Genomic DNA, 111,050 nt, shown 5'->3' with positions numbered 1-111,050 from the left:
GAATAAAGAAGAAATATCGCTTTTAGAAAAACATATTGCAATTTTAGAAAAGGATATAGAAAATGTAATTGCTTCACATCAGGATCTTAAGAAAAAAAGTGAGCTTTTAAAAAGTGTTCCGGGTATAGGAAAAGTTTTATGCTGGATGATGTTAATAAAAACAGGAAACTTTGAAGAGATTACAGAACCTAGAAAACTTGCTTGTTATTCAGGCGTTGTTCCATTTGATCATCAATCAGGAACTTCTATAAGATACAAGCCTAAACTATCTTTCTATGCTGATAAATCATTAAAAAGTATACTTCATATGGCAGCAATGAGCGCTATAAGACTAGAAAATGATCTTAGAGAATATTATTTAAGAAAGGTAGCTGAGGGGAAAAATAAAATGCTGGTACTGAATAATGTAAGAAATAAAATTATTCATAGGGCTTTTGCCGTTATCAATAAACAAAAGCCCTATGAAAAAAATTATATAAATAATTTGGTAACGTCATAGAAATCAGCCGCCAGATACTTGTCTTTTATTCAAAATTATTCGATATATGAGGTTTTAGAGTATTTAAAAATTTCTGATTATTAAAGTATGAGGCTTAATTACTATCAGCCAGCAACTTTTTTCACACTCATATACTCTCAAACCCTCAAACTTCCCTACTCAAAAACCCGTCATTACTGCGGTCTGTTGATCGGAACATCTATTGCATCCAATACGGGATATAGTATCTCTGTCAGGAATTCATCCTCTCTCAAACGTGATTTTTTAGAACCTGAAAAATAACTGCTGATTCTGTAATTCTTGACAAATTGGTTTCTCTTTTTCCCGATTACATAATAATATCCACCGTTGTCTTCATTAATGAAATAAGTCATTTCATCAAAGCTCATGATGTTTTTGGTAAGAAACAGTTTGCGGTAGATACACTTCTCCCTTTTATCGAATATGTATTTTACAGGAACTCTGAAAACAAGATCCCACAGAAAATACACCATATAAATCCCTAATATAACGGAAGCAATGGTAAAGGCATTTCGAGATAGTATATTTCTGAAATAATACAGCACCGGAATGGCCAAAATACCCGCTCCTAACCACCATTTTAAGGTGTGTATGAAGTTGTAATTAGGCATAAAACTTATTTCACTTCCGTTATCTTCAAATTTATATCGGTCTTTGGTATTCATCGCTTATTTTCGTTTAGGCTCATGATATCTTCGGTTTCATTGACCATTTTCTGTATGCTTTTATGGGTAAGCGCCTGTCCTACCATAAATTTATGTTCCTTGCCATTCACTTCAAAATAAATATTCAGAAATACATTGGTGGTGATGAAGCCCAGATATTTCATTGCCAGCACTTCAAAATGCGTAAAATCCTTGAAAGAATAGGTCTTTGCAGAAACAAAAACACTCGGTTTACAGGTAATAGTCTGCTGCTGAGGATCAATCACAAATTTTTTCGCAAAGAAATTGGCGATCATCAGGCCTCCAAAAGCAACAAGAAATAAGGCCAATAAAGGAATCTTATACTTATACGAGAATCCTGCTGCAACGAATGTAAGAGCAGCCAATACAAATACAAAGATGGGTTGGTTTTTAAAAATTAACAGGTTTCCTTCTTTTTTGTAAAATTGATAGGTGTTCATAATAATAGTGATATATTTTAATGTGTATTATTTTATGAGGTATAACGTTCTGAAATTTCGTCGTCGTTAATCGTCTGCAGGGTATTCAGGTCTGTTTTAAAGTAGGTATCATGAATTGAAAAATAGGCATCTACCCTATTGTTTGTCTGTTCTGACGCCTTTTTCCAGCCATCAAAGAACCAGTTTTCAAATAGCTCATATTTTTCGTCATTGTATTCGTCCCACCAATCATCGAAGTCATCATCATCCGCATACTCTTCCTGAAAATCTGAAGCTGCTGTCCATATTTTTTCCGGCAGAAGTGCTTTCCAGCTTTCCTTGCCATCATTCTCTTCTTCTTTTTCGGTTAATAAAAGTACAGGATTGGTTATGATAGTTCCGGATTGATCAACAGACCATGCTGAGATATCCAGATCATCATATTCATATTCGAAATAGTAGGCTACAATGTCTGTTTTGCTCTTTCCGTCCAGATAATCTGCATTTTTCCCTTCCAGTATTTGTACAAGGTCTTTAACAAATTGTTCTGTGGTTTCTTCAAGATACGTTTTTAAATCAATATTGAGCTGTTTGAGGTTTTGCATACAGTGATTTTGTGATTTTGATTTGGGTGATAACAGTCAATGTACAAAAATAGATGAAAATTTAAATATTTCTAAGGCTGTAAGCCGTTGTCTGTAAGGTATTTTTTTGTATGCATACTATTTAATTATCACATACAATAGAAATATGGGACTGTTTATCTGCTATTGTAATCCATAAAATCAGGATTTATATTTCTCAATCCCAGATGGACAAAATTTTATCAACCGGATATTTTCATGATTTATTTTAATCTGTACAACCATACAAAAAGGCCTCACGAATTTACAAAAAAACAGCATATTAATTCACACAAAAGAGATGTAATAATCTATAGTTTTGGAATCATCAACGTTGATAAACATTCAGCAGATCCGTCTGTAAGTGTACAGTACAGACTGAAATGAAGAATGGTAAAACCCATGTCAGGGTTTATATGACAACCACAAATTTTAATAAAAAAATTATTCAATTATGAAAAAATTAAATGGAATGAAGAACTTTTCTTCATTGGAAAACAAGAAACTGAAGGATATGCAGTCTATTCACGGAGGAGATGATTCAGCAAGATCATCGGAACAAACGGCATGTGGAAGTAACTGCTCAGATACCGCCTATTACAAAGATGGGAAAAAAACAATGACTCTAAGCATTGAAGGACCTAATCCGAGCACTCCTTAATAATTGGGGATAAGGCAATCAGGACTGTTTTTAAATCAATTACAGTCCTGTTTTATTTAAACTTCAAGCAAGTACTAATGGAATCATTACACACGAAACAGAATCAAAGCATCGGATATCTGTTGGGCTCTCTGCTTATCTGCTTTTTTCTTTACTGTTGCAAAAGCAAGGATTATATCACCTATTACCAGAAAGTATATGAAATTGACAGCATTTATCGAATAGCTAAACAGCCGGAAAAAGCGACCGATCTCTACCGTAAATTATTCAGGAAATACCGGCCTCTTAATCAGGAACGCACCGAAGAATATGAAACGTATATCAGAACTTCTGACAAGCTTGGAAAAAATTTTGGAGGCAAGAGAAGTCTTTACCGATTGATTCCCTTAATAGCTCCTTATTGGAGATACAAAAAAGCAGATCCGAAGTTCATCAGCCTCTACAAAAAATACGAAATAGACAGCCTGAGTATAGAACAAAAGGTTGCTGAATGGGAAAAGAAGCTTGATAAAAAAATGATAGACTCTTTTGTTGTAGCTATTGGTAGGGATCAGTTTAATGGACGTTCCAACAGTTCAGAAATCTTTGAAAATGACCTAAAAAATGCTGAACTCCTAAAGTGGACATTTGAAAATCGCGGTTTTCCTTCCAAACAAAAGATAGGTTTATACCATAAGGATATTTTTATGCCCCTGGATGTAATCATTCTTCACATGGCAGATTATGATAAACATTATCCTTATTTCAAAGCCAAAATATTAGAATATGTAAAGTCGGGTGAATACCCTCCGCGCGATTATGCAGCCATGGTTGACCGAAATAATCTGCATCATAAAATTCCCTATACCTACGGTGTTTATCAAGGGTATCAAAATATAACAGATTCAGCTAAAGTAAACCGTAACAGAAAAAGTATTGGTCTTCCCAGTTTAAAATACAGAAACAAATTAGCAAAAGATTTATCCGATAGCCTCAAAACCAAATGATCCTGATATTTTCTGATAATAATGACCGGACAACAATAGAAGTGATCCGCTGGCTGGCTTCAATGAATAAACTCTTTATTCTTGTGAATGATGATGAGTTTTTTGAAATTCATCTTCGTGAAAAAAAATTCTTTCTGCAAAGTCAGAAAAACAGTTTCTTTCTGGACGATATAAAAAGCGTTTGGCACAGAAGAGGTGGACTTTATTTTAAACGTCTACACTACAATAACGATTCTATTAATATCTATATGAATGAAACCCAGCACTGGCTGGAAGATTACGTACTGAAAACTTTAGAAGCAAAAAAGCATATCAACAAACAAAGCAATAGCCACGTCAATAAGCTTTTGGTATTGGAATATGCGCAGAAAGCAGGACTGGATGTTCCTGAATATTTTTTGGCAGACCATACAGATGAAGTTCTTCTGAATACAACCATCACAAAGTCGATCACGGGAAATGTGATCCTGGACAATCTATCTGAAAATCAAGATGGAATCATGTATACAACCATTATCGAAGAAGCAGAGAAAGAGGGATTTTTCACTTCTTTCTTTCAGGAAAAGATAGAAAAGGATTTTGAGATCAGAACCTTTTATTTCGAAGGTAAATGTTTCTCCATGGCTATTTTCTCACAGAATGACGAACAGACTAAAACGGATTTCAGAAAGTACAATAATGAAAAGCCCAATAGAAATATCAGGTACGATCTTCCTAAAGAAATGGAAATTAAAATTCACAAGCTAATGCAGATGCTGGATCTCAACTGCGGTTCACTGGATTTTATCAAAAGCGGAAACCGCTATTATTTCTTAGAAGTAAATCCTGTAGGTCAGTTTGCAAACGTAGCTTACCATTGCAATTATCCACTATTTAAAAAAATTGCAGATTATTTATGAAAGAAAATTTCGGTGAAAAACACAAACTTCCCTTATCCTTTAAGCATATGGATTTTTTTGACAACACAGGCTCCAAAGGGATTACCAGCAATACCAAATGTATATTAAGATGTAAAAAATATCAAACCAGCTTTTACGTAAGAGAAAAACCCATAAAACCACTCGTCCGACTATTATGAGATACTTCAATTTGTTTTCAAATATACTCATCACAAAAGGAGCCATCAGGATCCTGATTTCCGATCTTCAAAGGAATGTCTCGGAGCTATATCCTCTTGAATTGTATGATGTCGTGGAGGAACTGAAAAATGGTTCTGTAGAAGATGTCTTAGAGAATTATGATGAAGAATCCAAAACTGTTATTCAGGAATACCTGGACAATTTATTACAGAAAGAATACGGATTCATGACAGAGAATGATTGGGACAAAAACTTCCCACCGCTTTCCTGTGAATATGATGAGCCCAGTAGGGTCTCTGATCTTTTCATAGAGCTCACAGAGGTTTCGATATTGGAAAAAGTAAAGGAATCAGTAGAAAAACTTGGCGTAAAGCATTTGGTGATATACAGTCAAAAACCATTTACTGAAGATGATTTCATAAAGACCGATCAAATATTTTCCCATTCAGTTTTGTGTGGTATCGAAGTTTTTTCTCCATTCCATCAAGCCGTCGATCTGGATTTTATAAACACCATCCACAGCAATACGGAAAGGATGTACCATATTGTTTTTTATACCTGTGAAAAAGAACCTTTCAAAGTAAAGGATGAATTCAGATTTGCTCTGAATTTTACAGAAGAAGACGTGAAAATTTCCTCCTGTGGAAAAGTAGATCTGAAATATTTCAATACTAATATATCAAAGGTTTCAGAAGCTATGAATCATAATTCCTGCCTTCATAAAAAGATGGGAATAGATCTTCACGGCCATATCAAAAACTGTCCTTTAATGCCTGAAAGTTTTGGAAACATCCATGAGACAAACCTTGAAGAAGCCCTGCTAAAAGCCAATTTTAAAAAGTACTGGAGTATCACGAAAGATAAAATAGAGGTCTGCAAAGATTGTGAGTTCAGATATATCTGCACAGACTGTAGAGCTTACACAGAACGCACTCATCAAAATAACGAAGAATTAGACACATCTAAGCCCCTTAAATGCGGTTACGATCCTTATACGGGAAAATGGGAAGAATGGAGCCGAAACCCGCTAAAACAGCATGCTATTCGATTTTACGGACTTGATCATTGCTGAAATGTTTTGCCTCGAACTCAGGTTAAGCCCTCGTTATTTTTTTTTACCCAAGGAAAGACAAAGATTATATTAGATAATTTTTTAAGAAAGACAAAGCCGCTTCGCTTATTCTAAGAAATACAATAGGAACTCATAGTTCAAAACTCATAACTCACTCAAATGATTTATTCTTACTTTTGGCTAAACTAAATCCATGAAAAAAGCGACTCACAGAGATCGGGAAAAGGCAGTTGACATATTATGCCGGGCTTTTATTGATATTCTTATTCCTAATTCTATCAACTTTGTGCTGAAAAAATCCGGTGACAGATACAAAAGACTAAAAGCATTAATGGAATTTCAGTTTGATGTGTCCCTATTGAATGGCAATATATTTTTAACCGATCACGATAAAGGATGTATTTTATTCCTGGACAATAATACATTCAGTTTCAGAAAATTCGCTTTAGAGCTCAGGTTGCTATTTGTCTGTATCGGCATAGACAATATGTTTAAAGTTTTAGGAAGGGAAAAACTTTTGAAAAGTTTCCATCCTGAGGAAAAATTCATCCATTTGTGGCTCATGGCAGTTATCCCGGAAGAACAGGGAAAAGGCATCGGCACAAAACTGTTGAATGAATCCTTAGAATTTTATGAGGGAGAATTGATTTATGTAGAAACAACCACTCCCGAAAACCGCACTTTTTACACTCAAAATAAGTTTGAAATTTTTCACGAAACTTTTGAGCTGGATTACCCTCTCTACTTTCTGAAAAATCTGTAGAAACTAAAAAGTCTATTTAAGCACTTAAATTCGCTTCTTATCCACAATTTAGGGAAATGGTAGAAACCAATCAAAAACTCTTTAAAACGACTCGCTATTTACTTCTACGGACCAGCTTAAAGGTATCATTTAAAGTTCTATCTGAAAAACTTCCATTTCGGAATAATAGCAAGCATTCCAAAACCGGTAAAAAGGAAAAGATTCGTTACATCCGTATACAAAAAGGTAGACAGATAGTAATTGTGCATAAAGAAATGCAGAACCAACAGCGCCGGAAACATGATGATGCCCACTTTTCTGTAGAAAAACATCAGCACCAGCCCGATCATCATCAGGAAATCAATGGAAAAAATAACGAAAAAATACCACCTCGGGATCTGAAGATATTCATGCTGCAGGTATTCATCTACATCTATTCCAAGCCCCATTATCGTGAACAGCATCAAAGCTGCAAATGCTAAAATAAAGCCCCATCCTTTCTTTGGATCCTCGTCAAAGTAACTGTATTCTTCCATAGGTACAAAAGTAAAGAACTTATGAATAAATTCATAAGTTCTTCAGCATATTTATTCGTTTAAAATTTGAATTATATAGAAATAGCGTTGATCAATCTGTTTTTGTCGCTCAAGTACTCTTCCATGGAGATCATACTTTCGGTTCTCATTACATCTTGAATGTCGTCTATCTGATAGATAATTCTTTTTGCATCTTCCGTATTCTTAGCTCTTACTTTACAGAAAATATTATATTTCCCGGAAATAACGCTCGCTTCGATTACGTTCGGAAGTATTGATAATTCTTTCAATACCTCTTGAGTGCGGTTTGATTTTGTCAAAAGGATCCCAATGAAAGCTGTAAAGTGATAGTCCAGCTTACCATAATCGATATTAAGAGATGATCCCAAAATAATACCTGCATCCTCCATTTTTTTCACTCTTACGTGAATTGTTCCCGCAGAAACATCCATCTGCTTTGCAATCTCTGTAAAAGGCATTCTTGTGTTTTCTACTAAGAAATCAAGAATCTTCTTGTCTATTTCGTCCAGTTGATAGTTCATATTAGTTAAATTACAATTTTCTTAAAAAATCCATGTATTTTTTGCAAATTTATAAAAAATTATTTAACTAAAAAAATTATATCAAACATTAACAATAATTAACACGGATGATAAAAATCATTAAAATATTCAGATTATTTAGCATTTGATTTTATAGAATCTGTTTTTATTTCCGTTTTAGGTTCTGACGGTTTTTTATCTTTTTTCTTCTTTTTAAACAGAGAATTAAAGCTTTTACTCCACACAACTCCACCACCATAGGCCTGATTTGCAGAACCATTCGTACTTACCATTCCGATATTGGTAGGCTTGGAATAGCCTCTCAGAACGAGAGTCCCGTCATTCTTTTTAGAAACATCATATTCAATAGATCCTTCTCCGGAGAGATAATTGTTCTGGGCACCTTCGGTTTTTGTCAGTGGAATACCCAGTCCGGTTTTGATATTTATCCTAGGCGAAACCGCTACACTTACCCCGGCATTAGCCCGGTCACCAGTGTTGGAATTTTGATCACCTTTTACATAATTCAGATCGATCTGGAATTCGTTACTCATGGTATTCAATACAGAGCCAAGCTGTTTAAGAAGCATATTATATCCTGAAGATTCCGCAACTCCCGCCACATCAAAATCCACTCCTCCGCTATTGGAGACATTAAAGGTACTTAACAGCAATACAGAACCAAACTGGAGTACTTTCTCGCCCTCCTGGCTCATCTTGGCTGCCAATGTTTCCTTTACCTGACTGGAGACATCAAGAGCGGTCACATTCAGGTCTATTTTCGGGTTGATTAAGGATTGGGTGATATTCGCCTGAAGCAGTACACTGATCGGCTGCAGTTTCCCCATGCTTAAATATTCCCCGGCATTTGATACCATTCTTACATAATTGGCTGTAATATCCAGCGCCGGCTTCATGGCATCACCGTCCCATCGGATGCTGCTGTTCTTTTCGATCTGGAAGGTTTTATTCAGAATCGCTTTAGAAACAAAGGTTCCGTTATCTACCTTATAAGTCCCGTTCATGGCGATTCCTCCACGTCTTCCCATCTGGAACCTCAGCTTGTCCGCCGTTCCTTTTACGGTAATATTTCCTACATCATCACCTACAAGTACGTTCACGGTTGTTCCTTTATCCACATCAAGACTGAAGTCGATATTCATATTCGCTCCTGTCTTTTTCTTTTCTTCCAGGGTGATCAATCCATCTTTTCCTTCTTTCAGGAACCTCAGCATTTTAAACTCTTCCACATTGGATGTAGAACTGGAATTAAAGGTAAAGGTACTTCCGTTTAATGCTTTCATATTCGGGGTAGAAATACTCAGTCCGGAAACAGGTCCGTCTACGTAGAGATCTCCCTGTCCGTACACCCTTCCCCAAAACAGGTCAAAATCTTTCTGTGAGGTATTCAGCACCAGAAGATTGTCTGCTCTCATAATCAGGTTGACCCCCATAGAAGAAATCGTTTCAAACTGGATCGCCCCGGAGATTGTTCCTTTAGAATTCGTTCTACCGTCATGTACTTCAATATTGTTAAGGATTGCAAGTCCTTTGGAAAGAGGAATCACCGTATCATCAAATGAATAATCTACGCCGGTGAACAGCAGTTTCAGACCGAAGCCTTTCAATGCGATATCACCGCTGTAATCCAGATTGCTTAGTTTTCCATTGATCTTAAGGTCACCCGTCGCTTTTCCTCTTATATTTCCAAAAACAGTCTGAACAAACTGTTGGGTAAAGGCAAGGTCAAAATCACGCATTTCTGCCGTCAGATCGATCGTAGGAGAAGCGGTATTGTTATTTACGGTACCTGTCAGATGCAGGTTATTATTTCCAAGAACTCCGGCGGACGTTACTTTGACATCTACGTCATAAACATTCAGTGAGAACCCGTTGGTTGCAGAAATTGTAAGGTCGCCCATTTCATTTCCGTTCATCATAATATTGTCTACCGTAAGGTCTACCAATGGCTGCAGCGTGCTCTTATCCATTTTGATTTTCACACTTCCGTTAGCGAGTCCTTTGATTCCCATCGGATTTCCTCCGGACTGCATTTCGAGGAGCTTTTCTACAGCAAATTCTTCAATATCCGCATCTATGTAAAAGTCTTTCGCCGATTTAAACTGTGCTTCCTTAATGAACAGGGCACTTTTATCTGAAAATACCCTCAGATTATGAATGTCAAAATCAGCTGTATTCTTTCTATAAGTAATGGAATGATCCAGTTCAGGACTTGTATCTATCGCCCACGTAACATCATTGAACTTCACTTCTGTAGGTTCAAATCTGAAAACGTAATCTCCCGCTGCATTGGTAGATTGATCTACATTAATAGCATATGATTTAAGGCTTTCACTCAGTTCATCCTCCGGACTTCCATGTTTAAATGTTGTAGCCAGGTGAAGCGCTGTATTGTTTTCATTCTTTCCTCTGAGTTCAAAATCTTTGATGATATTCTTATTGTACACCAGTTTACTGATCCTTGCATACAGCTGCTCATCAAGCTTAGCAGTATTGATTCTGACCATCACACTGTCGATCATCGCGCTGTCTCTGGAGATATTATTCCGGTCATTAAGCTTATATTCAGGATTGGTGGCTGCTAACGCTTTGTCTGCTTCGGTGATTTCCTCCTTTTTGGTCATGATATACTTCAGAGAAGCGGCATCCAGATTCAGGATCAAATCGTTTGAATCTCCATTGTATTCTCCTTCTACCAAAGCACCCTGCGGAAGTTTAAGATCCGGCAGAAAGTAATTCACAACACCCTGCTGAACATCAAAATTCATCTTAAAACTCTGACCTCTGTACAGTTTTCTCGGCGGAGGTCCCACCAGAATTCTTCCGATTCCGTTTTCCATCATCCCTACAAGATCACCAAGATTGTATTTTCCTGAGATCTTACCACTGGCAGCTCCCGGTGCATCAACTTCGATGACACGTCCGCCTGCTTCTATAAAAGTCTTAAGTTTTGCTTTCGGAACAATATATTTCTGTGTAGCGGTTGCAAAATGCAGTTCATTGGCATCCACATCCAGCGTCAGATCATTAATGGAAGACATGGACATTTTACCTACCACCTGGCCGCTTACAATCTGGCTTCCCGGTTTGTTAGTGAAATAATTCATGTTCAGATGGGTGACGTCTGCATTCACATCCATGATAATCCTAGGAGTACTGAAATCAATAAGTCCCTTAATCGTAGCTTTTGCCTGCTCATCATTTATGGTGATAAGTCCGTTATATTTTTTATGGTCCAATAAACCGTCCAGATAAAGATTGCTGATCTGCTTATCCATAATCTCAATGCTGCTGATCTGGGATTTGGTGGTCAGACGCATGGTATTGACGTCAAAACTCTGCCCGTTCAGATCAAATTTACCGGAGATAAGACCGACCGCTTTATTTTTAGTGATGACAGAGGTATTCAGGTCTTTTACTTCAAGATACCCTGAATATTTAGGCATTGCCGTGCTGTATCCCGTCAGTGAAAGCTTGGTAATTTTCGCCTGACCTATTCCCGTCATCAGATTTCCGTTGGGAATAAAGATTTGTTGGGGATCTACTTTTGCAGCGCCGTTGTATTTCAGTTTTCCAAAATCGTCTGCGAAATTCTTCATCTTCTTGGAAATAAATGAAGGCATCATCGCTTTAAGGTCTTTATAGGTAAAATCTGTGGAAAGGTCTTTGGTTTCAATGGAGAAATTTCCTTTCAGCAGCCTGTCCACTCTCATGGTTTTGGTGGCAATATTTACGTCAGGATTTCTGATCAGGAAGTTTTCCAGATAGAATTTATTCAGTGGGCCGGTCATTTTCCCAGCCAGATTGAAAGGTTTAAAATTATCCCAGTTTGTCACAAAATAGCTGATGTCATATCCACTCATCTGGCTTCCCTGTTTGATATTCATATCCCAGCTTACGCGGTCTGCAAATTCGGACCATGAGCCGTCATGAAGATTGAATTTTATATCTCCCTGCAGCAGTGAATGGTCTGTATTCAGCGTCAGATCTTTTAATGATAGGAATTCATGGGTCAAAGAGAGTTCTGTAGAAAATGTATCTACAAAGTGAGATTTCCCCCATCTTGCTGTGACGAAGGACATATTATTGATCAGCGCGGAAATATTCGGGCCGTTTACCTTTACATTAGGCGCTATTAAATTAAATTTTGTAGCCGTCAGCCATTTTCCAGGTTCTCCCGGAGAGTTTTGGCTAACGATAGAAACTTTTGAATCGATGATCTGTACACGGGAATTCAGCTGAAAAGGAGGTTTCTTTGGATCTCTTTTCTTTCCGCTGTCGAAAAGCTGTGTAAATCTGATGAAGTTGGAAATACTATCACCTTTGTAGGTAATGACCTTCACATCGGCATTGACAAGGGTAAGGGAATTAAAACTTAATGAATTGCTGTTCCCGGAAATTGCATTGTAGGCGAGTGACAACCAGTCGGAATTTGCTCGGAATTCTCTTGCTTTAATGAATTCAAGGCCTTTGTAATCCTTTATTTTTAAACCTTTTATAATAACGTCTCCGAAATAATCCACCTCTACACTTTCCGTAGACATTCCCGCTTTAAAGTCTTTGTTAACGATCTGAAGTGCCTGATCTGCCGCCCATTGCTTGGTTGCCGGAAGATTAATGGCTGTAAGAACTCCTCCAACAAGAATAACTCCCAGCCAGAAAAGGATCAGGAGAAGTTTGGCCCACCAGGAATAGCTAGTCACATCTTTTACCGCCTGCTTTCCAAATTCTTCAGCCGTTTCTACGGGATGATGAATGGCATCTGATGCCAGTTCAGATGCTTCCTTAACTGTTTCCTTCACAGCGCCTTCTACATTCTCCACAGTCTTCTGTACCTGATCACTTAGGTTCTCAGCTACAGATTTTTTATTCTCATTCTCGTTATTATTCTCTAACTTTGCCATTATTATGAGCGACTCTATAATTTTAGGTATTGAATCGTCTTGCGACGACACCTCAGCAGCTATCATCAAGGGAAACTGTATTCTGTCCAATATTGCTGCGAATCAGGCTATCCATAAAGAATATGGAGGTGTAGTCCCGGAACTGGCATCGCGAGCGCATCAGCAAAATATAATCCCCGTTGTTGAAAAATCTATTACTAAAGCAAATATACAACAAAATGCTATTTCAGCTATAGGATTTACACGCGGCCCCGGACTTTTAGGATCTCTTCTTGTAGGAACGTCATTTGCTAAGTCTTTGGCAATGAGTCTGAATGTTCCGCTGATTGAAGTTAACCATCTCCAGGCCCACATTTTAGCCCATTTCATCGAAGATGCAAATCCTATGCCGCCTCAATTCCCTTTCCTGTGTCTTACGGTAAGCGGAGGGCACACCATGATCGTACTGGTGAAGGATTATTTTGATATGGAAATTATTGGAAAAACAATTGATGATGCCGCAGGAGAAGCTTTTGACAAAATCGGAAAAATCTTTGATCTGGACTACCCTGCCGGACCTATTATAGACCGACTGGCCAAGGAAGGAAATCCTGCTGCTTTTACGTTTAACAAACCAAGAATGGAGAATTACGATTATTCATTCAGTGGTATCAAAACGTCTGTGCTTTATTTCATTCAGAAAGAGGTTAGAAAAAATCCGGATTTTATTAAGGAAAACCTGAATGATCTGTGCGCTTCTGTTCAGAGAACGATTGTTGAAATTCTGATGGCTAAACTTGAAAAAGCAGCTAAAGAATTAAATGTAAAAGAAGTGGCAATCGCAGGTGGAGTTTCTGCCAATTCTGCATTGAGAAAGGCAATGGAGGATAATCATGAAAAATTAGGCTGGAATATTTACATTCCAAAATTTGAATATACAACAGACAACGCGGCGATGATTGCGATGGTGGCTCAACTGAAATATGAGCGAGGAGAATTTACGGATATGAAAACGTCCGCAACTGCAAAATATGATTTATGAAAATACTCTTAGAAGAAAAAGTACTGGGAACGCAATCTAAAAAAAATTCAAAATATTACTGGGTTTTAGAAACCGTTATCGGAAAAAATGAAGTGACAGAACAATCTGAAGACGAAGATTATTTAATGATCAGTTCAGAAATCGGATATGTTCAAAATATAAAGGAGGAGATCATAGAGAAAATCAATTCAGAAAATGTATTCAGTTTTGCTTACGAACCCAAAGAAGGAGATTATTTATCCATCAAAAATAATTTAAGAAAAAACGAATACTTGAATTTAATTTTCATGAATAATAAGTGGATTGAAGAAATTTACGCATGTTCATACAGAGACTGTGAAGGTGATATTTATACCACGATAAAAACCGGTGTAGCATTTTTAAGCGAGAATGAAATTACCTTTTAATCCTCAACGTGAAAATTCATTAGGTAAGGAAGTCAGAAGCTAGAAGAGGGAAGTTATTGAAAGCCAAAGGTAGAATATATCAATTTAAAAGGAATTTTCAAATATTTCCCATCCAATAGTAACATCTAGCTTCCATCCTCCAGCTTCCAACCTTTTAATCATCCCTTATCAATACAATTCAGTCGCATTCTAAATATCAATATATGAAACTTTTTTTTGGCGAAATCAATAACGGAAAAGCAATAATTAATGACGAAGAACAGCAGCATATAGTGAAAGTTCTTCGTATGAAAGACGGTGAAAAAATTCACGTAACAGACGGTAAAGGAAATGTTGCTTCCGGAACATTGGTAATCGAAGGAAAAAAAGCCAATATCGAGGTTTCAGAAATTAAGAAAGATACTCAGGATTTCAATCCAAAATTGCACATTGCTATTGCTCCGACGAAAAATATTGACCGAATTGAGTTTTTTGTAGAAAAAGCTGTGGAAATGGGTATTGCTGAAATTACCATTTTACAAACTGAAAAAACAGAGCGTAAAAACATCAGTATCGAAAAACTTAGAAAACAAGCCATTGCAGCCTCAAAACAAAGTTTGCGATTTCATTTCCCTGTTGTTAATGATTTAATTAAACTTCCTGATTTTCTGAAAAATATCAATCCAGAGAAGACTTTTGTGGCGCACTGCCATGAAAATCTGGAAAGAATTGAGCTTAACCATATTCCCGCTTTGGAGCAGATCACTTTCTTAATCGGTCCTGAAGGAGATTTTTCTGAAAGGGAGATCCAGTTTCTATCCGACAGTAACGTAAAAGCTGTTTCACTTGGAAACCAAAGGCTGAGAACTGAAACGGCGGGTGTTTTTGTGGCGGCGTGGAATTATTTCAATATGATGAGATGAGAGGATAGGGATTAGGGATTAGGGATTAGGGATTAGGGATTAGGGATTAGGGATTAGAAGTTAGGAAATAAGGAGGAAACACATTATTCTACAATGATTTTTCCTTTCTTCCGGTACATACGGATTACATCTCCTTCCTCTTCAATATGGGCGCTCATCATCAAAAGTTTTCCATTTGTCCATTGATAGGTTTTGCTGTAAGTGTTAACCGGGCCAATATGATACTCTGAAGTAATTTCTCTTTTCCCGGTATCAATCTTAATATTCTGAATCGTATCCAGGGGTTTGTAATAATCGTATTTCTTTGTTTTTTGATTATAGAGCCAAAAGCTTGATGAATAAGCATAATTCCCGGCCCAGTTAATAAGTTCTACATCATTAAACCCATCAAAATTAGCATCTTTATCGACATTAAAAACCACTTCCCTTTCATTCAGAACAGCTACCGTATCAAAAATAATTTTCTGATGAAGTTTTTTTCTGTAAAATATGTTAATGGATTTAAAATTGATTGCTCCGTTAGGGCTTTCAAGCTCTTTAAGGGTATACATATATCCATTTTCTTTCAGAGATTGGGAAAAAGGAATTGATGCTGTATCTTCCTACTCTTGTGTATGTATTTCTATGTTTTGTACCAGACTGTCTTTATCCTCAATGCGATTTTTTTCAGCTGCTTCCTTCTTGCCGCAGCTGCTTAAAATGATTAAGATAAAGACCCCTATTCTGTTCATAGGGTAAGGTTGTGATCTCTTATATATTTTTCAAAGATCTGCTTTCCGCTTCGCATGGAGTTCACGGCCCAGCGGATCTTCATTTTCATCTTTTTTTCTTCGCTTAGTTTATAATCGATGCCTGATTTGATCAGTTTCTGTTTCAGTTCATACATACAGATTCCTGCGGCTACGGAAACATTGTAGCTTCTCGTTAAGCCGTACATCGGGATCGCCAGGGTTTCGTCTGCAAAATCTATAACTTCTTCAGATACGCCTTCCATCTCAGTTCCAAATACGAGAGCGATAGGTTCTGTAATCTGATAATCAGGGAGCATCACTGCATTTTTTTCAAGAGAAACCGCCAGGATTTTATAGCCTCTGTCTTTGATATTCTGCAGAGAAGCTATGTTCTTAGCCATTTTCTCTACTTCTACCCAGGTTTCGGCCCCTTTGGTTACGGTAAGGTTGGGATCAAAAACATTCTCTTCCTCCATGGCTATAACCTTGTGAAACGCATTGGCTTCTACAGATCTGATAATAGCCGCCGCATTTCTGAACTGGTAGACATCATCCATCACAGGAAGTACAAAATCGGAACTTTCCTGAGAGAAATGTTCTATTTTTGAGAGTCTTTCCTCTGTTAAAAACTGCTTTAAATATTCAAAAGTTTGCGCTAAATCTTCCATTCATTTTCAAATCTTTGCAAATTAACGTAATTTTGAGCTATGAACCTGAACGAGGCTCAATTTCTTACTAAAAAGTAATTCATGAAAAGAAAAGTCCTGCTCATCTATACCGGAGGAACCATCGGTATGGAAAAAGATTATGAAACCGGAAGCCTCCGCGCATTTGATTTTGGAAATATTTTCGAAAAAATGCCTGAGATGAAATTAATGGAATGCGAAGTGTTTGTGCATCCTTTCGCAAAACCGCTGGACTCTTCCGATATGGGACCTGAGGAATGGAAGGTGATCGCGAACTATATTCTCAAGAATTACGAGCTGTATGACGGCTTTCTGATCCTTCACGGAACCGATACCATGTCTTATACGGCTTCTGCTTTAAGTTTTATGCTGAAAGGTCTTAGAAAACCTGTTATTATGACAGGTTCCCAGCTTCCGATCGGAGATCTGAGAACGGATGCGAAGGAAAATCTTCTGACCAGCCTTTATTACGCCAGTCTTTATGAAAATGATGAAGCAGTCATTCAGGAAGTGGCCGTTTATTTCGAATACAAATTGTTAAGAGGAAACAGAACGCTGAAATATTCTGCGGAGTATTTTGATGCCTATTCAAGCCCGAATTATCCTATTTTAGGACAGTCAGGTGTTCATTTAAATATTGTTAAGGACAATCTTTACCGTTGTGATCCGGAAGTGGAATTTCATGTGGACGAACATATTTCTGAAGATATTTTATTCTGGCGTATTTTTCCGGGGATGCATCTGAGTCATTTCAAAGAAATCCCTAAAATGAAGGTTTTAATCCTTCAGGTTTTTGGTTCGGGAACCATTTTCAGCAGTGAAAAAACGCAGGAAACACTTGAAGAAATCAGAAGCAACGGAACGGAGATCGTGGTGGTAAGTCAGTGTATTTCAGGAGGAATCTCTTTCGGAAAATATGAAAACAGCAATATATTCTCAAGAATCGGAGCAATCAGCGGAAGGGATATGACCGCCGAAAGCGCCATTACCAAAGCGATGCACCTTATAGACAACCCAAATTATTCAGGAACCTTTGCCGACAACTTCACCAAAAGTCTTTGCGGAGAAATTACTGACTAATTTTGAATAATAATTTGCAGATTCCAGAAATTACTCTATTTTTGCAATCTCAAATAGAGAGGTGTCCGAGTGGTTGAAGGAGCTACCCTGGAAAGGTAGTATACGGGTAACTGTATCGAGGGTTCGAATCCCTTCCTCTCTGCAAGAATCTAAAAGTCTTAAACTTAATTGTTTAAGACTTTTTTTTTGTAAAAAGAATAGATCTATAACTTTCACGCAGATTGGTGAGATCATACAGATTTTTATTTTTTTATCTGCACTATCTGTATGATCAGCAAGAGGAATTGATTTAGTCCACAACTTTTGTATCTGATCCTTCCCTATTCCTAAAACATTCCTAAATCATGTATTTAATTTGTCCTGTTTATCGACAGTATTAAAATCATTTACATCATTATTTAATGGATAAAGGACCTACATTGGCTACGACAAATCATCATTTTACAGTATCATTCACCGTTCGACTTCATCTTATTGCTGAACAGATACTCAAAATACGATTCAACAGATTTTACGGGATGCTCAGAACAGGAAAAATTATTATCGGAATATTTTTATTAAGCTTATGCGGGTCATTACATGCACAGATCAGTCCGCCGGGGCTTGGGGAAGCGAATACCGCTTTCTGGTCGGCTTTTGGAGTAAGGCGTCAACTGGATTCGCTGGGAAAGAGGCAGACTTTAAGTTATATTGCTCTTGGAAGGAAAAGCAGTCCTGATGATTATAATTTAGTCTCAAAACAGGCTATTGTTGTATTGAACCATGAAGTCTTTTATTCTTTTGCGCCCAATCAACAATACAGTTATGCAGTCAGTTACCGCCGGCAGCCTAAATATGAAAGTTCTGCACCTTATGAAAAGGAAGCTACAGAACAGGAATTCAGAATTTACGGAAGATATGCCTATACTTTCAAACTGGGAAAAAGATGGAAACTCAAGAATACAGTCCGCCAGGAGTTCCGGAAGTTTTTTGATGCAGGTTTTCGTCAGGCTGAAGAGAATTTTCAACTGAGAACAAGGATTAAAAGCCAGTTGACTTATAATCTATCTCCCAAAAACAATCAAAAACTGGCTCTAAGTGCCGAAGGTCTGTTTTCTACAAGTTATCTTAATGAACCGGAACAGAAATGGACCCCTTTCGGATATCGCGAAATGCGTATCGGGGCTTATTATATGTTCAGTATTCCCCACTCTCCTTTATCGGTGGATATCGGATATGTGAATGATCTGATCCGGGGAAGCAGAAGTATAAAGAAAGGTGGCGTGCATTATTTGGCCGTAGATGTGATTTGGAATTTACCCTTTAAATAATGAGTAATGAGTAATGGGTAATGGGTAAAATTAAACAAAATCCTGGCATTGCTGTCAGGATTTGTCTGAAAGACCGGTCAGGGTATTCCGTGAATATAATTTAGATATGAATGTTGGTGAAAATATTAATTGCAGATCGTCAGAAACTGATGACTCATCTGCACTTTGAATTTGGCTTCTGACTTCAGTTTAGCATAAATGGTGTATTCGAAAGCCTGTACAGACCTCAGCTTTTTATCAATGTATTCCGCGATCTGTGCTATGGAGAAAATAAAGTCCCTGTAAACAGCAATATTTACAGTCTGCCCATAATAAGGAAGGTAAGCTTTTAAAAACGGAACCGCCGCCTGATGTCTGCTGTAATTGACACAATATCCGGCCCCTTCTCTTGAAGTGATGATCTCACGATCATTGATATAATCCGGAATTGTATTATTTCCGTTCAGAGAACTACCGTTTTTTAACAAGTATCTGTTGATTTTATCCAGAACATGTTGCGCGTATTCCATCATCGTAATGGTTTTCCATTCAAATATATGATTCATGCCTTTAGATGCCTTTGGATTCTTCCCATTTTCACAACTTGTGCAGAAAGAGATCCCGATCTTTTCATGATACGGAAAGAAGCAGTCTTTGATTTCCATAGAAGCATCAGCCATCAGCCTGTCATCTGCAAAACTATAATACAGATAAGGACTGTAAAGATCTGCCAGTGTCTTAAGATAATCGATCTCGCTGGCGTTGTGATATTCCTCAAACCATTTTTCAAGATTATCGTAATAATGGCTTTCAAATTCTGTAAATGTTAAGTAAAACGGCAATTCCATAGCTCTGTAATTTTGATAGGACAAAGCTATTGCTGTAATGCGACAAAACTTGACGTGTTATTTTTTTGTTTAGATATTAGATTGCAGACATCAGATTGCAGACTTTAGACATTAGTACTGGTGGCTTCGGGAGCCTCAGCCGCCAGATATTTGTCGTTCATTCAATATTTCTCGATAATTTCAGAGTATTAAAATACAGGGTTAATTACTATCAAAAGCAACAGTAAGCAACATTAAAATCCTCAAACACTCCGACACTCTAATCCCGAATCTCAAAACTCTAAAACTCTCTGACTCTCAAATTCTCAAACTCTCAAACTCTCAAACTCCGCATCGCGAAACCCGTACCCCGTAACTATTTGTCGTAATTAGTCATCATAAACTCAAAGTAATGGATCATCTTCATATAGTTCTGAATGCTGATGTACTCATTGGTGCTGTGGATGCTTTGCTGCTCTGAGCTGTTGATTTTGATGGGCATAAATCTGTAGATATTTTTGCTTACGATCTGGTATTTGTAGGCATCGGTGCCGGCCATAGTGAGGTAAGGTGTAACAATAGCACCCGGGTTAATTTCTTTGATTCCGGCCTCTATTAATTGATACGCTTTTGTATTGGTAGGGGAAACTGCGGAAGCTTCGCGTGTATTGTCGATTTCTTCCACCTCAACATCGAAACCTTCTGTGGCTTTTGCGATATGGTCGCGGACTTCTTTTGCTGTATCACCGGGAAGAAGTCTGAAATTCACGACAAATTCCACTTCGGGAGAAAGCACATTGGTTCCGTCGCTCCCTTTCATCATGGTAAGGGCGGTTGTGGTACGTACCAAGGCATTGGTGGTATTATTTTTGGTCAGCTGAGAGAGCAAAACTGGTTTCAGAAGCCATTGGTTGGCAATAGCAAGCCTGTTCGTAAACGGCATTGCTCCTCCAATATTGTCAAAAAACTGCTTGATCAATGGGGTTATGGTAGGTTTCATCTGATGATCCTCGAGACGCTGCATAATCACTGCGGCCTTTCCTATCGCACTTTCCATAGGCGGCATTGAGGAATGTCCTCCAAGTCCTTTGACTTTAATTTTTGCTGATAAGAAACCTTTTTCTGCACAACCTACTACGGCGACGTCTGAATCTATTCCTGCCACGTTTCCTTTCTGCATAATCAATCCGCCTTCATCATAGACTGCATCGAATTTCAATCCTTTCTTTTTAAAATAATCAGCAATCTGTACGGCTCCTTTTTGCCCTCCTACTTCTTCATCGAAACCGAAAGCCAGATAGATATCGCGTTTAGGTATCTTTTTACTTTTAACCATCATATTCATAGATTCCATCAGGGAAAAGAGCATTCCTTTCATATCGATGGCCCCTCTTCCGTAGATTCTTCCATTCGCAACGGTTCCCGAAAAGGGTTCGAAATCCCAGTCTTCCGCAACTTTGGAAACGGATGGTAGTGGTTTATCGTCGGGTCTGAAAATATTCTGTTCTTTGTTTTTCACATCTGCATCTCCGGGTGGCACTACATCCATATGGGAAATGAAAAGAATCGGTTCCAGTAAAGGATCACTTCCTTTAAGTCTGAACACCAATGCATGGGTATTGACTTCAGTGTTTTCAGTGTTTTGATATACTAAAGGATATGATGTTTTCAGATATTCTTTAAACTGATCAAACGGAGCATAATTGAATTCTCCAAGACTTCCAGTAGACACTGTAGGGATTTTGATACCGCCAGAAAGACGCAGTATTGCTGAATCATTTTTGACAGGTTTCCATCCTTCAGAATTTCCAGCCGTATTCTTTTTAAACGGATACGTATACATTTTGATTAAAAGTACGGCAACTAGAATAACAAGAATACCCAGAATGATTAAAAGGAACTTTTTCATGGCGGTAAGATTTTGTGTGGTGTCACAAATATACCAAACAAAATAATGATACCTATATTAAAAACCAGTATTTATCTATCTTTTAAACCAATCTCATCAAATAATGCTGAAAAATATTAAGATTATGATACTGCTTTGCTATTTATTTTATGATACTGCTTTGCTATTTATTATGACTCTAAAGATTAATTTAATAATCATTCTTCAATTTTAGCTTCATCATCATGTCAGTCTGCTCTTTATCTCCAAGTTTGAAGATATGTTTATCGAATTCTACAAATCCATTTTTCTTATAAAAATGAATTGCCTTTAGATTTTCTCCCCAAACTCCTAACCAAATAAAGTCAACGTTCTTCTGTTTCGCTATATTAATTGCCTGATCACACAGAATTTGTCCGATTTTTTTTCCATGAAAATCTTTCAGAACATAAATTCTTTCTATTTCAAGAGTTTTATCATCTTTGAGTTCTGTCTGGGAAATTCCATAATTGAGTTTTAAATACCCTACTGTTCTTTTGTTGATTTCTGCAAAGTAAAATTCTGAATTTTCATTATTCAATTCAGTATTAAGTTGAGCAACCGAAAAACTTTCAGTTACATATTTTTGCATATCTTCGTCGGTATTATATATCGAAAAAGTCTCGTAAAAGGTTTGTTTTCCAATTTTTTGCAACTGGTCAATATCATCTACTGTAATTTTTTTTATATCAATTTTTTCCATTAAGTCTTTTGATTGTAAAGATGATTGACAACTTTCATCATAATATTAGAAAGCCCCAAGTTAATTCGGAATAATTATTTTTCTACTGTTTTTTTACAGGAAGATATTGTAGCCCAACTATGCAAAATATTGTAGAAATGCCTGTTAGTACGGTTCTCATAAGGTGTATCATTTCCCACTTCATTAATTCGCTTTTTACCTGATTTTTCATTATCGTCCCTGATGACATTGATGAATTGGCAGGCATAAAATAAATAAAAAACAATAGGAGGATAATGACGTTAGCCGCAAGATTAAGCAGCCACCATTTACGAGTCTCATCTTTTTGTTTATTGACTAAATAAAATGTCAGAACAGATAAAATTAAAGGAATTACTTCCAGAGGCAGCATTATCTTCGCAATGTTTGGAGAATTGATGGAGAACCACAATAAAAAATCTTCAGGATTACTTTTTTGCCAAAAAGGAACTAAAACAAATAATATTACCAAGCATCCGCCTGTGAATAGTGACTGTACAGCCAGAGAGATTAATTTTAGAAGTTGATTATTTTTCATCTTTATGATTTTACGGTAAAATTCTTTTTAATGTATTTTCTTTATTTTTTATATAGTGATTAACCACACCTCCAATATGTCCTATCAGAAGCACAATCAATATGATGGATAAAGTTTTGTGAGCTCCAAGTGAGGGAACGTCCAATCTTTTTGGTAAAAGAGAGGCATCACCAGTCTGTAGGGCTTCTCTGAAATCGCCCATCATAATAGTCGCAATGCCTGATATACACAGTAAGATCAACAGGTAATAGAATGTATTTTCAATCCAAATAACCAATTTATTATGCAGGTAATTCCCGGTTTCCAACTTTGAAGGTCTTTTACGCCGGAAGAAAAACCAGACACGTATTAAAGTCAGGATAAAAACCAGAATACCTACAAAGAGATGCAGCCGTAAAAGATTAATTTTGGCAACTCCCGGTTCCATGTCTGACATGATAAACCCCATAGGAATAAGTAAACTAATCAATAAGAAGCTGAACCAATGAATAATGATGGTTCCTTTGCCGTACTTTTCTGCAAGATTGTTGTTTATAATTGTTTTCATCTGGAAAGTGTTTCAATTTTCTTTGATGAACAAATATCAACATCTCATAAAAACTAAAATTGTAAAAATCGGAAATCTGGAATGTCTTTACGTAATTGGCCGGGGCTTTGGCCGGTGATACCTTTTACTTCGTGAACAAAATGTGCCTGATCAAAATAATTGTTACTGTAGGCAATATTTGTCAATGAATTTTGAGAATGCTTTAGTTGATAAGCTATTTGTTTTAATTTTACAATACGAATGTATTCTTTTGGAGAGCAGCCTACATAGTTATAAAAATGATTTCTTATTGTTCGGTCAGACACGTTTAATTGTTCAGATAATAAGGTCATTTCAATATCTCCGGAGTTACTTTCAATTAATTCAAGTGCCTTTATGATAAGTGATAAATCACGATCAAGAATATTATTTAAGAATATGTCTTCCATTGCAGTGAACATTTCTTCTGTGTTGGCAATATGATGTATTTTTAACAGAAACTCTCTGGCCATATGACCAAACAGTTCTTCTATGTCGATTAACCAAGGAAGGGAATTTACTGCTTTTTGTGTGTAACAAGCCAAGCCAAAAGGCTTTAAATGGGCTCCGATAATTCTTATCCTGTCGGTGGCAGGTAAAACGTTTATCCTTTGGGTGGAAATTCTTGATATGGCATTGTTTATTAGTTTTGATTCATTTAATGTATCATTAATTACCCTAAATGGATGGTCAAAAAAATAACCCAATGTTATACGGGGGAACGGTATCATAAATTCAGCTTTCTCAGTCAATTGACAAACCGGAATATCGATATAAAAGAAACACTCAATAATATTTGATAGAAACGAATTAACAGGCTTTCTAATTAAAAAATTTTGATCATTCTCCATTCTAAATTGTAAATTAACTGATATAAAAATAAGGTTAAATTGTTATATTTCCAGAAACAGTTTTTAAAAATATAATGATGCTTTTTTCAAATTCTTTTTTTGCCTTTTTTAAATCATAAACGTTTTTCAGGCTGATCCAAAATTTTGCATGTTGAATACTTTAAATTAACCTATAATAAAACTACTGCAAAAAAAACAGTGGTTTATTTTTATTGATAGACACGAGCGAGATCCTCGCGCCAGCCGTAGCTAAAGTTGAGACGAATTCAAAACGGCTATAAACCGCGCTAAAAAGCAAGTATTTCCCTTGATCCAGATATAAAATCAGAGAAAATGAGTATGCTTAATTCCAAAGTTGAGCATTGATATCAAAAAATACATTATTGTTTTCCAACCTGAATTTCTCAACGGCCTGTTTTGCCGAATTGTTTACCGAAATAAAACGGACTACTCCTTTTTCCTGCTGTCTGTAGAATTCCATAATATAGTAGCCTTTGTATTCATAGGTGTACAAAAGACCGTTCTGCATTTCTTTTTCGGGCGTTTTAATTGAGAAATTATTCTTTATATCGGTCAGGTTTTTTCCTTCATAATAAAACCCCAGCATATTGTTGTAGATACTGGATTTGGTATAGGTGAAAAGGACCTGAGATGAAGGCTTTATGGTAAGATTGCTGAGCATTCCGGAGATCTCTTTATTGGTAAAAAAGATCAGGTTTTTATCTACCTTATCAAATATATAATCTCCATAGAAATTCACGTCCAGCGTTCCATCCTGAAAAACTAATTTTCTGGTTATATTTTCAGAACCGGGCACTGGTTCTGTGTGAATGGGTTTGATATAGGAAATACAGGAAAATGTGATGAAAAGAAGCGTGAGGGTGAAGATGTGTGAGATTGTTTTTTTCATGGATTGTCTTTGGGTGAATTTAGTTTTTAATTTTTATTAAAGTAAAAGCCACAATATAGGTTATCATGTTTTCAAAGCTAAAATAATAAAACCACTGTAAAAAACAGTGGTTTATTTTTATTGATGGGCGCGAGTGAGATGCTTGCGCCAGTTGGGGGTATAGCCCCGCTGTTTTCATAAACTCTTTAACTTTTCCATCATGATTTTTTATTCATTACTACAAATATAAAAAACTCAAAATTCTTATTAAACACAAAAGCCACTGCTGATGCAGTGGCTTTTATTACTAAAAAGAAACTTCTCTAATCTCTTTTTGTTCTAAACTATCATAAAAATAAATGGTAAAATTTTCTATTTTTATCAAGTCTATTATCTGATACATATCTGATATTAAAATAATTTCTAAAGTAGAAGTATTTATTTTAGCTAAATAAAATCCTGAGTTAAACCATCTTCTTTTAAAACAAGGGATATAAATAAATCCATTGTTATATAGTAATGGACCACCAAACACTTCTTTTTTTATAATGTTTCCATCAATGGACAGCTTCCCAACCTCAGGGCATCCTTGACAAATTTCATATGTGTTTAAATACAAAACTTCTTTTCCGTTTGGGAGTTTTATATTAACGTTAAAGCTTAATGGGTTTTCTAATTTCATTGATCTTATCTTGATATCATTCTAGTTGCCTGATTTACTACACTTTTAGATTCTGTCAAAAATTGAATAGATCCTCCTGTATAGAATCCTCCACCTTGAGGTCCAACTATTCCTATTTTAATTGGAGTTCCTTTAGGGACTATACCTGAAGTATATTGTGTTAAAGAATTCCACTCTTGCTTTATTGCCACTACTGTTCTATTTGTAAATTCACTAGTTCCAACTCTTACACCCCAAAAATCACTCTTTCCAATAGACATTTGCCCAAATCTTTGAGCAGGAATATCAAAAGGAGCTTTCATGTTAATACTTCCAAATAAGAACCCATCTGAAGTAGTTGCAACTTTTGCTACTGCTCCTAATGCCTTAGAAAATCCAATCTCTGCTACTGCTCCTTGCAATCCATATAGACCCGCAACAGCTAACTGCCCCGACGGATTTCCCATTGCTGCTTCCGGTGAATTTGATGCAGGAGTTTCTCTTATATACGAACCATTATCAGGAGTACCAAAAACAGCAACACTCATTGCTGATGCAGAATCACCTGCTTGAATTAAAGGATCTAAATTATTCATTATTCCCATTCCTCCTAACAAAGAATTGTTAGTATATGATCTATTTGAATTTAATGCTGTTGTAGAACCGTCTTGCGTTGTATATGTACCTGATTTCCCTAAATAAGTTTCATTAGCTCCGGCTGTAGCCTGATTTGTGGCATTATTATTCCAATAAATTTGATTTGTTTCTCTGTTGTGCACCCAATCCGTTCCCTGCCTTCCATCTGGGTCAATAAACCTTATCGGATTATTAAAAGCATAATTATAAGGATTATGGCGCGTCATCTTTTCCGCAAGCGGATCCACCACACCCCATCTTCCAATCTCCGGCATATAGAACCTCGCTCCATAATCATACATCCCACTCTCCTGAAGCTCCTTGCCATTGTATTTGTATTTATATGCGGGATTTCCCGACAACACATTATATCCTTCATGCTTCAATCCAAACGGATAATAATTACTCTCTTCAATGATCTCTGCTCCTGAGCCATTTTTAAAGTAGCTCAATCTTGTATTTCCAAGATGATCGGTGTAATTATACACATATTTTCCGGTTTCAAAATTAAAATAACCTTCTGCCGTTGGGAAGAATTTCAACGTGCCATTTTCATACTGAAAACCGTCTACATAATCTGTGGTGTCTGTACCGAAGATCTTTGTTACTTTATTTTAGGCTAAAATAATAAAACCACTGTAAAAAACAGTGGTTTATTTTTATTGATGGACACGAGCGAGACGCTCGCGCCAGCGGGGGGGGGGGGGGTAATATTAATATTTTTTTTTTTCCATTTACCTCACATCCAATTGTATAAAAACTAATGATAAATATGAGACTAAACCAGTTAATATTAGATTTATTAAAATAAAAATAATTTCAAGTAAAGATATTTTTCTCTCTATATATGCTATGTTGATGGCTAAAAGCAAACCTACCGCTATACCAGAATATAGTAAAAGTTCTCCATTTCCACCATTGATATGAGTATAACATATAACTATAACATAAACCCATATTAATATATTTGTTAAAATTACCGTATTTTTTTTCATGGCTTTTTTTCTTCCGATTTATTTAATTCTTTAACTACAGCATTGTATGCATTATAACGATATTTATTATCAATTTCTGTATGTGAAGCATTAACAGGAACGTTTAATATTTTAGTCTTTGACGGATCTTTTGCTTCAATATCTTCACCTCCAATTGAACTTCCCATAAATCCATCATTCTTGTTATAATAATTAACAGCAGTCTTAACATTTGAAGGAGTATTATCACTATCCCAACCAGCAGCAATGTCAAGAGTAAAAAGTAAATCTACTTTAACTTCCGTATGCTCATTAACCAATTCTATTAAGTTATCCGCACCTCTACTGTGTCCCACCATAATTAGTTTTCCGTCAGGACTTTGTTTCCTAAAACTATTAATTGATGATAAAATATCATTTTTAGTATTTTCAGTAGAGGAAGAGCCAAAAACTCCAACTTGAGTTTTTGCACTATTCAAATTGTTTATTACACCAATTCCTGAGTAATCAATTCCCCCATCTTTGTTTGTTTTTACAAAATTTTGGGACTGTGTCGCTCCATCAGGAGGATTTGCTCTTACCCAACCTTGATTAACAATAACCAAATTTTTGGTTGTCTTATTTATTTCAACAGGTTCTAAACCTTCTAACTCTCTTGCATCAACAACTCTGTTACCGCTAAATGCATAAGGAGTCCAAGTCGGATATTTTTCTGCCAATGGATCAACAGTAAAGAACCGTCCAACATCGGGCATATAATTTCTCCATTTAAAACTATACCAGCCAGTCTCCTGCAACTCTTGTCCTTGAAACTTATATTTATACGCAGAATTTCCAGATAAAACATTATATCCTTCATGCTTTAATCCAAAAGGATAATAATTACTCTCTTCTATGATCTCTGCTCCTGAGCCATTTTTAAAGTAGCTCAAACGGGTATTTCCAAGATGATCCGTATAGTTGTATACATACTTCCCTGTTTCAAAATTAAAATAACCCTCTGTAGTAGGGAAGAATTTCAATGTCCCGTTTTCATACTGGAAACCGTCTATATAATCTATGGTGTCTGTACCGAAGATCTTTCTTACTCTATTTTAAGCTAAAATAATAAAACCACTGTAAAAAGCAGTGGTTTATTTTTATTGAGGAGGCACGAGCGAGACGCTCGCGCTAGCGGGTGCATTTGCTTTATGTAGCAGATGGCTTTATTCAAGCACTCAAATTTAAAAATGTAGCTGCTTTATAAAACAACAAAAAACTTCGCAATTTGCAAGGCTTTTTGTGTTTATTTACCTCCTCAATGTCACCGACTTTGCGCAACGGGAATAATTTATTATTTCTTTCTAAGTTTTTTTATGTATTCAAACAAATCCTTTGAGGTTTCATAATATTGTCCATTGATTAAAATGGAAGCTTGGTCACCACAAAAGTTAAATCTTTTTTTATTAAAACAAATTTCTCCTTTGTATCGAATATTTGTATACGGTTTATTATCGTTTTTTTTTAAAACACTTGTAAGTAAATAAATTTCTTTACTTTGCTTATCATTTAATTTTATTTTCTTTATTGTTTCTGGAAAAGCATCAAGTAAGTTTGAACAACTTATTGAGTATGGTGTTGTTGCATCAATTGGTGCAATGTAAATATTACTTTTTTGTGCTCTTACAATACAAAACATTAAACTTAATAATACTAATAAAATTTTATTTTTTTTAATTACCATCTTTTTTCTTTTTAGGCATCGTGATAATAATTTCATCAATCTTTGGAAATGTGCTTGTACTAGGAGAAACTTTTTCATTTACATTAGAAGCTTTATATGGGTGTCCTCCGTGGTCATCTCTTGTTGTTTCTCCTTCCTCTATTAAACCTAATTTTTTTGCCGTATCTTGTTCAGATCCTTTAATTACTCTTTCTTCTTCCTTATTTGAATAGGGATTATCTTTATCAGCTTGCGAGTTTTCTGAATGCTGACTCGGATTTTTTAAGGCGTCTAACATATGGTCTCCCTCATGATTTAATATAAGTGTTGGAGTTAGTGAAACCCCTTTGTTAGTTTCGATCCCTTGCTTATCATTCCATTTTATTTCTTTTTCAGTATATGAAGCATAACTTGATCCAGATGTTTGGGATAGTACTATTTTATCCTTATGGCTCTCTAAGCTATTTATAATGCCATCAGCATTATTCTTTTTAAGTGTAGCAACTGTTTTATAAAAATTTTTTATAAAAGTATTATTTCCCTTATATGTACTACCAGTCTTATAATCATAGGTCATAAGTTTCCCTTTACTATTTTTATAATGTATAATTATATCTCTACCATCAGGATCAATAAATAAAATGGGATTATCGATGGCATAATTATAAAGTGACCACCTCCTATATTTCTCCGCCAGCGGATCCACAACACCCCATCTTCCAATCTCCGGCATATAGAACCTCGCTCCGTAGTCATACATACCAGTCTCCTGAAGCTCTTTCCCATTGTACTTATATTTATATGCAGGATTCCCCGACAATACATTATAACCTTCATGCTTCAATCCAAACGGGTAATAATTACTTTCCTCAATGATCTCTGCTCCTAAGCCATTTTTAAAGTAGCTCACACGTGTATTTCCAAGATGGTCGGTGTAATTATAGACATACTTCCCGGTTTCAAAATTAAAGTAACCTTCTGCAGTAGGGAAAAATTTCAACGTACCATTTTCATACTGGAAACCGTCTATATAATCTGTGGTGTCTGTACCAAAGAGCTTTCTTACTTTTACTCCATCTGCTCTATACGTGTAATCCGTTACTTTGGCATTCTGGGTAACCTTTCCCGGTAAATTTAAATAATTATATTGAATAGAGATCCCTTTATCCTGCTGAACTGTCATATTTCCGTTCAGGTCATAGCTGATCGTACTTCCGGTACTTCCTGATGAAAGCGGATAGCCGCTTAAGGCATTACCCGTTCCCACTTCTTTAAGGTAGGCTAACTTATTACTCTGTTCACCATTTTCATAGTGGTATTCCAGGTCGTCCATCACTTCAGGAGCGGTATAGCCGGAAAGCTGTTTTCCTCTTCTGACAAGGGATTTAATATTTCCGTTCAGGTCATAGGTAAGCTGCTCATGGTATTCTCCTCTGTCTAAATTCATGGCATCCCAGAAACGTCCTTCTTTAAGACGGTTGAGACCATCATATTCATAGGAGTAATTTCTGAGTACAGCATCGCTTTGGGTAATCCATGACATCTGTGAGATATTTCCGTTGTACCTTGCAGAACCTGAAAACTGGCTGTCAGGTTTACTGTACCTCAGCTCGTAAGCAAAGAGTTTATTCTGCAGATTGGAAGGTTCATTAAGTTTCGTGAGCCATCCTCTGATATTGTATGCATATTTGACACTCTGTAAAGGACTGCCGGTTGTATTTCCCACATTTTTGGTCTGTACCTGTCCGAGATCATTGTACAGGTTTTCAGCAAGAAGTTCCTTTACTCCGCCATTTACTTCATTCCAATGTCTTACCAGCCTTTCCTGATGATCGTACTCAAAAGTTTCTTTGATGTTGACTTTAGTGGCATCTGCGGCTCTTTTATGCTCGGTAAGCGTATATTCCGGAACCCCTGAAAATTTCAGGAAACTTTCTGTTTTGGTATATCCTCCGAGGTGATTCACAGAATAAGTGGATATTGCCCTCCCTTTCTTATCATAATAAGTATATGATTTCGTCCAACTGTCATTGTCAATGTTTTTCACATAAGATGCCGTAGGCAGACTTTTTGTGCTGACATTCGAGGACTGGGTAGACTGAGGCAGTACTTCCTGATCTAAAATAGTCGTGGAAACCGCCGGTGCTCCCTGTGGATAGGTATCATAATAATTGACCGTAAGGATTTTATCAATACTCGTAGGGTAAGAAACGTTTCCGTATTCTATATTCATTCCACTTAAGGCAAAACTGCCTCCACGGGCTTCATAAGAAACATTCCCAGCCTGACCATCGACATAATTCTGGATGTTCCGTCTCAGAGTACCGTCCCTTGAAATCCCGGTGTAGGTAACTCTTCCAAACTGATCATATTTGGTAAAATTCCATGACTGGTCAGCGGTAAAATTGGTGATTCCATTTTTCAGAACAGTATCCCGATAGAGAATTATCTGGTCTTTTTTGTTGTATACCATCTGTTCCCAATCTTTTCCGGGAAGTTTCTTTTCTACCAGTCTGCTTCTGCCATCATATTTATACTGATAACACAGATGTTCCAAAGCTGAGGCAGATACTGACGCGGAAGCAGAAGCCAACGGCGGAACCACAACCGCCAACTGGTCATACTCATTATACACATAATAGGTATCTGCATTTTCTGAGGCACTGATGACTTTTCTGACCAATAGAGTCTGTCCCTTACCATTCTTGAATTCTATGGTTTTATTGTTGTCTTCATCAGTGACGGTATTTTTATACAGTTGCGCTTCTCCGTAAGTCCCGGATAGAAGTAATTCGGAAGAAGTCATTCCATCCGCCCAATTCGTGACTGTTGTGGTGTATTTTTTCACCTCGCCTACCGTATTGGTATCATACCCGAAAACAACAGGTTTGTTCTGCCAGTCGGTCCCAGGATTTTTCTGACTCAGAATCCTGTCAAGCGGAGAATTTTCTAAATTTTTATGGCTAAAAGGAAAGGAATCATTAATCCCGTTAGACTGATAATATGCATTGACAGCTCCTTCCACTCCGGCCTGAATATTTCCACTTTGAGATGACATCGGAACCGGAAGCCAACTGTCTACCTGTCGTCCAAATCCATCATAAGGAATATGCGTTACCATATCTTTCCCGGTAGGGGTAGATTTAATGCTCACCGACTGTTTAGGTCTTCCGAGACCGTCAAAAAACTGAACACTCTGTATCTGTTGCAGCGATCCATCTGAAACTTCCGTAGGAACTAAATACTGTCTGGTATACACATAATTTTCAGTATTTGAGATATTCGCCGAATAATCAACGGTGATGGGTGTATAGGTATTTCCCGGATTATTGGGATTGGATCCTCCGATATAGGCACGAAATGTTCCATTGACAGAATTAAATTTGAATCCCGGGAGCATCCGTATACTTTGGGGATCTGCCACTTCCGTATTGGGAGCAGGAGGAGAAGTTAACACCACCTGTCCGTAATGATGCATCCCCCACAGCAATCCTATGCTTATATATATTTTTTTATACATAATTTTTAATTAATGGGTGGTGGATTTCATCTTAATAAACTCTTCTTTCAGTTGCTTAATCTCTAAAACGGCTTTTCCTAAATCCGTATTTTCTGTTTCTAATTTCTGAATTTTTGCCTGCTGATCTTTTAACTGTCTGTTTTGTTCAATCACATACAAAGTAAGTTCTTCGATCTTTTGCAAAAGTTTAATCTGAAATTCACCAACATTGACCCCTTCTTTTTCCATGACTTTGGCTGAAGCTATTTCCGGTAAATGTTTTTTCTCTTTAATATGTTTGGCCACTTCCTCCAGCTTTGGAAGGTCATAGTTTTCTTCAAATACGAAATCGGCAGTCGGAGTCAGGGTCACTTTAATTTCTTTGGCTTCCAATTTTCCTTGCAGTAAGGCATTTCCATTTGGATTAATTTTCATGATTTCATTCATTGTTACCGGGGAATTCATTGCAACGATTTGCGCTGGTGAACTTAAAAACCGGATCCCGTCATCATTCATGATCATCGACACCTTAGAAAAATTTAAGGTTCCATTGGAAGACAACCAGCCGTCCGCTGTATTGGGATCTGCCTTAACGCCAAAACTCATATAAGTAGCTGCTGAACTTCTTAAGGAACCCCAGTTACTTAAAGATCCATCTTCGTACCGTATCGCAAGAGCATTAATCCCCTCGGTGGAACTACCACCACCAACCAGTATATTCCCTGAAACATCAAGCTTTTCTCTGGGCTGTGTATTCCCCATTCCAATATTTCCATTCCTAAGGATTGATAATCTCTCTACCAGACTTGTGGCATTGTTACCATCATTCACTGAGATAGAAAACTTAGATGCATATGTATTTCCTGTCTCTTCTGTAGCTGTTATTCTTGCTTTAGGAGAGTTTAAATATCCCGTAAATTCTAAAGCAGGATATTTTGGATCTGTTGAAAGTGCACTACCTCCTGCTGTAGAAATCGTTATCTTACCGCCATTCTGGTCACCTACTTCTAAATTGGAATGAGGATTATTAACTCCTATCCCAACATTAGCTGAAGATTGTGTCGATGTCTGGCTTACCGCACCTCCCTGAGTATATAACTGTGCTGAAGCCAATTGTGCGGCAAAAAGGCCTGCAATGAATATTGTTTTTTTCATAATTTGAGTTTTTATTGTTTGTAATTGTATTTGAATTCTTTAAGGATTTTTCCGCTAGTGCTATTTTCTCTAATCTCCATTAATCTATTGGCTGTATCATAAATGTAAACCTCTCTGATTCCAGAAGGTTGAGTGATACTGGTCACACCAATTAATGGATCGTACGTATATGTTGTCATTGGATAGTCTTTTAACAAAGGATTATTTCTAAATATATCTAATGAATTTAATAGTTCTTGTTCTGTAGCTGGATTTACATCAGCATTAGATTTAGTAACAATATCAAGGTTCAAATAATCCGTGGGGGACGTGGGTTGCCCCAATATTTGCATTAACTGGACATATGTAATTCCTACAATATTTACAATCGGAGATGTTTGTTTATACCCATAAATTGAGACTGTTGAAATACCTGATTTATTGGTTGTTTGAAGATAATTTGCTTTATCATCTAAGAGATCATAACTTAGACCATCAACAGTTTGATCAACACTAATTTTGTAGTTTGTAAAATCAAGAACAGCATCTAACTTTGATTGTCTTATTTTTTTTGGAACAAATGAAGAATGATAAAACAAATTCTCTTGAAGTGAATATTTGTTATTCTCATTTTTTGCTATCTCTATTACAGGAAACCAAACATTTGAATTAATCATAGCTTGATACATGGGATTTTGCCCACCTACTATGGTTTCATTCACAGGACATCCCCATCTGCATCTGCCTGGGTTCAATTCATATGGGTATATATACTTTTTAATGCTAGTTCCTAAAGCAGTTGTAGTCTCAATTTGTTCAGGGTATGGATGCCAAGAAATATTAGATTCGCGGTACTTTGTATTAGTTTCTGCTGTAATTTGTTGACCATTAAGATAATCAATGACTTTTTCTTTCTTTAGCAGATATGGAATTACAGGTGCATACAGAGTAGCTTTATGTTGAGAATTAGACTTATCAATTTTTGTTAAAACATAATAATTTTCATCAGAAATTTTACAAGTACTACAGGCGTTCCCTGCCAAATCAACTAATTCATTTTCAGGCCTTAAAAAACTTTCATATTCAAATAGAGACTCTCTGAGTAATTTATTCGAAGAATTAAAGATTTTCTTTTTAAGTAACTTTCCTCTTTGATATGCTCCATTTTCTTGACCATTAAAACTGATTTGACTTAGCGCAGTAGAGTTAAATTGTTTGGTATTAATAAAAGAATTATCAGGGTTAGATATGAGATCACTAAAAAAATATTCTGTTCTTCCTTTATTTTCAATATTTTCTTGGACTTGGCTATATTTTATTTCTTCATTAGAAATTCTTCCTGATCTAAATTGAGTAAGAATTATTCCCGAGCTTTTTCCATCACTGAGTTGATAAGTATAATTCGTTTTGTATTCATTTACTCCATCGAAATCTATCCTATTTGCAATTCTATTTATCATACCATCAGAAGGCATCAAGGTATAATCAATCATTCCGTCAAAGACTTTTTTTGATACATCAGCCTTTTCACCATTAAATATAGTATATCCTTTATTTGGATAAACTATTTTTTTTAGTAAAGTAGCATCAAAAAAAGTATTAGAATTTCCTATGCCTCTAGAATTTGTTCCATTCCAATATCCAAAATCATTTGTTCCGTAGCTATTCTTTGAAGGAAGGGTTTCTGTTTTTTCATATTGAAAAGAATAAACTTCACTATTATTGACTAGAGAGGTTAAAAAATATCTATAATTTTGCCCTCCTAAAGGGGTTTGATTAAAGTTAATACTTTGTGATTTTCCAAAGTAATTTAAATTTATACTGTTTAAATGTATAAGGTTGTTATTGTCTTTAAAATAAATGTAATTAACTGATATATTTTTTCCTATTATTTTAATGTTGTCAATGATTGCTCTCTTAGTAAAGTTTTTTATCGCAACGTATTGTTCAGTAGTACTAGTAGATATTTCATATGATTTTGATACTTCAATATTTGCTGCTTCTAATTGAGCCGATGTAGGATAGCTTGTAGGAAAACCAGCATCATTATTATAAAGAGTATTTTGCAAAAAAGAATTAAAAGCGTCCGCATTCCGTTGCTTATAAGTTGCTTCTATTACTTCTCCATTGCTCAATTCAACTTTTTTTAAAAACCATGATAATATATAATTAGCTCTGGATCCGCTTGCAAAAGAGACATTAGATTGAAAAGCAAGATTGTAATAATTACCTGCGAAAAAAAAATCTGAATAATTAATTTCTAATGCGTCGTAAGAACCCCCAAAATAAAAAGTATTCCCTTTATCATCCATTATTCTGATTTCACTAATATTTTTATTCTGAAAATCGATAGGACTGGTCACAGAATAACATTTAGAGGCTAAAGAACCTGGTCCTACAACCTGTAATTTGGCATTTTCACAAAATACTAAAGGGTTACCATAATTATCAAAGACAAAATAGCCTTTATATCCAAAAAAATCAAAATAAAATTTATCTGGTATAAAATCAGATTGAATACCACTGTTATTCGGATTTTGCAATATTTGTTTCTTAGAAGCAACAAAACCATAATCAAAATTCTGTCTTTGAATAATACAGTCCGTTGTTTCTCTTGCTTTACTTTCATCAGAAGGATAAATTCCAGAAACCCCTGTGCCAGGCTGAACAGCAGCGTATTTGGTTAATAAAAAGTCTGTATTGGTCTCTCTAGTAATACTTCCAAACAGATTTGCATTCCAATGTAGTCCGAAAATACTTTCATCAACTCTAGGTCTAAATCCTGTTGGAACATTTGAAATTTCATTAGATAGTGTCAAATTTCCAATAGGAATTTTAAACAATGGAATGGATACATTGACAGTTCCATTATATAAATCATTATTAGTTGTAGCATTACTTATTAAAGATAAGCTTTCTTCAGGTCTATTCTGTGCAATAGTATTTGTGCCTATACATAGCACTAATACAAGAATAATCAATTTTATTTTTCTCATTGTTTTGTGTTATTTCTTAATCAATTTTGCATTCGCCGTTTTATTCCCATCCGTCTTTATCGTCACCAGATAAGCCCCCTGAATCAAATTCTGAGTATTGATCTTCGTCACTTTATTCTTTGTCTTCAAGCTCTGAAGCTGTCTTCCTCCCATATCATACAGCATAATATCCGCTTCTTTGAAATCGAAGCCTATTTCTACGTAAGCATAATCTGAAACCGGATTCGGATAGATCTTGATGTCTTGTTTTTCGATCAGTTTATTGATCTGGCTGTCACCAAGCTTCACGATCTTCCAGTTCTCTTTTCCAAGTTCTTCAGCACTGGTTCCTGCAAGGATAATGGAGCCATCTCTGTTTAGCTTAATATCTGAAAGTCTTTCCTCTTTCTTCCTGGATTCTCCTTTTACGTATTTTCTCCACTGCTCATTTCCGTCTTGGTTGAGATAAAGCATCCAGAACGTTTCGTCATCTGTTTCTATTTTTCCTTCTGCCTGCGTATAGCCTCCTAAAAGAATCCCTTTTGAGGATTTATCATCTGCTGAATGAAGCACACTCATTCCCATCAAAATATCACGATTTTTGAAATTGTAAGACTTCTGCCAGATCTCATCACCTCTTTCATTTAAAGAGATCAGCCATAAGTCTGTTCCTTCCTCAATTCCTACCGTTTTATTCCCTGATCTTTCGGATCTGGATTCTCCACCGATTACATATCCTGCAGATGTTAAGGCCAATGTTCTGATATGGTCATCCCCTTTTCCTCCAAAGTTTTTCTCCCATTCTACTTTTCCGGTTTTATCAAGTTTGACGATCCAATAATCTCCCTCGCCGAAATTATCCGTAGACTTAGCGGTTCGGGATATGGGATACGAGGTTGCCGAAGACGACTTATCTGTAGAACCCGAAACCCGAATCTCGGAACTTCTCGAGTAAACTCCCAACAAGGCTCCTCCATCCCTTGTAGGAATCATTTTCTCCACTTCATCCAGACCTTTTCCGCCCAGAACAGTTTCAGAAAGTGTTTTTCCGTTTTTATCCAATCTGGAAACCCAAACATCTTTTGATCCGTAACCTTTAGAAGAATTTTGAACATTTCCAGCCACAAAAAATCCAAGGTCTGTTGTTTGAATAACAGATCGTGCTTCCTCATCAGAAGAGCTTCCCAATGTTTTTTGCCAAAGTTCATCTCCGAATTCATTGATCCTGATCAGCCAGACATCAGATCCTCCTTTGGAATCTTCTTTTTTATCTAATCCCTTTCCGGAATAAGAAGTTCCGGCCAAAAGAAATCCTCCTTCCTGGGTGGCTACGGAAGCTGACAAGTAATCATGGTTCTGCCCTGAGAAATATTTTTCCCAAACCTGCTCACCCTGCTGATTCAGTTTGATTAAATGGAAATCGTAACCGTTATTTTGCTTTCCTGTTCCCTGAGGCTCTCGAAGGGAACCTGTCTGGATTGAGCTTCCCGAAATAAGATATTGTTGATCAATGGTCGTCGTAACCTGGCTTAGAAAATTCTGTGTAGAAGACTTAATGTCTTTCTGCCACAATACTTCCTGGGCGGAAAGCCCCAGAAGCGTGCATACCATCAATGCACCGGTGTAGAATTTCTTCATCTGCTTGTGTATTTTAGTTTAAGATTAGCTTTTATAATTTTGCGGCAAATTTAACACTTTTTAACGCATTTCAAGTCCCTGGATTGAGATTTAATGTAAATTTTAATTAAGTGATATATTATTAACACGTTATCATTAATTGATGAACAAAATTAATCTGATGATGCGACAAAACGCGTCGTATAAAAACAAAAAGAGCCGACCCCCGAAAGGATCAGCCCAAAACATTAACTGTTTTATTGATAGAATTATGATTTCTTATTTCCAGCCACCGCCTAAACTTTTGTAAATATCTACAACGGTACTCAGCTGTTGCTGTTTGGCTTCGATCAGCTCCATTTTAGCATCCAGCGCATCCCTTTGATTCAGAAGAACCTCAAGATAATCTGCTCTTGAATTCCTGAACAATTGGTTCGCAATATCAATCGACTGATCCAGCGCTTTTGTTTCCTGCGACTTCATCTGATAATATTGGTCTATATTTTTAACCTTTGACATCAGATTAGCCACATCCAGATATGCATGCAAAATCGTTTTGTCATACTCGTACAACGACTGGATTTGTCTTGCATCCGCAGTCTGGAAGTTCGCTTTGATCGCACTTTTGTTAATAAGCGGACCAGCCAATTCTCCTGCCAGATTATAGGCAATAGATTCCGGCATTTTAACTAAGTAAGATGGTTTAAAAGCCTCCAATCCTAACGTTGCAGAGATCTCCAGTGAAGGATAAAACTCTTTTCTTGCAGCCTGTACATCCAGTTTAGCAGCTTTTAATTCCAGTTCTGCCTGTTTGATATCCGGACGGTTAGCCAGTAACTGAGACGGTATTCCCGTATACACAGTCTGTGGCATTGTAGACATAAAGCTTTCCTTGGCTCTTACAATTGGTTGCGGATATCTTCCCAGAAGCGCATTGATCTCGTTTTCTTTTTCCGTGATATTCTGACGGATCGTGTATTCCGAAGCTTTGGATTTTGCCAGTTCAGCTTCAAATTTCTTCACAGCCAGCTCCGTTGCCGCAGCAGCTTCTTTCTGAATTTTGGAAATTTCCAATGCTCTTTCCTGCAGCTTAATATATTGCTGAATAATATCCAGTTGATTATCCAAAGCCAGCAATTCATAATAATTGTCCGCTACTTCTTCAACAAGGCTGGACAGAACGAAGTTTTTCCCCTCAACCGTAGAAAGATAATGAGCAACAGCTGATTCCTTCTCAGTTCTCAGTTTTTTCCAGATATCAATCTCCCAGTTTGCCATGAATCCTCCTTCAAAATTCCCCAGCGGATCCGGCATTTCTCTTCCGGGTTCTATTTCCGTAGTGGCATCACCTGCGCCTTCGCTGGTATAACGTCCGGCTTTTTTAAGACCGGCTCCTATTCCCGCTGAAACGGTTGGGCTTAGTTTTCCTTTTTTCGCTAAAACACTGCTTTTCGCCATTTCAATCTGCTGAAGCGTGATCAGTAATTCCTGATTGTTTTTTAAAGCAGTTTCAATTAAGCTTACCAGATTTGGATCTGTAAAAAACTGTCTCCATGGAGTTGTGCCACTGTTTGTATTGGCATCCTGCTGCTCTTCCTGATTGAAATTCTGAGGCAGGTTTTCTTTTACTTCATCTTTTATAACGGTGGCCATTGGAGCTCTACAGCCTGTGAGTACAAGCGATAGAGCAATGGCTGCTATATATTTATTATAAATCTTCATGTTTGTTATCGTGTTGATAAGGTTCAGTTTGTTCTGTTAAAGGATTCTCCTCTTCATATCTTGCCAGCCTCGATTTCTCTGCAATAGTTCCGAAAATATAATACAGACCCGGAATAATCATCAGCCCGAAGATCGTTCCTATCAGCATTCCTCCTGCTGCGGCCGTACCAATTGTTCGGTTTCCTACAGCTCCTGGTCCGGTGGCCATTACCAACGGAATAAGACCCGCAATAAAGGCAAATGAGGTCATCAGGATCGGACGGAAACGGATGGCCGCCCCTTCGATAGCTGCCTGTGCTACAGGAATTCCTTCTTCTGCTTTCTTCTGAACGGCAAATTCAACGATTAATACGGCATTTTTACCCAACAGACCAATCAACATGACCATCGCTACCTGAGCGTAAATATTGTTTTCAAGGCCTAATAATTTCAGACATAAGAATGCTCCGAAAATACCAGTAGGAAGAGATAAAATCACCGGCAGCGGAAGAATAAAACTCTCATACTGCGCTGCAAGAATCAGATACACAAATCCAAGACAGACTAAGAAAATAAATACCGCTTCATTTCCTCTGCTCACCTCGTCTTTAGAGATACCCGCCCAGTCGATACCGAAACCTCTCGGAAGTGTTTTATCAGCAACTTCCTGAATCGCTTTAATGGCCTGTCCACTACTGTATCCCGGTGCAGGAGTACCACTCACCTCTGCGGAGTTATACATATTATGTCTTGTGATCTCTGACAATCCATATACTTTCTGCATTTTCATAAAGTCTGAATACGGAACCATCTGTTCTTTATCATTTTTCACATAAAGCTTAAGCAAATCGGTAGGTAGTGCACGGTATTGCGGCCCAGCCTGTACAATCACTTTATACGGTCTGTCGAAACGGATGAAACTGGTCTCATAGTTGGAACCGATCAATGTAGACAGGTTATCCATTGCACTTTGGATCGTTACCCCTTTCTGCTCGGCAAGATCATTATCCACTTTCAGCATATACTGAGGGAAACTTGCAGAATAGAAGGTAAATGCAGACCCAAGTTCAGGGCGTTTCTTCAATTCTTTAACAAAATCATTACTTACCTGCTCCATTTTATGGTAATCTCCACTTCCTGCTTTATCCAGCAAACGGAGTTCGAAACCTCCCGCGGCACCATAACCCGGAATGGAAGGCGGCTGGAAGAATTCTATATTGGCACCGGGAATATTCTTGGCTTTTTCCTCGAGCTTTTCAATGATTTCTGCAGCAGATTCTTTACGTTCTTCCCAACTTTTAAGGTTGATCAGACACGTTCCGGAGTTGGATCCCGTACCTTCTGTCAGGATTTCATAACCAGCCAGTGATGAAACGGACTGTACCCCATCAATATCTTCAGATTCTCTTAATAATTCTTTCGCAATCTGATTCGTTCTTTCCAGAGTAGATCCCGGAGGTGTCTGGATAATCGCATAAATCATTCCCTGATCTTCCGCCGGAATAAATCCTGAAGGAAGTGAGTTGCTTAAGAAGAATGTACAGGCACAAAATGCCAGTAATAAAGGAAGTGTTATAGATTTTTTCTTAACTGTTTTGTTAAGCATTTTCTCATATCTTCCGGCTCCTTTCGTGAATAAATTGTTGAATTTATCTAAGAAAATGGTAATCGGTGTTTTCTTTTTAGCTTTTCCGTGGTGATTTCTTAAAATCAAAGCACATAAAGCCGGAGTCAGTGTCAAAGCTACAACCCCTGAAAGGATGATCGCTGAAGCCATCGTAATAGAGAACTGACGGTAAAACACCCCAACCGGACCTGACATAAACGCAATCGGAATGAATACGGATGCCATTACCAAAGTGATCGCGATAATTGCCCCACTGATTTCATGCATTGCTTCTTCCGTAGCTTTTAAAGGTGAAAGTCCTTTTTCTTCCATCTTGGCGTGAACGGCTTCAATCACCACAATCGCATCATCGACGACGACCCCGATGGCCATTACCAATGCAAATAGTGAGATCATGTTCAGCGTAATTCCAAATGCGGACATGACGGCAAATGTTCCAACCAGTGAAACCGGAACTGCCAGCGCAGGAATTAACGTTGAACGCCAGTCTCCAAGGAACAGGAATACCACGATGGCTACCAGGATAAAGGCTTCAAATAAGGTATGAATAACCTTTTCCATGGATGCATCCAGGAATCTTGAAACGTCATAACTGATGTCATAGTGCATTCCTTTCGGGAAGTTATTCTTCTCAAGATCTTTCATCAAAGCTTTCACATTTTTGATAACGTCACTTGCATTGGAACCGTAAGACTGTTTTACTGTAATCGCGGCAGAAGGTTTTCCGTTCAGTGTAGAATAAATATCATACATTGAGGAACCGAATTCTATATCCGCTACATCTTTTAATCTTACAAATTCTCCTCCCGGTTTTGCTTTCAGAATAATATTTCCGTAATCTTTTTCATTGTTGAAACGTCCGGAATATTTCAGAATATATTCAAATGATTGGGAACGCTTTCCTGAACTTTCTCCCGTTTTACCCGGAGAAGCTTCCAAACTCTGCTGGTTCAGGGACTCCATTACTTCGTCTGCGGAAATATTGTAAGCGGTAAGCCTGTCCGGTTTAAGCCAGATACGCATCGCATATTCACGGGTTCCGAGGATATCTGCGAAACCTACTCCACTTACCCTTCTCAATTCAGACATCACGTTGATATCAGCATAGTTGAAAAGGAATTTCTGGTCAGCTTTAGGATCGTCACTGTACAGGTTAATGTACATCAACATGTTGGGTTCTTCACGGGTAATTTTTACCCCTTCACGCACGACCAGCGGCGGAAGTTTGTTGACCACGGAAGATACACGGTTTTGAACGTTTACTGCGGCTACATTGGGATCAGTTCCAAGATCAAATACGATCTGAATGGAAGCTTCCCCGTCGTTACCGGCATCGGACGTCATATATTTCATACCCGGAACTCCGTTCAGACCTCTTTCGAGGGGAATCACTACCGATTTAATCAATAGTTCGTTGTTGGCTCCCGGATATTCTGCGGTGATATTTACTTTTGGGGGTGAAATGGAGGGAAACTGGGTCACTGGAAGTTTTACCAGCGACAGAACTCCCATAAATACGATGATCAGTGAGATCACGATAGACAGAACAGGTCTGCGGATGAATTTCTTAAACATACTGCTTCGTTTTACGAGTAGACTACTCTGCTTTTAGTTTCAATGACTGAAGAACTTTTTTAGGATCCTGGAATTTGGACTGTATTTTCTGGTCATCTTTCACCTTCTGTACCCCTTCTAAAAGGATTTTATCTCCCTCGGCAAGCCCAGAACCTACCACATAAAGATCGGGCAGTTCGTAAGCTACTTTTATGTTTCTGGATTTTGCTTTTCCATTTTTATCGATGATGAATACATATTTCTGATCCTGAATTTCATACGTCGCTTTTTGCGGAATGATCAACGCATTATGCACAGGCATCGTCATCTGTACTTTTCCGGTTTCCCCGTTTCTAAGGAGCTTATCCGGATTTGGGAATTTTGCTCTGAAGGCAATATTTCCTGTTTCATTGTCAAATTCACCTTCTATGGTCTGGATTTCTCCTTTCTGAGGAAGCATTTCTCCATTAGCCATAATCAAAGACACCTCCTTGCTTCCTCTGTCGGCAACATGGGTCTGATAGGTTAAATATTCAGGTTCTGAAACGTTAAAATAACTGTAAACGTTGGTATTGTCCGATAAAGAGGTTAATAAATCTCCTTCGTCTACAAGGCTTCCTAATTTTAAAGGAATTCTGTTGATCACCCCTGAAAACGGAGCTTTAATATCTGTAAAAGATAAATGAATCTGAGCCAGTTTCATTTCAGCATTGGCAGCATCCAGCTTAGCTTTAGCCATTGCTCTCTCGTTTTTAGAAACGATATTGTTGCTGGCCAATGTGCTGGCATTTTTCAGTTCAATGCTTGCCTGTTCTACTTCAGCTTTAGCTTTCAATAATTCAGCCTGGTAAAGCTGAGGCATAATTCTGAACAGGGTTTGTCCTGCCTGTACATACTGGCCTTCGTCTACGTAAATTTTTTCAAGAAATCCCTTTTCCTGTGCACGGAGTTCAATGTTTTTCACAGATTGGATTTGCGCTACGTATTCTTTGTTGATTACCGTGTCCATTTTGACAGGGCTGGTGACGGGATATACTGTGGCTTCTTCTTTTTCTTCTTTCTTCTGACTGCAGCCAACGGTCAATAAAAGGGTGCTTATCGCAATGCCTGAGGCAACTCTTTTGATCATAATTCTAGAGTTTAATATAAATTCGTTAATGTTTTGAATGGGAATAAACGGTAATGGAATTCCTGCATCGTCATGATTACCGGCATAAGCAATGCAGTAGATCTCCCGCCCGGAATCCGGACAGAAAAGGGATCACGAAAAATGATTTTTAGATTCTGATAGAACGGATCAGAATGAATGTTTTAACATTGGAATACAGCGAAAGAAAACCGTTGATATCAGGCTTTCTGCTTTTAGAAGAACGAAGACCAAAAATATAGACAAGACTGAATACACCGGCAAATACAGCAATCATCTGAATGGTATCAGACAACTGAAAACTATCTTCAGCAAGCTCTAATGTGGAATTATCAATATTGTCTGCCATCTGCTGTACTGACAATTTTTCAAAAGTCTGGTTCAGGCGGTTGGCTTTTTTGGGCAAATGATGAGAAACATGACCAGAATAGTCATTTCGAAGTGTTTTGACATCGAGTCTGCTTTCTACTACGAAGAGCAGAAAAAGACCGGTCAAAAAATATACTAATACGTTTCTCATTTTGAAGTGGCAAATGTACACTTAGAAATGCATACGCTCATAATAGATTAACAAAATTTAACGCTCCTTTAAATTAGCTGAATACAGAAATCACGCATTTTTTTCTTATGAATCAGTGTTTAACTTCAGCTAATTTTAACAATTGTAAGCATAATCAACGCACAATACCTTTTTATGATAAATTTTACACACATAATTTAATTTGAAACAGAAAAAAATACATTCAAAAATGGTTAACGTACCTTAAAATTTGAATTGAAGATTAAATATTATTTAAAAATCCATTATTGATTAATATTAATCATAATAATTTGTATATTTATGAAAAATTATCAGTAATTAATTAACAATTCGGTACAGTTACTTAATTTAATGGAAGTATTTTATTTTTAAACTTTCATATGATTGACAACCTGAATATTTAATTTTTTATGACTTATTTTTAAAACTAACCAACCACTATAACCATGAAAACTTTAATTGTGAAAAACATAATATGTTCTGCAGGTCTTTAATTCTGCATCAACATTCAATTAAAGATCTTATTTGACCCACTGCAGAGAACTGACTTTTTCGGTTCTCTTTTTTTATTACTTCTCAAAAAAATAAAGCTTCACGGGTATGATTTAAATCATTTTTTACTGTGTATCAGCATTATAGAATTTTTAATACTTTTGCAGCACATTAAAACAACAAATAGAACGTGAAAAAAAACTGTACTTTTTTATTCTTACCACCGGCTGTTTAAACCAGTATTCCAACGGTTACCCGCTCAGCAAATCTTTATTGAACAGACTTACTTTTATAAGCCTTAAAAGAATACTGTAAAGGAGGCGTAAAGCTTAACAGATAGAAATATCAGATTAATTTATGTAAAATTAACATATATTTATTAAAAATATTCGTAAATTTATATAGTATTAATATCACTATTCATGACACTTATCCAAATCACCTATCACTATGAAAAAATTATTTACATCGGTTCTTATGGGGCTGGCAGTCCTTTCCTCAACAGCGTGTAAGCATCCGGGCAAAGAAGCGGAAATGCTTACCGAAGCTGTACCTGAAAACAAAGATGAGATCTCTAAAGACGTTTTCACGGACAATTACGGGGAAAAAATTGAAGTTACCATCAACCACACAAAAAACACAGCAACCGTACATCTGGAAGGCAAAACGTATGATCTTAAGAAAAGCGATGCTCTTCCTGAATACACGGCCAGTAATGAAGAATATCAGTATTCGGATATCAAAGGAAATATTACTTTACTGAAAAAAAATGTAGATATGGTTCTGTTTCATGCCAAGCGTGATCCCAAAGGGTCGGGATCTACAAAGATGGCTTCCTATTAACCTAAACTCACTATCCAACACACAAAATAATAAACTATGAAAAACTTGTATTACTATTTATCTGCTCTTTTTTTACTGGTATTTCTTACCGCATGTAAGACGCCACCGGCACAAAAGGCGACGACAGATATCATGGGAAAAACATGGAAACTTACGGAATTGAACGGACAGCCTATTCAGCTTAAGAATCCTAAAAGCAATCCTTATTTCAAGCTCAATACGGAAGGTATGAGATATGAAGGTAACGGCGGCTGTAATGGCGTTGGAGGTACTTTCGAAATCAAGCCTGAAATGATGAGAATCAAGTTTAACCAGGGAATGTCTACGATGATGGCCTGCGATGATCTTGAAACGGAACAGCTATTCACCAAAGCTTTGCTTGCTGCAGATAATTATTCTGTCAATGGCAATACACTGACCTTAAACAAGGCGAGAATGGCTCCTTTGGCTAAATTTGTTCTTCAGCCTTAATTGAATTTAAAATTTTACGATATACAAAGGTGGCTTCGAGTTTCTCAGCCACCTTTTTTATTTCTTATAGATCATATAACTTACCAGCAGACTTATATTGACTAAAACGGCAAATGCATTTGATAAAATAATAGGCAATTCGTCTTTCTTAAAACCATACCATACCCAGAGCGAAAGTCCTGAAATAAGGACCAACAGCATGACCAGAGAAATATCGTCCACATTCTTCTCTTTGATCACCTTGATCAGTTGGGGAATCATGGAAATGGAGGTAAGGACTCCGGCAATGATGCCAAGGGTATTTTCATTCATAGTTTTAATTTTTTTTTGTGAATGCCTTCTAGCTTTTAGCTTCTGGCTTAAATCTGTCAGTTGAAACTTCCTCATGTAACGGAATATTATCTTCAATAAACTTATACAGGCTGTGAGAGAAATAGCAGCCATTCAGGATTCCTCTTGCTCCAAGTCCATTAAAAACATATAGGTTTTTAAATGATCCATGTCTTCCGATGATGGGTCTTCTGTCTTTTACCGTTGGTCTGAAACCGAAATTCACCTCTTCTACTTCAAAATCATGTGGATAAATTTCAGACAGTCCGTTCACGAGCTGTGCTACTGCAGATTCGTCTACATGATGGTGCAATTGTTCTCTGTCGTAAGTTCCGCCGTAGAAATGAAGCCCGTTATCTGTCGGGAACAGGAAATGTTTCTTTTTTATGGTGATATCTTTTGGAATAGATTCTGAAAGTTTTACTTTAATATGGTGTCCTTTATTAGGAACTACTGCAATATCTGAAAAGAAAGGATTTTCTTTTACACCCATTCCTTCACAAAAGATCATATTTTTAAACTGAAGGTCTTTGTAAATTCCTTCAGAAGCTTCAACTTTTCCATAATCGAATTTTTCTCTGATCAGAAATTCTTTTTTTTCTAAAAAATCAAATAGATCTACGAAAAATCCACTTACTTTCAGTCTGGCAGACTGATTGACCTTTCCGGTGTTAAAGTCGTTTTTTACTACCTCTAAATGATCGAATTTTTCATCAAGAAAGCTGGAAAGCTCTTCATTTTTGGATTTCTTTACCCAAAGGTTCTGTTCATTCTCATCATGAAAAATTCTGTGGATCGGTGAATCGATCAGATAATTTTTTCCGGTGTAGGATTCTATCTCTGTCAAAGTATCTTTAAGAAAGTCGATCTGTTCCTGTGCTTTCCAGAATGTCGTGAATTTTTTGAGCACTACAGGATTGATAATTCCTGCAGAAACCTGGGAAGCACTCTTTCTGCCTTCTGAGAAAAGGACAAAAGATTTGTTATGCTTTATTAACTGATGAGCGAAAAACAACCCTGCATAGCCATCTCCAACGATGATATAGTCTATATGTTTCATAATAAAAAAAACCTGAGTAAAAGTACTCAGGTTTTATATAAATATCAAGTGAAATCTTAGTAATTCCACATATCATTTTCCATGCTAAGGATCTGATTTTTGATTCTTTCGCTTTCAGCTAACTGATCGTCAGCATCTTTAGGGATATAGTCCTTGATCGTACCGTCACCTAAACCGCTTGATGATTTGTAAATAACTGAAGAGAATCTTCTTGCATTGATGATATCATCGAATGAAAGGTCAGCAGAAGAGTTTTTTCTGTTGTACACAAAGTTGTTGGCCAACACGTCTCTTGCATTCGGATAGAAGATCCAGAACAGGTCGATCAGCTCGTCATTACTTGCAATCGGCTTACCATCTGGTCCAATAACTCCTTGTACAGCTGGATCTGGTCCCATTGCTGCAATACCAAGAGGTCTGTATTTCATCTGTCCGTCTCTCTTATCGATAAACCACATACCCATGATTTTAAGCACTTTTACTTTATCAGTAGTGGTCTTGAAAACGTCGGTATATTCTTTTTTCTCCTGCTCTGTTAATTGTCTTCCAGAGTTAAGGATATCAATAGCAGCATCATTGATGATTACTTTTTCCAGTCTCTTCTGGATACCTTCCGGCGTCAATTTCACCGTAAAGTTTTCGTCATCATAAACCTGCTCGATCTTTCCGCTTAAAGCAGCATCCAATAATAACTGGTACAGAGATCTTGTAGGTGTAGCAAGAAGTCCATCCGGATTGTCATAATAGAAAGGCTGGTTGATCTTATCATTCATATCAATGATCTCCCAAACAAACATACTCTTAAAGATATCTTTATCTTCTACAAAACCATATTCAAGAGGCTTTACTGTTTTATCAATAATAGTATCACCAACTTTTTGTTTGTTTTCCTCTCTCATCTGTCTGAACTCTTCCGGAGAAGCTGCGTTCAGAATAGTCTGGGATAAAGCGAATCCCGAAACTAATACTAAAAGGGTGCTAATATATTTTTTCATAATAAATTACAATTTTAGTCCTATGGAATATTAATGATTATAGGAGTAATGTTTTTAATAACCTGACCGTCCAGACCTTGAGCCGTAACTTTAATATCAAATATTGAAACTACATCTCCTGATCTAAGATTTTTCACTAATCCAGCGGCATCACTTAATGAACTTCCGTGAACTAATAATGCTGCTCTACCTGGTACTCTAACCATAAACTGAGTTACAGTGAATGAAACCGGGAAGTCAAAGTCAGGAATTGCTGCCTGTACCGTTTGATTCTGGATAGACGTAGCTGGCATAGATACCATACTCTGTCCTCTGATCTGACCTTGCGGCGGTGGTACATTCTTAATTCTATACTCAAATACCTGTGATACAGATTTTCCGTAAGGATCTATTCCTGATAATGTCAGTTTAACTGTATTACCCGAAGTTGGTTTCACACTCCATTTTCCTGGACCTGTATTTCTTACAGATGCTCCCGGAGCAGATAGTGAAAGTTTAGAATTGTCAGCCCCTAAGATTGATCCTGAAACAGGGTTCTCAAGTCCTCTATACATTACATTCATTTTATCTGCAGAAAGTAATAATCCTTTTTCAAGTTTTACTTCTCTTGGTCCTGCGATTACGTTATACGTGTGCGTCCATGGGAAACTTTGAGGTTTTCCTGAAGCATCCGTTAAAGTAATTGTTCCCCCCAGTTTGTGCTCGCCAATACCAGAACCTGAAATAGAGGTAATCCCTTTTCCGTTCTCTACTCTGCCTACCCCTGAGATCGCAATCTTGTTGCTTGTAGAATAAGTACCTAACATTACTTTTACTTCAGCCTGTTTTCCTGCCTGGATATCCACCGGACCTGAAACGATAGGCTCGTAGCTTGAGAATTTGATACTTGCATCCACTTTCTCCTGAAGTAATAATGCCAATGCATCAGACTGTACGTTTCTCGCATCATTCTGGATAATCTCTAAATTAGAGATCGCTGCGATCAACGGCTGGTGATAGAATTTATTCTGAAACCAAGTCTTGTCATTCGGAGATTTTCCTTTTGGATATTCAGCGATCAAAGATTTATTAGCTCTGTCTACTAAGTCTTTCAGCTGAGGATTATTTCCAAAAGTAGCATTGATGTAATTTCTTACGTCATCAATTTTAGCTTTTAAATCTAAAGCTCCTTTTGAAGGCGTATTCTCTTCTCCTTCTTTGAAGAAATATTCTGTAGTCGCTTCATTATTATTCAGCGCAGCGAAATTTTCGCTTACATCAATTTCTTTTCCTGTTTTTGGATCTTTATCATGAAAATCTGAAGTCATCTTTAAAGCATCCTTAATATCCTGAGCAGATTTTACCAAGACATCAATTTTACCTTTTAAAACTTTATAATTTCCCCAAGGCTGTGCATAAGTATCTGGTACCTGCATTGCTTTAGCCTCAAGGGTTTTTTCGAATATTTTTTCGTTCTTATTTTCTGTTAAAGTTCTTGTTTCATTCAATGCTCTGGTAGAGTCATAATATGATCTGATGATTTCTGCATCAATATTTAGGGCCATCATCGCGATGAACACCAAATACATTAGGTTGATCATCTTCTGACGAGGGGTCTGTTTTCCTTGTGCCATTCTCTTTTCTTTTGTTTTTGATTAAGTAGTTAAATTTCAGAAATGGTTAGGAATTAAGACTTCATAGCAGTAAGCATACCACCATAAACTCTATTTAAGCTGTTAAGATTAGTTGTTAAACCTTGTAACTCTTGATTGAATTTTTCAGATTGCTCTGCAGACTTCTGCATATCTGCTACATATTTGTTAGCAAATTCAGATTGTCTTTTACCGCTTTCAAGCTGCATTACGTATAAAGCGTTCATACTTTCCATATGCTGAGCTGCTTTGTTAAGCTGATCATTATATTTGTGAGTAGAAGCAGATACGTCAACAGTCTGGTTGATCTGGTCTACAGAGTTCGAGAACTTGTCAATACCAGTTCTCAGTCTGTCGAACAACTGAACATCCAGTTTTGCATCCTGAAGCATTTTGTCTAATTTGTTTGAAAGAGAATTTTCTAATTCTGCAAAATGCTGAGCATTATTTTTAGATGAAACATTAGAATGTAAAGGGTTTGGGTTAGCATGCTTATCTAATAGTTCAGGATAAACATTCTCCCATGCATAAGATTCTTCTGATTTTGGAGGGTCAAATGCGAAAATGATAAAGATAATAGCCTCCGTAATAAGTCCCACTGTAAGAGCGATATTACCATTAATTGGTCCCAAGGTAATGTGAGTAATTTTAAGCCAAGCTCCAAGAATTACAATTGCAGCACCGAATGAATAAAAGAAATTCATCCAAGCATCTTTAGTCTTAAACATATTAAGTTAGTTTTTTTAATGTTAAATAAAATTGTTATTGAAAAATAGTTGTCCGGTTAAATTATCTGTTAACTCTTCTTGGCTTAACAGCTGCTTCAGGAATATCCTGTACAGTTCTGAATCCGATATAGCTTCTTGCGGAATCTTTTCTTTCCCAATCTCTAGCACCTGTCATAAGGGCATATCCTATATCTTTCCAAGATCCACCTCTTACTGATCTCTTCGTATCCTTTGTATCTTTCGTAGAAGGATTTAAAGTAGATGAGAATCCGTAAGAAGAGTTGTTATACGCAGATGCTGTCCATTCAGAAACGTTTCCAGCCATATCAAATAACCCAAATCCATTTTTCTTAAATTTCTTTACTGGAGCTGTATATGTATAAGTACCTTTTTTCTCGTCTTCCATGTAGTTACCTCTCTTCGGTTTGAAGTTCGCCAGGTAGCAACCTCTGTCATCCATTAAATATGGACCACCCCAAGGGTAAGTAGCGTTTTGCATTCCACCTTTTGCAGCATATTCCCACTCAATCTCTGTAGGAAGACGGAACTGCAATGGTCTTTGTTTTCTTCTTTTTAAGCTTTCGTTGTAGTCAGTTTTCAGTTTAGATCTGAAGTAGCAGTATGCTCTTGCCTGATCCCAGGTTACCCCTACTACAGGATAATCTTTGTAGGCTTTGTGCCAGAAATACTGTTCGAACAACGGCTCGTTGTAAGTAAAGTGGAAATCATTTACCCATACCGTAGTATCAGGATAGATGGCAATGCTTGAACTCTTAAGGTAGTTAGCACCTCTTTCGTTGTCAGCAAGTGCTGCATCCATATCTCCCCACTGATAGCTGTATTTTAGTTTACTAACGTCTAAAATTCTTTCGTTTCCTATTCTAGAAGAAGCAGGCAGATACATAGACTCTAAAACTTCCGCATATTCTACATCAGGATACTTTCCAGTGCTCCAATGTAATGGGATTTTCCAGTCTAGTTTTTTGCTTGCATCATAACTTCCGTCATCTCTTCCTCCCTGTCCCTCTAAATATTCTTGATAAGGTGTTAAATTCTCTTCTTTTTTAGCAAGGTATGCATAGTCTCCTATACTTGCTCCTCTACGTCCACCTTCTTCACCGCCTTCCCCAGCAGCTTCGGCTAATAGAGTTCTCGCAATGGAATCTCTTACATAATTGATAAATACCCTGTACTCTGCGTTGGTAGTTTCCGCTTCATCCATGAAGAAAGAGGAGACCGTAACAGTTTTCAATGATGCTTTTTCAGGGGTATTTGTTGGATCCTGATCAGCAAGACCAGCAACAAATGAACCTGCTGGAATAGCCACCATTCCGAATGGTCTTTCCGCAACAAATGATTTCGTTTTTTCTCTTGGTATCAATTCTCCTTTCGTTCCAGGCTTCCCTACAGAAGAACTGCCACCACCTGAACAAGATACTGATGCTACCGACGCAGACAATAATAAAAGAAATATCCTTTTCATGTTAATTTTTATAATTAAGCCGTAAATATATAATTTTTTTAAGAAACTTTTAAGATTTTTTTTGAAATAACGGAAGAAATCTAAATTTATTTTATTTACAACTGTTTTTTATTCCACAGTTACCGATTTTGCCAGGTTTCTCGGCTGATCGACATTGGCCCCTCGGTATACAGCAATGTAGTAAGCTAATAGCTGTAGAGGCACTGATGCAACAATCGGTGAGAAACATTCTGAGGTCTCGGGAATTTCAATAACATAATCTGCCATTGCACTTACCTGCTTGTCTCCTTTATTTACGACAGCAATGACTTTTCCTTTTCTTGCCTTAATCTCCTGAACATTACTCACAATCTTATCATAGTGTCCTTTTTTAGGAGCAATGATAACGATTGGCATGTTCTCATCGATAAGGGCGATAGGGCCGTGCTTCATTTCAGCTGCAGGATATCCTTCTGCGTGAATATAAGAGATTTCCTTTAGTTTAAGAGCACCTTCCAGGGCTGCAGGATAGTTATATCCTCTTCCCAGATAAAGGAAGTTCGTAGCGCTGATAAAGTCTTTGGCAATATTTTGAGTCAGTTCGTGTGTCGTACTTAAAACTTCTTCGATCTTTTTAGGAATAGCATCCAGTTCAGCAATTAAGCTCATGAATTCAGCATTTCCTAAGTTACCGTTATGTTTTCCTAGTTTAAATGCAATCAGCGTAAGGATCGTAAGCTGTGCAGTAAATGCTTTTGTAGAAGCCACACCGATCTCAGGACCTGCATGGGTATATGAACCTGCATCTGTAATTCTTGCGATGGAAGAATCCACTACGTTACAGATACCATATATAAATGCTCCTTTTTCTTTTGCTAATTTCAATGCCGCCATTGTATCTGCAGTTTCTCCGGATTGGGAGATGGCAATAACAACGTCTTTATCTGTGATAATCGGGTTTCTGTATCTGAATTCTGATGCATATTCCACCTCTACCGGAATTCTGGCATATTCTTCAATAAGATATTCCCCGATAAGTCCTGCGTGCCATGAAGTTCCGCAAGCGATTATGATAATTCTATTGGCATTCTTGAATCTCTCTAAATGATCCCAGATTCCAGCCATTTTGATAACCCCTTCGTCTACAAGAAGTCTCCCTCTCATCGTGTCGTGTATGGATTTAGGCTGTTCAAAGATTTCCTTAAGCATAAAATGCTCGTATCCACCTTTTTCTATCTGCTCTAAGCTTAATTTAAGCTCCTGAATTTCAGGCTCAATCTTAGAGTTATCATTAATTGTTCTGATGTCTACCCCATTTTCCAATGAAATAGTAGCCATATGTCCTTCTTCAAGATAGATCGCCTCTTTTGTAAATTCTACGAAAGGAGACGCATCAGAAGCAATAAAATATTCTTTATCACCAAGTCCTATGGCTAGCGGAGAACCTAATCTTGCTACCACCAATACGCCCGGATAATCTTCGTGAAGTACTGTGATAGCATATGCTCCGTATACTTCATTCAAAGCATATCTTACTGCTGTAGGGAAATCTGTTTCTGAATTCACATCCATGAAATACTGGATAAGATTCACCAAAACTTCTGTATCTGTTTCAGATTTAAATGTAAATCCCTTTTCAGTAAGCATTGTTTTAATCGTATCATAGTTTTCTATAATACCATTATGCACAAGTGCTATCTTTCCACTATTTGATAAATGTGGGTGTGAATTTCTATCACTTGGTACCCCATGAGTAGCCCAACGGGTATGCCCCATTCCTATTTTAGCGGTACCTTTTAACTGCGCCGAAATATTGACCAAGTCATCTACCTTACCCTTTGTTTTTTCAACTTCAAATTTTTTATCTGAACCTTCTAAAACAATTCCTGCACTGTCATACCCTCTGTATTCTAATCTTCTAAGACCGTTGATCACAATGTCATACGCGTCCTGAAATCCTGTATATCCTACAATTCCGCACATATTTTTTCTAGTGTTTTTTTTATTTTTTAATACCGTAAGTGACTTTTAACTGAATGCTGTTTGGGTTATTTTTATCTGTCCCAACAAAAACGGCTCTTTCCATTTCAAATGCTCTGCTTGTAAACTTGTATCCCGCCAATGGTCCTGCCGCTGTATTTATAAACTGTCCCATATTGATAAGCAATGGGCTATTTGTTTTAACTTCATCAGTTTCCACGATATCCTTCACTGCTTTTGTTACTGTGAAATCATAGTAAGAAGGATTCTTATCTAAATCACCAGGAGCAAGCCAATTAGGGAAACCTGCAATCATATCAGACAGAAAGTTTGTAGGTTCAAGTAATGACGTTACATCATTTTTCTTTGCAGGAACGATAGTAAGGTTATTACCTGCTTTTCTAAATTTATTATACCATGCAGCATCTGTATAGATTCTGACCTTGGCACTCATGATGGCTGCTTTATTATCCTTGTACAGCTTTTTAAGATCCTGGATTGTAGCATCCGGAATCTGTACCGCAATAGAAGGCCCTCCCATTCCCTGTACAAAAAGTTGCTTATCACCATCAGTCGAATTGATTGCCAATCTCGCATCTGCCCATGCAGATCCTGTTCTGTCATATTCATACTTTCCTATACGTGCATTTCCTAAGCCTCCTTTCAACAGTAATTTGAATGTAGATTGTGGTCTTGTAATCGTACCGTTGTCGTTTTTTTCGTTGGTGTAATACATCACCACTTCCATATCATCCGGAGAGAACCTTAAGAGATATCCATCCGTTTCAGTCACAGAAAGTTTGATTCCTTTAAAGTATCTTGTAAAGTTAGCCGCATCCTGAAGTTCCGGCTTACCGCTTTTATCAAGGATTTTAGCCTGGAAGAAATCATTATCCAAACGAATTCTAAATCCTGCATCTGCAGTAAACAATGCTGAATTATCAGATTTTTTGGTAACCGTGTATGATTTTACATTTCCATCAAATACAGCAGAACCCAATGCTGTGCCCGTCCCTACGGTTGCGTTGGAATATTTGAAATTATTATCATTACCATCCAGGAAAGTTGTAATCTCATCTACATTGACATGCAGCAGTGTATTAGTTCCTCCGGCACCCAGCTTAGTTTTACCATACTTCACGTTGTAATTAACAGGGTAAGTCTTGACCTCTGTAGAAACAGGTGTAGAGACGGTTCCTATTAACACATTTTCATCTTTAGCACCCGAAGCTTTCACCGAATCCGCTACAAATGCAGGTTTCATTACCAGCACAACAGAATCTACTTTTGGATTTTTTCCAAAATCGAAATTATCGCTGCTCATTCTCAACTGGGAGATAAACGATGCCTTCTGCATTCCGAACTGTCCCTCGGAGAAAGCTCCGATAACTGCAACTCCGGTAGAAGTACCCGTCGTATTGATGATGCTGTAAAGTCTGCCAGCATCACTTCGTATGGAATCGTTATTATTAATATTATAAGCAACAAGGGGATATGAAGTTACATTACCCTCAGCAGCACCGCCAAGAAACAGCTGCTCACCCAGTGAATCCGCTTCCGGTTCACAATTATAAAGAAGAGCACTTCCTAAAACCGCCACAAAAAGCATGGCAAAAGTCCTTTTAACAGTATGAGTCATTAAAAATGTGTTTTTAATAAAGTTGGTTTATAGAATCTACGTCTACGTATTCTGATTTTGGAGCTGAAGTTTCATTGAAACCTTTATCAAGATCCTCGTCCAGGAACTCGTCTCCTTTTACCACCATGTCTACGTAATTCATACTTTCGATAACAAAATTTTTGATTGTCGGATTATCTAACGCTTTTAATCCTGAAATATTATCGAATGCTAGTTTTTCAGCGATATTTTTATCAAGATCCGCGTCCTTCTCATTGTATAAGGAAAGAACGATTTTGGCATCTTTGAAATACGTATCAGATTCGTAATATGTTTTAAGGTAAATTGGAACGAAAGAAGACATCCATCCGTTCAGGTGGATCACATCCGGCACCCAGTTCAGCTTTTTGATCGTCTCGATAACACCTCTTGCAAAGAAAATTGCTCTTTCGTCGTTATCATCAAAAGGATTCCCTTCGTCATCGACATAGTATTGCTTTCTTTTGAAGTATTCTTCGTTGTCAATAAAGTAAACCTGAAGTCTTTCCCCCGGAAGAGACGCTACTTTAATAATCAAAGGCTGGTCCAGGTCATTGATAATAATGTTCATTCCCGAAAGACGGATCACCTCATGAAGTTGGAATTTTCTTTCACTTATTTGTCCAAATCTTGGCATAAAAACTCTTACATCATTGCCTTCATTGTGCATCTTAAGTGCCATTTTGTTTACCACTGCAGCCATATTCGTATCTTCCTGATATGGATACATCTCTGTAGTAATGTACAGTATTTTTTGATTCGGCATAAATTTCTATCTATATTTTTGTAAAAATGCTTTAATGTGCAAAATTACAAAAAAACATCCAACATTATTTTAATTAACATTATTTTACGATAATTCCTATTTCCAAATTATTAAAAACTCATATAATTATGTGATATTTTTAGTATTTTTGAATTAGTATTAAAATAAACTATGGAAATTATAAAGAACAAGAAAACCCTTCAGGATTTCATTGAAAGACAGAAAGAAATGGGGAAAAAGATAGGCTTTGCCCCTACTATGGGCGCGCTCCATAAGGGCCATCTTTCCCTGTATGAAGAAGCCAGAAAAGATAATGACCTCGTAATTTCTTCAATTTTTGTAAATCCAACCCAATTTAATAATCCGGAAGACCTGGAAAAGTATCCGAGAGATATCAATCGTGATATTCTGATCCTCAAAAACTCAGGATTGGTAGATGCTGTGTACATCCCAGAGGTAGCCGATATTTATCCGGAAAAAACAGTAAGTCAGCATTATGATTTTGACGGACTGGAAAATGAAATGGAGGGAAAATCCAGACCGGGCCACTTTGACGGCGTAGGAACTGTGGTAGAAGAGCTTTTCAGACAGATCAAACCGGACAATGCCTATTTCGGGGAAAAAGACTTTCAGCAGCTTGCCATTATTAAGAAAATGGTGGAAAAGAAGCAGCTTCCCGTAAAGGTAACAGGCGTTTCTATTTACAGAGCTGAAAACGGTCTTGCCTTGAGCTCAAGAAACCAAAGACTTCACGAAGATCGAAAAGAAACTTCAAAAGTGATTTATCAGACCTTAATTAAAGTAAACGACTGGTTCCGGACCGTAACCATCCCTGAAATAAAAGAAAGAGTAACGGATATTTTCGATCATGAGCATGGAATGAAATTAGAATATTTTCTGATCGCTGATGAAGACACCCTGAAAGAAACCGATTTCTTCTATAAAGACAGAAAATACAGAGCATTCATCGTGGTTGTAGTGGATGGCGTGAGATTAATTGATAATATGCATCTGGATTAATATTAAACAAGTGTTCAACAAAATACACGTGTGTATTTTATATAAAAAGAAAAGCTCTGATCTTATAGACCAGAGCTTTTCTTTTCTGTACATACAGTATATACCAAAAAAAAATCAAAGGTCTCTTGAGGAAACCTTTGATACACCAAATCACAAAATATTAATATGAAAAAAATTTACTTTTCAGTAAACTTGTGACCCGGCTGGGATTCGAACCCAGGACCCATACATTAAAAGTGTATTGCTCTACCAGCTGAGCTACCGAGTCGGTCACTTTATCAACGATTGCATTTGAATAATAACCTTCGTTTTAGGAGGTGCAAAGATACAACTTTTTTTTACTCCTGCAATAGTTAATATAAGTTTTTTTATAAAAATCAAAGGTCTCTTGCGGAGACCTTTGAAACACCAAATCACAAAATATTAATATGAAAAAAATTTACTTTTCAGTAAACTTGTGACCCGGCTGGGATTCGAACCCAGGACCCATACATTAAAAGTGTATTGCTCTACCAGCTGAGCTACCGAGTCGGCCACAATTAAAAATGAAAATAAATTCATTAATAATCATTAAATATTCGTTGCAGTGCCTGCGACTGGACTCGAACCAGCACATCCTTAGGAAACCACCCCCTCAAGATGGCGTGTCTACCAATTTCACCACGCAGGCATTAAAAATTACAAAAATCTAGTAATCTTTTTCGCTTGTGACCCGGCTGGGATTCGAACCCAGGACCCATACATTAAAAGTGTATTGCTCTACCAGCTGAGCTACCGAGTCGGTCACTTTATCTACGATTTACATTTGAATAATGTCCCTCGTTTTCAGTGGTGCAAAGATATGTGTTTTTTCGTTATCTCAAAACTTTTTTGCAAATTTGTTTAAAAAAAATTCATGGTTATTTCACTGATCGGATACATGGGATGTGGCAAATCTCACATTTCCAAAATATTAAGCGACAAAATAAATTTTAGACTAATTGACCTCGATAAAGAGATTTCCAGGAGAAATAAATTAACCATTCCTGAGATTTTCGAAAAAAAGGGTGAAATCCACTTTAGAAAGCTGGAACGAGAGGCCTTGGAAGAGATTCTTGCATCGGAAGAAAATCTGGTTTTAAGCCTTGGAGGAGGAACTCCGGTTTACTATAATAATATGGAAATTATCAATAATAGTTCTAAAAGTATATTTTTAAGAGCGTCTGTCAATACTTTATTTGAAAGGCTCACCAAGCAGAAAGAAAAAAGGCCTTTAATTGCCAATATTTCTGATGAAGATCTGCCGGAATTTATTGCCAAGCATTTATTTGAGCGAAATGTATTTTACAGCAAAGCACAGTTCAGTGTCAATACAGATTCCAGAGATCCGGATGACATTGTTCAGGAAATAATAGAAAAGCTCTATCTCTAGAGCTTTTTTATTCTTAATCTTCGTTTTCGGTACTCTCATTTTCGGGTCCGTCCGCTGTTTCACCAAAGAAATCATCCCAGTCTGTAAAGTCTGAGGCAATGTCATTTCCTACATACTCATCCATATCTCTCCGGTCTCTTTTGGTAGGTCTTCCCTCCCCTTTAATCCTGTAATAGTCCTGTGACATTTTACGAAGTTTTAATAGTTCGTACTGCTCTTTATCCGTCACATCCTGTATGTGAAGGGGAACCAGCTTCGCTCCCAGCCTGCTTTTAGGAATCTGAATGACCTTTATTTTATAATCGATCTGATTTTTGCGGATCTTGATAACATCTCCTACTTTTACCTCTTTAGACGACTTTACGGCAGACGTTCCTATCGAAACTCTGTTCTTCTTAATTTCCTCTGTTGCAATACTTCTCGTCTTATAAAAACGAATGCACCATAAAAATTTATCTATTCTCATAATTTTTTATACTTTTGCCGTTATATTATTTGTAAAGTAATTAAAGTTTTTTGAAATGAAAAAAATATTTTTATATATCCTTGCGGGATCTTTATGTTTTTCTGCATGTAAGAAAGATGATGAAGTTGAAACTTATAAAGAACCGGATGACATCGCCGTTCAAAACAGTTATGACGATCAGGCCATTAAGAAGTTTATGAGCGAAAATTATCTGGATGCTCAGGGAAATATAAAACCTTTCAGTACAACGGATGCCAGTGATGATAATGAAAAGAAATTATCTGATATGCCTTATGAAACACTTCCTTCCGGAACGATATACATCATGAGAGATGGCGCACAGCCTTCCCCAAGCGAAGAAAAAACGATTGCTCCGAAAGACATTCTTACTGTCATGATGAGAACTACAGGGTATTTGGCGGGCAATACGGACGGAAATATTTCTTTCCTTTCTACACTTGCTATCACCAATACAATTAATGGTACCGGTCTTCCACTGGTGGACCCGATGTTTTATTATGTAAAGCAGTCTGTTTTAGATGCAGCTACTGCTACCGCTGCCAAACAGAGAAGTTATTACGAAATCGAAGGTTTCCAGGAAGCAATTCAAAAATTCAAAGCTTTTAACAACCTTCCAAGCGGATCACCTTATAATCTTCAGGGAGTCATTATAGTACCTTCCAGAGCAGCTTTCGCAAGAGATCCTCACTTCCCTTATAATGCTTCTTTTTCATTAAGAAACAATACTATTATTTTCAATTTCCAGGTATACGGAAGAGCAGACAGACCTGCAGGACAATAATAAACCTAACATAAACAAGATAACAAAACCGCCTTCAAATGAAGGCGGTTTTCGTTTTTATATACTTTTTTAATATTTTGCTTTCTGCTTTACATTTCCTAAAATATCAGGAAAATAAAGATCTGCCAGATGATCGAACTCATCTCCTCTCATAAACATGGTGGCATCTACTTCTTCGTAAGAACTTCTTCCTGCGGCTGCAATCAGTTCATTGCACGTGTGTAATGTATTTTTGTGGAAATGGTATACTCTTTCACTTTTATCAGTAACATCAAGACCTTTAACCAGCATTTTATCCTGAGTGGCCACTCCCGTAGGACAATTGTTATTGTTACATCTTAAAGCCTGGATACATCCCAGCGAGAACATAAATCCTCTTGCGTTATTACACATATCCGCACCCATTGCTACGGCTCTCAGAATATCTAAACTCGTCAGTACTTTTCCGCTGGCAATTACTCTTAATTTACTTCTTAAATTGTAATTATTCAGTGTTCTGTTAACGAAAATCAAAGCAGGCTCCAAAGGCATCCCTACTCCATCCGAGAATTCCGGCGGTGCAGCTCCTGTTCCTCCTTCTGCTCCATCTATCGTAATAAAATCAGGGTAGATTTTTAAAACATTCATCTGTACGCAGATATCTTCGAATTCTTTAGTATCACCGATACAAAGTTTAAAACCAACCGGTTTTCCTCCTGAAAGCTCTCTCAGCTGCTGAACAAACCTCAAAAGACCTGCAGCATCAGAAAATGAACTGTGGGACGGCGGTGAAATAACGGTCATTCCAGGAGTGACGTGACGGATCTTTGCAATCTCCGGTGTATTCTTCACACCCGGAAGTACACCACCATGTCCCGGCTTTGCCCCTTGAGACAGCTTAATTTCGACCATCTTTACATTAGGAAGGGTAGAATACTGTTTAAACAGTTCAGGGTTAAATTTCCCTTCTTCATTACGACACCCAAAATATCCGGTCCCGATCTGCCAGCAAAGGTCACCTCCTTCCATGTGATAGGGAGAAATACCTCCTTCTCCTGTGTTATGGTAGAAATTTCCTTTTTTAGCACCTCTGTTTAAAGACATCTGTGCTCTGTCGCTCAACGCTCCAAAACTCATCGCTGAGATATTGAAAAGTGAAGCATGGTAAGGCTGTGTACATTGCTCTCCGCCTACCCAAACTCTTGGCAGTTCTTCTACCGGAGATTTGGCATAGATGGAATGCTTGATGCCTTCATATTTTCTGTGATTAACTTCTAACTGTGTTCCAAAAGCAACAGTGTCACTTAAGTTCTTCGCACGTCTGTACACTGCAGAACGCTGGTTTCTGGGAAATGGCTTCCCGTCTGTCTCCCTTTCGATGAAATACTGCTGCATTTCTGGTGAAATACTTTCGAAAAAGTACCTGAAGTATCCCAGGACCGGGAAGTTCCTCAAAATAGCGTGTTTCGACTGGTAAGCATTGTAAACACCCAATGCATAGATGGCAGTTAACAGGATGGGTATCCAATAATGCGCTCTGATCAGTAATGCGACAATCCATGTAGCAGTTACTAATACAATTCCCCAAGATAAAAACTTATCTCTCATGAATGTAGTTATTTAAAGTTAAAATAAATTTAGTGGAATTTTTGCAAAGAGACTACGCTTTTGCTAAAAAACTTTCGAAGGATGACTGCACAGAAACCGTGCCATCTGACAGGATTTTTTCTAAATTTAGAAATTCAATCTGATTAACGAATGCGGGATCAAAATCTTTCTGGACTCTCACATAGTTTTCTGTGAAGCCATACATTTTGCCGTCTTTATTTTCGTGCTCCCAAAGAACAGGAAGCGTTTTTCCAAGTTGGGTCTGATAAAATGCCATCTTTTTCTTTTCAGAAAGTATTCTGAGCATTTTATTTCTTTTTTTTCTTTCAGGAATAGGAACGACACCGTCCATATCTGCTGCTTCCGTATTTTCTCTTTCAGAATAGGTGAATACGTGAAGATAAGTGATGGGAAGCTCATTCAGGAAGTTATACGTTTCCATGAATTTTTCTTCTGTTTCACCCGGGAATCCTACAATAACATCTACACCGATAGCCGCATCAGGCATTACCTCGCGGATCTTATTCACTCTGTCGTTATAGAGTTTCGTAAGATAGCGGCGTTTCATTTTTTTCAACAGATCATCGCATCCCGACTGTAGCGGAATGTGGAAATGCGGAACAAAACTTTTGCTTTTTGAAACAAGGTCAATACTTTCGTCTTTCAAAAGATTCGGCTCAATGGAAGAAATACGTATTCTTTCGATGCCTTCTACCTGATCAAGCTCTGAAATTAAGTCCAGGAAAGTATGTTCATGTCTCTTATTACCGAACTCACCTTTACCGTAATCACCGATATTCACACCGGTAAGAACGATTTCTTTGATGTCTCTTTCAGCAATTTCTTTGGCATTTTTAATGACGTTCTCGATGGTGTCTGAACGTGAAATTCCTCTTGCCAGTGGAATGGTACAGTAGGTACATTTGTAGTCGCATCCATCCTGTACTTTCAGGAAAGCTCTTGTTCTGTCACCGATTGAATAGCTTCCGATAAAGAAATCGGTTTCTTCAATTTCGCATGAATGAACAATTCCTTCATTATCCCTTTTTTCCAGGTCGTCAAGGTAGCTTAGAATATTGAATTTTTCTTTCGCTCCTAGGACAAGATCTACTCCATTGATCTGTGAGATTTCTTCAGGTTTCAATTGTGCATAACATCCAACAATCACCACCAGCCCTTCCGGATTGGCTTTCATGGCTCTCTTCACGTGAAGTTTACATTCACGGTCAGCGTTTTCAGTTACCGAACAGGTATTGATCACATAAACATCTGCCTTCTCATCAAAACTTACTTTGTCATAACCTGCATCTGTTAATTGACGGGCAATAGTAGATGTTTCCGCAAAATTTAATTTGCAGCCAAGTGTATGAAATGCGGCAGTTCCGTGAAAAGTAGACATTTTATTACTCCTGAATTTTCTGGGTGCAAAGATAGTAATTTTAATAATAATTCTGAATCGATTCAGTCTATTATTTATATTCATCCCTTATTTCAGGGCTGTTTTGAAAGCATACGGGTGATGAATTGGAATCTGCATTTTCATTGGAAAACCGGTCTTTCATTTCATTATTAAATTCCTGAGACTTGTTTCTTTCAATGGAAAGTGTTTTCCAGTCATCATTCTTCATCATTTTCGCAATATAAACGATCTGTCCGATATGGTACGGATAATGAGCCAACTGACGACAGACAGCATCCAAAACCGAATGGGCCTCACCTCTTAAATAAATGGTATGATGTATATTTTCATCATTAATCTGATCCAAACCTTCAAAAAGACATTTCCAGCCTGCTTCCCAGCAATCAATCACTTCCTGTTTGGTCGTAAAGGTATTGACAAATTCATCATCGCGGTTACGCCACGGCTTTTCTCCGTCTTCCGTCAGGAAATTCGTCCATCTTGAAAGCATATTTCCACCGATATGTTTTACGATAACGGCTATGGAATTACTTTCATCATTATACTGCCAGAAAATCTGTTCATCAGAAAGCTGTCCGAATGATTTATCCCCGAGAGATTTATAGTACTGAAACCGTTTTATAAAAAGATCTTTCATGATATTGAAAATAAAAACCAAGTTAGCAATTTTCCCGTATATATAAGGTAAACGACAAACATGGTGTGTAAAATAAACGACTTTATGAAGGATCTTAATTCGTTAAAAATTGAACATCTTGAAAAATGGTTCACCGATGAAAGCACGATCTGGATTCCTCCCTCTAAAGAAATTTCGGGAAAGAGCAGGATATTAGCCTTATTCAGAGCAATATTCAGACGGTATGATTCGATTGAATGGCAGGTTTTTGAAATTTTTCCATTGGGTAATCAGAAGTATTTTTATCAGACGAAATCTTATGGAAGTATGATTAACAAAGGAGTTTATGAAAATAATATCTGCACGGTCGTTCATTTTTCAGAGGAAGGAAAAATCATTTATCTCTCTGATTATTTTAAAGATACAAAGGCGTTCAATTAAATTTCCCTCTAATAAAAGAATAAAACCACTTCTTTCGAAATGGTTTTACCTCAATAGTTTATTATTAAAAAAGCTTAATCTCTGTTTTTGACCACAATCCAACCTGAATATTTGATTGGTGTACTCATTTTATCATTCTCGTTCCAGCCCACGGAATACCAGTAGTTTCCTGTAGCAACTTTCACGCCGCCTCTGGTGTTTCCTTCCCATTTGTAGCCGGTAGATTTATCCACCTGGAAGATCATATTTCCATAACGGTCGAAAATATTCATCACTAGGTTTTTCTTATTTGCCAGGGCGGAATAATCAATAATATCGTTATATCCGTCGCCATTTGGCGTGATGACATTTACAAGATTAGGCACCACGATGCTGATATCTATAGGATCACAGTCGTAGGAATCTTTTACGTATATCGTGGCATCTCCTCTTTTAAGGTTAGTAAAGACGTTGGAATCCTGCCAGTTGATATTATCCAAAGAGTATTTGTAAGCCGGTGTTCCTCCTATCACATATACCGTAACCGTAGTGTTTGAAATTTCAATATTCGAAACTACAGGCTGCTCAGAAGGATATACTTTTACATTCTGCACCACCGTACAGTCACCAGTTTTAAGTTTTACCCAATACGTTCCCACGCCAACATTAGTGATGGTCTGCGTTGTAGCGCCGGTACTCCATAAGTAGCTGTTGAATCCAGGTCCTGCATCCAGGGTCGTTTTGTCTTCTACACAAATAATCTTGTCTTTAAGAGTGGTTGAATAAACAGGTGGAATCACTACCAGTGTTACTTTAGCGATATTATAACAGCCCTGAGCATTGGAAACCCTTACATACACTACTCCGCTTGGAGCAATATAGGCTGTACCCGTTAAAATTTCATTAGTCTGATTCGCTGCATCCGTTGCAGAAGGAAAGTATTTTTTCACCACCCCGGTCACTCCCGTTACAGGTGCAGATGTAAGATTGAAAGATGCCGTAGATGGACTGCTCTCGATAGAACATGATCTTAAGGTAGCATCCGTCACCGTCACTACAGGATGAAATTTCAACGTGATCTGTGCAATACCACTGCATCCGAATGTGGACGTCACTTTTACGTAAATCGTCGCTTCAGCAGAAATAAATGCCATCGGATTCGTGATTTCATTGATACCGGCATTCAGATCGGAAAGCGTGTTGTAGTATTTTTTGGTTACCGTCGGATCTGCAAAAACATCCGCTGTTGTAAGGTCATACAGTGCGGTTCCTGCATTATTATTGTTACATTGGGTCAACGTAGCATTTTTCGTAGTGATTTTACCGTCTCTGAATTTAAAGGTTCCAATCTGCTTACATTTATTAAGCGGACTGGTCGGATTGGCCGGATCTGTGTAGCCAATGCTGTAGTAGTAAACGGACGTCATATTGACCAAAGTAGGAACGGTAATCGCATTATTTCCTGTTAGTGCATCATTCTGGCTTGTATGATAACTCACATAAAAATTAGGATTTCCATTAAGAATTCCTGCAGTCAGTGTGGAGAAATCAAATACTGCCGGATTAACGCATACCACCACTTCTCTCGGATCTGCAGGGTTGGCCGCAGGAACTCCCGGAGGCGTAAACGGATAAGGCTGTGTAGCCGGATCTGTAAACGGAGATGCCAGTGTTGCCGTACCGCCCCATGTTAAAGCAAAAGGAGCTATCGTAGGATTAAAGACATCCACCCAGTTATCGATGTATAAATAATAGGTCTGACCTGCCAGAACATCCATATACTTACAATATGGTGTTGGTGAACCTCCAAGTGCATTGGTAATGGTACTTGTCATATTCATTCCCGTAGACGCTCCTACTCCAACCACCGTTGCAGCATTACAGCGGATGGGTGATCCCAAACTTCCGCAAGAAACATTAGGTCCGTAAATAGCCCAGTCATAGTCGGCTCCCGGATCATTCGGAACCAGATCAAAAGTAAGCGTTCCACTGGTCGCAATGGTAAGTTTGTACCAGATTGAATTATGCTCACCGGATGACAGGCATCCTCCCAAATTTTCATTCACAGCGCCTATTCCCAGAGGACTATAGGTAATATTAGAGTTTCCGCAGACCGCAAGGGCCGTAGCACAATCTGCCTGAGCAAAGAAAGCACGCGATATACCGAAAAAAATAAGAAGTAAAAGTTTTTTCATAGATATATAGTTTTTGGTGAATATAATGTGAAAAACACATGATATGTATTGATTTACAACACATACATCAAATATACCTATATTTTAATCACAAACAATGGATTTTTAAAAATCTTAAATTATTTCAAATAAAAACATGAAATAATTGCGATATAACCGAATAAACATCGACTATTTTATACTTGTAATATTTCCACAGAGATTTTCAAGGTGAAAGATTTTATGGAACGGACTCTTCACTTCCTGCAAATGCTCTTTATCCTGAATGAATGTGTATCGTGAGGCTATGGAATTCATATCTGATACAATTACGAGCCAGCATTCATCTACCGAAGTATCGTAATAAGGAAACTTTTCATTTTTCTTATCAATAAGGTCGAGGATCTTTTCGGAGCAGAGTTCGTCAAAAAGATTCATGCTGTATTCATGGGTAATGAAAACATTCCTTCGGTGAAAAGATTTTCGCATTCCTTTGACGCAGCCCACCGGCTTATTCTTTTTGATGCTTTTGTAAATATTGATGATATTTTCTTCCTGTTCTTCTATATTGTCAAATTTAATGTTTGGGTGGAATTCTAAAAAATAAACACCACGGTACTTCGCGGTGTCTTCCTGTTCTAATAATATTTCTGCCTGACGGAACATCTTATTCAAAGTACTTTCTACCTTTTTCATTTCCAGATGATTGATCACTTCGGTCAATTCTATTCCGATCTTTTTGTCGTTGAGTTTGGCGATAAAGTCGGGACTTTCGCAGGTGAGGTCTTCAAATTTCACATCGGGGAAATGATGCATAAAAGAATTAAGCAGCAGAATCTCTGACTTTTTTCTGTATTTTTCGCGGTCATGAAGCAGAGATTCGTCTATTTTACGGTGATACTTTTCCATCGGCTTTTTTTTCAAATGCCGGTTCATGTAGTATAGGCTCAGATTCTTTATTAAATCTTCATCAGAAAATGTCTTTTTCATGGGTGATTTATTTATGTGACCAAAGAACACATGCCGTAATGGTTCTCACCGTTAGAAGTTTTTGATTTTCAAAAATTTACCTATTAAAGGTAAGTAAAAAAACTATTCATCAGATACTTTTAAATGAATTTATCAAATAATTAATGTAGAGTTTATTTTCATAATCAATACCTTTAGCCTTCTAAATATAAACACTGTGATTTATGGATTTTAAAAATTTTAAAATACCTTACAACATCAATCCACAATATTCTAAAAAAGCCGCTTATTTTTCGATGGAATTTGCCATTGAACAGGTTTTAAAAATATATTCGGGAGGCTTGGGATTCCTTGCAGGATCTCATATGAGAAGTGCATACAATCTGAAACAGGATCTTATCGGGATCGGAATCCTCTGGAAGTTCGGTTATTATGATCAGGCCAGAAACCATGACCAGACCCTTCAGCCGGTATGGACCAAAAAAATGTACAGCTTCCTGGAAGATACGGGAATAAAATTCCAGATCGAGATCCACAGCGCACCGGTATGGGTAAAAGTATGGTACCTTGATCCTGAGATTTTCAACACCGCTCCGATGTTTTTCCTTTCAACAGATGTCCCAGAAAATGATCATGTTTCCAAAACCATCTGTCATAAATTATATGATGCGAATGAGTCTACAAAGCTGGCTCAATATATTTTGCTGGGAAAAGGAGGCGCCAAATTACTGGACGAAATGAACGCAGAAAGAGATGTCTATCATCTGAATGAAGCCCACGGACTTCCCGCTGCATTCTACCTTCTGAAAAAATACAACGGAGATCTGAACAGGGTAAAAGAAAAATTAGTTTTCACCACCCACACTCCTGAAGAGGCCGGAAATGAAAAACACAATATGAAACTGTGTTATGATATGTCTTACTTCTCAGGCTTCAGCATGCAGGACGTAAAAAGCATCGAGGGAACAGATGACGACCGTTTCAACCATTCTTTATGTGCTTTGAAAATGGCCAGAATAGCCAATGGCGTTTCCCAGCTGCATGGCGTGGTTTCAAGAGCAATGTGGAGTAAATATCCAGGGATATGCGAAATTACTTCTATTACCAACGCTCAGGAATTCAAATACTGGTCAGATAAACCTCTTTACAACGCCAAAGACGAAAATGATGCAACCGTTTTCGATTACCGCAAAAAACATTTAAAGAAAAAACTTTTTACCATTGTAGCTGATCAGACGGGAAATTTATTCAATCCTAATATTTTCACCATTGTCTGGGCCAGAAGATTTGCGGGCTACAAACGTGCAGACCTGCTTTTACATGATAAAGAAAGATTCTACAAGTTATTAAATAACCCAAAATATCCGGTACAGATCATTTGGTCCGGGAAACCATATCCGATGGATTATTCTGCGATTTCTACTTTCAATACATTAGTAGAAGAAAGCAAGAATCACAAAAATATGGCCGTTCTTACTGGATACGAACTGGCTTTAAGTAAATCGATGAAGCAAGGTTCTGATTTATGGCTCAACAACCCTCGAGTACCGAGAGAAGCTTCAGGAACTTCAGGAATGTCAGCTGCTATGAACGGATCTGTCAATCTCTCTACTGATGACGGATGGATTCCTGAGTTTGCAAAACCGGGAGAAAATTCATTTGTCGTTCCGAAAGCAGATTATATGAATATGAGCATCTACGAACAGGATACCTATGATTTGAATGCGTTGTATGATATCCTTGAAAAAGAAATTCTACCTATGTATTATGACAATCCTGATCAATGGAGAAAGATTCAGTATAATGCGATGAATGATGTTCAGGAGCACTTTAACAGTGACCGAATGGCAAACGAATATTATAAAATACTGTATAAATAATCAATTTGAATTTGATTTACCCATAAAAAATTCCGTGAAATGTTCACGGAATTTTTGTTATTTAAAGCTATTCTTTTTTCTTCTTCGGTACCTTTAAGCCTTTTTCTTTAGCTTCGGAAATACCTATGGCAATCGCCTGTTTTCTGTCGATCACTTTTTCTCCGGAAGAGGATTTCAACTTCCCCTCTTTGAATTCGTGCATTACTTTTCCTACTTTGTCCTGAGCTTTTTCTGAATATTTGGTCTTGCTCATGATCGATAATTTTTAAGATTTTGGCAGGGAAACCCCTAATTCATATACTTCAGCGTGCTTCAAATATTTTGAGCGTTCTCTGGAAGTTACCGATTCAAAATGGTCATTCTTGATCACAATGATCGGATCTTCTATATTTTCAATTTCAAAACTGGCTAAATACCTTTCATCCGGACTGGTTTTATCTTTACTGGCCTTTATTTTCTGCAGTTCATCGGCATATTTTCTAAACCCCGGATCAGACGAATGGATAAATTTATATTCATCACCTGCATATACATAATAATGAAGTTTTTTTTCGATCAATCCGGCTTCATTACTGATCTGTGGATTATCATTCCCGCCTTTAAAACTCACTTCCACCAAAGTTCCTCCTTTTTTATTAGCACATTCTTCCGCATCCTTAAAACTTGAAAATCCGGTATAAACAATCTGATCGGCCAAAACATAGCGATTCAGTTTTTGGTTGTATGCATTCGTTTCCATAATTATTATTTAATTTGATTGTAATATAATACATTCAATTTTTTTGCCAAATTGTTAATTTTAAAAAATTCACTGGTGTATGATTTTTTTTATTACTTTAGAACTTCAAATCCGAAAAACTAATATTTTATCATGAAAAATCTTAAAAAGATCGCAAGAGAACAATTAAAACAAGTACAGGGAGGAATTCGTCCGGGAATGAAAAAATGTCTGGATTCTGTAACATGTGAGCTCAGAGTTTCTTGGCTTGGAGGAGAAAATAGCCAATGTGGTTCTGCTTACCCTATTTGTGCACCTGATGGATTTGAACCTCCAATTGACGAACCTACTCTCCCATAATTAAAAGAATCAGAAACTAAAATTTTAGATTTATTGGCTATCTGAATAAATTATTTTTCACTCAGGAAAATTTGACAACTTGCAGAATTTATCTCTTTGCTTTTCAGATTTCCGGTAAGAATAATTTATAAAAACAATAACAAAAACAGGATCTTAGGGTTCTGTTTTTCTTTTATGTGGTTATATGACTAAGAATTATTAAATTTGGAATCATTAAAATTAGAAATGAAAAAATTACTCTTAACTCTTACTGTGGCTGTGGCATTCCATAATGTATCGGCACAGGAAATCACTTTAGATAAAATATATTCAGGATATTACCGTGGTAAAGGCATTGCAGGTATTGCATCCATGAAAAACGGCGAGAACTATCTGGTCATTGAACCGACGGGGATTGCCAAGTATTCGTACAAAACTTCACAAAAAGAAGGCAATATTGTTGACGGTAAATTTGAGAGCTATGAATTCTCTGATGATGAATCAAAAATTCTTCTTTTAACGGAGAGCCAGCCTATTTACAGACATTCTTTCCTTGGAAAATTTGATGTAAAAGATCTGAAATCCGGAAAAACGATCAGCTTAAATGAAGGCAAAACAGTGCAGGAACCAAGATTCTCCCCTGATGCCACCAAAGTAGCATTTATTGCAGAAAATAATTTATTCTATCAGGATCTGAGTTCAGGAAAAATCACCCAAATCACCAATGATGGTAAGAAAAATTCTATCATCAACGGTCTTGCAGACTGGGTATACGAGGAAGAATTCGGGCACGCAAGACAATATGAGTGGACCAAGAATTCTGATGCAGTCGTGTTTGTAAAATCTGATGAAAGCCAGGTTCCGGAAATCTATATTCCGATCTATGGAAAAAAATTGTATCCAGCTGAAATGCGCTACAAATATCCTAAAGCGGGAGAAAAAAATTCTGTCGTTTCTGCACAGCTGTATCGTCTTGATACAGGAAAAACGATGCCGTTGAATTTAAGTTCTTTCAAAAACTATTATATCCCGAACGTTATTCAGACCGCAAAATCTGACGAAATCGTTCTTGTAACCTCTGAAAGAATTCAGAATGCTTCGGATATTTTAAAGGTCAATACCAAAACGGGAGCGATCCAGAAATTATTTACTGAAACGGATGATAAATGGATCGATACGGACAGCCCGACTCTTGAATTCCTTGAGGATGATTCTTTCCTTTGGGCTTCTGAAAGAGACGGAAACCGTCACCTTTACTGGTATGACAAAGACGGAAAACTTAAAAAGCAGATTACCAAAGGAAACTGGGAAGTGACCGACTATTACGGATTCAATCCAAAATCTAAAGAAATTTACGTTCAGACCACTGAAAAAGGAAGCATCAACAAAGTCGTTTCCAAAGTAAATATTGAAAACGGAAAATCCCAGCTGATCTCGAATGCAGAAGGAAATAATTCTGCCAACTTCAGCAAAAACTACAGCTATTTCATAGAAACATCTTCTACGGCTTCAAAACCTTATACTTTTGTTTTAAAAGACGGGAACGGAAAGACGGTAAAAGAACTTCAGAATAATAATGATCAGCTTCAGAAATTAAAGGCTGATAACTTTTCAGAAAAAGAATTCATCACCATTCCAAATGATGCAGGAGATCAGATGAATGCCTGGATCATCAAGCCTAAGAACTTTGATCCAAATAAAAAATATCCTCTGTTTATGTTCCAATATTCCGGGCCGGGATCACAGCAGGTGGCCAATTCATGGGATACAGGAAATACTTTATGGTTTAATCATTTGGTACAGAAAGGATATATCGTTGCCTGTGTAGACGGTCGTGGAACAGGGTACAAAGGAACTAAGTTCAAGAAAGTAACCTACATGAATTTAGGAAAATACGAGATTGAAGATCAGATTACGGCTGCAAAATGGTTCGGTAACCAGTCTTATATTGACAAAACGAGAATCGGAATGTTCGGATGGAGCTTTGGTGGATATATGACCAGTTTAGCGATGACCAAAGGGGCAGATGTTTTCAAAGCAGGAATCGCTGTAGCTCCGGTAACCAACTGGAGATATTATGATTCTGTATACACGGAACGATTCATGAGAACGCCTCAGGAAAATCCGGACGGATATGACAAAAACTCACCTACAGAATACGCTAAACTGTTGAAAGGTAAATTCCTTCTCATCCACGGAACAGCTGATGATAACGTACATTTCCAGAATTCTATGGAATTCTCTGAAGCATTAATTCAGAATAAAAAACAGTTTGATTTCATGGCTTATCCGGATAAAAACCACGGCATCTATGGCGGACAGACAAGACCGCAGCTGTATCAGAAAATGACGGATTTTATTGTAGAAAACCTATAATATGAAGCATCTATTTGTTTTGTCAATGCTCGTGTATTCTTCTTTTGCAAAATCGCAGGCATTGGCAATGACAAATGAAAAAATGGAAGTTGCCGTTTTTGCGGAAGGAAATTGGGAAATCAGAAAAATTTCTGATGAATTTAATCTGCCTCAGACAACAGCAGTGACCGAAAATGGTGCACAACTTATTCTTTATAAAGATAAGACGTGGAAGTATGCTAACCTTAAAGATCGGGAAGCTTTTGAAAATATTCCTGTTAATAAGCAGCTCTTTACCAAACCAACATCTGCCGATTCCCTGGTGAGCAGTGAACGTGCAGACGGAGGCGTTTATCTTGACACGAAAAAATGGAAGGCTCACCAAAGTGATGATATTCGCTTTTCTGAATATCAATTTACAGGACCTGATGCGTCAGAATTATACGGTTATTTTTATTGTATCAATTCCAAAAAAGAGAATATTGAAGCAATTAAAAATGAAGCTATTGGCTCTATTTTGAGTTCTCCCAATAATTCTACCCTGAAAAAAACAGAATACAGGACAGTGAATGGATTGCCTATGTTTCATATATACTATTCCAAAAAAATAGACGGTGACCGTTTTGATTTTCTGGACAACTATTTTCAAACAGCTTATGGATATTGCCACATTTCCGGATATACATACAGTAATCTGGTGGCAAAAAATAAACAAGAAATTGAAAAGCTGATCAACGGACTTTCAAAAGCAGAGCAAGTGAACAAAAATCAACAGGCTCCGGTGCCGCCTCCTCAAGTTTATAAATAAGTGAATATATATCCCTTTCAGTAACTGAAAGGGATTCTTATTTATTTCATTAATCATTTCCCACCGTATTATTTATTTTATCAATTGAAATTAAAAACTTATTTTTGGGAAATTTGAAATTTGATTATATGAAGACTAAACATCCTAAAGGCCTACCCTTCCTCTTTTTCACAGAAATGTGGGAGCGTTTCGGGTACTACCTGATTCTTGGAATCTTTGTCCTGTATGTTATTGAACCTACCGGAATGAAAGGCGGACTTGGACTTCCGGATAAAACAGCTGATGATATTTTCGGAACCTACATCGCTTTGACCTATTTAACGCCATTCCTTGGAGGATTTCTGGCGGACAGAGTTTTAGGATATATAAAATCTATTTATCTGGGCGGAATTCTAATGGCTGCCGGATATATCGGAATGGGAGTATTCAAAGAACTTCCTCTTTTCTATGGTTCATTAGCACTGATCATCATTGGAAATGGTTTCTTTAAACCTACCATTTCTACGTTATTAGGAAACCTTTATTCTGAAGAACCTTATAAAGCCAATAAAGACTCCGGATATAATATTTTCTATATGGGAATCAATATCGGAGCGTTTATCTGTAATATTATTGCGGCTTTCATGCGAAATAAATTCGGATGGGGTGAAGCCTTCATCACTGCCGGTGTAGGAATGCTGGTAGGTCTTGTGATCTTTACGATCGGAAGAAAACATTACATCCATGCAGCACAGATGAAACCTGTAGAAGAAGGAGACACCAAGCTTTCTGAAATTTTAATCAAGGTTTTCGTTCCTGCGATTGCCATTGGGGCTATTGGCTGGTTTATTCCGGGAAATATTTTCGGAAGCGACAGTACAGATGCCTTTATTTTCGCGTGTGCTCCTGTAATCTACTTTTATGCTTCGCTATACTTTAAAGCTAAACCGGAAGAAAAACCTTCGATCGGGGCTCTGCTTTCCGTATTCCTGATCAGTATGTTCTTCTGGGCGGTTTTCAAACAGAATGGTACGGCTCTTACAAGATGGGCCAATTATTATACGGACAGAAGTGTTCCTGCTTCTCTGGAAAAACCTCTTGAGGACATCTATATGGTGGAAGGAAAGAGCTATGAAGACAAAGAAGTTCCTGTATACGACAACCAGTTCCAGTCTCAAAAAGATAAAGACGGAAAAAGCATCAAAGAAACCGGAAAAGATATCTATTTCAAAAACATTTCTCCTGAGCAGCGTGCAGCTCTGGAAAGAAATCCGGAATCTAAGGTCTATTTATACAACACGGAATTATTCCAGTCTATCAATCCATTCTGGGTAATTGCGTTGACTCCTTTGGTAGTAGGATTCTGGGCTTTGCTGAGACGAAAAGGAAAAGAACCGCTGACCCCTACAAAAATTGTACTGGGACTATTCATCTCCGGATTGTCATGTTTAGTGATGGTTCTTGCCGTTATGGCCGGGGATAATGGCGCTGTAAAAGTTTCTCCGCTGTGGCTCGTTGCCGGATATGGAGTCATTACCATCGGTGAATTATGCCTTTCTCCAATGGGACTTTCTTTTGTATCCAAACTTTCACCTGCAAGAATTACCGCATTGATGATGGGAGGTTTCTTCCTAGCCAACTCTGTCGGAAACAAACTTTCAGGAATTCTGGCGAGTACATGGTACAACTACGACAACAAAATGAATTACTTCCTGGTGAACTTTGCTTTGTTAATATTTGCGACACTTTTAGGACTGTCTATGTTAAAAAGATTAAACAAGATCATGAAGGAAAAAGGGCACTAATCCCTGTTTATCATAAAGAATATCAAGCTGCAGAATCACTCTGCAGCTTTTTTATTTAAATATAAAATTAAAACCTTGCCAAAAACTCAAAAAAAACTATATTTGTCAGTCTTAACAAAAATTAACAATAGAATGGATAATATTGAAGCATTAAGTCCGAAACCGGATGAATTTGTAGAGAATAAGAATTCAAGGCATCCAAAAGGGTTGTGGGTTCTTTTCGGAACAGAAATGTGGGAGCGTTTCAACTTTTATGGGATGAGAGCACTTTTGACGCTCTTTATGGTAAATTCCTTATTAATAAAAGAGGCTGATGCGGCAATCATTTACGGTGGATTTTTAGCTTTATGTTATTTAACACCTCTTTTGGGAGGATTTATTGCAGATAAATATATCGGAAATAGAAATGCCATCTTAATCGGTGGATCTCTAATGGCTATCGGTCAGTTTCTATTATTTATCAGTGCCTCTACTTTTTCTGCCGATCTGGGCAGTTCCAAAATGATCATGTGGCTGGCGTTGTTCGTTATCATTTTCGGTAATGGATTCTTCAAGCCGAATATTTCCTCAATGGTAGGAAGTCTTTATCCTAAGCAGGAAAAATCCAAATTGGATTCTGCTTTTACCATTTTCTATATGGGGATCAACATCGGAGCATTCCTTGGACAGTTTATCTGCCCATACGTAGGAGATGTGAAAGATGCAACAACAGGAGTAAGAGATATTTTTGCTTTTAAATGGGGATTCTTAGCCGCTTCAATTGCGATGGTGATTGGAACCGTAACATTCTTTATCCTTAAAAATAAATATGTGGTAAATCCGGAAGGAAGACCTATCGGTGGTTTACCCAAGAACAATACAAGTGCAGACTTTGAAGAAGGGGAAACTCAGACCGCTAAATTCTCAGGTTTATCTTTAGGGATTACCGGAATTATATTTGTTGTTTTATTCTTCGCTTTCCGATATTTATTGGTCGGAGAATTCGGATTTAAAGCTGTAGAAATGGGTCAGTTGATCAAAGGAGTTATTTATCCTTTCATCTATGCAGCCGGTATTTCGCTTGCTTTCCTGATCATGAGTTCTGCAGAAAACAAGATTGAAAGACAAAGAATCTGGGTAATTTATATTGTATCCTTCTTTATCATTTTCTTCTGGGCAGCTTTCGAGCAGGCAGGATCTTCACTAACGTTTATCGCAGATAACCAGACAGACAGAAACATTTTCGGATGGAATATGCCTCCTTCAATGGTTCAGATTTTCAACGGTATCTTCGTAGTTCTGTTAGCTGTTCCATTCAGTTTGACATGGGATAAATTAAGAACAAAAGGAAGAGAGCCAGTTTCTCCTTTCAAGCAGGCAATGGGACTTGCATTGATCGCTCTTTCTTACTTCATCATTGCACACAACGTAAAAGATCTTGGAAATTCAGGATTATTAGCTATCAAATGGTTAATGCTTCTTTATTTCATCCAGACTTGTGGTGAGCTTTGTTTATCTCCAATCGGTCTTTCATTGGTAGGAAAGCTTGCTCCAAAAAGATTTGCTTCATTATTATACGGAGTATTCTTCATTTCCAATGCTGCAGGTTATGCTTTGGCAGGCTCATTAGGAGCTCTTATCCCGGCTACAGGTGATAAATTTACAAAAGCACAGGAAATAGGCGTAAACCTTCAGGACGTTTTAGACAAAAAAGTAACCCTGACTGCTGAACAGACAGCAGCATTTGACAAAGCTCAGTTACCATTACACAATCCTACATTTGCAGGATTTGAGATCCACAACCTGTTCGAATTCTTTATGGTATTCGTAGTACTTTGTGGTATTGCAGCTGTGATTTTGGGTCTGATCTCTCCAATCTTAAAGAAAATGATGCACGGTGTAAAATAACCGCATCAATAAAATACAACAAAACCTCTGCTAAGTCAGAGGTTTTTTTTATTTTCGTATGATGGAAATTTCCGAAGATTCTTTATTTCAATCCGTAAAGGAAATTATTAGGCAGTCGCGCGAAAAAGTGTTTCGGATAGCGAATTCTACTTTACTGCTTACGTACTGGCAGATCGGAAAACTGATCGTAGAAGATGAACAGCAGGGAAAGGAACGTGCTGAATACGGAAAGCAAACGTTAAAAAATCTTTCCAAAAGACTTTCTCTGGAGTTTGGAAAAGGCTTTGATGAGAGTAATTTAAGAAATATGCGGTCTTTTTATCAGGCATTCCCAAATTGTGACGCATTGCGTCACGAATTGAGCTGGACCCATTACAGATTGGTGATAAGGCTTGACCACACTGATAAAATGAATTATTACATCAATGAGGCCATTCAGAATAACTGGAATTACCGGGATTTGAAAAGACAGATCAATTCACTTGCCTACGAAAGAGTTTTGGAACATAAAAAATCCCCGGCAGAAAATATTCATAGTGTTTTAAAAGACCCTTATATTTTTGAATTCTTAGGATTAACACCGGATCAAAAATTTTCTGAAAAAGAAATTGAAACCGCCATCATTGATCATATTCAGAAATTTCTTCTGGAATTCGGAAAAGGATTTGCTTTTGTGGCCAGGCAGCAGCATATTTCTACCGATACTTCAGATTTTTATATCGACCTTGTTTTTTACAATTATATTCTGAAATGCTTTGTCATTATCGACCTTAAAACAGGAGAACTCTCCCATCAGGACATCGGGCAGATCGATATGTACGTACGAATGTATGATGATCTGAAACGCGGAGAAGGTGACAATCCAACGATCGGAATTTTACTGTGTTCAGAAAAAGACGAAACCATTGTAAAATATTCCGTTCTGAACGACAAAAACAATCTCTTTGCCAGCAAATACCTCCTCTACCTTCCAAAAGAAGAAGAATTAAAAGAAATCATAGACCAGGACAGAATCCGTTTCGAGCTGGATCAAAACAATAATAAACAACCTTAATTAAAATCAATCATATACGATTATGAGCTTAACTCTAGAAGAAATACAAAATTTTAAAGGGAAATACCCTAAACAGCTTTGGACGCTGTTCACGGTAGAAATGTGGGAGCGTTTTTGTTTTTACGGAATGCGGGGGGTCCTTACCATCTTTATGGTAGATCAGCTCGGTTTGTTGGAAGACAAAGCCAATTTACAATATGGAGCTATACAGGCATTTATCTATGCCTTCACATTCATAGGTGGAATTTTTGCCGATAAAATTCTTGGATTCAAAAAGTCTCTGGTGTTCGGGGGACTTATTATGACTGTCGGAAACCTTATCATTGCTTTTTCTCCACATGACTTCTTCTATTTCGGGATTACCTGTTCAATTATCGGAACAGGATTTTTCAAGCCCAATATTTCTTCCATGGTAGGAGAACTTTACAAGGAAGATGATCCGAGAAGAGATGCCGGATACGGACTTTTCTATGCAGGGATCAATATTGGCGGACTTTTAGGAGGAGCACTTTGTGTTTATCTCGGAAAGTATCATTCGTGGTCATGGTGTTTCCTGGCAGCAGCTATTGTCATGCTTCTGGGTTTAATCACTTTTTTTGCTACAAAAAAATCATTGGGACCAATTGGTGACTCACCATTACAGGTACTTCCACAGTCTAAAAGAACTTTACGTGAAGTCCTGGTATATATTGGTGCATTGCTAAGTATGCCTCTTATTTTTATTATGGTTAAAAATACTGATTATACAGATTATTTCATGTATTTAATCGGTATTGCAGCTGTAGGTTATTTTATTATTGAAACATTGAAACAGACAACGCCTTATCAAAAGAAGCTTGTTGCTGCTTTCATCTTTATCTTCATGTACTTCCTGTTCAATTCAATCTATGAACAAAGTGGAGGATCTCTGTCTTTATTTGCAAAAGACAACCTGGTTCACAATCTGTTAGGCTTTGGGATGGACCCAAATATCATTAATAACAGTGCCAATTCTTTTTTCATCATCCTTTTCAGTCCGCTTATTGGTCTGGCATGGGTTGCTTTAAATAAAAAGAAGCTGGAACCTAATACGATTAATAAGTTTGGAATTGGATTTTTATTCCTTGCCGGAGGTTTCTTTTTGTTTTACAGTTTAAGATATTTCGCAGGTGCAGACGGGAAGTCTTCTCTTAATTTATTTACGTTCACGTGGTTGGTGATCACATTCGGTGAATTGTGTCTGGGACCTATCGGAATGTCTATTATTACGAAATTATCTCCAAAGAAAATGTTCGGGATGATGATGGGATTATGGTTTCTGGCCAGTGCTTTCGGGCAGTTTGCTGCGGGAAAAATCGGAGCAAGTTTATCTGAAGCCAATACAGGAAATACCAACATGAGTAAACTTATCGCGTATACCGATGGATACAAAACTCTGGGAATCTATGCCTTAATTGCCGGTGTGGTACTAATTTTGCTATCCTCGTTCGTAAGAAAATTAATGCAGGATGTAAAATAGAATAAGCAAGATTATGCTTATTTTTACGTAAATATCAAATTATGAAAAAAATTATAAGCATATTTCTTCTTTTTATAGTAAGTTTCAGTTTTGCTCAGGTAAAATGGATGACTATTGAAGAAGCTTTAAAAGCTCAGAAAGAAAATCCAAAAAAAATCCTGATTGATTTTTATGCAGACTGGTGTGGCCCGTGCAAGATTATGGATAAAAAAACATACGGTCATGCTATCATTGCTCAGTTTTTAAATGAAAATTACTATCCTGTTAAGTTTAATGCTGAAGAAAAACAATCTATTGATGTTTTCGGAAGAACATTTTCCAATGATAATACAGAACATAAAAAAGGAAAAAATTCTCTTCATGAATTTACCCAATATATGAATGTAGGTGCCGTTCCAAGTACCGTGTTTCTGGATGAAAAAGGCGGACCAATAACCATTCTACAGGGAGAATTATCTGCTAAAGAACTTGAACCTTATCTGGAATTTATCTCTAAAGATCTCTTCAAAAAGATCCGCTCCAGAGAACAGTGGGAAGATTATCAGAAAAAATTCAAATCTAAAATCAAAGATTAAGATCATACAGCGGCTTTCAACAATTGGAAGCCGCTTTTTTTGATTGTAACGGCCCATATTTTCAACAAAAAATTTTAATCTTAAATCTATTTTTCCGAAATTAGGCCTCATTTTTAAAATGACCTTAGAAACATCCATAGAATTCGTCAAAGGAATTGGTCCTGACAGAGCCAAACTCATCAAAAGTGTGTTGGGACTCTCCACCGTAGATGACCTTCTGAACTTCTACCCTATCCGCTATCTGGATAAGAGTAAGGTATTTAAAATTTCCCAGCTCGAGGAAAGCAGCATTGAAATACAGCTGAAAGGAAGAATCACGCAGGTACAGGAAGTTCAGACCGGAAAAACGAAAAGACTTTCGGCGAAATTTAATGATGATACCGGAACAATGGATTTGGTTTGGTTCCAGTATTCAAAGTGGCTGAAAGAGCAGCTTCCGATCAACCGTGAGGTTTATATTTTCGGAAAAATCAATGTGTTCAACCGTCAGTTTTCCATGCCGCATCCTGAAATAGAAGTGGAGGAAAAAAAAGAGGGCGACAATCGTCTCAAACCCATTTATCCAAGTTCAGAAAAGCTGACCAAAAGAGGCCTGAACCAAAGATTCTTCCAAGTAGTTTTAAGGAATATCTGCAAAGAGATCCCCAATCTGGTTGAAGAAAACTTCCCGGATTATCTGACGAAAGCATTTAAATTTTTATCAAGACAGCATACTTATTTAAATATCCATTTCCCAAAGGATATGGAACACTACGAAAAAGCTGACAACAGGCTGAAATTTGAGGAATCCTTCTTTTTTCAGTTAGGATTTGCCCTAAAAAAGTTACATCACAAAAGCCATTCACCCGGAAATCCGTTTCCAATTATAGGTGATCACTTTAATAATTTTTACAATCATCATATTCCTTTTGATCTTACCAATGCACAAAAAAGGGTTTTAAAGGAAATCCGTCTGGATATGAAAAGGCCGATTCAGATGAACAGGCTTCTGCAGGGTGATGTTGGATCCGGCAAAACAATGGTTGCCTTGCTTACCATGCTCATTGCGATGGACAACGGTTTTCAGAGCTGTATGATGGCTCCGACCGAAATTCTAGCCCAGCAGCATTATAACGGCATCAAAGATCTTTTAGAAGCAACGGATATCAACGTCCGCCTTCTGACGGGTTCCACCAAAACTTCGGAAAGAAAGATCATTCACGAAGAACTTGAAAATGGTACTCTTTCTATATTGGTGGGAACGCATGCTGTTTTGGAAGATAAAGTGAAATTCAAAAATCTTGGACTGGCCATTATTGATGAGCAGCACAGATTTGGTGTGGCACAAAGAGCGAAATTATGGGCTAAAAATAAGATCCCTCCACACATTCTCGTGATGACGGCAACTCCTATTCCCAGGACATTGGCTATGAGTTTTTATTCTGATTTGGATGTCTCTGTGATCGACGAAATGCCGGTAGGAAGAAAGCCTATTATCACAGCTCACAGGCGTGAAAAAGACAGAGATTATGTCTATAATTTCTGCAGGGATGAGATTAAAAAAGGAAGACAGGTCTATTTCGTGTATCCATTGATCGAAGAATCTGAAACTTTGGATTACAAAAATCTGATGGAAGGTCTCGATCATGTCATGACTGCATTCTCCGACTATAATACCACGATGCTCCACGGCAAAATGAAACCGGCTGAAAAAGATGCGGCGATGAACTATTTCGCATCCGGAAAATCGGAAATTATGGTGGCAACGACCGTCATTGAAGTCGGTGTGAATGTTCCGAATGCTTCGGTGATGGTGATTGAAAGTTCAGAAAGATTCGGGCTTTCCCAGCTTCACCAGTTGCGGGGCCGTGTGGGAAGAGGTGCAGAACAGAGCTACTGTATCCTAATGACTTCTGATAAATTGTCTAAGGAGAGCAGAACCCGTATCAAAACGATGACGGAAACCAACGATGGATTCAAAATTTCAGAGGTGGATATGCAGCTCAGAGGTCCCGGAGATATTCTGGGAACCCAGCAGAGCGGTGTTGTAGATTTCAAAAGACTGGATCTGGTGAATGATTCCGCTATTATCAAAACAACGAAAAACACGGTTGACAAAATACTGGAAGCTGATCCGCATCTGGCCAATCCGGACAACCTGATCATCAAAAACTACTACCTGAGGTACTACAAAGGAAAAAATAAGTGGAGTAAAATTTCATAAAAAAACCGCGAAAAGAAATCTTTCCGCGGCCCCCTTATAAAACTGTTATTTAGAAGAAATTACTTTTGGTCTGTTTAAAAAATTTATTTTAATAGCAGAACTAATATCTTGTGATTTGGTGTGAAAATATTTATATACTACTTGAATTTTTTCAGCTCACACTATTAAAATAAATTAAAAAAACAAAATGAATTATTTTTCCAACTTGCTTATTATAAAAACTAACTGTTCAGGTTGAAGGAAGTGGGAATGAAACGAATAAATACCCTTCAACTTTCTTAAGTTTTCATGATTGTACCGTTTTGTTTAAAGATCTTCTATGCTTTATAGTTGGAAATGAACATAATTCATTTTGTTAAAACTAACATTGTGATTTATATTTTTATTTCTAATGAAATAATCTATTCTCTACCATCCACTGCTTTTTTATATAGCTAATTTGTGTTGCAATGTTTACATTTACAAAATTGCTGATATTGCGTGGATTTCTCCTTATATGATTTTAATTATTAGTTATACAATTTTCACCTTTCTGTGAATAGTATGCTTTAAATACAAAGTCTTCATTCATAATTAAAAAACTTTAAATCCTTTATTCATCATACTTTCATAATGAAATTATCTTTATTGAGTCCTGATGTATGATACTGCCAGTTAATGGTAATAATTTCTGTAAGTGATTTTTTAAGGCCTTCGTAAGTTTCAGGTTTCTTCATAAAAATATTTGCTCCGTTCACAAAGATCTCTTCTATTTCAGCTTCCGAAATTTGATCTGCATAAACCGCAACAGTTATATTGCTGAATTTGGGATCTTCTTTGATTTCTTCCAGACATTCCTGAAAATTTTTCCCCGGAATATCATATTTAATGAAAACTATTTCCGGAACAATGGCCCCGCAGCTGTTCAGATATTTCATAAGATCCTCACCGTTTGAGAAACACTGGGACTTTACGCCTATCTTTAAACCTTTGAAAATATTTTTAAAGAATATTATATTACCCTCGTCATCATCTGCTGCCAGTATATTTAAATATTCTTTATTCATACAGCATTGTAGAATTTATAGCCATGCTTTGAATCTTTCGTCTTTTGGTAATAATTTTCTGAAACTGGGAAGGCGTAATGCCGGTTGTATTTTTGAACTGGGTACTCAAATGCGCTACACTGGAGTAATTCAGCCTATGGGCAATTTCGGTAAGGCTTTGTTTGTTATTTAAGATCAGTTCCTTGGCATACTCAATTTTCTGCAGGATAATAAAATTTTCTATAGAGGTAAAAGCAACCTCTGAAAAAAGATTGGAAAGATATCCGTAACTGTGGTTCACTTTCTCAGCAATATAAATAGAGGCCTTCACGGGAACTGCGTTTTCAGAAAAAACAAGCTCTACGATAGCATCTTTTATTTTCTGTACTAAAGCCGTCTTTTGGCTTTCAATAATCTCTATGCCGTAATCTTTAAGGTTCTTCTTAAAAAGATTATGCTGCTCCTGAGTAATGGGTTCATAGAACTCCACTTCCCCAAAGTTCAGCAGGCGGTATTTCAGCCCGTGCTCTTTTAGCTTCTCATCCAACACTTTCTTACAGAGCGCGTTGAAATCAAATTTTACATACATTTTCATCCTGGTATAAGTGTGTCAAATTTCGAAGTAAATATAATAATTTATTTCATTTAAAAGTGAAATAGGTATGAATATTTTTAACATAATGTATAAAAACAAAAAACTCCTGCATTATGAATACAGGAATTTAAACACTAAGGATGAAAAAAATATACTGATAAAAAGCTACTGTAGCTCAAAACCAAGCATATGAATGTATTATTGAAAGTGATTTGGTTCTGATACAAAGATGGACCAAAAAGAAACATCACATGTTATAGAATTAAAATTAAATGTTACACAATTTTAAGTCAATCAATCGTGAATTAAGATCTCCATAAGATAGTCGTCCATCACATATCCACGCCCTATATCAAAGATTCCTTCATCGTAAACTCTGTATCCCTGTGACTCATAGAAGTTTCGGGCTGCGTTATTTTTATTCACATTCAGGATAATTCTTTTGTCTCCGTTTTCAGACACTTTACCGTTCAAAAACTGTAATGCGCCTTTTCCGAAACCTTTTCCTTTACTTTCCGGAACCAGATAAATCCTGTGAAGTTTTGTAGTTTCTTCTTCATAATGGTGCTGATACCCGATAAAGCCTTCATAAGAACCGGTACTTTCATCCTGAATCATATAATAATGATAATCCGGATTCCGGAGATGGCTCCCGATTTCAGCTTCGGAATACATCTCTGAAAGCATATATTCCATCTGTTCGTCGGAAAGAATGTCTGCATAAGCATTTTCCCAGGACCTTCTCGCCAGATCCTGAATAAGGGGAATGTCTTTTTCTGTTGCTTTGAGTAATTTCATAGTTTTTATGATTAAAAAAAGTGAAAAGCCGAAACTTTTCACCTGTTATTTTACGTTAATGGTCAATTTTGCTTCGCAAGTGAATAGTCAATTTCTCACCGTCATTTAAAAATTCACAATTGACAATTGACATTTCACTATTTACGGCAATAGTCAATTTTGCTTCGCAAGTGAATGCTTAATTTTTTAACCGTCATTTAAAAATTCACGATTGACAATTGACATTTCACTATTTACGGCAATAGTCAATTTTGCTTCGCAAGTGAATAGTCAATTTCTCACCGTCATTTAAAAATTCACGATTGACAATTGACATTTCACTATTTACGTTAATGGTCAATTTTGCTTCGCAAGTAAATGCTCAATTTTTTAACCGTCATTTAAAAATTCACGATTGACAATTGACAATTCACATTTTCTCCATTCACATTTTTTAAATCTTCTCCATCTCCGCTTTGATCTTCGCATACAATCCTTCTGAAGCAGGAACTAATGGAAGTCTCAGATAGTTTTTGATGATTCCTTTTTCTGTAAGAATCACTTTAATTCCGCAAGGGTTTCCTTCTGCGAAAATCAATCTTGTGATGTCTACCAGTTTGTTGTGAATTTCATAAGCTTCTTTCACTTTTCCTTCAAAAGCTAACTGAACCATGGTAGAAAATTCTTTTGGATATCCTTGCCCGATTACGGAAATTACCCCGTTTCCACCCGCTAAAGTGACAGGAAGTGTGTATTCATCATCACCGGAAACCAGTGAAAATCCTTCAGGCTTCTTTCTTAAAATATCGAAATACTGAAGAATGCTCGGTGCTGCTTCTTTGATCATGAATAAATTCGGAAATTCATTGGCAAGACGGATGGTAGTATCTGCTTCAACATTCTGACCTGTCCTGGATGGAACGTTGTAGATAATAATATTTTTACCCGTAGCAGCAAGCGCTTTATAATGCTGATAAAGTCCTTCCTGGTTAGGTTTGTTGTAATATGGAGACACGGAAAGTACTGCATCAAATGCAGAAAGATCTGCATCTTCTATCTGTTTCTTTACTTCAAGAGTATTATTCCCGCCAATTCCTAAAACCAAAGGAAGACGTTTATTATTAACCTTAATGATATGCTCAATCACCTGTTTCTTCTCCTCTTCAGAAAGCGTTGCTGCTTCCGCTGTAGTTCCTAAAACAACTAAATAATTGGTTCCGTTTTCGATATTATACTCAACAAGTTTTGTTAAACTGTCGAAATCAACGGATAAATCTTCATTAAAGGGCGTTACCAACGCAACACCTACTCCTTTTAAAATGCTCATCTGTTAGAATTATTTTTGCCAAATTTAATAATTTACGATAAGAATTTATAATAAATAATAATGTTTTATTCTACATATAATTATATTTGCATATACTAAAAGATATTATGGCATCGCGATGACCTAAGTTGCTGAGCAAAGCACTATGGTACCGGCGATTACATATGACCTTTAAAAATAAATTTGCAACATATGAAAAATAAATTCTTGTTACTAGGAATTGCTCTGGCTTCCCTTACTGCCTGCAAGACAGCTTCTACGCTGCAGCTGGCGGAAGTAAAGACCCAGAAGAATATTTCTATTAATAATGAGCTGAAAAATGATGAGGAGTTTGTAAAAATTATCGAACCTTATAAGCAGAAACTGGATAAGGAGATGAATCAGAAGATCTCCCACACCAGCATAGATCTTACCAAGCAGGGCGATAACAGCAATCTGGGCAGTCTTTTGGCCGACTATACCTTCGAAGGTGCAGATGCCTGGACCAAAAAAAATCTTCAGAAAAATGTAGATGCAGCCCTGATCAACATCGGAGGAATCCGTACTACCATCGGGAAAGGAGATATTTTCCTGAAAAACATTTTTGAAGTAATGCCTTTTGAAAATGAAGTGATCATTGTAAAAATGAAAGGATCAGACCTTCAGGGGCTTTTTGACTATTATGCAAAAACTCAGGTGAACAATCCTGTTTCCCATTTATACATTGAAACCAATAACGGACAGCTTACCAAATCTCTGATCAATGGAAAGCCTGTAGATCCTTCCAGGGATTATTACATTGCGACTTCAGATTATCTGGCGCTGGGCGGTGACAATATGAAATTCTTTTCCAAAGGAGAATCTATTTCTACAGGAATCAGACTGAGAGATCTTTTCATTGAGTATTTCAGGAAAAACTCTGAGGTGGTTCCGAATACAGATGTTCGTTTAAATTTTACAGGTAAGAAATAATGGATAGAAAAAGTTTTTTAAAAGTAATAGGCGGTGGATCTTTAGCAGCAGCTTTAGTTCCCAATATGATGATGGCAGAAGAATTGAAACTCAATCCTTTCACTTCTGCAAATAAACTCACCATTCTTCATACCAACGATCAACATAGCAGAATAGAGCCTTTTGACGCCAGCTATACAAGGAATCCCAATCAGGGAGGATTTGCGAGAAGAGCAAGTCTGATCCAGCAGATCAGAAGTCAGGAAAGTAATGTTCTTCTTCTGGATTCCGGGGATATTTTCCAGGGAACACCTTATTTCAATTTCTTCGGCGGTGAACTGGAATTCAAACTGATGTCTATGATGAAATATGATGCTTCCACCATGGGAAATCATGATTTCGACAACAGTCTGGACGGCTTCTTAAAAGTTCTTCCCAACGCGAAGTTTCCATTTATCTGTTCAAACTACGATTTTAAGAATACGGTTCTTGACGGTAAAACTTCACCCTACAAGATTTTTAATAAAAACGGAATCAAAGTAGGAATTTTCGGAGTAGGTATCCAGCTGGATGGCCTTGTGGGCAAAAAACAGTATGGCGAAACCGTGTACTCAGACCCTGTAGAGGTGGCTCAGCATTATTCCAACTTCCTTAAAAACGAACAAAAATGTGATCTTGTGATCTGCCTTTCTCATATCGGCTATGATTATAAAGATGAACCAAATAAAATAAGCGACAAAGTTCTGGCTGCCAAAACAGAAAATATTGATATTATCTTAGGCGGACATACCCACACTTTCTTATCCGAACCACAATCTTTTACCAACAGACAGGGTAAAAATGTTCTGGTGAATCAGGTAGGATGGGCCGGTCTTCTTCTGGGCAGAATCGATTTTTACTTTGACGCCAATAAAAACGTAAAGCATATTTCCTGGAATAACCAGGCGATAGACAGCAGTATAACCGTATAATATGAAAAAACTCTCTTTAATCTCTCTGGGTATTTTAGCATCCCTGCAATTCATAGATGCACAGGTCATTTCATCAAAAAAATGGACGGATCTTTTTTCCTATAATAATGTCCTGGCCATGAAGGAGGACAACGGGAAGATAATTGCAGCTACAGAAAACGGACTGTTCTACTATACCATCGCAACCGGAGAAGTGACCAAACTGTCAAAAGCCAATGGTCTCCATGATGTCAGCATCACTGCATTCGACTATAATCCACAGACTAAAGTAGGAGTTATAGGATATGCGAACGGTTCTTTAGACATCGTTACTCCGCAGGAGATTAAATACGTTGTTGATATTCCTATTGCTACCGGTTATAACGGGAGCAAAAAGGTCAACCATATTTCTATTACGGGAGATCAGGCAGTAGTATCTGTAGGATATGGCCTGTCTATATTCAATCTGAAAAAACTGGAATTCGGAGATTCTGCCTTCTTTATGACCGGCGGCCTCTATGAAGCCAGTAATGAAGCAACAATTTTTGGAAACAAAGTCTATTCTGTAACCAATAGCGGTCTGAAAAGCCACGAAATGAACATTACATTTCCGGTGTTCTCTACATGGACGACGGAAATACCCGGATCATTTAAACATATTGATGCCGAAGCTTCATCAATGATTTATTCTTCTGCTACCTCTGCATTCATCTATAATAATGGTACAGGAACCCCGCTTCCTGCTTCTTTTGGGAATATCAGGGATATTGTTTTAACCTCAAACAACATCGTTGTAACGGACAGCAGAATTTATACATTTGGCTTAAACGGAATATCTTTAAATGCAGTAAGTTTAGGAGAAGAATGTAATACTGCTATAACAACAGGCAGTGGAAAAATATATGGCGGAACTCTATTATCAGGAATAAAAGATGAAGCAAGTACAACTTATAAACCTTCAGGTCCTTATTTAAATTCTGCCTACAAGATCAATCTGTATGATAATAACCAGATGCTGGTATCATCCGGAGCCAGAATAAACAGATTTAATCACGTTGCATTAAATCCCAAAAACCCCGGATTTTATTATTTTAACGGATCAGAATGGATATATTCTTCCTTTTTTGTAGGAAATACGACAACTCGATTCAATGTCTTGGATGCCGTTGTGAACCCTACTGACCCCAACGAAGTTTTCTTTACCAATTATTTAGGAACTGCAGGAGGAGAAGGAGTCTACAGAATGAAGTATAATGCAACCAATAAAGATTTCGAATTTGTGAAATATTATACGGGAACGTTCCGTCCTGTAGGTTTTGCATCAGACAACCAGAATAATCTTTTCGTATCCATCGCATTCAATGGTGGTAACCCAACGATTTGGATTTATGATAAAGCAGCCGATAATTTTCTATTAAAAAAAGTAGTATTAAGCAGCGACGGGATACAAAAGCCTGTAGTCTATGAAAATATGTTATGGATTCCTCTTCCGAGAACCAATAACTTCCTGGTATACGACTATAAAAATGCACTTAACCTTTCTGACGATACCGAATATATATTAAAAGATACGAATGGTTTCGCAGGAAATTCCAAAGGAACATTATCGGTAGCATTTGACAAATCCGGAGATGCCTGGATTGGCACAGACAGTGGTTTGAGAATACTACCCAATGCTGCTGCAGAAATAAAAACTCCGGAGCCGAAAGTAGAGCCTATCATTATAGAACAGGGCGGACTTGGAGAAGAACTTTTCAGAGACGGTCAGATCCTTCAGGTAGAAGTAGATGCCGGAAATTACAAATGGGTTTCTGTAGACGGAGGTGGTGTATATTATCTTTCGGCAGACGGTCAGCAGACCATCAAGCACTTTACAAAAGAAAACTCGCCTCTTCCTACCAATTCTGTAACCGATATCAAGGTGGACAAGAAAACAGGAAAGGTATATTTTGCAACCTTCAATGGTATCGTAGCTTATCAGGGTGATGTAGGAGATGTAACTTCCAATTTCGGAAATGTAGTGGTTTATCCTAATCCTGTAGTCTATTCCAACTTTAAAGGAAAAGTAACGATAAAAGGACTTGCAGAAAAAACAAATATCAGAATCACTGATGCGGCAGGAAATGTCATACACTCTGCCGTAGCCAGAGGAGGTTATTATGAATGGGACCTTACCAATCAAAAAGGAACCAGAGTAGCTTCAGGTATGTATTTCGTACTGATGACTAATGAAGACGGATCGGATAAAGCTACCGCAAAAATAGGTGTGGTCAATTAATGAATTCACAAAACGGATTTTTATTATCTTTTATAAAATACGGCGAAAATGATGCAGTTCTGCATTGTTTTACAGAGGAGGACGGCTTTCAGACTTATTTCGTAAAGGGGATTTATTCCAAAAGAAATAGAAAGAAAGCCCTGCTTCAGCCTTTGAGCATGCTCAGCTTTACCATTAATCCCACGAGAGGCAACGGAATTCCTTCCATTTCAACATTTGAACTGGTGAAAAGCCATGATATGTATATGGATATCAAAGCCAATACCGTCATATTCTTTATCTCAGATTTCCTGAATCAGGTTTTAAGACACGAAAATAAAAATCCCGGTCTCTTCTTCAGTATTGATCAATTTATTGATGAGCTGAACGGTAAGAATTATCAGTGTCATCTTCTTTTTTTAATTACGATACTCAAAATTCAGGGTGTAGCTCCTTTGATCACCGACGGGCCATATTTAGATCCGGAGACCGGAACGTTTTCTATGGTTTCTACTCATCATCTGTTTACTGAAGAAATTTCAGCCATCTGGAAGACAGCGCTGTATTCTGACAACCTCTACACGACAAAGATTCCCAACGCTTTAAGAAAAGATTTTCTGGACAGCCTTCTCGTTTACTATCAGTATCATATTACAGATTTTAAAATCCCGACATCGCTGGAAGTTATTCAGCAGATCTTTGAGTAGTTTGAGACCCTAAAAGTAACTCCCATCTTCCCTCTTCCATCACCCAACTATTCACTCTTCACTTCTCCCGGCATTTCCGTTTCAGACTCCGCTATTTCTTTTTTGGAGAATCTTGGCTGCAGAATTTTTGCAATCAAACCCGTCCATCCCGTTTGGTGGGAAGCTCCTACTCCTCTCCCATTATCGCCATGGAAATATTCGTAAAATAAAATATAGTCTTTAAAATCAGGATCGGTTTGAAATCTTTCGTATTGGCCGTTCACCGGGCGTTTTCCGTTTTCATCCTTTAAAAATATCTTAGATAGTCTTTTGCTTAAAGAATCTGCAATCTGATCCAGGTTGGAATAATTTCCGCTTCCCGTAGGATATTCCACCATAAAATCCGGACTGTAATAGAAGAAAAACCGCTGAAGGCTTTCAATAATCAGGAAATTAATCGGAAACCAGATCGGCCCGCGCCAATTGCTGTTTCCTCCGAAAAGACCACTGTCACTTTCAGCAGGCGTATATTTTACGCAGTAATCCGTTCCGTTTAAATTTAGTGTGTACGGATTATTTTCATACTCTTTGGACAAAGCCCGAACGCCATAATCGCTTAGGAATTCCTCAGGATTCAGCATTCTTTTCAAAAGCCTCTTTAATCTGTGTCCGCGAAGCAATGACAAAAGGTGCTTGGAGTCCTGCCCTTTTACCTCCCATCTCGATACAAGTGAGGCCAGTTCCGGCTTATTGTCAAGAACCCATTTCATTCTTTTTTTGAAATTGGGAAGCTTCTCGATCATCTCGTCATCAATGACCTCAACGGCAAACATCGGAATAAGTCCAACGATGGTTCGCAGTCTCAAATACATATGATCACCGTCGCTGGAAGCAATGGCATCATAGAAAAATTCATCTTCCTGGTCCCAAAGACTGAATTCCTCATCACCCATATTATCCAGTGAATTGGCAATAGAAAGGAAGTGCTCAAAAAACTTCATGGCCATTTCTTCGTACACATTATTGTAAAGAGCCAGTTCAAGCGCAATTCTCATCATATTCAGGGCAAACATGGCCATCCAGCTTGTTCCGTCCGACTGTTCCAGCTGCTCACCATTCGGAAGCGTGGTGTTTCGGTCAAAAACACCGATATTATCGAGTCCTAAAAAGCCTCCTTCAAAAATATTATTGCCGTTGCTGTCTTTTTTATTCACCCACCATGTAAAATTCATGAGCAGTTTTTGAAAAGCACTTTCAAGAAATTCAAGATCAGGCTTTCCATTGATATATTCATCAATCTTAAATACTCTGAAAACAGCCCAGCCATGAACCGGAGGATTCACATCGCTAAAGTTCCATTCATAGGCGGGAAGCTGACCGTTGGGATGCATATACCATTCAAACAGGAAAAGTTTCAGCTGATGTTTTGCAAAATCAGGATCGATTAATGAGAAGCTGATCGTATGAAACGCCAGATCCCATGTCGCATACCAGGGATATTCCCATTTATCGGGCATTGAAATGATATGTTCATTGTTCAGATGCTTCCACTCATAATTCCTGATCTTCTCCCTTGATTTGGGTGGTGGCATTTCTGCAGGATCGCCTTTCAGCCATTTTTCTACATTGTAATGATAAAACATTTTATTCCACAGCATCCCCGCAAAAGCCTGTCGCTGAACTAGCTTTTCATCCTCCGTGTTTATTCCCTCCTGAATTTCAGCATAAAACTCATCGGCTTCTTTTTTTCTCAGTTCGACAACCTCATCAAAGTCAGCAAACGGTGCCTTCAAATCTTTATCCGTCATCCTGAATTCAAAAGTTTTGGATTCTCCGGCTTTCAGAAGTTCATCAATGAAAAAAGAAGCTTTTGTTCCGGTACCTTTTGGATTAACTGCCTGAGAATTTCCTTTAATGACAAAATCATTGATCCCGTCTTTGCAGTATTTTGATTCATTTGCAGATTGATACAGCCTTTCAATATTGGTTTCGTTGTTACAGAACAATGTTTTTGAAGACTGCTTTGCATAGATATTTCTGATGGTAAGATCTTTATGGCTGATCTCAATACGTTCCGCATCTTCGCTGTCCAGTTGCGGTTTGTAGTCGTCATATCCCCAATTCCACGTATTCCTGAACCAAACCGTTGGTAATATTACAATCGGAGCTTCTTTTTCAGATTTATTGATGACCGTAAGTTTAATCAACATATCATGCTCGCTTACTTTAGCATATTCTATAAACAGATCGAAATATTCATTCTGATCGAAGATTCCGGTATCGATCAACTCATATTCAGGTTCAGCCTTACTTCTTTCTGCATTGGTTTTTAAAAGATCTTCATACGGAAAAGCATTCTGTGGATATTTGTACAGCATTTTCATATAAGAATGCGTAGGCGTGGAATCCAGATAGTAGAAATATTCCTTCACATCTTCACCGTGATTTCCTTGTCCGTTGGTGAGGCCAAAGAAACGTTCTTTGACCATTTTATCTTTCTTATTCCAGAATCCTATGGAAAAGACCAGTTTCTGGAAATCATCACAGATTCCACAAATTCCTTCCTCACCCCAACGGTAAGTTTTGGCTTCTGCCGTATCATGATTGGTATAATTCCAGGCATCCCCGTTGGCACTGTAATCCTCACGGACGAGCCCCCATTCGCGGTTGCTGACGTAGGGTCCCCATTTTTTCCATGCAAGATCTGAAAGTCTTTGTTTTTCGGACATGTGTTTGTTTTTTTGTAAAATGTATTGATGAATAGAGACAAGAATAAAGAGAAAAGAGTAATGACATCAGATTTCAGACATCAGATGTCAGATTTCAGATTTCAGACTATTAAAACAGAACATCATCTAGGAACTAGAAACTAGCAACCTGTAACTCTAAAACTCTCATACTCTAAAACCCCAAAACTCGCTTACCCTCCCGTAGAAAAGCTCTCGAAAGTCGTCATTCCGCCATCAACAAAAATGCTGGTTCCGGTGATGTAGTCTGCGAGGTCACTTGCGATGAAAGCGGCTAAATTTCCGATATCCTGTGGCTGTCCTATTCTGTTGTATGGGATAAGGTTCAGTAATGAATTCAATGCTTCCGGAGTGCTCCATGCATCTTTATTGATGGGCGTTTGAATAGCACCGGGACAAATAGAATTGACGCGGATCTTATTGGCTCCGTATTCCTGTGCAAGCGTCTGCATCAGCATTCTGACAGCCCCTTTGCTGGAAGCATAATTCGCGTGGCCGGCCCATGGGATGATTTCGTGAACAGAACTGATATGGATGATTTTTCCACAGGCAATGGAACGGGATGGATCTATACCTCTGCGCAGAAACTCTTTGATGGCTTCACGGGCGCAGAGAAACTGTCCGGTAAGATTCACGCCTAAGACCGCATTCCATTGGTCGATGGTCATTTCTGTAAATTTTGCGTCCTTCTGAATTCCGGCATTATTGATTAAAATATCTACGGTTCCGAATTGTGAAACGGTATCCTGAAACATTTGGATCACCTGATCTTCTTTGGAAACATCACATTGGTACGTGATTCCTTTTCCACCAGCATCTGTAATTTCTTTTAAAACAGCTTTCGCCTCATCGGTTGATCTTTCCGAAGAATGATTGACAATTACCGTAGCACCGGCATCTGCCAGAGATTTTGCGATTCCTGAACCTATTCCGCTGGATGCTCCTGTAACGACAGCTACCTGATTGCGAAGTGATATTTCCATATTTTATTATTTGATGTTACTCAAAGTTATGGAAACAATTCACCAGGATGGAATTTTTAAATTTAAAATTTTCTTAAAGTTTTTTGTACATCAGATATTGCGGACCGCTTCTTCCCATTCTGCTTTTACCATCATACGCATATCCTGTTTTCAAATAAAGATGATAGGCTGAAAGATTTTTCTGATTGACTGCAAGAACAATTTCATCACAGTCAGGAAAGGTTTTCTTCACAAACTCATCAACGATCTGCATGGCTTCTTTTCCAATCCCTCTTCCCTGTAAGGCTGGGTTTATGGATAAGGATCTCAACAATGCCGATTGAGTATTATCCGTCAGTTCGAATTTATCATCTCCAAAATCAAGGACGAAAAATCCGGCAGGTTCGTCATCTTCAAAAACAGTAACGGAAAAAGCCTTGGAATCATTTCTCTCACTGATCCTATTCAAAGCCTGTTCTGCGGTTGACGTATACTGCTGTTGATTTTCATCCAGGGCATAATTAAGCGCGGAGAAATCTTCCTGTTTAAAAAGTTCTAATCTGACCATATTTTTTAATGATGATAAATATCCTGATACATCACACCCGCTCTGATCTCTACCGGAAGTTTGTTTTCTTCAGGAACGATCGGACAATTGTAATCGTAAGCGTTATAGGCGCAATAGGGTTGATAAGATTGGTTGAAATCCAGAACGATGGTGTTTCCTTTCGGTATTTTCAGATCCATATATTTTCCGCCTCCGTATGTGTCTTTTTCGTTCGTCGCATCACGGAAGGGAAGAAAAAGATGGTCTTTATATTTTTCCTGCTTGATCAGGTCGAGACTTTGGTAAAGCGTCAGTGTATAAGGTTTTCCATCCAGTTCAAATGTTGCTTTTCCATATTCACGGTAAGATTTGGTTTTACCGGAAGAAGTAGGTAGATCAAAGGGTTGCGGATTTTCTGTTTTGGTAAATTGAGCAGTCACTCTGTATTTTAGATCAACCGGAAAGAAGGGATGTTCTTTAAAATGGGTAAAATTGTCTCCGCGTAAAGGCGTTTCCTTCGGGTTAAGATATTCTGCATTGAGTTCTTTCTGAAATTTCTTGATCTCCACAATCTCTTTTGAAGCCTTTTTCTGGGCAAACATAAACAATGGAGACAGCAGAAGTATGATTAAGTATTTTTTCATGAATGCTTCAAATTATAAGTAAAACTATGAATTTTTCATGGCATGAAAAGTTAAAATTGTAATAAAAACACACAATCTGTTTTAAATAATTCCTGGTCCATATTCTTTAGCATATTTTTTGACCCACTGAGCACATGGACAGAAAGAAATTCATTAAAACAGGCATTCTCGCTGGAGCGGGTTTTTATTTCCTCAACACGGATTTGTTTAAGGCGATGCAGCCCAAAACCGGTCTGCAGGAAAAAGAAATCACCGATGCTCCCATCCTGATCATCGGAAGCGGATACGGAGGTGCTGTTTCTGCCCTGCGTCTTTGTGAAGCCGGAAAAAAAGTGGTGATGCTGGAAATGGGGCTCAACTGGGAAAAATCCGGAATTCCATTTTCCAATATGCTGAAACCCGGAAAAAGTGCAGCGTGGCTGAAAAAGAAAACGATTGCTCCGTTTATGAATATTTTTTCTTTAACGCCTTTTACCGGAACACTGGACCGAATGGATTTTGAGCACATCAATATCTGGGTAGGAAGAGGTGTTGGTGGCGGTTCTCTGGTCAATGGCGGAATGGCCGTGACTCCTAAGGAAAGCTATTTTAAGGAAGTTTTTCCTGATCTTGATGCTAATAAATTCTACAATACTTATTTCCCGTTAGTCCATAAAGAATTAAAAGTGAATGTCATTGGCGAACAGTTTTTAAAAGACTGTCCTTATTATAAATTTACCCGGGTTGGTGAGGCAGAAGCCCATAAAGCTGGCTTTAAAACCATACGGGTTCCGAATGTCTACGACTTTCAATACATGGAGAAGGAATATAAAAATGAAGTTCCCCGCTCGGCTTTCAATACGGAAGTCATCTATGGAAATAATCATGGTAAAAACAGCCTGGATAAAACCTATCTCAAAAAAGCCCTGGAGACCGGAAATCTAGAAATTCTGGATCTTCACTGTGTGGACAATATCAAACTTAATGAGGATAAAACCTACACTCTAAATGTTCAGCAAACGGATACTTCCGGAGCTGTGGTTGCTGATAAAGTATTCAACTGTAAAAAACTGATTCTCGCCGCAGGAACGATGGGAACTTTGAAACTGCTTTTAAAATCCAATGCTGTCAATAATTTCCCGATTCATGAACAGATTGGAAAAAGCTGGGGAAACAATGGCAATTTCATGACCGGTAGAAATTGGGTGAAACCTCTGTCAGGCGGAACCGGCGCCAAACAATCAACAATTCCCGTGGGTGGTATTGATAACTGGGAAGATAAAGAACATCCGTTTTTCACAGAGATTGCTCCCCTTCCGATGGGAATGGATGTGGCTACAGCCTTATATCTGCTGATCAACCGGGTGGATAAAAAAGGAGAAGTTTCCTATGATGTTAATTCACAAAAACTCAGTCTGAACTGGGATCAAAGCAATACTGCGAAAATGAGGGAGAATGCCGATTATTTCATCAAAAAGATGAACCGGGCGAATGGCGGGACGAGAAGTCACTTTCTGTTCAATAACGGTTTCGGGGCAGATGTGTGCTATCATCCTCTGGGAGGTTGTGTATTGGGTAAAGCAACTAATGAGTATGGGAAATTAAATAAGCACGATAATCTATATGTTTTGGATGGCTCTTTAATTCCGGGAACTATTGGAGTCAATCCGTTTGTCACCATTACAGCTATCGCAGAATACTGTATTGAAAACTTAATCCAACAGAATGAATTTGCCTAAGGTTGAGGCATGGATTTCACTTCATCCAGGTATTTCCTGATATCATTTTCCAGTTTCTGAGGATATTCGAAATGAAGTTTTTCAGCTAAAGCTGTCCCGAGTTCATGAACCAGATCCGCAAAAGCGTACATTGCACGCCAGTTGTCCTCTATTTCACTTGCTGAGAAAGTAGCTTCTACTTTTGTCCAGAGTTCCGCCGACAGATGCTTTTTGAAAAGGCGGCCATGTTTATTGGTCGTTATATTATTCCAGTCGTGGAAGCTGGCGATATACCATTCGATGAGAGGAACCAGATAATCTGTCCTGATCACATCTTCGGACATGAATTTAGCATAAAAAAGATCACCGCGTTTAAGACATTTGGCCACATAAGTTGTATCCCACCAAAAATCATTCATCAGTTGACGGAACTTTTGCTCTGTCGGCCGATGGATCATAATGGATTGATAGGTTGGCGGTTTCAAATCCTTAGTCAGGTTGTCTTTATCCACCAAAACTTTATACCCCACATCCCAATCCTCGGGAAGAGTTTCTGCCTGAACCTCTTTTATAAATTCTGATGTTTGATACAGTTTAAAATCAACCTTCACATGATCGGTATACAGCACCATTTTCATCGCGTGTTTCCCATCAAAATAAGTCTCATCTTCTTCCACCATGGAAATAGGTTCGCCAAAAAGAGAGAGCCATTCTTTATCGGTCACATATTCCTGCAAATTTTCAAAGACCAGTTCTACATCCAAGTCGCTGAAATCATCTACAGGTGCATAAGGATTCACGAGCGAACTGGTCAGCAGCGCAACACGGATGTCGGGATTATTTTCTGCCCAACGGATGATCTGTTCCAGTTTTTCTTCCCGCGCTTTCATGGTTTTCTGTTAATAAGATTCTGATATTTTCACCCGATAGACATCAAGAGAATTTCTTTTAATAGATTCCACAAAAAATCCACCTTCTTCAGGAATCACTTCTTTCAGATCAAAGCTTTTACAGTCTCTCGGCAATCCGGAAAAGACTAAGGTAAACCAAAAATCCTGCATAAACGGTACAGCCGTCCAGTTGGGATAGATGGTAATATTTTCAGCATGAATCAGCTTACTTTTATGCTCAGACTGATTGTCCAAAAGATAAGTGGAATTCCAGATCCTGATCAGGTTTCCTAAAAACGGTGATGCCGGAAAACAGCAGTGTACAATGACCTGCTTCTCCTCTTCTATTTTAGTTTGAAGGGATTCCAGCAGTTCTTTAGCAATAATGGGTTTTACGAGTATTTCTTCAACCTCCATAAATGATGAGTAATAGGTAATGAGCGATGAGTAATGGTGAATGGGTCAATTTTGCTTCGCAAGTCAATTGTCAATGGTGAATTTTTCAATTCTATTTGTAAAATTCACTATTCACATGACAATCGTGAATTTTGAATTTTGTATTCTGAATTTCTAAACATGCCGTTCAGAATTCACCATTCACTTGCAAAGCAAAATTCACCATTCACTATTTAATATTCCAGTTCCAGTTTTTCTTTTGTATAATTTCTCACTTTCTCAGTAAGTTCGGCATTGTGGGCTAATTTCTGACCATAAGAAGGGACTATTTCCAGCAGTTTATCTTTCCACTCGCCCTGCAGTTTTTCAGGGAAGCATTTTTCAAGAACGTTCAGCATGGCATACACCGCAGTGGATGCACCCGGAGAAGCTCCCAACAGTGAAGCGATAGTTCCGTTTTTATTCACCACCACTTCGGTTCCGAATTCCAGTTTTCCACCATCTTTTTCATCTTTTTTGATGATCTGTACCCTCTGTCCGGCTACTTTCAGTTCCCAGTCTTCTTCGTTGGCATCTTTGATAAATTCTCTCAGATGCTGCATTCTCTGGGATTTTGTCATGGCTACCTGCTGGATAAGGTATTTCGTCAGAGGAAGATTATGCCACCAGGCTCCAAATAATGATCTTAAATTTTTTGTATTAACGCTTTCCGGCAAATCCAGATAACTTCCTTCTTTCAGGAATTTTGTAGAAAATCCCGCAAAAGGTCCGAAAAGAAGTGCTTTCTTACCATCAATAATTCTAAGGTCTAAGTGAGGAACTGACATCGGCGGCGCGTCTACAGTGGCCTGAGTATATACTTTAGCATGATGTTTTTCTACCAACTCCTGATTATGACTTACCAGCCATTGTCCGGAAACAGGAAAACCTCCATAACCTTCACTTTCTTTGATATCTGAACTGTCCAAAAGAGGAAGCGCATAACCGCCGGCACCGATGAATACAAAATCAGCGACTACTTCCTGTTTGTGATTGTGGATCCTGTCTTTAACCTTCATTTCCCACTTTCCGTCTTCTCTCGGATCAACGTCTTTTACTTCGTGGTACAGGAAAACCTCAACATTGGAATCTTCCAGCAAATGTCTTCCCATTTTTCTGGTTAATGTTCCGAAATTGACATCGGTCCCCATATCCATTTTGGTAGCCGCCATCACTTCAGACTGATTTCTTTTGCTCATCACCAATGGAAGCCATTCTCTGAGCTGCTCATGATCCATAGAATATTCCATCCCGGAAAACAAAACGGAGTCTGCCATTTTCTCATGACGCTTTCTAAGATATTCAGCATCTTTTTCACCGAACACAAGGCTCATATGCGGACATGAATTGATAAAATCTTTAGGATCCTGAACATATCCTTTGGTTACCAAATACGCCCAGAATTGTTTTGACATTTCAAACTGTTCAGCGATGCTTTCCGCCTTGGTAATATCTACAGTTCCGTCTGGTTTTTCAGGAGTATAATTGAGTTCACAAAAAGCCGAATGCCCGGTCCCGGCATTGTTCCAGGCTGCTGTACTTTCTTTCGCAAACCTTCCAAGCCTTTCGAATATGGCGATTTCCAGATTGGGATCAAATTCGTGAAGCAGTGTTGCTAAAGTGGCGCTCATGATTCCGCCGCCTATCAGTACAACGTCATATTTTGGTTTCGGTGTTCTGCTTGTAAGCGAGTGTGGCATAATTCTAAAATTTACATCAAATTTCGGGAAAAGTTTTATAAGTATGGATGGGTTTAACGATTTTAACACGTTAATTTTTATTGTTAAAACAGTTTCCAAACAGGCAAAAAAATTCTATGGATACGGTCTATGCTCTCCTATCGAAACAAGCAATCAAATCATTCATTGGTTTCCAGAAAAGACCATCTACAAGCCATTTTAAAATTTTGCAAAAATCAGGGAGTTATCAGCCAAAATATAGGTTAACTTTAATATCTTAGCTTATAATTTGCCTATATTACCCATATTTTAACCATTCACCTTTACAGGGTTTAATGAATAATCAATTTTGGGGATATTTGCTTAATACTTAATGATATGTTTGAAAAGAAAGTGTACCTGCAACGACGTGCTGCCTTACAATCGAAATTAAATTCCGGGATATTGCTCTTTTTGGGTAATGAAGACAGCCCGATGAATTTTAAAGATAATATCTATCATTTCAGGCAGGACAGTACTTTTTTGTATTATTTTGGAATTAATGATCCTTCACTAGCCGCTATCATCGATCTTGATGAAGATGAAACTATTCTCTTCGGAAATGAAATGAGTATTGATGATATTGTGTGGATGGGCAGACAGAAAACATTAGCCGAAAAAAGTGTTGATTCCGGTTTGTCAAAAATTCTTCCGTTGGATCAGCTCGAAACCTATCTCAAAAAATATCAGGAGAAAAACCGTCCCGTTCATTTTTTACCACCTTACCGTCCTGAAAATATCATTAAACTGACGAATTGGTTTAACGTTCCTACCAATCAAATGAAAGAACGTGCATCATTAAGTTTCATAAAAGCCGTTGTCGCACAGCGTTCAATCAAATCAGCTGAGGAAATTGCAGAATTAGACCGTGCAGCATCGATGTCAGCGGATATTCACTTAATGGTCATGCAACAGGCAAAACCAGGAATGTACGAGCGTGAACTTGCCGCTAAAATACAAAGTGAAGCACTCGCTTCAGGAGGAAATCTGGCTTATCCGGTGATCTTAACGGTTCAGGGGGAAATTCTCCACAATCATTATTATGGCAATCAGCTTAAGGAAGGACAATTGGTTTTAAATGATTCCGGAGTGGAAACCGCTTTAGGATATGCCGGCGATCTTACCCGTACTTTTCCTGTGGGCAAGACATTCAGCGCTGAACAAAAAGATGTGTATGATATTGTACTGAATGCCTACCATCATGCTAAAGATTTATTAGCCCCCGGTGTTAGATATCTGGATGTGCATCTGGCTTCGTGCAAAATGCTGGCACAGGGATTAAAAGACATCGGTCTGATGAAAGGGAATATTGATGATGCCGTACAGGCTGGTGCTCATGCAATGTTTTTTCAATGTGGTACAGGTCATATGATGGGCCTGGATGTCCATGACATGGAAGATTTAGGGGAACAATACGTAGGTTATACGGATGATCTCATTAAAAATACAACCCAGTTTGGTCTTAAATCTTTAAGGCTGGGCAAAGAACTGGAAGCAGGTTATGTACTAACCGTTGAACCTGGAATTTACATCATTCCTGAACTTATCGACCGTTGGAAAGCATCCAATGAGTTTGCTGAATATATCAATTACGATAAACTGGAAACATTCAGAAACTTCAGCGGCATCAGAGTGGAAGATGATTTCCTGATTACCGAAAGCGGAAGCAGAATGTTGGGTAAGCATCTGGCCTTAACTACTGAAGAAATCGAAGCAATTAGAACGGAGGCTTACTAAAAAGATCTTTTTATCAGAGGTATTATCGTCATTTAGAACTTTTTTCTAAAGATTTTTTCAAATATTATCAAACTATAGCATGATTTTAACCCAATTAAATATCCATGCTGTATTTTTAGGTTAATATTATTAATTTCGCTTAAGTTAATTAGTCAAATTAATATGAAAGTACTGCCATTTACGATTCTTGTACCTCAGGACAAAAGTGTGATATCGGAGTATATTGAGCTCCCTTATTTTTACCAGTATCTTCACAGGCACGATGAATGGCAGATTACCTATATAGAAAGCGGTGAAGGAACACTCATTGCCGGTAATGATATGCATACCTTCCGTTCGGGAGATCTTTTTGTGATTGGTGCCAAGCTTCCTCATTTATTTAAAAGTAATCCGGAATATTTTTCTACTGACAGCAATAAGGTGATCAAGGCCTGCACTGTTTATTTCAACCCCAATGGTGTTCTCGCTCCTTTGTTCGGCCTGCCAGAAATGAAGATGGCCAGTGTTTTTTTGAACAAGAATAAGCACGGTTTTAAAGTTCCCTCCAGCGTTGCAGAAGATGTAATCCCACAAATATTTATGGTTCATCAGGCAACGGGTATTGATGTATTATTAAGTTTTGTGAAACTGATGAATACCTTACAAGATCTGAATGAAAATATAGAATTGCTCTGTTCCGACCTGTATTCATCCAATTTCAGCGAAAATGAAGGAATGCGGCTGAGCAAAATAATTAATTTTATTACGGATAATTATAGTAATCCTATCTCTCTGGAAGATGTTGCCAACACTGCTTTTATGACGCCACAGGCTTTTTGCAGATATTTCAAGAAACATACAGGCCATACCTTTATTTCTTTTCTGAATGAAGTCAGGGTTAATGCGGCATGTAAAAGTCTTATTGCGGGAGAAAAAGCGGACTGTATTTCAGGAGTGGCCTACAAAGCCGGATTCAACAGTATTACGAATTTCAACAGGGTATTTAAAAGTATTATCGGGCAGTCTCCAAAATCTTATATTGAGACCTACAACAGTGTGAGCAGGGTAAATCATGTGGATTATTAACAGAAAAAACCGCCATTATACTAAATGACGGTTAATTATTTTTTAAACTGTGTTAAACCCAGATTCTGTTTAATTCAGTTTTGCTGTTAATTTTTTAAACTGCTTTTCCGCATTCTTGCCTTCATAAAGAATGGCGTAAACGGTATCAATGATCGGAAGTTTCAGATGTTTCTGCTTAGCCGTTTTATAGATTGAATCTGCTGCATAATACCCTTCTGCCACCATGTTCATAGACTGGATTGCCGATTTTACGGTATATCCTTTTCCGATAAGATTTCCTAAGCTTCGGTTTCTGGAGAAAAGAGAATAGGCTGTTACCAGAAGGTCACCCAGATAAGCACTTTCGTTCACATCTCTTGGAGCTTCGTATACCGCTTCCAGGAAAATTTCCATTTCACGGATGGCATTGGAAACAAAAACGGCAGTGAAGTTATCTCCGTAGCCAAGTCCGCTTGCTATTCCCGCTCCGATCGCGAAAATATTTTTAAGAATCGCACTATACTCATTTCCTAAAATATCTTTGCTGGAATGTACTTTGATAAAATCTGAACCGAAAATTCCTGTCAGTTTATCTGCTGTTTCATCCTCTACGGCAGCCACGGTAAGATAAGAAAGTCTTTCCATAGCAACTTCTTCTGCGTGACATGGTCCTGCAATAACGGCCTGGTTTCTGAAACCAATTTTAAATTCGTCTCTTAAATAATGCGCTACCACATCATTCACTTTAGGAATAATCCCTTTAATTGCAGAAACAAAAATTTTGTCTCCGTATTCACAGGTCATTTTATCCATCGTATCCGACAGGTAAATGGAAGGTGTGGCCAGTACAATCACATCGCAGGCGCTCACCAGTTCGTTGATATCTGTGGTAAGTTTTAGACTTTTAAGATTAAAATTAACGGCTGTAAGATAAGACGGGTTGTGCCCGCGGAGTTCAATAGCTCCTTTTACGAATTCACTTCTTACACACCAGTGCACCACTTTACAGTTTTCAACCAGCATTTTTACGATAGCGGTTGCAAAACTTCCGCTTCCTACTACTCCTACAGAAATATCGTTTTTATTCTTTTTTGGATGAGAAGATTCTGAAATTATTTTCTTTTTAGCCATAATTGGAATGTGAACTGCAAATATATTAAAACAAAGGCGGAACAAGGACTTTGGGGCTATGATAAAAACCACTTTCTGAAAAAATTAACACTTCAACACAATTAAATATCTAATTAGACGTTAAATACAGAAAAAACTAAGTTTAATTTAAAAATATGCCTCAAATAGTATTTTTAATTAAATTTGCAGGCTTAAAACCGTTTTGTAATTTACTAAGAGAAGAAATATGAAGAAATTTCTAAACAGCAGGAAGAACGTGAATATTCTCCTTGGAGGACTTTTGCTAGTAGTTTTTGCACAGGCTGTCTTTATCGCTAGGTTATTTTCGAAGAAAGATGACAAGATGTATGAAGTAAACCTCGTCAAAATAAACACTGAAAAAGACAGTGTAGATTATTTAAAAATGAAAACTGATCTCACCATGGTAGATCAGACTGTGGCAGAACTGAATTCGTTCCTGAAATCCAAAAACATCACAGATCAGAAACTGATGATCCTCGCCAAAGACAGTATCTCCAATTCTGTATATCTGGCAAAACAGGCCAACCGCTACAGCCAGTACTTAATGAATCTCCAAAAAAAGCTGATGGAAGTTCCCCTGGGAATGCCTACCGATGGATACATCTCTTCTAATTTCGGCATCAGAAAAAATCCAATTCCTTTTAAAACCGTATTTGCTTCTGTAAAGCCCAGTGCCGCAGAATCCAAACCTGTGGCTGCTGCCGCACCAAAACCGGAAGTAAAAGCTGAACCTGTTGAAAAAATCATTGAATTAACGGACAGCTACGGTAATAAAAGAGAAGTAAAAGTAATGGTCACTCCGAAAGCGGCACCTGCTGCTCCGGCACCATCTCCAGCTGCTGCTTCAACGAAAGCTGTAGCAGGAAATACCTCGGCGAAAGCACCGATGGAAAAGAACAATCCACCTGCTGAAGCAGATCAGATGCAGTTCCACAAAGGACTGGACATTGCAGTGGCTTACGGCTCAGATGTAAGAGCTGCCGCCGCAGGAACCGTTATTTTCTCAGGCCAGAAAGGCGGTTACGGAAACTGTGTCATTGTTTCTCACGGAAACGGACTGGCTACCCTTTACGGTCACCTTTCGCAACTGGTTTCAAAAGTAAATGAGAAAGTAAAAGTAGGACAGGTTATTGCCAAATCCGGCAACTCCGGACGTTCTACAGGCCCGCACCTTCACTACGAAGTACACAAAAACAATACACCGGTCAATCCGAAACTGTTTATGAATTTATAAAAAAATGGCTGTCTGTTGGACGGCCATTTTTATGTAATATTATCAAAAGAAAATCTGTGTATTCTGAGAAATCCGTGGGAGATTCTATGGGGAAAAATATTTTATAAGACAATTTTTTTAAACCATTAAGATCCTATAAAGCTTTTAAGAATATTAAGCTGAGCTCCGCTTTAAGCAGTGTTGACTTAAAAATCTATTTGATTTTCCTTAATGAAACTTAATCCCTTCCCTATTCTTAATGTTTCAAATTAAGAATATGTTAATCTATTAAATTCAACTAGAATGTCAGAATAGCGCGGGATAATCTGTGTATCCTCTCGCATCTCCTCCACCGAAAAGGGTATGCGGATCGCTGATCTCATTCAGGGCAGCATTCTGTCGGACTCTTTCCGGATAGTCAGGATTGGTGAGAAATTTTCTTCCGAAGCCGATCAGATCTACCAGATTCTGCTCCAACAGCTCTTCGCCTTCAGACGGCGTTTTGTTTCCTGTAGCAATGATTGTATTTCTGAATTTATACCTCAGCTCTTTTCTGAACAGATATGGAATTTGAGGAGCATCATCCCAATCAGCTTCACATAAATGAATATAGGCAATTCCCAAATCATTAAGTTTTTCGGCTGCCAGCATGATGGTTTCAAGTATTTCTGGATCATCCATATCTTTAAATTTAATGAATGGGGAAAGTCTTACTCCTGTTCTTTCTTTACCCACCGTTTTAATCACGGCTTCGGTCACTTCAATCAAAAACCTGAGCCTGTTTTCTATACTTCCTCCATATTCATCGGTTCTTATATTAGAATTACCGCGTAGAAACTGGTCGATGAGATAACCATTGGCTCCATGAATTTCTACTCCGTCAAAACCAGCATCTACTGCATTTTTTGCACCTGTTGCGAAATCATGGATAGTCTGATCTATCTCTGCTTTTGTCATTGCTTTAGGTTCCTCTACCGGAATAAAGGTAGCATCACCATTAGGTGCACCGTCAAAAATATAAACATTGGTATTACCCGCGATAAGAGCCGATGGAGCCAAAGGTTGCAGCCCATTGATTCTGGAAGAGGATACTCTGCCTACATGCCATAGCTGTAAAAACATTTGCCCTCCTTTCCCTTGCACAGCTTTGGTAACTTTTTTCCAGCCTTCCACCTGTTCTTTGGTATAAATACCCGGAGTTCTGGCATATCCCATCCCCTGAAGAGAAATCTGGGTAGCTTCAGAGATGATAAGGCCTGCAGAAGCACGTTGCCCATAATATTCTGCCATGAGGTCATTGGGAATCTCATCCGGATCTGAAGAACGGCTGCGGGTCATTGGAGCCATTACAAATCTGTTATCTAACTGGATATCATTTAAATGATACGATTGAAATAATTTTTTCATACTATAATTTTTTTATTATCTGTCCTTAATTACACATACAAAATTATAGTAAAGACCAGGCTTATTAATTGTAAAAAATCATTCCATATTGGTAAAAATCAATGATGCCTATAATGAATTTTGATCATAAAAAAACTGCTGTCGTTGGGCAGCAGTTTTATATATTATTTCAGAATTGTAAGCGTTCCTTTCAGATGCGTAAATGATCCGTTAGGTTCTGCAATATTGGTATAAATGATATTCTTGTTATAATCCTGAATGTGGGTAATGTTTGAACCCAGCTTTGGTTCGTGCCAGTACACCATAAAGATATTCTTGGCTACCTCTGTTACGGTATACTGTACCGTATCTGTATTGCCTTTTACATTTCCGGAAACGCCTGTGAAGGACATTTCTTTATTGTTTTTGAAGTCCAGAATGAATTTAAATGTTCCGAAATCAGCTTCCACTTTGTTGCCAATTGGCGGATAAGGTGACTTCAGGTCCCAGTTGATTTCTCCAAAGAAAACTTTCGCTCCCATTTCCAGTTCATCTTTTCCGTGAAGATCAGGATATTGTTTCACCATAAAATCTACAACACCTGAAGATGTTTTGTTTTCAGTGACTGCCCTTTTATAGTTTTCCAGATAGTTTTTAACGAAATCCAGAGACTGTGGAGACAGCGATAATTTTGCAAAATGGGAAGGAACAACCTGTTCAGGCTTTAATGCCTTCATCACATCAATCTGTCCGATCCACTGATCAATTGTCTTGATATTCTGTGTATCTGCCATCCAGATGTGAGAATCTACGGAAACAGAAATACCGCCGGCCACTGTTTTTAAAGATGGAATCCACACAAAACTGTGAGCAGGATCTTCAGCATTTTGCTTAATTTCAATTTTATTTCCTTCCAAATCTGGAATGGCATTAGCAGCTTCCGGAACAATGATCGATGAAGGAGCATCATCTTTCAGCTGTGGTTTCCATACCGCCATTTTTTCATCTTTTGAAGCAGAAATCAGGTACGCGGTTTGGACAGTGGAAATGATTTTTACATTGGGAAATGCTTTTTTAATCACATCCAGTCCGAAATAAAAATCCGGGTCACTGTGAGAAATAAAAACGGTCTTCAGATTTTTTCCCGTTGCTTTAATTTCCTTCACCAACTGTTCCGCATACTGCTTCTGAAACTGGGCATCGATAAGCACAGCATCTTTATCTCCGTAAATAATAGTTGAAGTAATTGGAAAAATGGCTTTAGGGCCGGGATTGTATACTTTGATCTTCAAATTCCCTGCAAACATGATACTTACCAGTCCCAGCACTGCTGCCAGTGATAATAATTTCTTTTTTAACATTGTAATTTTTTTTGTGAATTAATAAGCTGCTGTAAAACGCTCGCGGATGTGGTTGTTCTGTTCCAGTTCGTCTACCAATACGGCTGCGACATCTTCTACAGAAAGACGGCTTCTTCCGTTTTCGTCAAAAACAGGGGTTTCCAGAGAAGTTCTGTATTTTCCGGTTCTTTCCCCTACATTCGCCTGGTTCATTTCAATAGCAGGGCTGAAGAACGTCCAGTCAAGGGTATTGTTTTCTTTGATTTTGTTTAAATAATCTCTTGCTGCCGTTGCACCTGGTTTGTAAGCTTCCGGGAAATCCGGCGTATCTACAATCTGTACATGATCCGGTGTATAAAGGCTTCCGGCTCCTCCTACTACGATCAGTCTTTTCACGCCTGACTGTTCTACTGCTTTTTCAATATTTACAGAGCCGTTCAGGAAATCGTTATACAGATTCGGGTTCGTCCAGCCTGCATTGAATGCACTGATTACCGCATCACTTCCCTTCAAAGCTTCCGCAAGTTCTTCCGTATTGTTTACATCTACGCTTTTTGCTGTTACGTTTTCTTTTGATTCCACTTTAGAAGCGTCTCTTACCAAAGCTTCTACTGCATATCCTCTTGATGTTAGCTCATTCACTACTTGTTTTCCTACAAAACCGGTCGCACCGATTACTGATACTTTTTTCATACTATTTTATTTTAAATTAATTGTAATAAATTTTGTTACATTTAAGGGTAAAAAATTTTTATTCGAACTGATCGCTGAATTCCTGCAATGACTTATCTCCTAAAAAATTAATAACCAGCTTATCTGTTTCTTCAAACAGGGTATTTAAATGAACATTGACTTCTTTACCCACGCTGCATGCCGGATTGGGATTCAGATTCTTTTTCCCCAACACATCTGTATTTTTCACAGATTTATAAATCTCCGAAATACTGATCTCGTCTGCATTTCTCGCAAGCTGAGTTCCTCCGTCTTTCCCCTGTCTGCTTATAATCAAACCTGCTTCTCTTAAAACACTCAATTCCTTTCTTACAATTACCGGATTTACATTCACGCTGCCCGCAATCCATTCAGAAGTGAGCCACTCCTGAGGACTTTTAGCCAACAAGGTCAGAATATGTATCGCCGTAGCAAATCTTGTATTGTTCATTTTAATTACAGGGCAAAGATAGACAAATTTTTAATTGTAACAAATTTTATTACAGTTAAATTTTTCTTAAAGAATTAATTTGTCCAGATCCAGCAGTAGATAATTGATATTCTGGTTAATGGTACGCGTTGCCGACTGCATCTGATTGAGCATCGCTGCCCGGTTATGAAGATCATCGGCTCTGTAAAAGCCTCCATCACTGAAAATCACAGACTGATCGGCTTCCGTTGTGCTGTCGTCGAACTGATAATGAAGCCATCGCTCCTTCATGCTGCTGATAATGGAATGTTTCTCTTTATTGGAAAACTTTTTCTCGGTATACATATACCAGATAAATGGTGGAAAATTAGGGGACTCCAGTTTTTCTCTCCAGATATCTCTCAAAAGGTTTCTCTGGTGGATAAATTCTACCTTCTTCCCTTTCGGATTCAATGT

At 37.7% G+C, this 111,050-nt stretch carries 96 protein-coding genes, 5 tRNA genes and 1 pseudogene (1 of these 102 cut by a window edge); 36 read left to right on the top strand and 66 right to left on the bottom strand.

The genetic code is table 11. The features are described 5' to 3' along the window. Positions 1-499, top strand: a 499-nt coding sequence (locus BUA72_RS22685; protein WP_139259669.1) for a transposase, incomplete at its 5' end; no start/stop codon positions are given. A gap of 173 nt (positions 500-672) precedes the next feature. On the opposite strand, the gene BUA72_RS24710 is transcribed toward BUA72_RS22685, so the two are convergent. From BUA72_RS24710 to BUA72_RS22670, 3 genes are read right to left on the bottom strand one after another with little or no spacing between them, the layout of a single operon-like run. After that, the gene (locus BUA72_RS24710; RefSeq protein ID WP_228407939.1) at positions 673-1,185 is read right to left on the bottom strand and encodes a hypothetical protein; all 513 of its coding nucleotides are present in this window, start codon (positions 1,183-1,185) and stop codon (positions 673-675) included. Continuing rightward, positions 1,182-1,646, bottom strand: coding sequence for a hypothetical protein (locus BUA72_RS22675; protein WP_072925411.1), 465 nt, complete (start codon positions 1,644-1,646; stop codon positions 1,182-1,184). Before BUA72_RS22675 ends, BUA72_RS24710 begins: the two co-directional genes overlap by 4 nt. Before the next feature lie 32 nt (positions 1,647-1,678). Further along, positions 1,679-2,230, bottom strand: a complete 552-nt coding sequence (locus BUA72_RS22670) for a hypothetical protein (RefSeq protein WP_072925408.1) — start codon at positions 2,228-2,230, stop codon at positions 1,679-1,681. A 472-nt stretch (positions 2,231-2,702) separates the two neighbouring features. Between BUA72_RS22670 and BUA72_RS22665 the strand changes: the two genes are divergently transcribed. The 5 genes from BUA72_RS22665 to BUA72_RS22640 all read left to right on the top strand — a co-directional run bounded on the left by BUA72_RS22665 (position 2,703) and on the right by BUA72_RS22640 (position 6,809). Continuing rightward, positions 2,703-2,909: a TIGR04139 family peptide modification target gene (locus BUA72_RS22665; RefSeq protein ID WP_047455031.1), complete on the top strand. Its 207-nt coding sequence runs from the start codon at positions 2,703-2,705 to the stop codon at positions 2,907-2,909. Between the two features lie 77 nt (positions 2,910-2,986). After that, positions 2,987-3,895, top strand: coding sequence for a hypothetical protein (locus BUA72_RS22660; RefSeq protein WP_052202546.1), 909 nt, complete (start codon positions 2,987-2,989; stop codon positions 3,893-3,895). After that, positions 3,892-4,794 carry a grasp-with-spasm system ATP-grasp peptide maturase gene (gene gwsG, locus BUA72_RS22655; protein WP_072925407.1) on the top strand — a complete coding sequence of 301 codons (903 nt, stop codon included), beginning with the start codon at positions 3,892-3,894 and terminating at the stop codon, positions 4,792-4,794. Before BUA72_RS22660 ends, gwsG begins: the two co-directional genes overlap by 4 nt. 175 nt (positions 4,795-4,969) lie before the next feature. After that, positions 4,970-6,046 carry a grasp-with-spasm system SPASM domain peptide maturase gene (gwsS, locus tag BUA72_RS22645; protein WP_072925402.1) on the top strand — a complete coding sequence of 359 codons (1,077 nt, stop codon included), beginning with the start codon at positions 4,970-4,972 and terminating at the stop codon, positions 6,044-6,046. 193 nt (positions 6,047-6,239) lie between these two features. Then, a complete protein-coding gene (locus tag BUA72_RS22640; protein ID WP_072925400.1) occupies positions 6,240-6,809 on the top strand; it encodes a GNAT family N-acetyltransferase in 570 nt (189 codons plus the stop codon). Between the two features lie 137 nt (positions 6,810-6,946). Here the strand turns inward: BUA72_RS22640 and BUA72_RS22635 are convergent, their stop codons facing one another. From BUA72_RS22635 to BUA72_RS22625, 3 genes are all read right to left on the bottom strand, one after another. Then, positions 6,947-7,324 (bottom strand): hypothetical protein, encoded by a 378-nt coding sequence (locus BUA72_RS22635; protein ID WP_047455020.1) that lies wholly within the window; start codon positions 7,322-7,324, stop codon positions 6,947-6,949. 71 nt (positions 7,325-7,395) lie between these two features. Continuing rightward, positions 7,396-7,866: an Lrp/AsnC family transcriptional regulator gene (locus BUA72_RS22630; RefSeq protein WP_047455018.1), complete on the bottom strand. Its 471-nt coding sequence runs from the start codon at positions 7,864-7,866 to the stop codon at positions 7,396-7,398. Positions 7,867-8,000: 134 nt separating this feature from the next. Beyond that, on the bottom strand, positions 8,001-12,791 hold the full coding sequence (locus BUA72_RS22625) for a translocation/assembly module TamB domain-containing protein (protein ID WP_072925398.1): 4,791 nt from the start codon (positions 12,789-12,791) through the stop codon (positions 8,001-8,003). Positions 12,792-12,795: 4 nt separating this feature from the next. On the opposite strand from BUA72_RS22625, the gene tsaD reads away from it, so the two are divergent. From tsaD to BUA72_RS22610, 3 genes are all read left to right on the top strand, one after another. Further along, on the top strand, positions 12,796-13,812 hold the full coding sequence (tsaD, locus tag BUA72_RS22620; RefSeq protein WP_072925396.1) for a tRNA (adenosine(37)-N6)-threonylcarbamoyltransferase complex transferase subunit TsaD: 1,017 nt from the start codon (positions 12,796-12,798) through the stop codon (positions 13,810-13,812). After that, a complete protein-coding gene (locus BUA72_RS22615) occupies positions 13,809-14,219 on the top strand; it encodes a hypothetical protein (RefSeq protein WP_072925394.1) in 411 nt (136 codons plus the stop codon). Before tsaD ends, BUA72_RS22615 begins: the two co-directional genes overlap by 4 nt. 203 nt (positions 14,220-14,422) lie before the next feature. Then, the gene (locus tag BUA72_RS22610; protein ID WP_072925393.1) at positions 14,423-15,121 is read left to right on the top strand and encodes an RsmE family RNA methyltransferase; all 699 of its coding nucleotides are present in this window, start codon (positions 14,423-14,425) and stop codon (positions 15,119-15,121) included. 83 nt (positions 15,122-15,204) lie between these two features. Here BUA72_RS22610 and BUA72_RS22605 read toward each other — a convergent pair whose 3' ends face one another. Together BUA72_RS22605 and BUA72_RS22600 are read right to left on the bottom strand one after the other, a co-directional pair. Continuing rightward, positions 15,205-15,672, bottom strand: a complete 468-nt coding sequence (locus BUA72_RS22605; protein WP_072925391.1) for an XAC2610-related protein — start codon at positions 15,670-15,672, stop codon at positions 15,205-15,207. Between the two features lie 176 nt (positions 15,673-15,848). Continuing rightward, entirely contained in the window at positions 15,849-16,520 is a 672-nt protein-coding gene (locus BUA72_RS22600; RefSeq protein WP_072925389.1) for a TrmH family RNA methyltransferase, read from the bottom strand. Positions 16,521-16,601: 81 nt separating this feature from the next. Here BUA72_RS22600 and BUA72_RS22595 point away from each other — a divergent pair, with 81 nt between their 5' ends. The 3 genes from BUA72_RS22595 to BUA72_RS22585 all read left to right on the top strand — a co-directional run bounded on the left by BUA72_RS22595 (position 16,602) and on the right by BUA72_RS22585 (position 18,928). Next, on the top strand, positions 16,602-17,618 hold the full coding sequence (locus tag BUA72_RS22595; protein WP_072925387.1) for an asparaginase: 1,017 nt from the start codon (positions 16,602-16,604) through the stop codon (positions 17,616-17,618). A 55-nt stretch (positions 17,619-17,673) separates the two neighbouring features. Continuing rightward, a tRNA-Ser gene (locus tag BUA72_RS22590) sits at positions 17,674-17,760 on the top strand. Between the two features lie 259 nt (positions 17,761-18,019). Further along, positions 18,020-18,928 carry a DUF2490 domain-containing protein gene (locus BUA72_RS22585; RefSeq protein WP_083544277.1) on the top strand — a complete coding sequence of 303 codons (909 nt, stop codon included), beginning with the start codon at positions 18,020-18,022 and terminating at the stop codon, positions 18,926-18,928. A 125-nt stretch (positions 18,929-19,053) separates the two neighbouring features. On the opposite strand, the gene BUA72_RS22580 is transcribed toward BUA72_RS22585, so the two are convergent. The 20 genes and pseudogenes from BUA72_RS22580 to BUA72_RS22485 form a co-directional block, all read right to left on the bottom strand. Then, a complete protein-coding gene (locus BUA72_RS22580) occupies positions 19,054-19,755 on the bottom strand; it encodes a hypothetical protein (protein WP_047455000.1) in 702 nt (233 codons plus the stop codon). A gap of 355 nt (positions 19,756-20,110) precedes the next feature. Further along, the gene (locus tag BUA72_RS22575; protein ID WP_072925385.1) at positions 20,111-21,643 is read right to left on the bottom strand and encodes a M20/M25/M40 family metallo-hydrolase; all 1,533 of its coding nucleotides are present in this window, start codon (positions 21,641-21,643) and stop codon (positions 20,111-20,113) included. A 190-nt stretch (positions 21,644-21,833) separates the two neighbouring features. Next, entirely contained in the window at positions 21,834-22,364 is a 531-nt protein-coding gene (locus BUA72_RS22570) for a GNAT family N-acetyltransferase (RefSeq protein WP_072925384.1), read from the bottom strand. Positions 22,365-22,446: 82 nt separating this feature from the next. Next, a complete protein-coding gene (locus tag BUA72_RS22565; protein WP_072925381.1) occupies positions 22,447-22,920 on the bottom strand; it encodes an anthrone oxygenase family protein in 474 nt (157 codons plus the stop codon). 10 nt (positions 22,921-22,930) lie between these two features. After that, positions 22,931-23,467, bottom strand: coding sequence for a cytochrome b (locus BUA72_RS22560; protein ID WP_072925378.1), 537 nt, complete (start codon positions 23,465-23,467; stop codon positions 22,931-22,933). Positions 23,468-23,520: 53 nt separating this feature from the next. Next, entirely contained in the window at positions 23,521-24,336 is an 816-nt protein-coding gene (locus BUA72_RS22555; RefSeq protein WP_072925376.1) for a helix-turn-helix domain-containing protein, read from the bottom strand. Between the two features lie 343 nt (positions 24,337-24,679). Next, entirely contained in the window at positions 24,680-25,246 is a 567-nt protein-coding gene (locus BUA72_RS22550; protein WP_072925373.1) for a hypothetical protein, read from the bottom strand. 286 nt (positions 25,247-25,532) lie between these two features. Continuing rightward, complete coding sequence (locus tag BUA72_RS22545; protein ID WP_072925370.1) at positions 25,533-25,907, bottom strand: hypothetical protein; 375 nt, start codon at positions 25,905-25,907, stop codon at positions 25,533-25,535. 772 nt (positions 25,908-26,679) lie between these two features. Continuing rightward, positions 26,680-27,133: pseudogene (locus BUA72_RS24705) on the bottom strand (RHS repeat-associated core domain-containing protein); the annotation flags it as partial. Positions 27,134-27,256: 123 nt separating this feature from the next. Beyond that, positions 27,257-27,517: a hypothetical protein gene (locus tag BUA72_RS22535; protein ID WP_072925365.1), complete on the bottom strand. Its 261-nt coding sequence runs from the start codon at positions 27,515-27,517 to the stop codon at positions 27,257-27,259. Then, positions 27,514-28,518 (bottom strand): RHS repeat domain-containing protein, encoded by a 1,005-nt coding sequence (locus BUA72_RS24785; RefSeq protein WP_072925363.1) that lies wholly within the window; start codon positions 28,516-28,518, stop codon positions 27,514-27,516. Before BUA72_RS24785 ends, BUA72_RS22535 begins: the two co-directional genes overlap by 4 nt. 311 nt (positions 28,519-28,829) lie before the next feature. Next, positions 28,830-29,219, bottom strand: a complete 390-nt coding sequence (locus BUA72_RS22525) for a hypothetical protein (RefSeq protein ID WP_072925361.1) — start codon at positions 29,217-29,219, stop codon at positions 28,830-28,832. Then, positions 29,209-32,718 carry a DUF6443 domain-containing protein gene (locus BUA72_RS22520; RefSeq protein WP_072925358.1) on the bottom strand — a complete coding sequence of 1,170 codons (3,510 nt, stop codon included), beginning with the start codon at positions 32,716-32,718 and terminating at the stop codon, positions 29,209-29,211. Before BUA72_RS22520 ends, BUA72_RS22525 begins: the two co-directional genes overlap by 11 nt. 9 nt (positions 32,719-32,727) lie before the next feature. Beyond that, the gene (locus tag BUA72_RS24695; RefSeq protein WP_228407938.1) at positions 32,728-33,852 is read right to left on the bottom strand and encodes a hypothetical protein; all 1,125 of its coding nucleotides are present in this window, start codon (positions 33,850-33,852) and stop codon (positions 32,728-32,730) included. 11 nt (positions 33,853-33,863) lie between these two features. Further along, on the bottom strand, positions 33,864-36,827 hold the full coding sequence (locus tag BUA72_RS22510) for a hypothetical protein (RefSeq protein WP_072925356.1): 2,964 nt from the start codon (positions 36,825-36,827) through the stop codon (positions 33,864-33,866). 9 nt (positions 36,828-36,836) lie between these two features. Next, positions 36,837-38,444 (bottom strand): T9SS type A sorting domain-containing protein, encoded by a 1,608-nt coding sequence (locus BUA72_RS22505; RefSeq protein WP_072925353.1) that lies wholly within the window; start codon positions 38,442-38,444, stop codon positions 36,837-36,839. 258 nt (positions 38,445-38,702) lie between these two features. Then, positions 38,703-40,145: a TolC family protein gene (locus BUA72_RS22500; protein WP_047455236.1), complete on the bottom strand. Its 1,443-nt coding sequence runs from the start codon at positions 40,143-40,145 to the stop codon at positions 38,703-38,705. Further along, positions 40,132-43,326, bottom strand: coding sequence for an efflux RND transporter permease subunit (locus BUA72_RS22495; RefSeq protein ID WP_072925351.1), 3,195 nt, complete (start codon positions 43,324-43,326; stop codon positions 40,132-40,134). Before BUA72_RS22495 ends, BUA72_RS22500 begins: the two co-directional genes overlap by 14 nt. A gap of 22 nt (positions 43,327-43,348) precedes the next feature. Continuing rightward, positions 43,349-44,434 carry an efflux RND transporter periplasmic adaptor subunit gene (locus BUA72_RS22490; RefSeq protein ID WP_175548928.1) on the bottom strand — a complete coding sequence of 362 codons (1,086 nt, stop codon included), beginning with the start codon at positions 44,432-44,434 and terminating at the stop codon, positions 43,349-43,351. A gap of 148 nt (positions 44,435-44,582) precedes the next feature. Further along, positions 44,583-44,972, bottom strand: a complete 390-nt coding sequence (locus tag BUA72_RS22485; RefSeq protein WP_072925348.1) for a hypothetical protein — start codon at positions 44,970-44,972, stop codon at positions 44,583-44,585. 963 nt (positions 44,973-45,935) lie between these two features. Between BUA72_RS22485 and BUA72_RS22480 the strand changes: the two genes are divergently transcribed. Together BUA72_RS22480 and BUA72_RS22475 are read left to right on the top strand one after the other, a co-directional pair. Further along, complete coding sequence (locus tag BUA72_RS22480) at positions 45,936-46,328, top strand: hypothetical protein (protein WP_072925346.1); 393 nt, start codon at positions 45,936-45,938, stop codon at positions 46,326-46,328. A gap of 36 nt (positions 46,329-46,364) precedes the next feature. Beyond that, positions 46,365-46,799: an META domain-containing protein gene (locus tag BUA72_RS22475; RefSeq protein ID WP_072925344.1), complete on the top strand. Its 435-nt coding sequence runs from the start codon at positions 46,365-46,367 to the stop codon at positions 46,797-46,799. Positions 46,800-46,856: 57 nt separating this feature from the next. On the opposite strand, the gene BUA72_RS22470 is transcribed toward BUA72_RS22475, so the two are convergent. The 9 genes from BUA72_RS22470 to BUA72_RS22430 form a co-directional block, all read right to left on the bottom strand. Further along, the gene (locus BUA72_RS22470; RefSeq protein ID WP_072925341.1) at positions 46,857-47,111 is read right to left on the bottom strand and encodes a SemiSWEET transporter; all 255 of its coding nucleotides are present in this window, start codon (positions 47,109-47,111) and stop codon (positions 46,857-46,859) included. A gap of 28 nt (positions 47,112-47,139) precedes the next feature. Further along, on the bottom strand, positions 47,140-48,189 hold the full coding sequence (locus BUA72_RS22465; protein ID WP_072925338.1) for an NAD(P)/FAD-dependent oxidoreductase: 1,050 nt from the start codon (positions 48,187-48,189) through the stop codon (positions 47,140-47,142). 56 nt (positions 48,190-48,245) lie between these two features. Then, complete coding sequence (gene gldN / locus BUA72_RS22460; RefSeq protein ID WP_047454968.1) at positions 48,246-49,184, bottom strand: type IX secretion system ring subunit PorN/GldN; 939 nt, start codon at positions 49,182-49,184, stop codon at positions 48,246-48,248. Between the two features lie 20 nt (positions 49,185-49,204). Next, the gene (locus tag BUA72_RS22455; protein WP_072925335.1) at positions 49,205-50,797 is read right to left on the bottom strand and encodes a type IX secretion system motor protein PorM/GldM; all 1,593 of its coding nucleotides are present in this window, start codon (positions 50,795-50,797) and stop codon (positions 49,205-49,207) included. A 53-nt stretch (positions 50,798-50,850) separates the two neighbouring features. Continuing rightward, on the bottom strand, positions 50,851-51,543 hold the full coding sequence (gene gldL, locus BUA72_RS22450; protein WP_034727075.1) for a type IX secretion system motor protein PorL/GldL: 693 nt from the start codon (positions 51,541-51,543) through the stop codon (positions 50,851-50,853). Positions 51,544-51,604: 61 nt separating this feature from the next. Further along, positions 51,605-53,026 carry a T9SS ring complex lipoprotein PorK/GldK gene (gldK, locus tag BUA72_RS22445; protein WP_034727076.1) on the bottom strand — a complete coding sequence of 474 codons (1,422 nt, stop codon included), beginning with the start codon at positions 53,024-53,026 and terminating at the stop codon, positions 51,605-51,607. A 108-nt stretch (positions 53,027-53,134) separates the two neighbouring features. Beyond that, a complete protein-coding gene (gene glmS / locus BUA72_RS22440) occupies positions 53,135-54,988 on the bottom strand; it encodes a glutamine--fructose-6-phosphate transaminase (isomerizing) (protein ID WP_072925333.1) in 1,854 nt (617 codons plus the stop codon). Positions 54,989-55,007: 19 nt separating this feature from the next. Continuing rightward, the gene (locus BUA72_RS22435) at positions 55,008-56,624 is read right to left on the bottom strand and encodes a DUF4270 family protein (RefSeq protein ID WP_083544273.1); all 1,617 of its coding nucleotides are present in this window, start codon (positions 56,622-56,624) and stop codon (positions 55,008-55,010) included. Between the two features lie 13 nt (positions 56,625-56,637). Continuing rightward, complete coding sequence (locus tag BUA72_RS22430; protein ID WP_047454959.1) at positions 56,638-57,408, bottom strand: glycogen/starch synthase; 771 nt, start codon at positions 57,406-57,408, stop codon at positions 56,638-56,640. 171 nt (positions 57,409-57,579) lie between these two features. On the opposite strand from BUA72_RS22430, the gene panC reads away from it, so the two are divergent. Further along, positions 57,580-58,428 (top strand): pantoate--beta-alanine ligase, encoded by an 849-nt coding sequence (panC, locus tag BUA72_RS22425; RefSeq protein ID WP_047454958.1) that lies wholly within the window; start codon positions 57,580-57,582, stop codon positions 58,426-58,428. 195 nt (positions 58,429-58,623) lie between these two features. Here the strand turns inward: panC and BUA72_RS22420 are convergent. The 4 genes from BUA72_RS22420 to BUA72_RS22405 all read right to left on the bottom strand — a co-directional run bounded on the left by BUA72_RS22420 (position 58,624) and on the right by BUA72_RS22405 (position 59,209). Next, positions 58,624-58,696 (bottom strand) — tRNA-Lys (locus tag BUA72_RS22420). Between the two features lie 190 nt (positions 58,697-58,886). Further along, a tRNA-Lys gene (locus BUA72_RS22415) sits at positions 58,887-58,959 on the bottom strand. Positions 58,960-59,015: 56 nt separating this feature from the next. Further along, positions 59,016-59,098: transfer RNA gene (locus BUA72_RS22410), tRNA-Leu, on the bottom strand. 38 nt (positions 59,099-59,136) lie between these two features. Continuing rightward, positions 59,137-59,209: transfer RNA gene (locus BUA72_RS22405), tRNA-Lys, on the bottom strand. A 114-nt stretch (positions 59,210-59,323) separates the two neighbouring features. On the opposite strand from BUA72_RS22405, the gene BUA72_RS22400 reads away from it, so the two are divergent. Beyond that, entirely contained in the window at positions 59,324-59,839 is a 516-nt protein-coding gene (locus tag BUA72_RS22400) for a shikimate kinase (protein ID WP_047454923.1), read from the top strand. A 13-nt stretch (positions 59,840-59,852) separates the two neighbouring features. On the opposite strand, the gene BUA72_RS22395 is transcribed toward BUA72_RS22400, so the two are convergent. Beyond that, positions 59,853-60,305: an RNA-binding S4 domain-containing protein gene (locus BUA72_RS22395; RefSeq protein WP_047454920.1), complete on the bottom strand. Its 453-nt coding sequence runs from the start codon at positions 60,303-60,305 to the stop codon at positions 59,853-59,855. 55 nt (positions 60,306-60,360) lie between these two features. On the opposite strand from BUA72_RS22395, the gene BUA72_RS22390 reads away from it, so the two are divergent. Then, on the top strand, positions 60,361-61,107 hold the full coding sequence (locus BUA72_RS22390; protein WP_072925328.1) for a hypothetical protein: 747 nt from the start codon (positions 60,361-60,363) through the stop codon (positions 61,105-61,107). A 69-nt stretch (positions 61,108-61,176) separates the two neighbouring features. Here the strand turns inward: BUA72_RS22390 and BUA72_RS22385 are convergent, their stop codons facing one another. From BUA72_RS22385 to BUA72_RS22375, 3 genes are all read right to left on the bottom strand, one after another. Further along, on the bottom strand, positions 61,177-62,694 hold the full coding sequence (locus BUA72_RS22385; protein ID WP_034727087.1) for an FMN-binding glutamate synthase family protein: 1,518 nt from the start codon (positions 62,692-62,694) through the stop codon (positions 61,177-61,179). 52 nt (positions 62,695-62,746) lie between these two features. Beyond that, the gene (gene mtaB, locus BUA72_RS22380) at positions 62,747-64,093 is read right to left on the bottom strand and encodes a tRNA (N(6)-L-threonylcarbamoyladenosine(37)-C(2))-methylthiotransferase MtaB (protein ID WP_072925326.1); all 1,347 of its coding nucleotides are present in this window, start codon (positions 64,091-64,093) and stop codon (positions 62,747-62,749) included. 70 nt (positions 64,094-64,163) lie between these two features. Further along, a complete protein-coding gene (locus BUA72_RS22375) occupies positions 64,164-64,751 on the bottom strand; it encodes a DUF1572 domain-containing protein (RefSeq protein ID WP_072925323.1) in 588 nt (195 codons plus the stop codon). Between the two features lie 84 nt (positions 64,752-64,835). Between BUA72_RS22375 and BUA72_RS22370 the strand changes: the two genes are divergently transcribed. After that, a complete protein-coding gene (locus BUA72_RS22370; RefSeq protein WP_139259668.1) occupies positions 64,836-65,171 on the top strand; it encodes a nuclear transport factor 2 family protein in 336 nt (111 codons plus the stop codon). Between the two features lie 74 nt (positions 65,172-65,245). On the opposite strand, the gene BUA72_RS22365 is transcribed toward BUA72_RS22370, so the two are convergent. Both BUA72_RS22365 and BUA72_RS22360 read right to left on the bottom strand, forming a co-directional pair. After that, entirely contained in the window at positions 65,246-67,345 is a 2,100-nt protein-coding gene (locus BUA72_RS22365) for a T9SS type B sorting domain-containing protein (RefSeq protein ID WP_072925318.1), read from the bottom strand. Between the two features lie 171 nt (positions 67,346-67,516). Further along, positions 67,517-68,314: a hypothetical protein gene (locus BUA72_RS22360; RefSeq protein WP_047454906.1), complete on the bottom strand. Its 798-nt coding sequence runs from the start codon at positions 68,312-68,314 to the stop codon at positions 67,517-67,519. Between the two features lie 203 nt (positions 68,315-68,517). On the opposite strand from BUA72_RS22360, the gene glgP reads away from it, so the two are divergent. Beyond that, entirely contained in the window at positions 68,518-70,173 is a 1,656-nt protein-coding gene (glgP, locus tag BUA72_RS22355) for an alpha-glucan family phosphorylase (RefSeq protein ID WP_072925317.1), read from the top strand. Between the two features lie 67 nt (positions 70,174-70,240). On the opposite strand, the gene BUA72_RS22350 is transcribed toward glgP, so the two are convergent. Further along, the gene (locus BUA72_RS22350; RefSeq protein WP_072925314.1) at positions 70,241-70,426 is read right to left on the bottom strand and encodes a DUF6496 domain-containing protein; all 186 of its coding nucleotides are present in this window, start codon (positions 70,424-70,426) and stop codon (positions 70,241-70,243) included. 12 nt (positions 70,427-70,438) lie between these two features. Then, a complete protein-coding gene (locus BUA72_RS22345) occupies positions 70,439-70,912 on the bottom strand; it encodes a hypothetical protein (RefSeq protein ID WP_047454902.1) in 474 nt (157 codons plus the stop codon). Positions 70,913-71,044: 132 nt separating this feature from the next. Between BUA72_RS22345 and BUA72_RS22340 the strand changes: the two genes are divergently transcribed. The 9 genes from BUA72_RS22340 to recG all read left to right on the top strand — a co-directional run bounded on the left by BUA72_RS22340 (position 71,045) and on the right by recG (position 83,394). Next, entirely contained in the window at positions 71,045-71,251 is a 207-nt protein-coding gene (locus tag BUA72_RS22340; RefSeq protein WP_072925312.1) for a bacteriocin-like protein, read from the top strand. 225 nt (positions 71,252-71,476) lie between these two features. Further along, the gene (locus BUA72_RS22335; protein WP_072925309.1) at positions 71,477-73,606 is read left to right on the top strand and encodes a S9 family peptidase; all 2,130 of its coding nucleotides are present in this window, start codon (positions 71,477-71,479) and stop codon (positions 73,604-73,606) included. A gap of 1 nt (position 73,607) precedes the next feature. Next, positions 73,608-74,393, top strand: coding sequence for a hypothetical protein (locus BUA72_RS22330; RefSeq protein ID WP_139259667.1), 786 nt, complete (start codon positions 73,608-73,610; stop codon positions 74,391-74,393). A 128-nt stretch (positions 74,394-74,521) separates the two neighbouring features. Continuing rightward, entirely contained in the window at positions 74,522-76,177 is a 1,656-nt protein-coding gene (locus BUA72_RS22325) for a peptide MFS transporter (protein ID WP_072925304.1), read from the top strand. Positions 76,178-76,309: 132 nt separating this feature from the next. Continuing rightward, entirely contained in the window at positions 76,310-78,064 is a 1,755-nt protein-coding gene (locus tag BUA72_RS22320; RefSeq protein WP_047454894.1) for a peptide MFS transporter, read from the top strand. Positions 78,065-78,122: 58 nt separating this feature from the next. After that, positions 78,123-79,118, top strand: coding sequence for a PDDEXK nuclease domain-containing protein (locus tag BUA72_RS22315; RefSeq protein WP_072925302.1), 996 nt, complete (start codon positions 78,123-78,125; stop codon positions 79,116-79,118). 22 nt (positions 79,119-79,140) lie between these two features. Beyond that, complete coding sequence (locus tag BUA72_RS22310) at positions 79,141-80,616, top strand: peptide MFS transporter (RefSeq protein WP_034727293.1); 1,476 nt, start codon at positions 79,141-79,143, stop codon at positions 80,614-80,616. 41 nt (positions 80,617-80,657) lie between these two features. Then, on the top strand, positions 80,658-81,191 hold the full coding sequence (locus BUA72_RS22305) for a thioredoxin family protein (protein WP_034727295.1): 534 nt from the start codon (positions 80,658-80,660) through the stop codon (positions 81,189-81,191). A gap of 118 nt (positions 81,192-81,309) precedes the next feature. Continuing rightward, positions 81,310-83,394, top strand: coding sequence for an ATP-dependent DNA helicase RecG (gene recG, locus BUA72_RS22300; protein ID WP_072925299.1), 2,085 nt, complete (start codon positions 81,310-81,312; stop codon positions 83,392-83,394). A 599-nt stretch (positions 83,395-83,993) separates the two neighbouring features. Here the strand turns inward: recG and BUA72_RS22295 are convergent. The 4 genes from BUA72_RS22295 to dapA form a co-directional block, all read right to left on the bottom strand. After that, positions 83,994-84,440 (bottom strand): response regulator, encoded by a 447-nt coding sequence (locus BUA72_RS22295; RefSeq protein ID WP_047454886.1) that lies wholly within the window; start codon positions 84,438-84,440, stop codon positions 83,994-83,996. Continuing rightward, complete coding sequence (locus BUA72_RS22290) at positions 84,433-85,014, bottom strand: helix-turn-helix domain-containing protein (protein ID WP_072925297.1); 582 nt, start codon at positions 85,012-85,014, stop codon at positions 84,433-84,435. The genes BUA72_RS22295 and BUA72_RS22290 overlap by 8 nt, the downstream gene beginning before the upstream one ends. Positions 85,015-85,308: 294 nt before the next feature. Next, the gene (locus BUA72_RS22285; protein WP_072925294.1) at positions 85,309-85,812 is read right to left on the bottom strand and encodes a GNAT family N-acetyltransferase; all 504 of its coding nucleotides are present in this window, start codon (positions 85,810-85,812) and stop codon (positions 85,309-85,311) included. Between the two features lie 433 nt (positions 85,813-86,245). After that, complete coding sequence (dapA, locus tag BUA72_RS22280) at positions 86,246-87,118, bottom strand: 4-hydroxy-tetrahydrodipicolinate synthase (protein ID WP_047454881.1); 873 nt, start codon at positions 87,116-87,118, stop codon at positions 86,246-86,248. Positions 87,119-87,310: 192 nt separating this feature from the next. On the opposite strand from dapA, the gene BUA72_RS22275 reads away from it, so the two are divergent. Genes BUA72_RS22275 through recO form a run of 4 tightly spaced genes read left to right on the top strand, consistent with a single transcriptional unit; the run spans position 87,311 to position 91,962 of the window. Then, a complete protein-coding gene (locus BUA72_RS22275) occupies positions 87,311-88,069 on the top strand; it encodes a 5'-nucleotidase C-terminal domain-containing protein (protein WP_072925291.1) in 759 nt (252 codons plus the stop codon). Next, positions 88,069-89,019 carry a bifunctional metallophosphatase/5'-nucleotidase gene (locus tag BUA72_RS22270; protein ID WP_072925290.1) on the top strand — a complete coding sequence of 317 codons (951 nt, stop codon included), beginning with the start codon at positions 88,069-88,071 and terminating at the stop codon, positions 89,017-89,019. The genes BUA72_RS22275 and BUA72_RS22270 overlap by 1 nt, the downstream gene beginning before the upstream one ends. Before the next feature lies 1 nt (position 89,020). After that, positions 89,021-91,276, top strand: coding sequence for a type IX secretion system anionic LPS delivery protein PorZ (locus BUA72_RS22265; RefSeq protein ID WP_072925287.1), 2,256 nt, complete (start codon positions 89,021-89,023; stop codon positions 91,274-91,276). Continuing rightward, positions 91,276-91,962, top strand: a complete 687-nt coding sequence (gene recO / locus BUA72_RS22260) for a DNA repair protein RecO (RefSeq protein WP_072925284.1) — start codon at positions 91,276-91,278, stop codon at positions 91,960-91,962. Before BUA72_RS22265 ends, recO begins: the two co-directional genes overlap by 1 nt. Positions 91,963-92,009: 47 nt before the next feature. Here recO and BUA72_RS22255 read toward each other — a convergent pair whose 3' ends face one another. From BUA72_RS22255 to BUA72_RS22240, 4 genes are all read right to left on the bottom strand, one after another. Next, positions 92,010-94,670, bottom strand: coding sequence for an MGH1-like glycoside hydrolase domain-containing protein (locus tag BUA72_RS22255; protein ID WP_072925281.1), 2,661 nt, complete (start codon positions 94,668-94,670; stop codon positions 92,010-92,012). A gap of 191 nt (positions 94,671-94,861) precedes the next feature. Beyond that, positions 94,862-95,671, bottom strand: coding sequence for a glucose 1-dehydrogenase (locus BUA72_RS22250; protein WP_072925278.1), 810 nt, complete (start codon positions 95,669-95,671; stop codon positions 94,862-94,864). Positions 95,672-95,744: 73 nt separating this feature from the next. Beyond that, positions 95,745-96,218: a GNAT family N-acetyltransferase gene (locus BUA72_RS22245; protein ID WP_072925275.1), complete on the bottom strand. Its 474-nt coding sequence runs from the start codon at positions 96,216-96,218 to the stop codon at positions 95,745-95,747. A gap of 5 nt (positions 96,219-96,223) precedes the next feature. Then, positions 96,224-96,841 (bottom strand): DUF1684 domain-containing protein, encoded by a 618-nt coding sequence (locus BUA72_RS22240; protein WP_072925272.1) that lies wholly within the window; start codon positions 96,839-96,841, stop codon positions 96,224-96,226. A gap of 134 nt (positions 96,842-96,975) precedes the next feature. On the opposite strand from BUA72_RS22240, the gene BUA72_RS22235 reads away from it, so the two are divergent. Next, positions 96,976-98,559: a GMC family oxidoreductase N-terminal domain-containing protein gene (locus tag BUA72_RS22235; RefSeq protein WP_072925270.1), complete on the top strand. Its 1,584-nt coding sequence runs from the start codon at positions 96,976-96,978 to the stop codon at positions 98,557-98,559. Here the strand turns inward: BUA72_RS22235 and BUA72_RS22230 are convergent. From BUA72_RS22230 to mqo, 3 genes are all read right to left on the bottom strand, one after another. Then, a complete protein-coding gene (locus tag BUA72_RS22230) occupies positions 98,556-99,428 on the bottom strand; it encodes an AadS family aminoglycoside 6-adenylyltransferase (protein WP_072925268.1) in 873 nt (290 codons plus the stop codon). The two genes, BUA72_RS22235 and BUA72_RS22230, sit on opposite strands and share 4 nt — an antisense overlap. Positions 99,429-99,437: 9 nt before the next feature. Further along, positions 99,438-99,845, bottom strand: a complete 408-nt coding sequence (locus tag BUA72_RS22225; protein WP_048508693.1) for a hypothetical protein — start codon at positions 99,843-99,845, stop codon at positions 99,438-99,440. Between the two features lie 212 nt (positions 99,846-100,057). Then, complete coding sequence (gene mqo / locus BUA72_RS22220) at positions 100,058-101,563, bottom strand: malate dehydrogenase (quinone) (protein ID WP_034727331.1); 1,506 nt, start codon at positions 101,561-101,563, stop codon at positions 100,058-100,060. A gap of 357 nt (positions 101,564-101,920) precedes the next feature. Between mqo and BUA72_RS22215 the strand changes: the two genes are divergently transcribed. Both BUA72_RS22215 and BUA72_RS22210 read left to right on the top strand, forming a co-directional pair. After that, positions 101,921-103,318 carry an aminopeptidase P family protein gene (locus BUA72_RS22215; protein WP_072925265.1) on the top strand — a complete coding sequence of 466 codons (1,398 nt, stop codon included), beginning with the start codon at positions 101,921-101,923 and terminating at the stop codon, positions 103,316-103,318. A gap of 162 nt (positions 103,319-103,480) precedes the next feature. Then, on the top strand, positions 103,481-104,383 hold the full coding sequence (locus tag BUA72_RS22210) for an AraC family transcriptional regulator (protein WP_072925263.1): 903 nt from the start codon (positions 103,481-103,483) through the stop codon (positions 104,381-104,383). A 69-nt stretch (positions 104,384-104,452) separates the two neighbouring features. Here BUA72_RS22210 and BUA72_RS22205 read toward each other — a convergent pair whose 3' ends face one another. Beyond that, entirely contained in the window at positions 104,453-105,493 is a 1,041-nt protein-coding gene (locus BUA72_RS22205; protein WP_052202538.1) for an NAD(P)H-dependent glycerol-3-phosphate dehydrogenase, read from the bottom strand. Between the two features lie 226 nt (positions 105,494-105,719). Here BUA72_RS22205 and BUA72_RS22200 point away from each other — a divergent pair, with 226 nt between their 5' ends. Beyond that, positions 105,720-106,748, top strand: a complete 1,029-nt coding sequence (locus BUA72_RS22200; RefSeq protein WP_083544272.1) for a M23 family metallopeptidase — start codon at positions 105,720-105,722, stop codon at positions 106,746-106,748. 285 nt (positions 106,749-107,033) lie between these two features. On the opposite strand, the gene BUA72_RS22195 is transcribed toward BUA72_RS22200, so the two are convergent. From BUA72_RS22195 to BUA72_RS22175, 5 genes are all read right to left on the bottom strand, one after another. Beyond that, positions 107,034-108,134, bottom strand: a complete 1,101-nt coding sequence (locus BUA72_RS22195; protein ID WP_072925260.1) for an alkene reductase — start codon at positions 108,132-108,134, stop codon at positions 107,034-107,036. A 164-nt stretch (positions 108,135-108,298) separates the two neighbouring features. Next, complete coding sequence (locus BUA72_RS22190; protein ID WP_072925257.1) at positions 108,299-109,474, bottom strand: MBL fold metallo-hydrolase; 1,176 nt, start codon at positions 109,472-109,474, stop codon at positions 108,299-108,301. 18 nt (positions 109,475-109,492) lie between these two features. After that, positions 109,493-110,146 carry an NAD(P)-dependent oxidoreductase gene (locus BUA72_RS22185; protein ID WP_072925254.1) on the bottom strand — a complete coding sequence of 218 codons (654 nt, stop codon included), beginning with the start codon at positions 110,144-110,146 and terminating at the stop codon, positions 109,493-109,495. A gap of 58 nt (positions 110,147-110,204) precedes the next feature. Beyond that, positions 110,205-110,615 carry an Rrf2 family transcriptional regulator gene (locus BUA72_RS22180; protein ID WP_072925251.1) on the bottom strand — a complete coding sequence of 137 codons (411 nt, stop codon included), beginning with the start codon at positions 110,613-110,615 and terminating at the stop codon, positions 110,205-110,207. A gap of 66 nt (positions 110,616-110,681) precedes the next feature. Further along, on the bottom strand, positions 110,682-111,050 hold the end of the coding sequence (locus tag BUA72_RS22175) for a hypothetical protein (RefSeq protein WP_072925249.1). The gene runs 582 nt beyond the window's last position; only the last 369 of its 951 coding nucleotides appear in the window; its start codon lies beyond the right edge, outside the window; the stop codon is at positions 110,682-110,684.

Origin of the sequence: Chryseobacterium sp. OV279 (genome assembly GCF_900128945.1) — a bacterium.
Classification (GTDB): Bacteria; Bacteroidota; Bacteroidia; order Flavobacteriales; family Weeksellaceae; genus Chryseobacterium.
The sequence above is the reverse complement of the archived record's forward strand: the minus strand, read 5'-3'. Positions and strand labels throughout refer to the sequence as shown.

Bases quoted from the DNA above. Each gene is read 5' to 3' on its own strand.
- BUA72_RS22330 (WP_139259667.1), top strand. From the start codon at position 73,608: ATGAAGCATCTATTTGTTTTGTCAATGCTCGTGTATTCTTCTTTTGCA.
- BUA72_RS22665 (WP_047455031.1), top strand. From the start codon at position 2,703: ATGAAAAAATTAAATGGAATGAAGAACTTTTCTTCATTGGAAAACAAG.
- BUA72_RS22600 (WP_072925389.1), bottom strand. From the start codon at position 16,520: ATGGAAGATTTAGCGCAAACTTTTGAATATTTAAAGCAGTTTTTAACA.
- BUA72_RS22340 (WP_072925312.1), top strand. From the start codon at position 71,045: ATGAAAAATCTTAAAAAGATCGCAAGAGAACAATTAAAACAAGTACAG.
- BUA72_RS22315 (WP_072925302.1), top strand. From the start codon at position 78,123: ATGATGGAAATTTCCGAAGATTCTTTATTTCAATCCGTAAAGGAAATT.
- BUA72_RS22360 (WP_047454906.1), bottom strand. From the start codon at position 68,314: ATGAAAAAGACATTTTCTGATGAAGATTTAATAAAGAATCTGAGCCTA.
- gwsG (WP_072925407.1), top strand. From the start codon at position 3,892: ATGATCCTGATATTTTCTGATAATAATGACCGGACAACAATAGAAGTG.
- BUA72_RS22455 (WP_072925335.1), bottom strand. From the start codon at position 50,797: ATGGCACAAGGAAAACAGACCCCTCGTCAGAAGATGATCAACCTAATG.
- BUA72_RS22435 (WP_083544273.1), bottom strand. From the start codon at position 56,624: ATGACTCATACTGTTAAAAGGACTTTTGCCATGCTTTTTGTGGCGGTT.
- BUA72_RS22400 (WP_047454923.1), top strand. From the start codon at position 59,324: ATGGTTATTTCACTGATCGGATACATGGGATGTGGCAAATCTCACATT.
- BUA72_RS22630 (WP_047455018.1), bottom strand. From the start codon at position 7,866: ATGAACTATCAACTGGACGAAATAGACAAGAAGATTCTTGATTTCTTA.
- BUA72_RS22345 (WP_047454902.1), bottom strand. From the start codon at position 70,912: ATGGAAACGAATGCATACAACCAAAAACTGAATCGCTATGTTTTGGCC.
- BUA72_RS22290 (WP_072925297.1), bottom strand. From the start codon at position 85,014: ATGAAAATGTATGTAAAATTTGATTTCAACGCGCTCTGTAAGAAAGTG.
- BUA72_RS22610 (WP_072925393.1), top strand. From the start codon at position 14,423: ATGAAACTTTTTTTTGGCGAAATCAATAACGGAAAAGCAATAATTAAT.
- BUA72_RS22495 (WP_072925351.1), bottom strand. From the start codon at position 43,326: ATGTTTAAGAAATTCATCCGCAGACCTGTTCTGTCTATCGTGATCTCA.
- BUA72_RS22570 (WP_072925384.1), bottom strand. From the start codon at position 22,364: ATGGAAAAAATTGATATAAAAAAAATTACAGTAGATGATATTGACCAG.
- BUA72_RS22265 (WP_072925287.1), top strand. From the start codon at position 89,021: ATGAAAAAACTCTCTTTAATCTCTCTGGGTATTTTAGCATCCCTGCAA.
- BUA72_RS22325 (WP_072925304.1), top strand. From the start codon at position 74,522: ATGAAGACTAAACATCCTAAAGGCCTACCCTTCCTCTTTTTCACAGAA.
- BUA72_RS22375 (WP_072925323.1), bottom strand. From the start codon at position 64,751: ATGAAAGATCTTTTTATAAAACGGTTTCAGTACTATAAATCTCTCGGG.
- BUA72_RS22605 (WP_072925391.1), bottom strand. From the start codon at position 15,672: ATGTATACCCTTAAAGAGCTTGAAAGCCCTAACGGAGCAATCAATTTT.
- BUA72_RS22335 (WP_072925309.1), top strand. From the start codon at position 71,477: ATGAAAAAATTACTCTTAACTCTTACTGTGGCTGTGGCATTCCATAAT.
- BUA72_RS22200 (WP_083544272.1), top strand. From the start codon at position 105,720: ATGAAGAAATTTCTAAACAGCAGGAAGAACGTGAATATTCTCCTTGGA.
- gldN (WP_047454968.1), bottom strand. From the start codon at position 49,184: ATGAAAAAATATATTAGCACCCTTTTAGTATTAGTTTCGGGATTCGCT.
- BUA72_RS22640 (WP_072925400.1), top strand. From the start codon at position 6,240: ATGAAAAAAGCGACTCACAGAGATCGGGAAAAGGCAGTTGACATATTA.
- BUA72_RS22250 (WP_072925278.1), bottom strand. From the start codon at position 95,671: ATGGAAATATCACTTCGCAATCAGGTAGCTGTCGTTACAGGAGCATCC.
- BUA72_RS22370 (WP_139259668.1), top strand. From the start codon at position 64,836: ATGAAGGATCTTAATTCGTTAAAAATTGAACATCTTGAAAAATGGTTC.
- recG (WP_072925299.1), top strand. From the start codon at position 81,310: ATGACCTTAGAAACATCCATAGAATTCGTCAAAGGAATTGGTCCTGAC.
- BUA72_RS22565 (WP_072925381.1), bottom strand. From the start codon at position 22,920: ATGAAAAATAATCAACTTCTAAAATTAATCTCTCTGGCTGTACAGTCA.
- glgP (WP_072925317.1), top strand. From the start codon at position 68,518: ATGGATTTTAAAAATTTTAAAATACCTTACAACATCAATCCACAATAT.
- BUA72_RS22285 (WP_072925294.1), bottom strand. From the start codon at position 85,812: ATGAAATTACTCAAAGCAACAGAAAAAGACATTCCCCTTATTCAGGAT.
- BUA72_RS22230 (WP_072925268.1), bottom strand. From the start codon at position 99,428: ATGAAAGCGCGGGAAGAAAAACTGGAACAGATCATCCGTTGGGCAGAA.
- BUA72_RS22395 (WP_047454920.1), bottom strand. From the start codon at position 60,305: ATGAGAATAGATAAATTTTTATGGTGCATTCGTTTTTATAAGACGAGA.
- BUA72_RS22190 (WP_072925257.1), bottom strand. From the start codon at position 109,474: ATGTTAAAAAAGAAATTATTATCACTGGCAGCAGTGCTGGGACTGGTA.
- BUA72_RS22510 (WP_072925356.1), bottom strand. From the start codon at position 36,827: ATGAGAAAAATAAAATTGATTATTCTTGTATTAGTGCTATGTATAGGC.
- gwsS (WP_072925402.1), top strand. From the start codon at position 4,970: ATGAGATACTTCAATTTGTTTTCAAATATACTCATCACAAAAGGAGCC.
- BUA72_RS22320 (WP_047454894.1), top strand. From the start codon at position 76,310: ATGGATAATATTGAAGCATTAAGTCCGAAACCGGATGAATTTGTAGAG.
- BUA72_RS22625 (WP_072925398.1), bottom strand. From the start codon at position 12,791: ATGGCAAAGTTAGAGAATAATAACGAGAATGAGAATAAAAAATCTGTA.
- BUA72_RS22465 (WP_072925338.1), bottom strand. From the start codon at position 48,189: ATGAAACATATAGACTATATCATCGTTGGAGATGGCTATGCAGGGTTG.
- BUA72_RS22580 (WP_047455000.1), bottom strand. From the start codon at position 19,755: ATGGAATTGCCGTTTTACTTAACATTTACAGAATTTGAAAGCCATTAT.
- BUA72_RS22670 (WP_072925408.1), bottom strand. From the start codon at position 2,230: ATGCAAAACCTCAAACAGCTCAATATTGATTTAAAAACGTATCTTGAA.
- BUA72_RS22535 (WP_072925365.1), bottom strand. From the start codon at position 27,517: ATGAAAAAAAATACGGTAATTTTAACAAATATATTAATATGGGTTTAT.
- BUA72_RS22295 (WP_047454886.1), bottom strand. From the start codon at position 84,440: ATGAATAAAGAATATTTAAATATACTGGCAGCAGATGATGACGAGGGT.
- BUA72_RS24710 (WP_228407939.1), bottom strand. From the start codon at position 1,185: ATGAATACCAAAGACCGATATAAATTTGAAGATAACGGAAGTGAAATA.
- BUA72_RS22660 (WP_052202546.1), top strand. From the start codon at position 2,987: ATGGAATCATTACACACGAAACAGAATCAAAGCATCGGATATCTGTTG.
- BUA72_RS22430 (WP_047454959.1), bottom strand. From the start codon at position 57,408: ATGCCGAATCAAAAAATACTGTACATTACTACAGAGATGTATCCATAT.
- tsaD (WP_072925396.1), top strand. From the start codon at position 12,796: ATGAGCGACTCTATAATTTTAGGTATTGAATCGTCTTGCGACGACACC.
- BUA72_RS22235 (WP_072925270.1), top strand. From the start codon at position 96,976: ATGGACAGAAAGAAATTCATTAAAACAGGCATTCTCGCTGGAGCGGGT.
- BUA72_RS22240 (WP_072925272.1), bottom strand. From the start codon at position 96,841: ATGAAAAAATACTTAATCATACTTCTGCTGTCTCCATTGTTTATGTTT.
- BUA72_RS22305 (WP_034727295.1), top strand. From the start codon at position 80,658: ATGAAAAAAATTATAAGCATATTTCTTCTTTTTATAGTAAGTTTCAGT.
- BUA72_RS22215 (WP_072925265.1), top strand. From the start codon at position 101,921: ATGTTTGAAAAGAAAGTGTACCTGCAACGACGTGCTGCCTTACAATCG.
- BUA72_RS22210 (WP_072925263.1), top strand. From the start codon at position 103,481: ATGAAAGTACTGCCATTTACGATTCTTGTACCTCAGGACAAAAGTGTG.
- BUA72_RS22350 (WP_072925314.1), bottom strand. From the start codon at position 70,426: ATGAGCAAGACCAAATATTCAGAAAAAGCTCAGGACAAAGTAGGAAAA.
- BUA72_RS22365 (WP_072925318.1), bottom strand. From the start codon at position 67,345: ATGAAAAAACTTTTACTTCTTATTTTTTTCGGTATATCGCGTGCTTTC.
- BUA72_RS22520 (WP_072925358.1), bottom strand. From the start codon at position 32,718: ATGTATAAAAAAATATATATAAGCATAGGATTGCTGTGGGGGATGCAT.
- BUA72_RS22385 (WP_034727087.1), bottom strand. From the start codon at position 62,694: ATGAGAGATAAGTTTTTATCTTGGGGAATTGTATTAGTAACTGCTACA.
- BUA72_RS22470 (WP_072925341.1), bottom strand. From the start codon at position 47,111: ATGAATGAAAATACCCTTGGCATCATTGCCGGAGTCCTTACCTCCATT.
- BUA72_RS22195 (WP_072925260.1), bottom strand. From the start codon at position 108,134: ATGAAAAAATTATTTCAATCGTATCATTTAAATGATATCCAGTTAGAT.
- BUA72_RS22475 (WP_072925344.1), top strand. From the start codon at position 46,365: ATGAAAAACTTGTATTACTATTTATCTGCTCTTTTTTTACTGGTATTT.
- BUA72_RS22615 (WP_072925394.1), top strand. From the start codon at position 13,809: ATGAAAATACTCTTAGAAGAAAAAGTACTGGGAACGCAATCTAAAAAA.
- BUA72_RS22505 (WP_072925353.1), bottom strand. From the start codon at position 38,444: ATGAAGAAATTCTACACCGGTGCATTGATGGTATGCACGCTTCTGGGG.
- BUA72_RS24695 (WP_228407938.1), bottom strand. From the start codon at position 33,852: ATGAAAAAAACAATATTCATTGCAGGCCTTTTTGCCGCACAATTGGCT.
- BUA72_RS22185 (WP_072925254.1), bottom strand. From the start codon at position 110,146: ATGAAAAAAGTATCAGTAATCGGTGCGACCGGTTTTGTAGGAAAACAA.
- BUA72_RS22575 (WP_072925385.1), bottom strand. From the start codon at position 21,643: ATGAAAAAGTTCCTTTTAATCATTCTGGGTATTCTTGTTATTCTAGTT.
- mqo (WP_034727331.1), bottom strand. From the start codon at position 101,563: ATGCCACACTCGCTTACAAGCAGAACACCGAAACCAAAATATGACGTT.
- BUA72_RS22545 (WP_072925370.1), bottom strand. From the start codon at position 25,907: ATGAAATTAGAAAACCCATTAAGCTTTAACGTTAATATAAAACTCCCA.
- BUA72_RS22275 (WP_072925291.1), top strand. From the start codon at position 87,311: ATGAAAAATAAATTCTTGTTACTAGGAATTGCTCTGGCTTCCCTTACT.
- BUA72_RS22245 (WP_072925275.1), bottom strand. From the start codon at position 96,218: ATGGTCAGATTAGAACTTTTTAAACAGGAAGATTTCTCCGCGCTTAAT.
- BUA72_RS22310 (WP_034727293.1), top strand. From the start codon at position 79,141: ATGAGCTTAACTCTAGAAGAAATACAAAATTTTAAAGGGAAATACCCT.
- gldK (WP_034727076.1), bottom strand. From the start codon at position 53,026: ATGAAAAGGATATTTCTTTTATTATTGTCTGCGTCGGTAGCATCAGTA.
- BUA72_RS22635 (WP_047455020.1), bottom strand. From the start codon at position 7,324: ATGGAAGAATACAGTTACTTTGACGAGGATCCAAAGAAAGGATGGGGC.
- BUA72_RS22180 (WP_072925251.1), bottom strand. From the start codon at position 110,615: ATGAACAATACAAGATTTGCTACGGCGATACATATTCTGACCTTGTTG.
- BUA72_RS22390 (WP_072925328.1), top strand. From the start codon at position 60,361: ATGAAAAAAATATTTTTATATATCCTTGCGGGATCTTTATGTTTTTCT.
- BUA72_RS22595 (WP_072925387.1), top strand. From the start codon at position 16,602: ATGAAAAGAAAAGTCCTGCTCATCTATACCGGAGGAACCATCGGTATG.
- BUA72_RS22270 (WP_072925290.1), top strand. From the start codon at position 88,069: ATGGATAGAAAAAGTTTTTTAAAAGTAATAGGCGGTGGATCTTTAGCA.
- BUA72_RS22205 (WP_052202538.1), bottom strand. From the start codon at position 105,493: ATGGCTAAAAAGAAAATAATTTCAGAATCTTCTCATCCAAAAAAGAAT.
- BUA72_RS22675 (WP_072925411.1), bottom strand. From the start codon at position 1,646: ATGAACACCTATCAATTTTACAAAAAAGAAGGAAACCTGTTAATTTTT.
- BUA72_RS22485 (WP_072925348.1), bottom strand. From the start codon at position 44,972: ATGAGAAACGTATTAGTATATTTTTTGACCGGTCTTTTTCTGCTCTTC.
- BUA72_RS22555 (WP_072925376.1), bottom strand. From the start codon at position 24,336: ATGGAGAATGATCAAAATTTTTTAATTAGAAAGCCTGTTAATTCGTTT.
- BUA72_RS22585 (WP_083544277.1), top strand. From the start codon at position 18,020: ATGGATAAAGGACCTACATTGGCTACGACAAATCATCATTTTACAGTA.
- BUA72_RS22480 (WP_072925346.1), top strand. From the start codon at position 45,936: ATGAAAAAATTATTTACATCGGTTCTTATGGGGCTGGCAGTCCTTTCC.
- BUA72_RS22560 (WP_072925378.1), bottom strand. From the start codon at position 23,467: ATGAAAACAATTATAAACAACAATCTTGCAGAAAAGTACGGCAAAGGA.
- glmS (WP_072925333.1), bottom strand. From the start codon at position 54,988: ATGTGCGGAATTGTAGGATATACAGGATTTCAGGACGCGTATGACATT.
- BUA72_RS22255 (WP_072925281.1), bottom strand. From the start codon at position 94,670: ATGTCCGAAAAACAAAGACTTTCAGATCTTGCATGGAAAAAATGGGGA.
- panC (WP_047454958.1), top strand. From the start codon at position 57,580: ATGGAAATTATAAAGAACAAGAAAACCCTTCAGGATTTCATTGAAAGA.
- BUA72_RS22525 (WP_072925361.1), bottom strand. From the start codon at position 29,219: ATGGTAATTAAAAAAAATAAAATTTTATTAGTATTATTAAGTTTAATG.
- BUA72_RS22490 (WP_175548928.1), bottom strand. From the start codon at position 44,434: ATGATCAAAAGAGTTGCCTCAGGCATTGCGATAAGCACCCTTTTATTG.
- recO (WP_072925284.1), top strand. From the start codon at position 91,276: ATGAATTCACAAAACGGATTTTTATTATCTTTTATAAAATACGGCGAA.
- BUA72_RS22500 (WP_047455236.1), bottom strand. From the start codon at position 40,145: ATGAAGATTTATAATAAATATATAGCAGCCATTGCTCTATCGCTTGTA.
- mtaB (WP_072925326.1), bottom strand. From the start codon at position 64,093: ATGTCTACTTTTCACGGAACTGCCGCATTTCATACACTTGGCTGCAAA.
- dapA (WP_047454881.1), bottom strand. From the start codon at position 87,118: ATGAGCATTTTAAAAGGAGTAGGTGTTGCGTTGGTAACGCCCTTTAAT.
- gldL (WP_034727075.1), bottom strand. From the start codon at position 51,543: ATGTTTAAGACTAAAGATGCTTGGATGAATTTCTTTTATTCATTCGGT.
- BUA72_RS22550 (WP_072925373.1), bottom strand. From the start codon at position 25,246: ATGAAAAAAACAATCTCACACATCTTCACCCTCACGCTTCTTTTCATC.
- BUA72_RS22225 (WP_048508693.1), bottom strand. From the start codon at position 99,845: ATGGAGGTTGAAGAAATACTCGTAAAACCCATTATTGCTAAAGAACTG.